Source organism: Winslowiella toletana (genome assembly GCF_032164335.1).
GTDB lineage: Bacteria > Pseudomonadota > Gammaproteobacteria > Enterobacterales > Enterobacteriaceae > Erwinia > Erwinia toletana_A.
Window position 1 is genome coordinate 2587975 of sequence record NZ_CP134152.1, and the last position, 115343, is coordinate 2703317.

Genomic DNA, 115343 nt, shown 5'->3' on the forward strand with positions numbered 1-115343 from the left:
ATCAGCGCCAGTTCGCCGCGTGCCGGAACACGTTGATCAAGCAGCGCATCTTCCAGCTCGATAATTTTATCGTGCAGCTCTTCGATAAATTCGCTGGCATGATCGGTTAGCGCATCACAAACGTCCACCAGCCAGCTGCCACCATCCACCGGGCCGTTGCCATTTTGCAGATCGGTCAGCACTTCATCAATGGCGTAAACCTTGCGACGCCGGGTTGAGACGATCAGTTTATCGTTAATGAACACCCGGATCGCTACCAGTTGGTCGGGACGTGACTCAGTGTTCAAATTCACGCTGCGTAAGGTGATCATAAAGCCATCGCCCAGACGACTGACGCGCGGACGCATGCTGTCACCGGCAAGCCCTGCCCGCACGGTATCCGGAATCAGCGGCGTTGACATCAGCCAGTCGGCGCTTTCACTGTGGGTATAGTTCAGGTGCAACCAGCAAGGACGTTCGCAGTCAATCACTTCGCTGTCGTTGATAGGGATCAGCCCACCTTTGCCATCAAGCTGGCAGGAGATAATCGCATCGGAAACCTGTAGTGCTTTGCCTTCAATGACGTCCACGTAGCGCCTCAGTTGCTGCATAATCAATGTGATACAGTCTAGCGTGCAACCTGGCAGATGCAATCTCCCTTGCTCGGTTAAGCGTTACAAAGCACGTCATCGTTATCGGTAAAAGCTGGATCGGGCTCACGTATTTGATTTTTCATGACGTAAATACCTTGCCTGGTGCGTAAGGCTGAGCAACACTCGGCTCAGAAATACAGGATTGTTACTGAGTTATCAGGCAAAACCTAAACCCCTTGTCTTCGCCCTTGCTGGCGTCGGGACAGGCGGTTTAGGTTTTTTTTTGGCCAGCGTTCAGTAACGGCGAAAGCAGCAGGCTTGTTCAGGAGCTAACAAAATGAAATACAAGGAATTATCAGAATCGATTCTCGCGGGCGTTGGCGGTAAAGACAACATTAAATCTGTGATGCACTGCGCCACCCGCCTGCGTTTTAAGCTGAAAGATAACAGCAAAGCAGACAGCGCCGGACTGAAGAATAATCCCGGCGTGATAATGGTTGTGGAAAGCGGTGGCCAGTATCAGGTGGTGATTGGCAACCATGTATCTGAGGTATATCAGGCGCTGCTGGCCGAAAGCGGCCTCGGCGATCGGCAGGACGCCTCTTCGACCGATGCCGATAACGAGTCATTGTTTGCCCGTTTTATCGATATCGTTTCCGGTATTTTTACGCCATTTATTGGCGTGATGGCCGCCTCCGGGATTCTGAAAGGTTTACTGGCGGTGGGCCTGACGATCGGGGCAATTGACGAGACCAGCGGCAGTTACAAGACCCTGTTTGCCGCCAGTGATGCACTGTTTTACTTTTTACCCATTGCACTGGGCTACACCGCTGGAAAAAAATTCGGTGGTAATCCGTTTATTTGTATGACCATTGGCGCGGCGTTGGTGCATCCGGTGATGCTGGAAGCCTTTCAGGCAGAACAAAACGGTGGCGCGCCGATTCACTTCTTTGGCATTCCGATGCTGCTGATTAACTACAGCTCGTCGGTTATTCCGATTATCTTCGCCAGCTGGCTCTCCTGCCTGACTGAGCGCACCATCCATACGCGGCTGCCTTCTGCTATTCGCAACTTCACCACGCCATTACTCTGTCTGGCATTGGTAGTACCACTAACATTTCTGGTTATTGGTCCGCTGGCGACCTGGCTAAGTCAGCTGCTGGCTGATAGCTATCTGTTTGTTTACCAGCTTAACTCGACGATTGCCGGTGCGTTAGTCGGCGCGCTGTGGCAGGTATGCGTGATTTTCGGTCTGCACTGGGGGCTGGTGCCGATTATGCTGAACAACCTCAGCATCACCGGTCAGGACACGCTGTTACCGCTGGTGCTTCCGGCGATTATGGGTCAGGCCGGCGCCACACTTGGTGTACTGCTTCAGACCCGTGATGCCCGAATGAAAGGCATTGCCGCCTCAGCCTTCAGCGCCAGCCTGTTCGGTATCACCGAGCCTGCGGTGTATGGCGTCACTCTGCCGAGACGCCGTCCATTCATCTTCGGCTGCATCGGCGGCGCACTCGGCGCAGCAATCCTTGGCTACTGGCACACCGCTACCTTCTCATTTGGATTAGCCAGCGTATTCACCTTTGCGCAGGTGATACCCAAAACCGGTTTTGATGCCACGGTCGTCGCGGCGATTACCGGCTCTGCTGTCGCTTTTATCTTTGCCGCTATCGCCACGCGCTTTTTCAGCACCGACAGCGTCGCCCCCGTCGCCAGCGCTGAAACCGCTGGCGTGAGGGCCGAACCACCAACCGTCGCCGCTGCTGCTCTGTTAACGAAAACCACCCTCAGCAATCCGATCGCCGGTCAGGTAATGCCGCTCGAACAGGTGAATGATGAAACCTTTGCCAGTGGACTGCTGGGTAAAGGCATCGCGATCAAACCAACCCAGGGTCGGGTCGTTTCACCGGTCAACGGATGCGTCTCTTCGCTGTTCCGTACCCGCCACGCCATCGGTCTGGCCGATGAAAACGGAGCGGAAGTGCTGATCCACGTCGGTATCGATACCGTTAAGCTCAATGGTCAGCATTTCATCGCCCATGTAAAGCAGGATGACGAAGTCCGGATCGGTGACCTGCTGATTGAATTCGATATTTCCGCGATTACCGCGGCAGGCTATGACCTGACCACGCCGGTAATGATCAGCAACAGCGATGACTACATCGATATTTTAGCCGCCAGTCAGCAAAGCCAGCTCGATGAAGGCGCCCCGCTGCTGACTCTGATTAAATAACTCAGGAGAACCCACTATGACCACAGCATTCCCGCAACATTTTCTTTGGGGTGGCGCCGTAGCCGCCAATCAGGTTGAAGGCGCATGGCAGGAAGACGGTAAAGGCGTATCGACCTCTGACTTGCAGCCAAAAGGCATTTTTGGTGAGCGAGTCGAACGTCAGCCTGGAGACAGTGGTATCAAGGATCTGGCGATTGATTTCTATCACCGCTATCCGGAGGACATCAAACTGTTTGCTGAAATGGGCTTTACCGTGCTGCGCACCTCGATTGCCTGGACGCGAATTTTTCCGCAGGGCGATGAAACTCAGCCCAATGAAGCCGGACTGGCCTTTTATGATCGCCTGTTTGATGAGATGGCGAAATATAATATCACGCCGCTGGTCACCCTTTCCCACTATGAAATGCCGTATGGGCTGGTAAAAAACTATGGCGGCTGGGGCAACCGTAAAACCATCGATTTCTTTGTCAATTATGCCCGCACGGTATTTACCCGCTATAAAGACAAAGTAAAGCACTGGCTGACCTTCAACGAGATCAATATGTCGCTGCATGCGCCGTTTACCGGCGTCGGCCTGCCGGAAGAGAGCGATAAACAGGCGATTTATCAGGCTATTCATCATCAGCTGGTCGCCAGCGCACGTGCGGTGAAAGCCTGCCATGAGATCGTGCCGGAAGGGAAAGTCGGGAACATGCTGTTGGGCGCAATGCTCTATCCGTTAACCTGCCGCCCGGCAGATGTAATGGAAAGCCTGCGACAGAACCATGACTGGCTGTTCTTTGGGGACGTGCAGGTGCGCGGCTACTATCCCGGCTATATGAACCGCTTCTTTAGGGAGCAAGGCATCAGCCTTGTCATTGATGAACAGGACAAACACGATCTGCAACACACCGTCGATTTTATCTCCTTCAGCTACTATATGACCGGTTGCGTCACCACGGATGAAGAACTGAATCAGAAATCACGCGGTAATATCCTCGATATGGTGCCAAATCCGCACCTCGCCAGTTCAGAATGGGGCTGGCAGATTGACCCTGAAGGACTGCGCTACCTGCTGAACGTACTGTGGGAGCGCTACCAGAAGCCGCTGTTTATCGTTGAAAACGGTCTTGGCGCGCGCGACACCGTTGAAGCCGATGGCTCAATAAACGATGATTACCGCATCGCTTATCTTAACGATCATCTGGTGCAGGTACGTGAGGCGATTGAAGACGGCGTGGACGTTTGGGGTTATACCTGCTGGGGCCCAATTGATCTGGTCAGTGCCTCGAAAGCCGAACTCTCCAAACGCTATGGCTTTATCCACGTTGATCGCGATGATAACGGTAATGGCACCCTCGTTCGCACCCGTAAGAAGAGTTTCTTCTGGTATCAGCAGGTAATCAGCAGCCACGGTGAGTCGCTGAAATAATCTCTCTGTCACTGAAGCTGCCGTTAGCCAACGGCAGCTTCAGTTTAACTTCAGGCTTCGTCGTCTGTTTCCTTCAGCGCCAGCGTCTCTTTTCTGACCCGCTCGATATGAATCGTCAGAAACATCCGTTCTTCACTACCCAGCGCGTAGGAATACTTTTTCATTACATGGCGATCAATCTTTTGCACACACTGATAAGACTGCGGATAACGGTCGCGCACCACATCATGCAGTGACGGGTCATCGCTGTAGACGCCGCGCTTTCCCAGCATTCGCTGGGCAAAAAACTTCAGATGAGTGACAAAACGGTTATAGCTGAGCGCATCGGTCTGATAATCAAGTTGCAGTTGATATTTAACGATATGCAGTATCTCCTGCATAAAACGAGTGATATGCATCACTTCCGGCATTTCGCTGTTCAACTGGGCGTTAACCAGATGCAGGGCAATAAAGCCGGCTTCGTCCTCCGGCAGCGCCGCCGCTAAGCGTGTTTCAATGATGATCAGCGCTTCCAGCCCGAGCGCATACTCACGGGGATAGAGGCTACGAATCTCATGCTGCAACACGTTGCGCATTGGCAAATTCTGCCGGTGGCGCTCAATGGCGAAGTTGATATGATCGGTCAGCGCAATCGCCACGCTGTCATGCAGACGCGAATTAAGCCGTTCTTTCGCCAGCGCGATGATACATTCACTGGCAATTACCACCTCCAGGGGAATTTCAGATAATAGTTCGCTTAACCGGCCGGTCAGCTCGTGACTTTGCAGGGCAAAAATCTTTTCGATTAATGCATCGTTCAGTGAATCTCCGGCTCGCTTTTGAAATGCCAGACCACAGCCCATCACTACCTGTTCATGGCCCTGTTCGTCGTGGACGACCACTACATTATTATTCAGTATCTTGGCTATTATCATTTTCCGGCCTGAAAACAAAAAAACCTGACTGCCAGAGTCGCATTTCTCCAGTCAATCAGGTTTTGCCTGCACGAAGGCAGTAACAATCCAGCCCATTACCTTAATTCATTCTGTTACCGCCTCAAGCCCCGGCAGAGCGAAGTGTGACTTAGATCGCGAACTGTCAGACAGTCAAGCATGCTTTTAACCCGGCATTAACAGCCCGGTTCAGAAATAAACGCCGGTCTCCTGGTGCATTATCCCTCCAGAATCAGGGCGGTAAGTTACCGGAATACCTTCCGTGATATAGAGCAATTCTGATGTCTGACCCACGCTTTCGACAAAATGCTGAACCACTCCCTCAACGAAAAGACGATTTCCCGGAAACTCCCTGTCGAGATTGGTCAGTAATTGATCCAGTCGTCCGGTTATCCACACACTTTCAGGCCAGCCGGTAGAGGTGATATTGGTTGCCTCAGCAAATTTAGCCACAAAGCTACCAAAACCATATTTGGCACCGTCACACATTATAAATCTGACTTTTTTAATGACCCCGGAGTCCAGAGGATAATTATTATTCTTAAACCATCTTATGGTTTGTGTGACGGTAAAACCGTCATCGCCGGCGTCCGGTAACATAATACGGGCAATTCGCCTGGTTTTATCACCATGTGCGGCTATATTTAGCCGGAGCTCGCCATCAATATGATCGTAAAAAGTATAATCCAGCCACATCCCATGTCCCCAGTCATGTCCAGGTGACTGCCCGAGTAATTTAAAATTATACGGTCTGACACCGTCTAAATAGTATGTGCTGTTGATTGCGGCCGATCCTGCCATCATCGGCCCACGGGGATAGGATTGTGCTATCTCAGCGCGCGGCTTATTTCCAGCGGCAACCAGGCCGGCACCAAATGAGAGAATGCCGCAAGCCAGGGATAGCCAGCCCAGCACCGCCGAAGCTTCAGGATTGCTCCGGCTGATTACCGTGCTGGCTAAGCCGGTTAAATCCGCCGTAGCCGACGATGACCCAGCCAACAGTGATACCGTCGAGGCCGAGTCCAGTGCGGCGAAAACACTCTCTGCCGCCGCTATCGAAGTGCCAGCGCTAAATAATGCACTCAGTAAACCAAGCACACTCAAACCTATTCCCAATACCGACTGCCAGCTCATATGCCCCGAAGGGTCGGCCCGGTTGATTGGATCTCCCACGCAGTAAGCATAGGGATTAATGCCGCCCTGTCCGAACGGGCTCCAGCTGTCCGGACAAATGAAACGCTTTAGCTGTGGATTATATGCACGATAACCGTTACCAAGAAGATAGTTGCTGCTGACCGAATCCAGACGTTCGCCGTTAAAACCGAGAATAACGTTATTCATAAACAGTTCCCTGTTGTTTAAATAACGATCTAATAGGGCAATTGACGATGGCAGGCAAATAAAAAAGCATCATGAAAATCATGATGCTTTTGCTGTCACAGTGCGATCATTTATTTATGCTGCAGAATATACATTTCGCGGCTGTAAGCCACATCTTCCGGATTATTAATTGGATACCCTTTTACATATGGCTTAATCAGGCGGCCATTAGTGTACTGATATATCGGCGCAATGGGAGCCTGATCGGCAAGGATCTGCTCGGCCTGGTTGTAATCATCATTGCGTGCCGCATCATTATTTTCGTTACTGGCCTTTTCCAGCACGCTGTCATAATTCGCATCTTTAAAGCGCGCAATATTACCACTGTGGCTGGAGGTCAGCAGGCTGAGGAAACTTGAAGGTTCGTTATAATCTCCGACCCATGACGCGCGGATAACATCGAAATTACCGGTGTTACGGCTGTCGATGTAGGTTTTCCACTCCTGATTTTGCAGCTTAACGTTTACGCCGAGATTTTTCTTCCACATCGAGGCTACTGCAATCGCAATTTTTTGATGGTTCTCTGAGGTATTATACAGCAAGGTCAGATTCAGCGGTTTTGCCGGGCCGTAGCCGGCTGAGGCCAGCAACGCTTTCGCCTGCGCATTCAGCTCTTCCTGTGAGTGCTGCTGTAAAATGCTGGCTTTCGGTTTGAAACCGGCAGTCACGTCCGGAGTAAAATGCCAGGCGGGTTTTTCACCCGTGCCCAGCACTTTTTCGGCGATAATATGACGATCAATGCTCCAGGATAAGGCTTTGCGCACCCGCACATCGGCGGTTGGGCCTTTCTCCGTGTTAAACGCATAATAATAGGTGCCCAGCTGATCTGGCGTATACACCTCATTTGGAATCTGTTTTTTCAGCAGCTGATAGAGATTTTTGGGAAAGGATTCGGTGATATCAATATCACCCGCACGATAGCGTTTAGTGGCGCTGGACTCTTCGTTAATCGGCAAAAAAGTTACCCTGGTCAGTACCGAGTGGGCGTTATCCCAGTAGTTATCGTTGCGCACCAGCACAATTTTTTCGTTAACCACTCGCTGCTGCAATTTATACGCGCCGTTCCCCACCAGGTTGCCCACTTTTGTCCAGTCATTACCCAGCTTTTCAATGACTTTTTGTGGTGTCGGGAAGAGACTGAAATTGGCCGTCAGACTGGCAAAATACGGCACCGGTTTATCCAGTGTGATCTGCAGGCGATAATCATCCAGTGCCGTGATACCAAGCTTATCCGTCGGCATCTCTCCTTTAACAATCGCACCGGCATTCTGTATTCCCGCCAGTTCGGCAAACCAGGCAAATGACGAGGTATTTGCAGGATCGACCAGCCGACGCCAGCTGTAAACAAAATCATGTGCGGTGACAGGGTCACCATTCGACCAGCGCGCATCTTTGCGCAGGGTAAACGTCCAGGTTTTGTTATCGTTACTTTGCCAGCTTTTCGCCACACCCGGCACGATATTGCCCTCGGCATCCTGATTAGTCAGCCCTTCGAACAGATCGCGAATGACCTGAATTTCCGGCAACCCTACCGCTTTAACCGGATCGAGCGAAGCGGGCTCATCTTTAATGTGACGAACGATTTCCTGTTTTTCTGCCAGCTGAGTACCGGCCGGAACCGTCGCAGCCAGCGCTGAAGAACAGGCGCTGGCAATCAGCAACGCGCCCAAAGTGAAGCGGAACGGTTTGATCATAACGTACCCCTAACCAGTCACGGTATAAGTTGAAAGAGTTATTCACGGCTGAAGATTTTGACTGGCACTTTAGCGCAAATTGTTGATCGATAAATAGCTATTTTCTCTGCTGTCATTTTAAGCTAGCTTTACTGGGATCACCCTCACAGGAGCGACACTATGTCTTTGTTACACCCGCGAACGCAGCGCGGCAAGCTGGATGCCGACATGAAAATTTACGGCAGCTCGGTGCTGGGCGCGCCACTGTTATGGTTTCCGGCACCGGCCGCCGATGAAGAGAGCGGGCTGATTCTGGCAGGCACTCACGGCGATGAAACGGCCGCCGTGGTGACGCTCTCCTGTGCAATGCGCACCCTGCTGGAGCCACACCGTCGTCATCATGTCGTACTGGCGGTCAATCCGGATGGCTGCCAGCTCGGCCTGCGAGCCAATTCGCGGGGCGTTGATCTCAACCGCAACTTTCCGGCCGCCAACTGGCAGCCGGGCGATACGGTATATCGCTGGAATAGCGCAGCAGATCAACGCGACGTGCGGCTTTCGACCGGCGACAGCCCCGCCTCTGAACCGGAGACCGAGGCGCTATGCCAGTTAATTCATCATTTGCAGCCGCAGTGGATTGTCACTTTTCACGAACCGCTGGCCTGTATTGAAGACCCGCGCAGCAGCCCGCTGGGGCACTGGCTGGCGAAAAAAATGGCTTTGCCACTGGTGACCAGCGTCGGTTATGCCACTCCCGGCTCATTCGGTAGCTGGTGCGCCGATCTCAGCCTGCCCTGCATCACCGCCGAATTGCCGCCGATCTCCGCCGATGAATCGACGGAGAAATATCTGCAGGCGATGATCGATCTGCTTAGCTGGCAGCCGTAAGGTCAATGCGCCCGCTGGAGAAACGTAACGCCGGTTCGACATCCGCCGCCAGCCATGTTGGCCCGTCGAGATCGACAAAGCGTGCCAGCGGGGCCAGCGGCAGCGCTGCGTTGATCGCTCTTGAGGTACAAAGCATACAGCCAAGCATAATGCTAAACCCTGCGGCGCTGGCTTCCGCTGCCAGCGCCAGTGCTTCAGTCAGGCCACCGGTTTTATCCAGCTTAATATTCACCATCTCGTAGCGGTTAACCAACTTACTCAGGCTGGCGCGGGTATGGCAACTCTCATCAGCGCAGATCGGCAATGGATGTACAAAGTTCTCCAGCGCCGCATCATCCTGCGCCGGTAACGGTTGCTCCAGCATCACCACGCCAACATCTGCCAGCAGCTGGCAGCGTGCCGCCAGCCCTTCACTTTTCCAGGATTCGTTCGCATCAACGATCAGCAATGCTTCCGGCACCGCACTGCGTATCGCCATCAGCCGCTCGGTCAGCAGATGATCGTCAAGTTTGATTTTCAGCAGACGCGCACCGTTTTGCCACAGCGCCAGCGCACTGGCCGCCATCGCTTCCGGGGCATCAATACTGACGGTCTGCGCCATCATAATTTCGTCAGGCATGCGGGTGGCGGTCAGCTGCCACAGCGACTGGCCGTCACGCCGCGCCTGCCAGTCCCACATTGCGCTGTCGATAGCATTGCGCGCTGCGCCAGCCGGCAGCAGAGTTTGCAACTCAGCTCGCGTCATCCCGCGCTCAAGCTGCGGTAACAGCGCACTGATTTGAGCCAGCACCGAGGCTTCACTCTCACCATAACGTGGATAAGGCGTGCATTCTCCAACGCCTTTAATTCCCTCTTGCTCCAGCTCCACCACCACTACCCCGGCCTCGCTACGTGAACCGCGCGCAATAACAAATGGCGAATGCAACGGCCAGGCTTCCGGGTAAACTTTTACAGCTCTCATCCACGCTTCCTTTTTCCAGTTGATACTCAGTTTGTAGCGCATCGCGCAGTTCACCGCTATTTACTTAGGTAAAAATTTAAACCTGTGCCAGGGTTACTGATTCAACCAGCGTCATAGAGATGTCATCTGCGACCTGAATAATTTCTCTCTGTTTATCAAGCCAGATGCCCTACACTGGCTGACCAGTCAAACACATGTAAAAGGAATCAATATGTCTCAGACAGTTCATTTCCAGGGTAACCCGGTGGCGGTTGCTGGTCAGATCCCAACGCCGGGTCAGGCAGCTCAGCCGTTCACTCTGGTGGCCAAAAATCTTTCTGACGCCTCACTTTCCGATTATGCTGGCAAGCGCAAAGTATTGAATATCTTCCCGAGCATTGATACCGGTGTTTGCGCTGCTTCTGTGCGCAAATTTAATCAGTTGGCAGGCGAGCTGGATAATACCGTGGTGCTGTGCATCTCTGCCGATCTGCCGTTTGCCCAGTCGCGCTTTTGCGGCTCAGATGGCCTGAGCAATGTGGTGACGCTGTCAACGCTGCGTGGCGGTGATTTTAAACAGAATTACGGTGTGGCAATTGTTGACGGTCCGCTGCAGGGTTTGACTGCCCGCGCGGTGGTGGTGCTGGATGAAAAAGATCAGGTGTTGTATAGCGAACTGGTCAATGAAATCACCACTGAACCGAATTATGATGCAGCACTGGCAGCACTGAAATAATTGAGAAGTCTGTTGGGATCACACCCGGCATGCCCTCATTAAGGGAGCCGAAAACGGCTCCCCTCTGTTTCACCTGATGCCGCCTGCGTCAGGACGACGACTCTTTCTTCTGCCCCAGACCATATTCGCGCAGTTTATTGGCGATGGCGGTATGAGAAACCCCAAGGCGTTTTGCCAGTTTGCGGGTACTGGGATAGGAGAGATACAGGCGCGTCAGTACCGAGCGTTCGAAGCGGCTGGTAATCTCATCCAGCGATCCCTCAATCGCATCATCTCCCAGCGAAACGTCCATCGCCAGTTCCGGCAATACAATATCCTGTGGACGTAGCTCATAGCCCTCCAACTGGGTCAGCGCCCGATACAGCGAATTTTTAAGCTGGCGCACGTTACCCGGCCAGTTATAGCGGGTTAAAAAAGCATTCAGCTGCGGCGACAGGCGTGGACGCGCCACCCCTTGCTCGTCGGCGAAACGGGCAACAAACAGTTCTGTCAGTGGCAGAATATCCTGCGGGCGATCGCGCAGCGGCGGCAAGTTAATCGTCAGCACATTCAGCCGGTAGAACAGATCTTCACGAAACTCGCCGCGATTGACCATTTCAGTCAGGTTCTTCTGCGTTGCGCAGATCACCCGCACATCGACATGCACTTCATGCTCTTCCCCTACCCGGCGGAACGTGCCGTCGTTCAGGAAGCGCAGCAGTTTTGTCTGCATACGCGGTGACATTTCACCAATTTCATCCAGCAGCACCGAGCCGCCATTTGCCTGTTCAAAGAAACCTTTTTTACCTTCCAGCGCATTGGGGTAAGCACCCGCAGCATGGCCAAACAGCTCACTCTCTGCCACATCATCCGGCAGCGATGCGCAGTTAAGCGCCAAAAAGGGTTTTTTACCGCGCGTGCTGCGCAGGTGGCAGGCGCGTGCCAGCATATCCTTACCGGTACCGGTATCACCGACGATCAGCAGCGGCGCATCGAGCATCGCCAGTTTACGGGCCTGCTCGACCACCTGACGCATTTTCGGGTTAACCGCTACCACATGGTCGAATTCAGAATCATCGTTAACCGCCAGATTCTGTAATTGTTGCCCCATCCGCGCCGTCGATTTCAGCATAATCACTGCGCCAACCAGGCTGGTTTGCGCCTCGTCATCGCCAGCGGTATAAATCGGCCGCGCCTCCATCAAAAAGTCACGGCCCTGAATCACCACGTGCTGCGCGTGCGCTTCAACCCGCTCGCTCTCCAGCCAACGGGTAAAATTGAAACCGGTTATCAAGGTACTGACGTTGTGATTCCGCATTTTCTGCTCGTCAAGACCAAACAACAGCTGCGCCGCCGGGTTAGCCAGCTCGACCTTACTTTTCAGATCCACCGAGAAAACCGGTTCCGGCAGCGCCACCAGCAGTGCACTCAGTGCGCGGTGTTCGCGCTCTGACGGCATAAATGCCACGGTGCGAACATCAGTAACACCGGGGATGCGACGGATCTCGGCCATCAGATTACTGAATTGCTCAAAGGCAATGGCGGAGAAATTGAGATAGATACGGCCGATAGCGGCGATTTCGATACCGCGAAGATCGATACTGCGTTCGACCAGTAAGTCCAGCAGTTCACGAGTCAGACCAATTCGGTCCTGGCAAAAGACTTCCAAACGCATTGGGTTGGCCTTGTTCAAAGATGAGAAAAGCGGTTACTGAAATAATACGCCATGATGCGTCTGGTCAGAAGCGTTCTGTCATGAAAAGTTGACAGCCAGCAGCATTCGGCAAAAAGAGAGTAGCTGAAAAGGTATCGATTATCATGCCGGAATGGAATTTTTTAGCGGGATATAGCAAATATCAGACTTCATTCAGTGAATAGTGGCGAATTGTTCGCCACTAATGGTTCACTTCTCTGATTTATTACCGTTTTTTTGCAGTGACTCTTTTAGCTGACCAATCAGCTCACGGCGAAAATCACCCAGCCGCGGTTTATCTTCCTCCAGCCACGGCAGCGGTCGGCAGAGTTCCATCGCCTTAATGCCAAGCCGTGCGGTCAATAAACCTGCGCCGATTCCTTGCGCGGCTCGCGCCGACAGCCGGGCGGCAATGTCCTGTGATACCCAGTCCATGCCGACTTCACGCACCAGTTCGGACGCACCAGCAAAAGCAATATTCAGCAGCACCAGACGAAACAGGCGGATACGGCTGAAGTAGCCAAGTTCGATGCCGTATAGCGTGGCAATACGGTTTACCAGCCGCAGATTACGCCAGGCAATAAATGCCATATCCACCAGCGCCAGCGGGCTGACCGCAATCATTAGCGTCGACTCGGCGGCCGAACGGCTGATTTCGCGACGTGCCTGACGATCCAGTACCGGCTGCACCAGCTGCGCATACAGCGCAACAACCTCGCGATCGTTTTGGGTTTCATGTAGCGATGCCTGCCAGCGTTGCAGTGCCGGATGCCCCTGATCGAGACCCGCCTGACGCGCCAGCTTTTCACAAAACTCGCGCCCCTTGCCGATGCCGTGACTGTTCAGCAGTTCGCGGCCGATATCACGCTCTTCGGCACGCTGACGCAGCTTGTACAGCCGCCGCCACTCCGTCGCCAGCGAGCCAACACCCGCCATCACAATTAGCCCACCCGCCACGCCACCGCCGAGCGCCGCCCAGTCCTGAGCGAGCCAGGCGTTATGGATCCACTGCACGCCTTGCGCGACGACGCTGACGGCAAACAGCCCCACGCCGGCAGTCACCATTTTGCGCCACAGGCTGCGCTTCGGCCTTAATGCGGCTTCGACTGCTCGCTCACCGGCGCTCTCTTCCAGCGGCTCAATGTCATCATCCTGCAAGGCAGTAAATTGCGCCTGTTGTTGCTGTTCAAACGCTACCGCCGGTTTGATCAACGGAGTCGATTCCGCTTCCAGCGGTTTAGCAAAATCAATGCGCGGTTTCAGCGGTGCGTTCATCGCAGTTTGTCTCCCAGTAAGAATTCCAGCGCCGCGTCCATCCGGATATGCGGCAGCGGCCGATCAATATCAAGATTTTGCGGCCGGAACTGTTCAAAGTGAAAACCCTGCTGCTGCCAGAAACTGTTTCCCGGCAGGCGTGGCGGTACCTCACCAGGATAAAAAGTTAAAGCAGCATCATCCTGTAAACGATGTCCGCGCAGCGCCGGGATTTTTTCGCCGTTATGATCGACCAGCCCACTCTGCGTCGCCTGCACCGAGGCCAGGCCGACACAATCCATACTGATCCCCTCAAAAGCGGCGTTTTGCCACGCATCCTGCACCAGTTGCTGTAACAGCGACACTAAATTAGCGTGCTGATCGGCAGTAACATGATCCGACTTGGTTGCAGCAAACAGCAGCTTATCGATTACCGGTGAAAACATGCGGCGAAACAGCGTGCGCTGGCCATAATGAAAACTCTGCATCAGTTGGGTCAGCGCCAGGCGCATATCGTTAAAGGCTTGTGGCCCGCTGTTTAGCGGTTGCAGGCAGTCGACCAGCACAATCTGGCGGTCAAAACGCAGGAAGTAGTTCTTGTAGAAGTCTTTGACGACATGATTGCAGTAGTAATTAAAGCGTGCGCGTAGCGTGCCTATATTGCTGTGCTTATCGGCCTGCGCCAGCTTAGATTCACCGGCCGCATCGACATCCGGCCACGGAAAAAACTGTAGCGCCGGGGCACCGGCCATATCGCCAGGTAACACAAAACGTCCGGGCTGGATAAAATGCAGACCTTGCTGTTTGCACTGCAGCAGATATTCGGTCCAGGCCTGAGCAATCTCTGCCAGCCGGTTTTCATCTGCCGGAGCCAGTGGATCCAGCCCGGCGCAGAGCTCGCGCCACGGTCTGGCCCATTCGGCACGATCGCCCTGCAACAGCCCGGTCATTTGCCGCGACCAGCTCAGATAATCCTGCGCCAGCATGGGCAAGTCCAGCAACCATTCGCCAGGATAATCGACGATTTCCAGATACAGTGTTGAGGTGTCTTTAAAGTGACGCAGCAGCGAATCGCGCGATCGATAACGCAGCGCCAGACGCATTTCGCTGACCCCACGGGTCGGCGTTGGCCAGGCTGGCGGTGTGGCATACAGCTGCGATAAACCTTCGTCGTAAGTAAAACGCTGAATGCCCATATCGCGTTGCGGCACGCGTTTTACCCCCAGCAAGCGATCTTCTCGCACTGCTGAAAACAACGGCAGGCGCGCACCGGCGTTAACATTCAGTAATTGGTTAACCATCGAGGTAATAAAAGCCGTTTTACCACTACGGCTCAGGCCGGTGACGGCAAGACGCAAATGGCGGTCCACACCACGATTCACCAGCGACATCAATTCATTTTGCAGTCGTATCATTGTGAAATTTAGCGCCTTAGCAGAATTATTATTCTTTGATTTGATTGATTATATCAGGCAGTCATTACCACAAAACGCTGCTGTTCCAGCGTAAATTCGGCGACAACCGGCATACCCAGTCGTTGATGAGCATGAATAGATCGCGGGTTGTTTTCGTTAATGAACAGTAAGCCCTCACGTCCATCCATTGCCGCTTTAAGCGTTTTGACCAGCGCCGACAGTAACTGCTTGCCGCGCTGGCTGGCATCAATGCAAACCGGGCCGTAGATCCAGTTATCAGGCTGACCCGGCCACGCCTGTAACATCGCACGCACCGGCGGGGCGACGGCCTCAGAGCGACTGGCACTGAACAGCACGGCCACTACCTTGCCTTCAACAATAGCGACAACGGTAGGAGACGTGCGTTGCAACCAGCCACGGACCTTTTCTGTCGAGTAGCTACCATACAGCGCCCCACCCTCGTCGGCAGAGTTGGCAACCAGTAACTGAGCGATCTGTTCGACATCCTCGAGGGTGGCAAAGCGGATTGTTGCAGGCATCGTAGCCTCCTGATTCAGAGATGATATCAGCAGCATAGCATGCCGATTGCCAGCTCTGAGTATCAGCTTTTGCTCCAGCGAGCCGTGACACCGCGTAGCACCCGCTTCAGCAGCGGCTCCAGCGCCAAAGCCAGCAGGATTTTCAACGGCCGACGCGCGACCGATTTTACTGCCCAACCAGCCACGCCCGCCGGGCCATAGTTCAGGGCATTGATAATGATAAATTTGCCGGCCGATTTCAACGCGGGCGCGGCGTTACGGCGTACAGTCTGTTGCCAGTTTTGCATCAGATATTCTCCCGGTAAAAAAGAGATTCGGGTCAGCAGCGGCCCGCGTTATCAGCGATTACAGCTGGCTGAAGCGGCTACGCACGCTAAAGGTCTCCGACGTTACATAGCGTTCAACATTACGTAGCTGGGTTTCACCTGCCTGTAGTTCACTACTCAGGTCGTTAAGCAATTGATGTGCGGTGACCGGCTGTTGCTCGCTATCGGCACCGTACGGCATTGGATCCAGCACCCAGCTAAGAATAAAGTAGCCAATCACGGTAAACATAAACAGGCCGAAAAACAGCGACAGCACCGCAATGATCCGCACTAAACGTACCGGTATATTGAGATACTGAGCAATTCCGGCACATACGCCTTTAATTTTCCCGCGCTGCGGAATGCGCCACAGCTTATTTCCTCTAAACGCTAATCCTGTCATGGTTGCCTCCAGTGCGGGTGCTCAGCATCAAGAATCTCTTCCAGCGCCTGAATACGTTCACGCATCCGTCTGGCATCCTGGGTTAACTGTTGCAGACGCTGCATATCATTTTGTGATAGCTCAGCGCCGCTGTTCTGACGATTGCTGTAATGCAGCCATAACCATATAGGTGCTACAAACAGCACAAAAATTGTCAGCGGTATGGCAAGAAATAACGCACTCATTCACTCTCCTTGATCTTATCTGGCCGTCATCTGAGACAGTAATTATCGGGCGGACAGCCGAATGGCTGCCCGCTAGCGATGTTACTCGCTACGGTTCATTTTGGCTTTTAACGCGTTCAGTTGCTCACTGATTTCATCATTGGCTTTCAGTTCGGCAAACTCCTGATCCAGCGTTTTCTGCTTACCAAAGCTCACGCTCTCCGCTTCCGCTTCCATATGATCAATACGACGTTCAAAGGATTCGAAACGCGCCATGGCTTCATCAATTTTTCCGCTGTCGAGCTGACGACGTACATCACGTGAGGAAGAAGCCGCCTGATGGCGTAAGGTCAGCGCCTGCTGACGAGCGCGCGTTTCGCTCAGCTTTTTCTCCAGCTCGCCGATTTCGCCTTTCATGCGGTCCAGCGTCTCTTCTACCTGCGAAGTTTCCTGCGTCAGGGTGGCGATCAGATCGGTCAGTTTCTGTTTTTCAATCAGCGCGGCACGCGCCAGATCGTCTTTGTCTTTACGCAGCGCCAGTTCGGCCTTTTCCTGCCACTCACTCTGCTGAGTCTCTGCCTGTTCGATACGGCGAATCAGCTGTTTTTTCTCAGCCAGCGCGCGAGCGGAGGTTGAGCGGACTTCTACCAGCGTGTCTTCCATTTCCTGAATCATCAGACGCACCAGCTTTTGTGGATCTTCTGCTTTCTCCAGCAGAGAGTTGATGTTGGCGTTCACGATGTCGGCAAAACGAGAAAAAATACCCATAATCAAAATCCTCATTAATATTGTCTGCGTTACGCCATGCTCTGCACAGCTGCCGCTAAGTAATTCAAGATGCGTGCCAACTTTTATGTTATTGATTTTCAATGACTCCCCTGCTTTACTTTGCGTAATGCTACGCGTAATCTGGTTTTAATCACTAACACCTGGTGAAATTCATCATGAGCGAACAGACTGAAAACCTGCTGGGCGAGTCGAATAACTTTCTCGAAGTATTAGAGCAGGTTTCACGGCTGGCTCCGCTAAATAAACCGGTACTGGTAATCGGTGAACGCGGCACCGGTAAAGAACTGATTGCCAGCCGCCTGCACTACCTTTCCGACCGCTGGCAAGGACCATTTATCTCGCTTAACTGTGCCGCGTTGAACGAAAATCTGCTCGATTCTGAGCTGTTTGGTCATGAAGCGGGGGCCTTTACCGGCGCGCAAAAGCGCCATCTCGGCCGCTTTGAACGCGCCGATGGCGGCACGCTGTTCCTCGACGAGCTGGCCACCGCTCCGATGCTGGTACAGGAAAAATTGCTGAGGGTCATTGAGTACGGCCAGCTGGAACGCGTCGGCGGCAGCCAGCCGCTGCAGGTCAGCGTACGCCTGGTCTGTGCGACCAATGATGATCTACCGGCGCTGGCGCGCGCAGGCAAATTCCGCGCCGACCTGCTGGACCGCCTGGCATTTGATGTGGTGCAGCTGCCGCCGCTGCGCGAGCGCCGCAGCGACATCCTGGTGATGGCCAACCATTTTGCCATTCAGATGTGTCGCGAGCTCGGCTTGCCGCTGTTTCCTGGCTTCACGCCAGCGGCGCAACGCGTACTGCTGGATTATCACTGGCCCGGTAACGTTCGCGAGCTGAAAAACGTCGTCGAGCGCTCGGTATATCGCCACAGCACCGTCGACGAACAGCTGGATACCATTATTATTAATCCGTTCAGCCGTGCAGCCGCAACGGAAGTTGCGCAACCGCCTGAATCCCCGTATCCCGATCTGCCGCTTGATTTACGCCAGTGGCAGAATCAGCAGGAGCAAGCGCTGCTGGAAAAGAGCCTGCAACAGGCGCGCTTTAATCAACGACGTGCCGCAGAGTTATTAGGCGTTACCTATCACCAACTGCGCGCAATGATGAAAAAGCATGGGGTGCGAGTGACGGAAGAAACTGAAGAGTGACGGCTCAAGTCATTCAGGCGTCAGCTGATATTAAGCATTGACGCCACCAGCCATCAAATGCAAAAAAAGGCCCGCGCAAGGCGGGCCGAAAAATACTGGAAGCAATGTGAGCAATGTCGTGCTCTTCTTCGGTAGAGCCACCGTCGAAGCGCAAATGAATAGTAATCATTCTCACTATCATCTGTAAAGCATTTTGTTGAGAATCTTTCTCATTACCATAGTAACATTGTGCGTATTATCATGATGCGCCGCGCGATAAATGCACCTAGTTCTGTGAGATAAATGGCATCGCTGCGGCGTTTCAATATTTGCAAAAGAATTACAATCCTACTGCTTTACCCTTCCTAAGGCCAACCACCGGAAAGTATCGGTAAAACGTCGATAACCCTACACCTTAGATAATGGCCAACTGCTGGAGGGTATGTCCCTTAGCAAATAGCCGTCCAACCTGTTCCCGCTCATGTTGCTTTAACGCGTTGGTCATCCGCTAGTGCATCCCTGTGCCCTGGCTGCTGCTAACCAGCCAGTGTTCGTCCGACGATCTGCTCTCGTTCCATCTCCGTTAATACCGGCATCACATAGTAAAAGAAACGCCCCAAGCAAGTGCTGGTATCAATATTGCCGCGCTGAACGAGTAGAACGAGTAGATAGAAGAGGTAGATTATGCGGGAATGACTGAAAAGGCAGTGAACGCTGAGTTATCAGCATGGACTGAATATCGCAGGAAACTGTGTGCCTATATAAAATCTTGAGGATGGTAGTCATGCGCTACCATCCCCGCCAGTTGTCCAGAACGGCTTCTCGGGCCAGCTAATATCGGGGGCTTTTGATGTATCGATACGCATCAGCAGGACCCTGTATTTCTTCGATGCTGCAAGCGTTGCGGCTTCTTCTTCTGTCGCGATATCGGCATCAACCGCGTCCTGTCTCCATTCTATTTCAGTGTCTGCCGCTGCACGAAGTTGGTTTTTCTTTGCTGAGGCTTCGACGATCAGTTGTTCATGTGTTGGCGGAGGGATATCAACCCATGCAGGCAGGCTGTAAACATCCCGCAGCGAGCGTGATGAGCGACAGCTTGTAGACCACAATCGGCAGTTGCTGGGGTGAGACCAGACCGATGATGCCGAGCAGAAGCACAGCAGTCAGCAGTCAGCAGCCAGCCGCTGAGCCGGGGCTTTTTAACAGGGGGAATGATTTTTTTCAGGTTTTTCATGATGCGTCTCCTTGTGTAGTGGAAACAGCATCACAAATGTCAATTAAAGGGGATTTTAAACCGCGTTATAAGTGTTTATCGTGGATGCATGTCATTTAGATATAAAATGTCACCGAAAGTGAGTTATGGGGCGCATGAATGCGCCCCACCAATAAATCAAATTGGCTCCGCTGTAAACAAATTACCAAGGGTGTCACTACTCATATAACTAAATTTCACACCATTGAATATGGTCGAAACCGTTGGGGTATTGTCTTTTTTTTCTTCCTTCAATTTGACCAGCTTGATCACGATTTTTGCTGGCTCTCCAGTTTTCATGGTGTTCTCACCTAACACGGCAGAGTATGCTGATACAACAACAGCCATGACATCGGCACCTGATTTAGCTGTGCCATCACCCCTGGTAATCAATGTGATACCTGAAAGGTTCTTGCTTTTCTTATCGACTGTACCAACAATGGCCAGATGATCGTTGAATGTATATTTAAAAACATTCTTGACCTCACCACTTTCGATATGTGCTTTCAACCTAAATGAGCTACCGAAAGTCTTAAGGTTGGCATTCATTCGCTTCGAGAATACCTCAGGGGATATTTCCAGCGTTACTTCAGGAACACTGGTAACCGTTTCTTCAGAGGCATCTTCAGGTTGAGAAGGTGTCTCAACCGGTTCATTTTTAGGTTTTGCCGTTTGCATAGCCGTACTGGTTTCTGTTCTTGCTTTTTCATTTTTATCTTGGGTGGGAATAAATAAAACCAAGAAAAATAAAGCAACCACAAATCCGACGATGCCACCACTAGTCTTACTCAGCCAAGGTTTATGACCTTTCCTTATAAAATGACGTGATAATAATCTTGCAACTACAACCCAGATAGCTATTACTGCAACTAAAATCAAAAAATCTTTCATCATAACTCCGTTCATTTCTTCGCTATTTCAAATGGTATTTAAAGACATATCCCCGTCGACTGCTACTATACATTAAGAAACTCAGACAAGAAGAGTTGAGTACTCTGGCATAGCTGCTATCAGGTGAAATGTTGATGTAGCACTTTTCCTGCTTAAGGTTGTACTTCACCCATGCTGGCGAGCCACTTGTCATCGTCAATACTAACGTGTGCCAACCGATTTTCTGTATATAATTTGATACGTTAACAAAATCAGATTTGTATTTATCCAATTCTGGAAAAACACTCCGTAAGGCTGGGATTGCGGTATTTACGACCCTATCATTTGTCTCGGCAGTAAAACTACTTATTCCATTTTGATAAGCCTGTTTGGTCGCGGGACTGCCATTGAGAAAGATGGTGAGGCCAATCCCCACGGCTATGACTAGTGCGACTACGCTGCTTAAAATGACAAAAATCTTATAATTCGCTTTCGATGTCACTCGGGAAGGTTTTAGTTCAGTACCCTGAGCCACAGGAGAAACTGTGTTTTCGTCTGGTTCAACATTCAATAAATCATCAAAGTAACCAAACACTGATTGAAGCTGCTCTTTATCTAAATCCTTAAGATGGGTTGTACCGAAATGCTTCAAGCAATATCGGTCACGATCAAGGCGATATGCTGGGTTAGTAATAGTCATTATTTTACTGACTAAAGTATTACAGTCCTTCTGGACCTTGACCCGCTGGGCATACTTCTGGAGGATCTTAACAGCACAATGGTAATCAGCTGCAGTCATCTCATTGACAGTTTTGGTGTGAAGTTTCGTATGGAGCACCAGCCACAGTTCGCGCTTGCTTTCACCAGCGTCAACAAATTCATCCATTAATCGATGCAGATCACGTTTTTGTAGCAGTGAGATTGGTTGCTGAGCAGCATGGGATACCCCAGCGGTATAGTTATGGATAGTTACATCACCGCTGACAACATTGCCTACATCCCCATTAACTGTTTGCTTTTGCTTATTCATGTTCTCTTCGTGTTTTTGTTCATTACGGCTCCAGCTCCTATGGTCACATTACCTTTAATAACGTTCCCCAGAACATCTCCCTGAATAACCTGCTCGGCTCGCTCTTGTGACGAACCATTTTAACAACCACTGGAGCAGCACGATATAACTCAATCAGACTAGCCTCATCTTGTGGCATCGAAGAAACTGAACGGTCACCAGTTACAACAACACCGAACCTAGCTAACGCAGCCAAATATTGTGCATCGGGATACTTGTCACCTTTCTCATAGTTAAGCTAAGCAATTTTTTTCACGCCACCATGCTCACCGAATGCCAATTGGCTCAGTCCTGGTCTCTCTCGTTCTTCTTTTAATCGCTCACCGATACTCAATTGCATGCAAATCCCGCTGGCAGGTATTCAAATGAATACCATAATCCATCACATATAAACCAAACATCATTGCATCAACAAAGGAGACAACGATGACTGCAGAGCAAGTCAAATCACTCTTCCGCCAGCGCGGGGTCACTTTCACCCGCTGGGCAGAAGAAAACGGCTACAGCCGCAATGAGGTTTACCGTGTTCTTAACGGTTTCACCAAAGCCCGCTACGGCAAATCCCACGGAATTGCAGTGAAGCTGGATCTGAAACCAGATTCGAATGCGGCCTAACCTTTTAGCCCGTGTAACAGATTATCACATATCGCAAAAAGGGGAATGTGACATGAGCAAGGCAAATGTATCCAGTTCTGGCTCACGCATTCTGCGCGTTCTTAAAGCTCTGCGCGGTCACGCTCTCAACGGTGTTTCTAACGGTGAACTGGCATCAGCTCTGGGCGAGTCCCCGGCGAATATCAATCGGGCGCTCAATACCCTTATCGAAGAGGGTTTGGCTCTAAAACTGGATAACGGGCATTTTGCCCCTGGAGTCCAGCTATTACAAATCGCCATGGCGCACAGTACCGAGATGGCACGGGCGCAGGATCGTATCAATGAAATTAACCAGCGTGTTATAGCTGGCAGTCGCTAAGGATTTGGCATGGGACGTACAAAATCACAACCAGTTGAACTAGTGAAAGATGCACCGCTAAGCGATGGCCTCAACGTTAGTCTGAACGCCATGACCGAACATCGCCTAGAAATCATGCAGCAATTTGGTGATGGGCTGCCGTATGAACGCGATCGTATTGTACACGAGACACGTTTTTATATGGCTCAGAGTGCTGAGGCTATGCTGGAAGCAGGTGAACGCCTAATTATCCTTAAGGAAAATGAGCCGCATGGCGAGTTTGTTGAGATTGTCAGAGAACATCTCAGCATTGAACCCCGTATTGCGCAAAAAAAGGCTCAAGCCTCCCTTAAATTTTTATCACCTGAACTTGAGTCAAAAGCGAAAACGTTTTCGCTTTTAGGCCGTTCAAAATTTTACGAATTGATGTTGGAAGATGATGAAGAACTTGCTCAGCTAGCTGATGGTCGAACGGTAGCCGTATGATGCAGGTCTGGGGCGGGCAGAACGTGTACTTCCCGATGGGCATGGTCTGGAAGGTCAGCCAGCGCGACAGGAAAATCTTCCTGGAGTTCGACGGGCGCAACCATTACGAACTGGCCCGCAAGTTTGGCGTTTCTCTGCAGTGGATCTACAGCGTGGTGAAACGGGTTAAAAGGGAAGAACTGGATCGGATGCAGGGTAAGCTGTTTGATGGTGAATCTGATGACGTTGCCGGAACAAGGGAGTAAAATCACAAACCAGACTGGTTCGAACTTGTTTTTATTCGGGCCAGTCTGATTTTCACATACTGTAAGGTTATTGCACATTACATCCAGTATCTTCCCATGTTGACCCAGTTCCTCCCATAATTATCTCACTAATTCCCTGTCATTTATCTCAAATCTGATCATTATCATCAGCCTTTGCTTTTCGGCAGGCATTTCCAGCATGAAAATTGCCTGGAAAAGAGCCGGTTATCCAGTCAAACTTTGGGGCAACGCCAAGAGTGCGATACACTCTGCCTATTGCCCGTGAACCCAAAAAATCCGATGCCAAAAATATTCTCCACCCTGCTTCTCGGACTCAGCGTGTTAAGCAGCGCTGCCTGGTCGGCAACGCCCGGCGATATTCGCCAGAGCGGTTTTGTCTATTGCGTCAGCGGCGTGATGAACACTTTTAACCCACAGCTGGCAAGTAGCGGGCTGGCCGTCGATACGCTGGCAGCGCAGCTTTACGATCGCCTGCTGGACGTCGATCCTTATACTTATCGCCTGATCCCGGAGCTGGCGGAGAGCTGGGAAGTGCTGGATAACGGTGCCACCTATCGTTTTCATTTACGCCCTAACGTGCCATTCCAGACCACCAGCTGGTTCACACCGACACGCATGATGAATGCCGACGATGTGGTATTCAGTTTTGCCCGGATGTTTGACCGCAAGCATCCCTGGCATAACGTTGGTGGCGGCAACTATCCCTATTTTGACAGTCTGCAATTCTCCGATGCGGTACAAAGCGTTAAAAAACTCGATAAAGATACCGTTGAAATTCGCCTGAACAGCCCGGACGCCTCTTTTCTCTGGCATCTGGCCACCCACTATGCGCCGGTGCTCTCAGCGGAGTACGCCGACAACCTGACAAAAATTAATCGTCAGGAACTGCTGGATCGCCAGCCGGTTGGCACCGGGCCATTTATGCTGAATGAGTACCGCGCCGGGCAATTTATTCGTCTGGCTCGTAATCCGCTCTACTGGAAAGGCGTACCACGCATGCCGCAGGTGGTAGTCGATATGGGAGCCGGAGGCATGGGCCGGCTGTCGAAACTGCTAACCGGTGAGTGTGATGTGCTGGCCTATCCGGCCGCCAGCCAGTTATCGATACTGCGCGACGACCCGCGCCTGCGCCTTACCTTGCGCCCGGGCATGAATATCGCCTATCTGGCCTTTAATACCCGTAAAGCACCGCTGGATCGCCGCGAGGTTCGACAGGCGCTGGCACTGGCGATTAATAATGAGCGCCTGATGGAGTCGATTTACTACGGTACGGCAGAAACTGCCGCTTCTATTTTGCCGCGCGCCTCCTGGGCTTATGATAATGATGCACGCATCACAGAATATAATCCGCAGAAAGCGCGCGATGAGCTGAAACGACTCGGGCTGGAAAATCTGCACCTGAAACTCTGGGTGCCCTCGGCTTCCCAGTCGTGGAACCCCAGCCCGCTGAAAACCGCCGAGCTGATCCAGGCAGATATGGCACAGATCGGGGTACGCGTCACCATTGTCCAGGTTGAAGGCCGCTTCCAGGAGGCGCGTTTAATGGAAATGAATCACGATCTGACGCTAACCGGCTGGGCGACTGACAGTAACGACCCGGACAGTTTTTTCCGGCCGCTGTTAAGCTGCGCCGCAATTAATTCTCAAACCAATTTTGCCCACTGGTGCAACCCGGCATTCGATGAAGTACTGCATAAGGCGTTGTTGTCACAACAGTTGGCTACCCGCATCGATCGCTATGACGAAGCGCAGAATATTCTGGCGCAGGAGCTGCCGGTGCTGCCGCTGGCTTCATCGCTACGGCTGCAAGCCTATCGCCACGATATTAAAGGATTGGTGTTAAGTCCGTTTGGCAATGCTTCCTTTGCCGGCGTACACCGTGATGAAGCCAGGGATCTGAAGCAATGATTATTTATACGCTGCGCCGCCTGGTGCTGTTGCTGACCACGCTATTTATGCTGACGCTGGTCGGTTTCAGCCTGAGCTACTTTACGCCGAATGCACCGTTACAGGGAGCATCGCTGCTGGATGCCTGGCTGTTCTGGTTTAAAGGCATCCTGCAGCTTGATTTCGGCGTCTCCAGCATCAACGGTCAGTCAATCAATCTGCAACTGCGCGAGGTCTTCCCCGCCACGCTGGAACTCTGCCTGATGGCCTTCAGCCTGGCGCTGCTGGTCGGTATTCCGTTGGGAATTATGGCCGGTGTGATGCGCAATAAATGGCAGGATAAACTGATCAGCGCGCTGGCATTGCTCGGCTTTTCAATGCCGGTATTCTGGCTGGCGCTACTGCTGACGCTGTTTTTTTCACTCCACCTCGGCTGGCTGCCGGTATCCGGTCGTTTCGATCTGTTGTATCAGGTCAAAACCGTCACTGGTTTTGCCTTAATTGATGCCTGGCTCAGCGACTCACCGTGGCGTGAGGAAATGTTACTTAGTGCCTTCACCCATATGATTCTACCGGTAACCGCTCTGGCGGTGGCACCCACTACCGAGGTCGTTCGCCTGCTGCGCATCAGTACCAGCGATGTTATCGACAAAAACTATATCAAAGCCGCAGCCACCCGTGGTCTGTCGCGTTTTGCCGTAATCCGCCGTCATGTGATACATAACGCATTGCCGCCGGTGATCCCGCGTCTTGGCTTACAATTTGCCACTATGCTGACGCTGGCAATGATCACCGAAGTGGTATTCAGCTGGCCGGGATTAGGCCGCTGGCTGATTAACGCCATTCGCCAGCAGGATTATGCAGCGATTTCCGCCGGTGTGATGGTGGTGGGCGGGATGGTCATTACAGTCAACGTACTGTCCGATATTTTAGGCGCCATGACCAATCCGTTAAAGCATAAAGAGTGGTATGCCCTTCGATAGTTAGCAGTAATGCACGGCATTCTACCCGGCGCGCGAAAGCCTTCCGGGTTAGACGCACCATTGACAAGGTATCTGGCGGACGCTGGTCACCAACATTACCCAGTTTTTAGACGGCGAAATCCCTGCTAATCCGTACGGTGGTGCACTTAGTCTGGCAGGCATTGCCCTACTTATTTTCACTGTGAGTTTGATCGCGCGCACTGCACGCAAAGCCCTGAATCTGTCACTCTCTAAAGACACACCTGTCTGATAACTGGACAATACTCATATCACTGGAGTAGAAAAGGCATGAATAAATTTATTGCTCCCGTTGAGCTTTCTAAAGCATTTCGTCTGATCAATCACGGACCGACAACGCTGGTCTCAGCGCGACATGCAGGCGTTGATAACGTCATGTCCGCGTCATGGGTATGCGCACTGGATTATTCACCACCGAAGTTAACCGTTGTGCTGGATAAGATGGCGAAAACACGCGAACTAATCGAAAAAACTGGGCAGTTTGTTATTCAGGTGCCAACGGTTGCTCAGCTTAAGCTTACCCACTATGCCGGAACACATAGCCTGCATGATGATCCGGACAAAATGGCACATGCCGACGCCATGGTTTTTAGCATACCAGGCAACGATTTACCTTTTATTGAAGGCTGCTCAGGCTGGCTGGCCTGCAAGGTGATCCCTGAATTACATAATCAGCAGAGCCATGATCTGTTTATTGCTGAAATAACCGGCGCATGGGCCGATACACGGATTTTTAGTGAAGGACACTGGAAATTCGAACATGCCGATCCTGCCTGGCGAAGCCTGCACTACATTGCAGGCGGACATTTTTACGCAACAGGGGAAGCAATGGATATCGGCGGAGAAGAAATGCCCTGATATCTACAGGCAACAGACCGGTATTTACGCCTGTCTTCAGGCGTTTTATTAACTTCCCCTCCTCTTCTCGCTACGCCTTAACGGCGTAAGCGACACCCTCTGATTCTGAATAATCCTTAATTGCAGTAAGCACCATCAGACAACCATCCGCTACGGCTGGTGAGATCAGCACGATGGCTGAATCTGAAAAACATCTTCAATTTTATGGATTCTGTAAGTCATCAAGCCGTGAGAGGTTGCCGAATGACATAAGTTTTATTGCCAAAATCTGAACTACTCAGAAAATTACTTATGAAATGAGGGGTGGAAAATTTGTGTTTTCGCAGAGAAGTTGGAAATTGACTAATCAGAACATGTAAAAAGATAAGGAAGTCAAAATAAAATAAGTGATTTAAGTTAAATTTTAGCGCTATAGCACTAAAAAAACCTCAGGATAGTATTGATAACCATTATCATCTGGTAAGTTGATGATTGATCTGAAATCGATCGATTATACTGCCCATTGATACCCTGAACTAAAATATTCTTTTTAAGATGCGATTCTCTGGATTAATAATCTATATAAATATCGTTTAGCAACATAACCCCCCGAACAGTAGGCAAAACCATTCCATAAGATTTAATGAATGTTTGTTTTTTTATCCTGCAAATCAATCACATCATAACATTTAAACCCACTGTGTATTATTTTATTGTTTATAATCAATATTATAAATCACACTTTTGTTGGTAACACAAATTTGTTTAAGATTTAAATCAACGAAAAAGTGAATTATTAACCACCGCAAGTGCATAAATGATCATTTTTCACTATGGAACCAATGAGGAAAATCGTCGCCCAGAAGAAAATTGCTCTTGAAAGGCAACAAACAAGGAGATCTTTGCGTCAGAAGAAGTACATGCTCAACAGTAAATAGGCAGCGTATTAGTCTGATAAAAAATTAAGGGACACCGAGCCCCATGAGAAGTGAAAAACCGTATTGAATTATGTAATTAAACAGTGCAGCGACAGCTCAAAAAAGTACAAATGGCAAAACATCGTCTGAAACTCGCAGGCATTTTACCCGTTTTATTCACCAAACATTTTAAGTCATTCGGAAAAATAAGGAGATAACCTTGAGTAATGCAGATTTTACCGTCGAGAAAATCAGCCTCACTAACCTGCCCAGCAGATCCAGCGACGTCACGTTTATGTTGAAATTCTTTATCTATATCTCAGTTATTGGCATAGCAATCTTTTTCGCCATGAATGATTCATTATGGATTAAGTCTGTTGGCGTGTTTTTAATGGGTGCCATCTTCGCGCATGGGGTTGAATTACAGCACCAGGTCTTGCACGCCCAGGGAATAAAAAACAGAAAAGGAAACGAAATTATTGGTATCTTGCTGGGTCTTCCCATGCTGGTCTCGTATGCTGATTATAAGTATAGTCATCTGAATCATCATAAGTTTTTAGGAACGCCACAAAACAAAGAATACTTTGATTACGGTGACCAATATGGCACGCTTAGTTTCATGACGATCTGGGCTTTAGTTTCACGTCTTTTTATGATCCCCCAGTACTATGCATTTATTAAAAAGGCTTTCATCGCCCTTACCTTTCAGGATTATGAGGACACCACGCCAAAAGTTTCTAAACAGATTCGCAGAGACTATCTGGTGATGATTTCGTTTATGACTGTGCTGGCTACACTGTCATATCTTTACGGATGGGAGATCATCGCGACATTTTGGCTGATACCTTTTGTTGTTATTGCATCACCTATACACGCACTTATCGAAATGCCAGAACATTATCAATGTAATACCGAAAGTACACATCAATACTCAAATACACGAACCATTAAAAGCAATGCATTTATGACATGGTTTACTAATGGGAATAACTTTCATGTTGAGCATCACATGATGCCCGGCCTGCCGATCGACCGCCTGCATGATTTACATGCAAAAATTAGCGGTAAGTATGAACATTACAGTCCAACCTATCGAGCCTTCTATATGGGGGTTCTGAAAAAAATGTTAAGGAAAGAAAGTAATGAATAATGAGTTCTATCTGCAAGAAGCACGTTACTTTCAGGACAGATTTAACAGCAGAGGATTAGCTGACCAGCTGGAAAAAACCAGAAGACATAACGAGTTTCTCGAATCAGATCGAGAGATAATTCGAAAGTCACCCATGTTCTTTTTAGCCACGTCATCTCCGGATGGCTACCCGGATTGTTCTGTGAAAGGGGGAAATCCAGGTTTTGTAAAAATAGTAAATTCTTCCACCTTAATCTTTCCTGATTATGACGGAAACGGAATGTACAGAAGCTTAGGTAACATAGCCTCTAATCCTAATATAGGAATGTTATTTCTTGAGTATGAAGGTGGGCGAAGAAAATTAAGAATTAACGGTCAGGCTTCTGTAAGTGAAGAACCGGATATCTTAATAAATTTACCGGGCGCAAAATTAGCCGTTATTGTTAAAGTCAGGGATATTTTCCCTAACTGCCCCAGATATGTTCCGCTACTGGAAGTGAAGCAAAGCTCGGCATATAACCCAGATTATGGTTATGCCCCCCCGGAACCCGACTGGAAAAGTAAAGATGATCTCAAAGATTTTGTGCCAAAAAAGGAGTGAGGATATGAATTCCAAAAAACAACTTGCAAAAGGGATTGACGTTTCCGATACAACGCTTGAAGAACAAAAAACATTAAATTCATTCTATCTGCGAGAAATCGGACAGCCTGCAAATTTCAGGGAGAGTCCAGATTTAAGTGAGTATTTCTTCATCGAAGAAATCGAGGACAGATGGAATGCATATGAAGCATCCAGATTGGCAATGCAGGATTACCCCACCAATGCGGAAGATTTTCTAAGCTGGTACAACAAATTGCATATGGCGCACAGAAAAATCGTGGCCCCCTTTTTCACACGGCTGGCTGAGCATTCAACACTTGAAGAGCTGACATTTTATATTGCGATGGAAAATGAGGTAGATGGACGATTTGACGATGTGATTTCTCTTGCTCAACTTGGTATGACCGGCGATATGAAACTGGCTCTCGCCGAAAATTATTGGGATGAGATGGGGATGGGCAGCCTGGAAGAGATGCACACGGTTTTGTTTACCGCCTCAGCAGAAAAGCTGCGTGGGATTGCCGGATTATCCTCAGAAAAAATTCAGGTACCCAGCGCAGCATTAAAAAATGGCAACCTGTTGTTGATGTATGCCTTGCGCAGAAAATATCACCCACGATTGCTGGGTACGCTGGCTATTCTCGAGCATACCGCACCCTATCGATTCGCAAAAACAGTACAAGCAATGCGCCGGTTAGGAATACCTGAGGATGTCATCTATTACCATGACATGCATATTCAGGTCGATGCAAATCATGGAAAGCAACTTATAGAAAGAGTGTTGATGACTCTCGCTAAAGATAATCCCGATATCATTCCGGAGTTATGTATCGGTTGCCTTGTCCGATATAACGTCGCAGTGGATTATTACAATAGTGTTGAAGCGGAAATGGATAAAATCACCTTACAAAAAGAAAAGGAGTATTAAAATGAGTAGTACCACACTGGAAAAACCGTCAACAGCAAAAATTTACAACCTGGAAAGTCAACGTTTTGTTTTGGGTAGCGCATCTCAAGTTTTCGGCATTGATTTCCTCACGCATCCAGACTGGAAAGCATTTCAGGCATTTTTTGAAGACCTGGAATTAGACCAATACATGATGGATGGCGGATTATATCGCCAGCGTCGCTTTGGCCGCTTCAAATGGTTTGCTGATGGAAACCGGCTGGAACAGCAGCCACAAACGCCCTATACACAGCCGCTGTACTTTAATCCACTGAATGGTGGCATTGAACGACACTTTGCCCCTTTAACCGATACAATTGTAAATAATCAGGTCGTAAGAGAAATTCTTCTGAGACTGGCTAAGGCTTATGGTGAGCTGGAAGATATTCAGACCTGGAAAATCAATGCTTACTTTAACAGGATCATTGCGACAAAAGACTTTTCTGGACAGCCAGTGCCCGAAGGTAAACATCGTGACGGTGTCAAATTTAGCTGTTTGTTTATGGCAAACCGTTTAAATGTTTCGGGTGGATCAACCACACTGACTGATATCTTATATCAACAAGAAGTGTTCACCGGAACACTGCAAAATCCATCTGATGTTTTAATTTTCCGCGATGACACAGTAATTCATGATACCAGTGCGATTACGGTTAATGAAGGATTTAAAGAAGGTTACAGAGACGTACTGGTTATCGAGTTTTACTGATATATAGGATGTGAATTGTGACTATTCAGGTTGCGATACAACCAGATTTGACCACAAGAGAGCTGACTTCAAGAACAATCGATGAAAATGAAATATTTATTATCGTCCCATTATTAGTACAGCTTTATCAGAATTTGCCAATTGAGACGATTAAGTCCCGACTTGACGAGATAAAACATCTTAACTGGTCCTGTTTGGGCGTATTTTATAAAGATAGTCTTGTCGGTATATCTGGCTATTGGTTAAACACACGACTTTATTGCGGAAAGTATTTATACGTGGATCACTTTGTGGTTGATGACGCTTTCCGGCAATCAGGTGTCGGTGCACTTCTGATGCAAAAGATAAAAGAAGTAGCCGAACAGAATCAGTGCGGTCATATATGCCTTGATACCTTTACTGGCAACTCACAGGCACAGAAGTACTGGTCAAAGCATAAATTTAATATTGTTGGTTTTCATTACGTATTACAGCATTAATTAAAAGGAATCTATCATGGAACATAACTATTCCAGAGATGTCATTTACAGTCGTATGTTGGGAATTGTGAACGAAGAAGAACTCGCTTTACTGGCAGATAAAACTATCGCCGTTCCTGGCTGTGGGGGAGTTGGCTATACACATGCTGAAACCCTGGTAAGAATGGGGGTGGGTGGCGTGCACATCGCCGACTTTGACACCTTTGGCCCGGAAAATTTCAACCGACAGTTTGGTTCAAGTATTCATACTGTAGGACAAAAAAAAGCAGATGTACTCAGGGAACGTCTGCTGTCCATTAATCCGGCATTGAGGATTTCTCAGTTTGAAGAGGTGAATCCTGACAATGTAGACGATTTTCTTGAAGGTGTGGATGTACTGTGCGATGCGCTTGACTACTTTGTGATTGAACCACGCATTGTCATGTATCGCCGTGCCAGGGAACTGGGCATTCCGGCAGTGATCTCATGCCCCATCGGGTTTGGCGGAACCTTGCATTTCTTCGACCCACAATCGATGTCCTTTGAAGAGTATTTCGCTCTGTCTGCCGAAATGAATGAAACACAGAAACTGATCAATTTTGGCATCGGTCTGGATCCTTTGCGCTTACACAGTAGTTACCTGGATTCACCCCGACTGGATTTTGAAAGCCGAAAAGTCGCTTCACTAAGTTCTTCGTGCCTGCTGGCAACAACACTCACGTCAACTTTTACATTAGCGAAACTGCTTGATCGTGATATGTTTTTTAAACCGGTCCCTTACGTGCATCAGATCGACTACATGGCTGGACGATTTGAACAAACGTATGTAAATGAGGGCGTTAACGGGCTTAAATCCGTCATGAAGCTTCAGGCAGCCGGATAGGAAGCGACGTGCGGAACTGAATCTCACCATTACATTGGCACTTACATTATGAAATCACGCATTTTTATAGACGGTGAAGCGGGAACGACAGGGTTGCAGATACATTCTCAACTCAATGACCGTGATGATATTGAGTTAATTGAGCTGGCGCGTTCAGATCGAAAAGACCCACAGAAACGTAGCCAGGCGCTAAACGAATGTGACATTGCGATTCTGTGCCTGCCTGATGATGCAGCACGCGAAGCAGTATCATTTGTTGAAAACCCACGGGTACGTATCCTGGATGCGAGCTCGGCTCATCGTTCCACCACCGGCTGGGTATACGGTCTGCCTGAACTGACTCCGGGTCAAGTACAGTTGATTGCTGAAGCCAACAGAGTGACTAACCCTGGCTGCTATCCTACAGGGGCGATTACTTTGCTGCGTCCTCTGACTGAGGCGGGCATCGTTCCGCGTGATTACCCTGTCAATGTACATGCCATATCGGGTTATTCCGGTTCCGGACGCTCGTTGATTGATGCCTATGAAGATCCACAGCATCCTCAGGCAACTAATGCTCCTTTTCGTGGATATGGTTTAAGTCTTAAGCATAAACATGTTCCTGAGATGCAGAAACAGGCACTGCTTTCATTTCCACCGTTGTTTACGCCTTCCTATGGAAAATACCGTCAAGGGATCGTTCTGTATGTTCCACTGCATTTGAGACTTCTGAAGCCTGGAGTCAGCGCCAAACAGATACATGATTGTCTGTCTGTTTATTATTCTGATTCAGAATACATTAATGTCGTTCCCGTTGAACAGGCAGCAACGATTACACAATTGGATCCTGAATATTTAAATGGAACAAATAATCTCGATATTTACGTCTTTGCTAATGAAGATTCCGGACAAATTCTGTTAGCTGCGGTGTTCGACAACCTGGGTAAAGGTGCGTCTCGCGCTGCTATCCAGAATCTGAATATCATGTTAGAAAATACATCGCTGTAAATAACATGCTAACTTCCTCTCCAGCTTCTGGAGAGGATATTGATTAAATTAATCTGAAAACCAGCACTCATTACATAACTGAGAGGGTTAGTCTCGCCATGAATAAACATCATGAAATTACATCTCCCCTGACCTATGAACAAAAGAATATTTGGCAATTGCATATTGATAACCCAGGCATTCCATTGTTTAATGCAAATTATCTTTTTCATATTAAATCAGGATTCGAATGTGATTATTTTGTGCAAGCGTTGAGGCTGGTCGTCGCGCGTCACGGTGGATTATCCTCACGTTTCGGTGGAAATACTGAGCATGCCATGCAATATGGGCCGTCAGAAACTGAAGATAAAATTTCTGACTTTGTCTATTTATTTGAGAAAGCAGAAAACTTTAAAGAAGCGCATGACATTATTAAAATGCGTAGTGTCGTGCCCTTCCGACTAAACCTGGCTTCACCCATCCGAGCCGATATTGTCCCGATGGCCAACGACGCCTTTCTGATTAACATTACTGTTCATCAGATTGTTTGCGATTGCTGGTCTGCATCACTTTTCTTCGAAGAGCTGAGTTCATATTATAATTCATTATGTAATGATAAAGAGACCGTCGTTGCTGACAATGCCATCAGTTATATGAGTTTTTCACTGTGGCAAAAACAGCATCAGGAAAAAGCCAAATCGAATATGTCATATTGGTTAACGTATCTGCAGGGCGTGGATAGTCATTTAGATCTGTCAAAATATAAAGATCCATCAGACGCCTCCCCTTTTTCAGGCGGCGTTGCAATAAAAAACCTCACTGGAACTATTCACAGCCAGGCCTGTGCTTTAGCTAAAAATTATGCAGTCACACCCTACGCTATTTATATGACACTGTTCGCTGCTTTCTTACAGCATTGCACACAGCAGAACGATTTCTGCCTGTCATATCCGAGTTCCAACAGAAACATGCCTGAATCAGATGAAATTCTGGGGTTGTTTACACGCTTACTGCCCGTAAGATTTACATTCGGAGCGGAAAGCACGTTAAAGGAGATGGTAGCAAAAGCCTATGAGGCTCTCCTTGATAATAGCGAACACGACTTATGCTGCATGGCAGATATCGTCAAGGAGGCGGGTTTGATTAGCGATATAAACCCTTTTGGCTTGTTCAAAATTGTTTTTGGGCAAATTGGCCGGGTAAACAATGGGCTTGACCTTAAATCTGCCAGCATTGAACAATTACCTGTTCATACCGGTTATACCAAAACGGATCTGTTGATAATGCTGGATCTTCACTCAATTCAACCTGTGGTATTTATTGAGTTTTCATCCAAAAACTTCTCTGATGAAAGCATTTCGACCTTATGGCAAGATTTTTCGCATTTCCTGCAGTCAGTTTTGAACAACAATCTTGAGACAAGTAATGAGGCTGAAGGCACTGAGTCGGCCGCTATCATAGCGTAAATTCAAGACTTATATTTAAGCTATCAAACAGATTTTAAACACTAACATGTCTTGAATTATATAATGGCAATGCAATCATAATCAGATTGTCGTGCTTTCTGCTTTTGTAATGGAGTTCACCTGTGAGCAAAGATTTTAACTTATCTGACGATGTTTACGGATTATCATTAGAACAGAAAAAAATATGGGCTCAGACTATTCAGCAGCCTAATCAGACAGCCTATAATATTTCAGAAGGATTTAAATGTTCAGGCGAAATTAATTTTGCGGCTTTGATTTCCGCTTTAAAGCTCACCATTAACAATACCCCCGCCCTTTCCGTTATCTTTCAAGAAAAGGATGACGGTACCTGGCAGTGCCCTGCACCAGATGTTGTAGAGCGTGCAGAGTATATTACTCAGGCAGAGGGTTTTCCTTCTTATAATGAAGCCCAAAAGTTCGTCTGTGAAAAATCCAACACGCCTTTCGACCTGTATAAAGAAATTCCAGTAAGAATGATTATTGCACGATATGCACACCAGCACAGTATCGTTGCTCTCTGTTTTCATCATATCGCGATTGATGGCTGGTCGGCACAGCTTTTTTATAATGATTTAAACGCAAACTATAGCAAATATTTAGACGATACAGAATCCAGTAATGATAAACCTGCTGCAAGTTATTTTAATTACTTATCCTGGCAGCAGGATGCACAACAAAAGCTCGCTCGTCAAAATAGTCATGAGTACTGGTGCAAGTATCTCAGTGATGCCTCACCGATTCTTGAGCTACCGATGAACAGAAAAAGAGGAGGCAATTTTAACTCCGCTGGCTCCTCGATGACTTTACCGATACCCGAAAAAATTTGTCAGTCCGTGAAACATTCTTCCGTTCAGCATCATGTTACAGATTGGTGTTTTTATCTGACTGTTTTTTCCCTGTTGCTGCAGCGTTATTCAAATCAAACTCTGTTTTGTATTGGATATCCATCGGCTAATCGTGCCATGCCGGGAAGTGAAATGATCGGTGGCCTGTTTACCAATACGCTGGTTCTGAAAGCTGAATTTAATCCGGATGAGCGCTTCTCAACATTACTCAGCAGAAATTACGATACTCTGCTGTCGGGATATGCCCATGACAATGTTCAACTTGAAACCGTTATCAATGAATTAAATGTTCCTCGTAGCGCATCCTGTAATCCCCTCTGGCAGGTCCTTTTTGCACAACAGGATCGTCGTGGATATGGCCTCAATTTGACTGGGGTGAGCACTTGCCAGTACTCAATGCCGGCGTCTAACGTCAAGCTCGACTTAAGCGTTATGATTGACACTGACAGCAACGGCACGCAAGGCATCATTGAATTCTCAGATCAGCTGTTTGAGAGAAAGGAGATTGAGGTTTTATGGCGTCACTATCTTCAGCTTCTGACCAGTTTTGCCAACGATGTCCATCAGCCACTGAATGCCCCTGTCCTGGCAGATGCTGAGCCGCAACCTGCAAAAAAAACCTCCTCTGTCGGGAAATCCAGCTACCACTCTCTGAACTGCTGGTTTGAGACAATCGTAGCAAATTATCCTGAGCGGATTGCAGTTGAATGTGAACAAGCATCTCTCACCTATGCTCAGTTAAACGACAAAGCTAATAGTCTCAGCAGAGAGCTTTTGAAGCAGGGAGCCAAACCCGGTGAACTTATTGGCTTGTCGTTAAAGCGAAATGAATATCTGATCATCGGGATTATCGCAATTCTAAAAACAGGATGTGGCTACTTACCACTGGATCCCACTTATCCCCTTTCCCGCATCGATTATATTTTGCAGGACACTGATTCCAGGATAGTTGTTACCGATAATGACACCGCGCCATTGCTAGCCGGAAAAAATGTTCGATTAGTTGATGTTTCAGGCTGTACCAATGAGAAGAAAATAAGGACATTGGGTGAAGTGATCAACGATGGTTCATCACTTGCCTACTGTATTTATACCTCAGGCTCCACGGGCAATCCTAAGGGAGTATTAATCTCTCATACCAATGTGATGCGCTTATTTGATAATACACACCAATGGTTCTCATTCGATCAACATGATGTCTGGACACTATTTCACTCTTATTCATTTGATTTTTCAGTCTGGGAAATTTTTGGTGCATTACTGCATGGCGGCAAGTTGGTTGTCGTTCCTTATGATATTTCACGCAGCCCGGAAGATTTTCGCAAATTACTCAAGGAGAGAAAAGTCACCGTGTTAAATCAGACTCCATCGGCTTTTAACCAGCTAAGCCTGGTTGAAATGACAAACTTTGATGAGGATGATCGGTTAAAGAATTTAAGATATGTAATATTTGGTGGTGAAGCATTAAATTTTGCCACCCTCAGCGGCTGGGTATCCAAGTATGGTGATAGCAAACCTGACCTCGTTAATATGTATGGAATAACTGAAACAACCGTTCATGTAACACACAGAAAAATTTCCTTAGATGATATTATAAATAATAGCGCCAGCTATATTGGTGACGCCATACCTGACCTCGATATCGCTATACTTGACTCTTTGGGCAGGCCAGTACCAACAGGGATGGTTGGCGAAATGTACATATCAGGTGCCGGTCTGGCGATTGGGTATCTTAATCGTGACAGTCTGAACAGTGAACGATTCATTCACATTAGTCTTAAAGGCAGAAAGAAAAGATATTATAAAACCGGTGATTTAGCTAAACGTCGTTTTGATGGCGAGCTGGAATACTATGGCCGGGCTGATAAGCAGGTTAAAATCCGCGGGCATCGCATAGAACTTGGTGAGATTGAAAGCGCTCTGATAAAACTCCCTGACGTGTCAGAAGCTGTCGTATTGGCTCACCGCGACGCGCATGGAAAGGATAAACTTAAAGCATGGGTGAGTATTGCGTCGAAAATGCGGTGCAATCCTCTACTGATCAAATCGCAGTTAGCCGCGTCTTTGCCTTCCTATATGATTCCACAAGAAATCATCATAATCGACAGTATTCCTCTGACAACAAACGGTAAAGTGAATACTCAGGCATTGCCGGAAAACTCCCTCTGCACCAGTCAGACAGATTTGATGCCGGTTAAAGCCAATAGCTTATTGGAGACTAAACTGCACAGTATCTGGTGCAACATTCTCGGGCGAACGGAGGTTAGCATTCATGATAACTTTTTTGCCCTGGGTGGCGATTCCCTGCTTGCGGTGATGTTTTCCCAGCAATGCCGTAAAAATAATATAACACTTAACGTGATTGATTTACTCAATCACCAGACTATTGCAGAACTCGCGATGTTCGGAGAAAGTGAGGATTTTGACTCGCCCTTAAATAAGAATGCCGTCACCGAACATGAGAATGTTGAAGGAAATAAATCAGCACCACCAGACGGTATATACCCGATGTCGGGTATGCAGCAGGTAATGTTTGAAAACTATAATAAGGTTTCTGCCCGTTGTTCCGGCGCTTATCATGTACAGCAGTCATATCGCATGACTGATGAAAACCCACAGCCCCAGGCGATGTTGAAAGCGATTAAGATGATAATGGAATCTCATCCTGTATTAAGGACTGTCGCTTTGCATGATGATGTTAATGGCTGGAGTCAAATGTTTGCTGATGACATTCCTGTCGACTTTAAGTTTCATGATTTAACCAAGCTTAATGGCTCTGATATTGATAATAAAATCTCGGCTATCAGGGAACAAGACCTTGAGATGCCCTTCACTTACAACGTGTCGAGGAAGGCACTCTTCAGATGTAACTGGTTTCAGATTTCAGTTAACCGCTTTGAGTTATTACTGTCCAGCCATCATGGTATCGCTGATGGGTGGGGAAACCAGGTATTACTGACAGAATTATTTGACCTTTATCGCGCCATCAGAAAAGGAGAAGACAGCCAGCCCGATATCCGTCCTAATGTATTTCTGGAATATTTAGCGCTTGAGAAAAACAATGCAGCAGACAGAGCACATAAACACTTCTGGTTACCGTTCAGAAAAACAAATCAAGATGCTAAAAGCAATACTTATGCATCATATGATGGTTTGGCGAATCCCAGAATTGACCGTTTCGTTGACAGTACACTTATGGCACGACTGGAAAAAATTGCGCGTAAAAATAATGTCACATTGAAATCCTTGATTCTTTATGCACTCAACTCAGCTTTGTTAAACACAGAATGCAATTACGATAAAGTTATTGGCGTTGTCAGCAATGGTCGGAAAGATAATTTAAGCGATCCATTGCGTTCTCTGGGCCTGTACTGGAACATGCTTCCTGTACGTTTTAAAAATTTGCCCACTATGGCGTCACTCAAAAGAGTGCATGATGATCTACTGGCTTGCGAACAGTTTGGTCTTTACCCGATAGCTTTTCATGACAGTTATATCAAGCCCTGTGTGACATTCAATTTTGTGAATTTTCATAACAAATTTGATTTTGGCACTCATTCTGGCATGGAACTTATCAGTGAATACTGGCATGACCGCTTCCACTATCCACTTAATGTCTATGTGGCTGGCGGCAACAACAGAGATGAAAACCTGTTCAGGATAGAAAGCAGCGCTGGATACATTAGTTTTCAGCAAGCTAATGCTCTGATGAGTGATTTCATTTCATGCCTGTCAGACATATCAATTAATCCCTTATGGAAAACTGACCAACACGTATTGTCCGACTAATCGGGTCGATAAAAATCAGCGTAATTTTAAACAGGAAAGTTATGAAAGCAGCAGACACTAATACTCTTCAGGCTATCATTTTATCTATCTGGAAACAGGTGTTAAACAATGAGAACATCGCCCTGGATGATGATCTTATCGGCATTGGCGGTCAGTCACTCGATGCGCTCAAAATTGCTAATGAATGTCAAAGACAACTTGGCAAACCCGTGAATATGGTCAGGGTTCTGCGCAGCAGAACGGTGGCAGGCCTGACAGAAAGCTTAAGCAAAGCGTAAGTTTTCAAAAAAATCACACCAGATTATTTTGAATTTACAAATCACCAATCCAGTGAGATTCGCTGTTTTAATTTATTTAAATGGTGAGTTTCACTGTCTATATTCCCTTTCGCGGAGGATTAGACATGATTATTCAGATCAGCCAAATTTCCTTTAAGATTAATTTTACTTTATAATTTTTGCGCCATTGTTCAAGGGATACGAGTACAACTCATGGGTATAATTGATTATAAATTAAGAGACTTAGTGAAGTTTTACGGGATGTTAGCGCTACTTTATTTTAGTGATATGGTTTTACTGGTTGGTCTGATCTGGAACACTTATAAAGTGACTAAAGCTCCCTACTTCTTAGGCGTTGTTCTTTCAGTAAGTGTACTCATACCCTTTATCATCCGGCGTTTTTTCAACGGCATCAATCTTTTACATTTAAACTTTAGAAAATTATTTATCCTTCGCCTGTGCTCCTATTTACTGATTGCTTTCGTTGCCATTTCAAACTTCTCAGATAAATACACTGAGACCTCGATAATTATTATCCTTTATGGAATTTTAACCTTGTCGACATTGAGCACCTTTGAAGCCGGAAATATTAAACTGGTCAGGTCCGATATAGTGTCGTCACTAAATGCCTCCCGATTATTGCAGACCGTCATTCAGACAGGCGCTTTTGTTGGAGCATTGATAAGTGGGTTGTTATTAGACAAATACAGTTTCCACAACATCGTGCTGTATATTAGTCTGTATGATATTTTAATAAGCATTGTAGGGTTTATTTTTCTTAAAGATATCGCTTCCCCACCCAAAACGCCAAATCCTGAATCTGCCAACTCAGTCAATATTATCAGCCTCCCTTCTCTGTTCACTTCCCAGAAGCTGCTGATTTGTTTAATCGGCCTCATCGGCCTTCATATTTCATCATTCAACCTGCTTACGCCTGTTATCTATCAGAGTTTAAACCACTGGGGCAGTGAACAGTTTGGTATCGCGAGCGGTGCAGCGTGCTTTGGTGCTTTTTTATCCGCCCTGTTAGCGACAAAAAAATGGAATTATGCTCTGGCTGCGTTACTTTTAGTGATCAGTGATACGGTTTTTTGCAACATTGAAATTAAATCAGTTAACGTCGCATCCTGTTTCTTTTTGGGGCTATTTCTCAATTTAGTGCGTATTGGCCTTCGTTCAGAGTTTATTGATTCAATCGCCGAGGGGCAATCAGAAGAGGATTTGGCGGCTAAAATCACCACTGTGTATTCTCTGTGCCAGGCAGCAGGCCCCATTATAATGGGTTTTGTTATCTCAGAGCACTTTCTTGGCGTTGCATCAGCAAGGTGGCTACTGACTTTTGTGGCAATATGCATATTGATTGGAATCGTAGTCTTCAATAACGTAAAAAAAATGCCTGCAGAGATGAAGTCTGCCTGACAACGTTCATCCAGGTACGGTCAAAATAATCGCGCTGCCATCTTGTTTTAGCGATTGCAGCGTACCCACTTTTAGTGGCAAGGGGCGTGCTGGCGGAAGTCAGAACGTCTGATAAGGAAACAAGATGTTTGCATCCCTCCCGGCACACCCTGGCTGCATGCTTCATAACCATCTGTAACCCGTGCGCGAAATTGCTGCCTGCCTTCCCTTGCTTGTAATAGTGATATAGAACGATAATCGCCTGTGCTGAGTTGGGTATTGATTAGCACTGTGCCGCTATCACCGACCAATCAAAGCGATTCATACTGAGCCACGATCAGGCATGTTACTCATAAAATTAAGCTCAAGACATTGATATGAAAAGATATTCAAAGGAAACCCGAACATCTCATATGGGTATCAAATGACAACCTATGCCAGCCGATAATATTTACGCTGAGAAGCGCCTGCCCAGCCCACTCCGCCATACCTGGCGGTTGTTTTATCGCGATACCACTGCGATGGTCGGCTTTTATGGCTTTATCGCCCTGCTGCTAATGTGCGTATTTGGCGGGTTACTGGCACCTTATGGCCTCGATCAGCAATTTCTCGGCTATCAGCTACTTCCGCCATCGTGGTCGCGTTATGGTGATGTCTCATTCTTTCTCGGCACCGATGATTTAGGTCGCGATTTGTTAAGCCGGCTGCTGAGCGGCGCGGCACCGACCGTCGGTTCGGCAATACTGGTGACGGTGTTGGCCGCACTGTGCGCCATGGTGCTTGGCGTGCTGGCCGGATTAACCCATGGCCTGCGCTCGGCGGTGATGAACCATGTGCTCGACACCCTGCTGTCGATTCCCTCACTGCTGTTGGCGATTGTGGTGGTGGCCTTTTTAGGACCACGGCTGGAACATGCGCTGCTGGCTGTCTGGCTGGCGGTATTGCCACGCCTGGTGCGCGCTATTTACAGTGCGGTTCATGATGAACTGGAAAAAGATTACGTGGTGGCCGCACGCCTTGACGGTGCCAGCAGCTTCAATATCCTTCGGCACGCGATACTGCCCAATATATTATCAATTCTGGTCACCGAATTTACCCGCGCATTGTCGATGGCGATTCTGGATATTGCCGCGCTCGGTTTCCTCGATCTCGGCGCGCAGCTGCCCTCACCGGAATGGGGGGCGATGCTGGGAGACTCGCTGGAGCTGATTTATGTTGCGCCGTGGACAGTAATGCTGCCTGGCGCAGCGATTATGATCAGCGTATTGATCGTTAACCTGCTGGGTGACGGTATCCGCCGCGCCATTGAAGCGGGAGTGGAATAATGCCGTTACTCGATATTCGCAATCTGACGATTGAATTTATGACTGCCGATGGCCCGGTAAAAGCGGTCGATCGCGTCAGTATTACCATGAGCGCCGGAGAAGTACGCGGGCTGGTCGGTGAGTCCGGTTCCGGTAAGAGCCTGATTGCCAAAGCCATCTGCGGCGTGACCAAAGACAACTGGCGCGTCACCGCCGATCGCATGCGCTTTGATGATATCGATCTGTTGCAGCTGTCGCCACGCGAGCGTCGACGCATCGTCGGGCATAATGTCTCAATGATTTTTCAGGAACCGCAATCCTGCCTCGATCCCTCGGAAAGTGTGGGTCGACAAATTATGCAGGCGATTCCGGGCTGGACCTATAAAGGCCGCTGGTATCAGCGTTTTCACTGGCGTCACCGCCGCGCCATTGAGCTTTTGCACCGCGTCGGCATCAAAGATCATCGCGATATTATGCGCAGCTTCCCTTATGAACTGACCGATGGCGAATGTCAGAAAGTGATGATTGCCATTGCGCTGGCGAATCAGCCGCGCTTATTGATCGCCGATGAGCCAACCAACGCCATGGAGCCGACCACCCAGGCGCAAATCTTCCGTTTGTTGTCGCGACTCAACCAGAACAATAACACCACCATTCTGTTGATCAGTCATGATCTGCAAATGATGAGCCACTGGGCGGACCGGATCAATGTGATGTACTGCGGGCAGACGGTAGAAACCGCCCAGAGCGAGGATCTGATCTCCTCGCCGCATCATCCTTATACGCAGGCGCTGATCCGCGCGATGCCGGATTTTGGTCGATCGCTGCCGCACAAAAGCCGCCTGAATACCTTGCCGGGGGCCATTCCATCACTGGAACATCTGCCGGTTGGCTGCCGTCTCGGCCCGCGCTGCCCTTACGCGCAGAAAAAATGTATTGATACGCCGCGTCTCACCGGCACCCGTTCGCACCTATATGCCTGTCATTTCCCGCTTAATATGGAGGGTCAGTGATGGTCGAAACCCTGCTTGAAGTGCGTAACCTGAGCAAAACCTACCGCTATCGCACCGGACTGTTTCGCCGTCAGCACGTCGAGGCGGTGAAAAGCGTCAGTTTCACCCTGCGGGAAAAACAGACGCTGGCAATTATCGGCGAGAACGGTTCCGGCAAATCGACGCTGGCAAAAATGCTCAGCGGCATGATCGCCCCCAGTGCGGGCGAGATGCTGATTGACGACCATCCGTTAGAGTATGGGGATTATGGCTACCGCAGCCAGCGTATCCGTATGATTTTTCAGGATCCGTCCACTTCACTTAATCCGCGAAAGCGCATTAGTCAGATGCTGGATTTTCCGCTGCGGCTGAACACCGATCTTGATGCCGCGGCGCGTGAAAAACGCATTATCGCCACGCTGCGCCAGGTCGGGTTGCTGCGCGATCACGCGGCCTACTATCCACATATGCTGGCTCCCGGCCAGAAACAGCGCGTCGGCCTGGCACGTGCGCTGATCCTGCAACCAAAAGTGATTGTCGCCGATGAAGCGCTGGCTTCGCTGGATATGTCGATGCGCTCACAGCTGATAAACCTGATGCTTGAACTGCAGGAAAAACACGGTATCTCTTATATCTATGTGACCCAGCACCTCGGCATGATGAAACACATCAGCGATCAGGTGATAGTGATGCACCAGGGCGAAGTGGTCGAGCGCGGCAGTACCGCCGACGTACTGGCCTGCCCGCTAAATGATTTAACCAAACGACTGATTACCAGCCATTTCGGCGAAGCCTTAACCGCCGACGCCTGGCGACGAGACCGCTAAACAACCGATGTTAAGCGCTGCAGAAATGCGGCTCTACGCTACTGTAAAGACTCGTGCTAGAATGCCGGGTCGATTCACGTCGGTCGCTCATTTATTGTTCAAAGCGGCCGCCAACAACAATGACCATAAGGATTACAGCTATGGGTTTTCTTTCCGGTAAGCGCATTCTGATTACTGGCGTTGCCAGTAAACTCTCTATCGCATACGGTATTGCGCAAGCGATGCACAAACAGGGCGCTGAACTGGCTTTCACCTACCAAAACGACAAACTGAAAGGTCGTGTGGAGGAGTTTGCTAAAGATCTGGGCTCTGACATCGTTCTGCCTTGTGACGTTGCTGAAGATGAGAGCATCAAAGCGCTGTTTACTGAACTGGCAAAAACCTGGCCAAAATTTGATGGATTCGTACACTCCATCGGCTTCGCTCCTGCTGACCAGCTGGATGGCGATTATGTTAACGCTGTGACCCGCGAAGGCTTCAAAATCGCGCACGACATCAGCGCCTACAGCTTCGTCGCCATGGCCAAAGAGTGCCGCGCGATGCTGAACCCGAACTCCGCCCTGCTGACCCTGTCTTACCTGGGCGCCGAGCGTGCAATCCCTAACTACAACGTGATGGGTCTGGCTAAAGCTTCTCTGGAAGCTAACGTGCGCTATATGGCGAACGCGATGGGCCCGGACAGCGTCCGTGTGAACGCCATCTCTGCCGGTCCAATCCGTACTCTGGCGGCGTCAGGCATCAAAGATTTCCGTAAGATGCTGTCCCACTGCGAAGCGGTAACCCCAATTCGTCGTACCGTGACCACTGAAGATGTCGGTAACTCCGCTGCCTTCCTGTGTTCCGATCTTTCAGCCGGTGTTACCGGTGAAGTTCTGCACGTTGACGGCGGTTTCAGCATCGCTGCAATGAACGAGCTGGAACTGAAATAAGCTTAACGGGCGAGGCTTGCCTCGCCCTGCTTTTCGCGTCAATCCTCCCGCGTCCTTTCTGTTATACCTTTCTGATATTAATTATCACTCAACAATCTTTTGTGCATTCCACCGCTTACGCCAGGATAGTTATGCCATCCAGGCCCGGCGTAACCGCATTTTTCTCTCCTTTAGCCAGTCGAACGTCCGGGTCAGTTAACTTGAAAAGGAATGACCATGGAGCAACGCCGTTTTTCGGGCAACAATCACTGGTATCACGAAACACAATCCAGTGTGGGCGCTAAGCAGGAGTCGCCGCTGGTGCCTGAAGCTGCGGAAGTGGAAGACCGTTTCCTGCTGGGTCTGTCGCAACAAGCCAGTACTTCGTTGCAGCCAATATTAAGCGGCCAGCATGAAATGTTGCAGGCTGCCCGCCATATCAGCGATATCCTGTTACTGGATACGCTTAATACTTCGCTGACCCACACGCTGACCCTGTATGACCGCCTCTGTACCGCGCTGACCGTCGCGCAGGTCACCGGCATTCAGCGCATGTGTAATCACTATGCGGCGCGACTGAATCCGCTACCCGGGCCAGACTCTTCACGCGAAAGTAATAACCGTCTGACGCAAATCACCCAATATTCACGCCAGCTGGCCAGCCAGCCGACGCTGATTGACCGCGCCGCGCTGCACCGGCTGGCCGAGGTCGGCCTGACCGAGCCGGATATTATTACCTTTAGTCAACTGATTGGTTTTGTCAGCTATCAGGCGCGCGCGATCGCCGGAATACAGGCAATGATGGCGTTGCCGGTGCGCTGGATTCCCGGCATTACAACCCCGCCGGATGCCGACAGCTCGCGCTTCAGCCAGCAAGCCGAGTGGCAACCGCAGCTGCCGCCGGTTGAACTGCGCTACGCCAGTGCCGAACAGCTCGAGGCGCTGACATTTTGCCAGCCGCAGCAGGCATTGCAGCACAGCGCCTGGCTGTTAGCGCACGATGCAAAAGCGCTGCATGGCTGGGCACTGCTGCTCAGCACGCAACAGCAGAACGAACATGACGCGCTGGCCAGCGTAGTGAGTGCGCGGATCAATGGCAGCAACAGCTGCTTCTGGCACTATCAGGGAGAGTGGCGCGAGGCGTTAATTCAGGGTATTGATGACGCGCTGACGGCCAGTAAGGCGCAGCCCGTTGCGCATGCGGTGATACAGGCAGCGGCCCAGCTCACCCGCGCGCCGGAAAGGTTCAGCGCGGCGCACCTCCAGCCGCTGGCGGAAAGCGGCTTCTCGCCGCCAGCGCAGCTTAAGCTGATTCACAGTGTGGCGCTGGCTAACTGGAATAACCGACTGATGCAAACGCTGGGCGGCTGAGTCATTATTCACTCAGCCAGCGACGCACCTCATCAAAAAAATGCTGAGCCAGCGGCGTGGCGCGCCCCGGCTCGGCGATTACCACCGCCGCGTGGCGCGTCATCGGCGCGATTAACAGCTGGCGACTTTTCAGTTCCGGCGTCATCGCTGGCAATAAGTGACCGGTTGGCGTAATCAGGCAACCCAGCCCAACCTGCACCGCCTGCAATAGCTGAAACACCGAAGTCGTTTCGAGAATCACCCGCAGCTGCAAGCCCGCCTCGCGAAAATGCCCATCAATGTAGCGGCGAAAATAACGGGTTGGCTCCGCCAGGCATAGCGGCAATGCTGACAGCTGCCCGAGCGTCAGCGGTTCGCTGTCGTTGAGCTGCGGAAAATGTTGCGGGTGATACAGCAGTTCAACGCCATTGTCCTTCAGCGCTTCCGCCTGAAAATGCAGCTCACGCAGCGTCGCCAGCTCAAAAAAACCGATTCCGACATCTACCGTATGGCTGTTTAACGCTTCCAGCAGCTGATCGGCACTCAGCACCGCCACCCGGTAATCAAGCTGCGGATAACGATCGCTTATCGCCTTCAGCATCAGCGGCAACGAGATGCTGCACTGCGGCACCACGCCAATCCGCAGCGTGCCGGTGACGCCATGCTTTAATGATTCGACTTCTAACTTGAGCCCCTGATAAACAGAAACAATTTCCCGCGCCCACGCCAGTACGCGCTCGCCTTCGGCAGTAAAGCCGGCAAAGTTGTTGCTGCGATTGATCAATGAAAGCCCAAGCTCACGCTCAAGATTTTTTAGCCGCATCGACAGCGTTGGCTGGCTGACAAAACTGGCCTCCGCCGCACGACCAAAATGGCGCTCACGCTCAAGATTCACCAGATAGATAAGTTGTTTTATATCCATTATTCTTATTTTTCAATTAATTATATTAGATCGGCGGTCGCAAAACGTATTACCGATCGCCTGACTATTGTATCCGCTAGCGGCAAAACGTTTCAGGATTTTATACCGGCAAATGTCCCACGTTTACCGGTTGCCGTAAACCAACAAACAGCCCGCAGCTTTGCCGCCCTTTCAGCCGCGCCGCAGGAGGATATTTTTCGTCAGATATTCAACGGTTTTCACGCTATTTATCCATCTGTTGTGGACAAAACTGGCCAGAATTCTGCTAATGTATGCGGCCCAAGTGCGAAAATTCTGGAACCGCCAATGTTGTCAACAATCATCTATCGCAGCCACCTTTCTGATGACGTGTCAGAACTGATACTGGAGGGGTTAGCTGGTAAAGCCAACAAAGTTAACAATGCATTTGATGTCACCGGCATTTTATTGTTTAACGGCACGCATTTTTTTCAGCTGTTAGAAGGCCCTGAAGATGCCGTGAACACCATCTATCAGCGTATCTGTCAGGATACCCGCCACCATAATCTGGTTGAGCTGCTGCGCGATTATGCGCCGTCACGCCGCTTCGGTAACGCCGGAATGGAGCTGTTTGATCTGCGAGAATATGACAAGGCTTCCGTTCTGCAGGCGGTGCTGGATAAAGGCACATCAAAATATCAGCTGACCTATGATGACCGTGCGCTACAGTTTCTTCGCACCTTTGTTGAAGCCAGGGAACGGGAAAATTATTTTGAAATCCCGTCGGCAGACTGCTGGGATTTTATTGTTGACGAGGCTGACAGCGTGCAGGAAGCGGATTTTATCCCGGCGTCAGAAGCGTACAGTTATGCCTTTCAGCCAATTATCGACCCGTTTGGTCGGCAGATCCTCTCGTATGAAGCGTTGCTTCGCCAGGCAGATGGCGGTTCCGCGCAGCACTATTTTTCTCAGTTAGCAGCGGATGATATTTACCGTGCCGACCTCGAATCCAAGAAACTGGCTTTTGCCATGGCAAAACAACTTGGCATCCACCAGCAAAGGTTGTCAGTAAACCTGCTGCCAATGTCACTGGTAGTGATTCCTGACGCGGTAGATTTCCTGCTGCGCGAGATTGCGGCCAACCAACTGGTGCCTGAACAGATCGTGGTCGAAGTCACAGAGAATGAAGTGATTTCACGTCCCGACGAATTTCAGACGGCGATTAAGCAGCTTAAAGCCGCAGGCATCAGCTTTGCCATTGATGATTTCGGTGCCGGATTTGCAGGGCTTTCGCTACTGGCGCGATTCCAGCCTGACAGGATTAAAATTGACCGCAATATCATTTGTGATGTGCACAAAAGTGGCGCAAAACAAGCGATTGTGCAGGCTATTGTCAAATGCTGTTCATCGCTGGAGATTGCGGTAGTTGCCGCCGGTGTCGACAAGCCCGAAGAGTGGATGTGGCTGGAAGCCGCCGGAATTTTCCATTTCCAGGGCGCATTGTTTGCCAAAGCGAAACTTAACGCCATCCCGGCGGTGGCGTGGCCAGAACAAAAATAACCCGGTCCGCGCACTGACTGCATTGCACAGTCAGTGCGCAGCGGGTTGAGCACACTATTAATCTAAGCGATAATTATTTTCATTTAGCTGGAAGTCGGGATGTCAGATTATTTATTACTGTTTGTAGGGACGGTGTTAGTTAACAATTTCGTGCTGGTGCAGTTCCTCGGGCTCTGCCCGTTTATGGGTTCCTCGAAGAAAATTGAAATGGCCATCGGTATGGGGCTGGCCACCACCTTTGTGCTGACCCTGGTGGCGGTACTGGCGTGGATTGCCAATCATCTGATTCTCACCCCGCTTGATCTGGGTTATCTGCGCATTCTGGTGTATATCACCGCCAGCGCGGTGGTGGTGCAGTTCACCGAAATGGTGATCCGCAAAACCAGTCCGTCGCTCTATCGCTTACTCGGCATTTTTCTGCCGTTGATAACCACCAACTGTGCAGTACTGGCCGTTCCCCTGTTAAGTACCAACCGCAGCCACGGCTTTTTCGAGGCGGCATTCTATGGTTTCAGTGCCGCAGTCGGCTTCTCAGTGGTGATGGTCTTGTTTGCCGCGATGCGCGAACGACTGGATCTGGCTAAGGTTCCGCTGCCGTTTAAGGGCTCGCCGATTTCGCTGATCACCGCCGGGCTGATGTCACTCTCTTTTATGGGCTTTATCGGGCTGACCGAAGCATAAGCTGCTGTCATCAGCTTGTGCCAAGCGCAGTCTTGACGTCATTGGCAATTTTCTCTACCTGTGGACCATAAATCACCTGAATATCGTGGTCGTTAATCCGGTTAACGCCATTGGCTCCGGTGGTCATCAGCGTTTGATCGACCACCTGCTTCATCTCTTTGACGCGCACCCGCAGCCGGGTAAAACAGCAATCGACGTCCTCGATATTGCCCTCACCACCCAGCCCACTGATAATCACTTTGGTACGCTCATCGGCGGCCACCGGCGTAGCCGTTACCCCCTCTTCCGACTCACGCCCCGGGGTTTCGACCTGCATACGTTGAATAATAAAACGGAAGCTGTAGTAATAGATCGGTGCATAAATTGCGCCCAGCGCGAGACTCCACCACCACTGGGTCTTACTGCCGCCGAGAATGCCAAATACCACCAGGTCAATTGCCCCACCCTGCACATTACCAATCATCAGATGCATCAGCGCCATCAGCATAAATGACAGCCCGGTCAGTAACGCGTGCAGGATGTACAGCACCGGCGAGACAAAAATAAAGCAGAACTCCAGCGGTTCAGTAATTCCGGTGGTAAATGACGTTAACGCGCCAGCCAAAACCAGCGCTTTCACCCGCTGTTTATGCTCTGGCCGCGCGCAGTGATAAATAGCCAGCGCCGCCGCCGGCAGGCCAAACATCATTACCGGAATTTTGCCCTGCGCAAGGAAGCGCGTAGCGCTGCGGATAATTTCATCAGGAATCATTCCAGGATGAGTAAGCGAGGCATTAAAGATATTCAGCGCGCCGACAATGCTCTGATTATCGACGGTGGCGATGCCGCCAATTGGCGTAAAGCGCACGGTTTCATTGAGAATATGGTGCAGCCCGGTCGGGATCAGAATGCTCTCAGCAGCGCCATAGAGAAATGCACCATATTGGCCGCTTTTGCCGATCAGCTCACCAACCCAGGCGATGCCCGCGCCGATAGTGGGCCAGACGGTTGCCAGCAGCACACCCGTCAGTGGCAGCACCACTACCGTGACTATCGGCACAAAGCGCCGTCCAGCAAAGAAACTGATCGCCGTCGGCAGTTGCTGGGTGTAGAAACGGTTGTGCAGCGCCACGGTTACCAAACCGGCAATCACCCCACCCAACACGCTCATATTGTAGGTAAAGATACCGAGCATCTGGATATATTCGGCTGAGGTCATCATTGCCGTGGTCTGATCCATGCCGGACTTTTGCAACGCTTCGGCGGTGGTGGTGGCCGCCGTTAATCCTTGTGCCGACAGCGTTGCGCTGACCCCGACATGCATGGCGATAAAGCCAATCACTGCGGCAAAAGCGGCAGTGGGTTTCTCGGCCTTTGCCAGCCCGATAGCACAGGCAACAGCAAAAAACAGCGGCAGATTAGTAAACAGCGCGGCGGCTATCTGACGGATAAAGCCAATAATCAGCTGGGGCGTTTTCAGTTGGGCAAAGGCTTCACCGGTAATCGCCGGATTTTGCATTGCTGCCGCCACGCCTAAAAATATCCCGGCTGCGGCAATTACCGAAATCGGCATCATCAGCGCTTTGCCGAAAGCGTGCACTTTACTGCCAAAATCTTTCATAACCCGCCCCTTTACCCGCCTGTTAAAGAACAATTATTAGCCAACAAATTAATAATCACGCTGAAATGAAACGCGGATCACCCGCGAAATTTGAGCAGCATCACAGTTTTAACCGCTGCGCGATAAACCGTAGCTATCGCACCATTAAGTCAATCAATTAGACAAAAATCAGAGTGAGTCGCAAACTTTCCCGCTATAAGCAGTAATAACTTCATAACAACTCATAAACATAAAAGCCTGCATTTATCATGAAATTTAAATCTGAGATTAAGCCCTATCAGGCCGCTGCTGGCGGCTGGGGTTCACTGGAAGCCACCACCCGTTTCGTTTTCGACAGCAAACAAGTGCTGAAAAACATGCGCAACCTGATGCGCATGAATAAAGCGAAAGGCTTTGACTGTCCGGGTTGCGCATGGGGCGACGACAATAAAAGCACCTTTAGTTTTTGCGAAAACGGTGCCAAAGCGGTGACCTGGGAAGCAACCCGCCGTTTCGTTGATGCGGAATTCTTCGCTGCGCACAGCGTCTCTGCGCTGTACCAGCAAAGCGATTACTTCCTTGAATATCAAGGGCGTCTGACTCAACCACTGCGCTACAACCGCGCCACCGACCATTATGAGCAGATCGGCTGGGATGACGCTTTCACATTAATTGCCCGCCATTTACAGGCGCTGGACAATCCCAATCAGCTCGAGCTGTACACGTCGGGTCGCGCCAGTAACGAAGCTTCGTGGTTGTATCAGCTGTTTGGCCGCATGTTCGGCACCAACAACTTCCCTGACTGCTCCAATATGTGCCACGAGGCCAGCGGTACTGGCCTGAAGCGCAGTATCGGCGTCGGCAAGGGCACGATTCGCCTTGATGATTTCGACCATGCCGATGCAATTTTCGTGTTTGGTCAGAACCCGGGCACCAACCATCCGCGCATGCTGCACAGCCTGCGCCACGCCGCCGATCATGGCGCGAAAATTGTTACGTTTAATACCCTGCGTGAACGCGGACTGGAGCGTTTTGCCGATCCGCAAAAACCGCTGGAAGTCGTGACATCAAAAGCGGGCACCATCAGTTCTACCTATTATCAGCCAAACCTTGGCGGGGATATGGCTGCGGTTCGCGGGATGGTGAAAGTATTAAGCGAAAGCCATCACGCTCGCGTTGCCGCCGGTGAGAAAGGTCTGTTTGATGAAGCCTTTATTCAGGCCAATACCGAGGGTGTTGATGCGTATCTGGCACAGGTTGCCGCCACTGAATGGGCGCAAATTGAACAACAGTCCGGCCTGACCGAGCAGCAAATTCGTGAAGCGGCGGTAATTTATCAGAGCGCAGAGCGCGTTATCTGCACCTGGGCGATGGGCATCACCCAGCATAAGCACTCGGTGGATACCGTACGGGAAATCGTTAATCTGCAACTGCTGTTTGGTCAGCTGGGTAAACCGGGCGCAGGCCTGTGCCCGGTACGCGGCCACAGTAACGTGCAGGGTAACCGCACCATGGGTATCGATGAGAAACCGTCAAAAGCCTTCCTCGACAGTATGGCAAACCACTTCGGTTTCGAGCCGCCACGTAATATCGGCCACAATACGGTTGAAGCGCTGGAAGCGATGCTGCGCGATGAAATTAAAGTGCTGATCGCCCTCGGTGGTAATCTCGCTGCGGCTGCGCCGGACAGCCCGCGCACCGAAGAAGCGCTCAGCCGCTGTGAACTGACGGTACAAATCAGCACCAAGCTTAACCGCAGCCACCTGGTTCCGGGCAAACAGGATGCGCTGATACTGCCCACTCTTGGCCGTACCGAGCAGGACATTCAGGCCAGCGGCCCGCAGTTTATTACCGTTGAAGACTCCTTCAGCATGGTTCACGCCTCTGAAGGTGTCGGTAAACCGCTGGCGGATACTCAGCGTTCAGAGACGTGGATTGTCGCCGGTATTGCCAATGCGGTATTGGGTAGTGACAAACTCGACTGGCAGGCGCTGGCTGGCAACTACGATCTGATTCGCGATCATATCGCCGCCACCATTCCAGGTTTCCAGAACTTTAACCAGCAGTGTGAACTGCCGGGTGGTTTTTACCTCGGCAATGCCGCAGCGGAACTGCGTTTTAACACTCTGAATAACAAAGCTCAGTTCAGCGCCGCCGCCTTGCCAGATTCACTGTTCCCGCAGCTGGGCGACACTGAGGTGCCTTTCACGCTGCAAACCCTGCGTTCTCATGACCAGTACAACACCACCATCTACGGCCTTGATGACCGTTACCGTGGCGTATATGGCCAGCGCGAGGTGCTGTTTATCCATCCGGATGATATGGCGGAACTTGGTCTGCAGGCAGGAGAAAACGTCGATATCGAAACGCTCTGGAACGACGGTATTACCCGTAAAGTGACCGGTTTCAAACTGGTGCCTTATGCCATTCCGCGCGGCAATCTGGCAGCCTATTATCCGGAAACTAACCCACTGGTCCCGCTCTCCAGCTTTGGTGACGGCAGTGGTACACCGACCTCAAAATCGGTACCGGTAAAAATATCGCTATCTCCGGTTGTCGCCAGTCAACGTATCGCCTGAACCGCATTCTCTCGGTTACAGCAGCAGGTCAGGCACCCCTGACCTGCACTTAAAAGCTCAATTCACCCTTGCCCGCAGGCGGTTAATCGCGTAAAACTGTCAGCCGCTCTTAGGCCACGAAAATAACTCATTATGTTCCAGGATAACCCGCTGCTCGCGCAGCTTAAAGAGAAGCTCCACTCCCAGACGCCGCGTGTTGAGGGTGTGGTTAAAGGCACTGAAAAAGGATTCGGCTTTTTAGAAGTCGATGCGCAAAAAAGCTACTTCATTCCGCCACCGCAGATGAAGAAAGTGATGCACGGTGACCGTGTGATCGCCGTGGTGCAGACTGACAAGGATCGTGAAATTGCCGAGCCGGAAAAACTGGTAGAGCCTTTCCTGACGCGCTTTGTTGGGCGTGTGCAGAAGAAAGACGATCGCTTATCCATTGTCCCCGATCATCCGCTGTTGAAAGATGCCATCCAGTGTCGCCCGGATCGTCAAGTACAGCACGATTTCCAGGCCGGTGACTGGGCGGTAGCAGAAATGCGTCGCCATCCGTTAAAAGGCGACCGCAGCTTTTATGCTGAGCTGACCCATTTTATCACCACTGCTGACGACCACCTGGCGCCGTGGTGGGTGACACTGTCACGTCATAATCTCGAGCGTGAAGCGCCGGATGTTGCCGCACCGACCGGAATGATTGACGAGCAGCTGGAGCGTGAAGATCTTACCGCGCTGGAATTTGTCACGATTGACAGCGCCAGCACCGAAGATATGGACGATGCGCTGTATGTGGAAGAAGCCGCCGATGGCGCACTGCGCCTGACCATCGCGATTGCCGATCCTACCGCTTATGTGCAGGCTGGCAGCAAGCTGGATGCCATCGCCGCTGAACGTGCTTTCACCAACTATCTGCCAGGTTTCAATATTCCGATGCTGCCGCGGCAGCTGTCGGACGACATCTGCTCGCTGCGCCCTGACGTACGTCGTCCGGTGCTGGCTTGCCGCGTCACCGTCGCTGCGGACGGCACGCTGGCTGATGATATTCACTTCTTCGCTGCCTGGATTGAGTCGAAAGCCAAACTGGTTTATGACAACGTCTCCGACTGGCTGGAAAACAGCGGTGAATGGCAGCCGGAATCTGACGCCATTGCCAATCAGATCCGTCTGTTACACCGTCTGTGTCTGGCACGTGGCGAATGGCGTCAGAACCATGCGCTGGTGTTTAAAGACCGCCCTGATTACCGCTTCCTGCTGGGTGAAAAAGGCGAAGTCCTCGACATCATTGCTGAACCGCGTCGTATCGCCAACCGCATCGTTGAAGAAGCGATGATTACCGCAAATATCTGCGCTGCGATAGTGCTGCGTGAGAAACTGGGCTTCGGCGTGTACAACGTCCACCTTGGTTTTGACAGCACCAACGCTGAACAAGCGGCGGCAATTCTTGCGGCTAATGGCGTGACCGTTGACCCCACCGCGATTGTTACGCTGGAAGGTTTCCGCGCGCTGCGTCGCGAACTGGATTCTCATCCGACTCAGTTCCTCGACAGCCGTATACGTCGTTTCCAGTCCTTTGCAGAGATCAGCACCGAGCCGGGCCCGCACTTTGGTCTGGGTCTGGAAGCCTACGCAACCTGGACCTCACCTATCCGTAAGTTCGGCGATATGATCAACCATCGCCTGCTGAAAGCGATTATTAAAGGCGAGCAGATTGCGCGTCCGGTAGATGATCTGACGGTGAAAATGAGCGAACGTCGCCGTCAGAACCGTATGGCGGAACGTGACGTTGGTGACTGGCTCTACTCACGCTATCTGCAAAAATCTGCTGGCACCGACACCCGCTTCAGCGCTGAGATTATTGATATCTCACGCGGCGGTATGCGCGTGCGTCTGCTGGACATCGGCGCGGTCGCCTTTATTCCTGCTCCGTTCCTGCATGCAGTGCGCGACGAAATGGTTTGCAGCCAGGAAAGCGGCACCGTGCAGATCAAAGGCGAAGTGGTTTATCGCGTTACTGATATCATTGATGTCACCATCGCCGAAGTGCGGATGGAAACGCGTAGCGTAGTGGCTCGCCCGGCGGTTTAAAGCAGTACTGCAACATCTCAGGGATGGCGTTCTCGTCATTCCTGTTGAGGATTTGCACCCCGCATCTTATCAGCACGGGAGTCGGAAACGGCTCCCCTGAACGATCCCTCCCCAGGTAAATCAATTACTTTAGCTGTAGCTCACACTTTTCTGCTGATTCACTTTCATTAACAAACCATTACATTACTTTTAACTTGTTGCTAAATCTGATCCTTTCCCTCTGGACCAAACAAGGAGTTGTGTAATGAAAAACGTCAAAACCGGAGTTATCTGGTTAGTTGTGGCGTTAATCGGTGCCTTTGCCTTTGGCATGTTGGCAGTCAGTCGCGGCGAGCATGTCAACGCCGTCTGGCTGGTGATTGCCGCCGTTTCCTGCTACAGCATCGCCTACCGCTTTTATAGCCTGTTTATTGCCCGCAATATCTTCGAGCTGGACGATCGCCGTCTCACTCCTGCCGAACGCCTTAATGACGGGCTGGATTATGTGCCGACCAATAAATGGGTGCTGTTTGGTCACCACTTCGCCGCGATTGCCGGTGCCGGGCCGCTGGTCGGGCCGATACTTGCCGCACAAATGGGCTTCCTGCCGGGCACCATCTGGATTCTGGTCGGCGTGATGCTGGCGGGTGCGGTACAGGATTTCTTGATTCTGTTTATCTCTACCCGCCGCGACGGTCGCTCTCTGGGGGAAATGGCAAAACAGGAGCTCGGTGCCTTCGCCGGGGTCATCACTATGCTTGGCGCGCTGGCGGTGATGATTATCATTCTGTCTGCACTGGCGCTGGTGGTGGTAAAAGCCCTGGCAGACAGCCCATGGGGTCTGTTTACCATTGCCGCAACCATTCCTATCGCGCTGTTTATGGGCGTTTATATGCGCTTTCTGCGGCCGGGAAAAATTGCTGAAGTCTCGATCATCGGCTTTGTGTTAATGATGGCGGCGATTATCTACGGTGGCGATATCGCCCAGCATCCTTACTGGGGGCCGTTCTTTACCCTGAAAGGCACGTCACTGACCTGGGTGCTGGTGATTTATGGCTTTATCGCTTCGGTACTGCCGGTCTGGCTGCTGCTGGCACCGCGTGACTACCTCTCCACCTTCCTGAAAATTGGCGTGATCGTCGGCCTGGCCGTTGGCATTGTATTTGCCGCGCCGGAAATGAAGATGCCCGCGGTATCGCGCTTTATCGACGGCAGCGGCCCGGTGTTTTCCGGTGCGCTGTTCCCGTTCCTGTTTATTACCATCGCCTGTGGTGCCATCTCTGGTTTCCACGCGCTGGTGTCCAGCGGCACAACGCCGAAACTGGTTGAGCGTGAAAGTCATATTCGCTTTATCGGCTATGGCGCGATGCTGATGGAGTCGTTCGTCGCCATCATGGCGCTGATCTGCGCATCCGTTATCGACCCAGGCGTCTACTTTGCCATGAACTCTCCTGCGGCGCTGATTGGCATCACGGTAGAGAGCGCCTCACAGGTAATTAACAGCTGGGGCTTTGTGGTGACGCCGGAAATGCTCAGCGGTATTGCCCGCGACGTTGGCGAAAACAGCGTGCTGTCACGCGCCGGTGGTGCACCGACCTTTGCCGTCGGTATGGCGCATATTATTACCGAGGTGTTTAACAGCCGCGCCATGATGGCCTTCTGGTATCACTTTGCCATCCTGTTCGAAGCGCTGTTTATCCTCACCGCGGTTGATGCCGGTACCCGCGCCTGTCGCTTTATGGTGCAGGATCTGGTCGGTACCGTAGTGCCATCGATGGCCAATAACCGTTCATGGTTGGGTAACCTCTCGGGAACCACCGTCGCGGTCGCCGGCTGGGGATTCTTTGTCTACCAGGGGGTAATCGATCCGCTGGGCGGCATCAATACCCTGTGGCCGCTGTTTGGTATTGGTAACCAGATGCTGGCATCAATGGCGCTAATCCTTGGTACTGTGGTGCTGTTTAAAATGAAAAAACAGCGCTATGCGTGGGTCACCATCCTGCCGACGGTGTTTCTGTTTATCACCTCGATGACCGCAGGCTGGCAGAAGATTTTCCACGAAAAACCGAGTATTGGCTTCCTCGCGCAGGCGAAGAGATTCTCAAAAGGCATTGAAGATGGCGTGATGATTGCCCCCGCCAAAACCATCGCCGATATGCAGACTATTGTGCTGAGTAATCAGATCAATGCGGCACTGTGCGGCTTCTTTATGCTGGTGGCGATCACCATGCTGGTCTCGGCCTGCTTTGTCATTCGCCGTGCGCTGAAAAGTAGCGTGCCGACTATGCATGAAGCGGAGATCTCACTGCGCAAGGAGGGTCGTCATGCCTGATGCTATCCATGCGCGTCGAGCGCTGACCGGCGTGCCGCAGCTGCTTCGCTGCCACCGGTTAATCACGGCGCCACCACCAGCCGAGCCGTTATCGCTAAGGTTAATCGTTAAACGGCTGGCGCAATGTTTTCGTCTGATGGTCGGCGTACAGGACTATCAAAATTATCTGCGCCATATGCAGGCGCAGCATCCGCTGACCCCACCCATGAGTGAGCGTGACTTTCATCGCTACTGCCTGGAAGCACGTTTCCCCAGCAAAGCGGGAAAACTGGGTAAGTGCCCCTGCTAATCGTCAGCCCCCTCGAACAGAGGGGGCTTTGCGACATCCTCTATCAACGACGTCAGGCCGCCCTCACTTTGTTCGGTTAACGGCGTAGTCTGTACATGCAAGCGATAACGTTTACCGTTATTTTCCAGCACCAGGCCGTGGTATTTATCCTCCAGCCAGTTAAGCGACTTCAGATAGATTTTTTCCCAACCGCTGCTGCCTCCGATAAGTTGATTATTCGCGCCTATGGCGGTGCCGTCCTCAAGCATCATGACGGTATGGGACGTCAGGGTAATATTGGGCTGGGGATCGACATCAATAAATACCATTCTTGCGGCAGGCTCCGCCCTCTCAAGCTGTTCCAGCGAATGAATCACCTTGCTCGCCTCACCGAGAAAGTATCGGTAATTCCCGGACTGCGTTGACTCTCGCAACTTGCTGGCTACTGACTGGCTGATAAATCCGGCACTGGCCTGTAAATTGATCAGCGGTATCCACGGCGCATTATCACCACCCGCCAGTGCCTGTTGCGAGGTTTCAAACTCCGGCAGCAGAATATAATGTTTCGCCAGGCTCATCAGCTCGTGCAGTGCGAATGCGTCATCAATCAACAGTGGGCTGACAGGTATTGGCCGCTTACCCAGCGGGGCCAGAACCTGTTTAACCTGATCGGTGATATCATCGGGTGCCAGCACAAATAAAATATCTTCGGCGGCAAAAGTATCATTGAGCTGATTATTTTCCATCTGCGCCTCGGTGCTGTTAAGGGCGAAAATCAGCGGCACTTTCAGGTGATAACTGTTTTTCTCCAGCCAGCGCGCACCGCTTTCAAGCCGGGAAAGCCGCATTTTCGCCAGCGTGACATTTTGCTCTTTCGCCTGCTTCAGGAACAGATCATCAAATCCTGGCGCATACAGGCTGCTGACTTCCGCCGCCGTGCCTGCCGCAATAATCTGATCGGGGGGATAACCCTGGATACGGTTTTGCTCGAATAGCGCCTTTGGCGCGGCAAAGTTAGTCAGAGTAACATTACCCTGATTATCGCTACTGATACCGCGTATATCGCTGGCAACCAGCAGATACTCTCCGGCAGGCAGTGCCGCTGGCCGCTGGCTAATCTTTTTATTGGCCAGCACGTTAAGCTTTTTCCCCATGGCATCAAACCCCTGGATATAACCTTTAGCAAACAGATCGCCAAGCTTCAGGCTAATTAAATCAGTGATGATTATCATCCCATGTTTATTGATACTCTCTTCTTCAAGAGAATGAAGCGACTGGCGCCATATCGCCTGGCTAGCATCTATTTCAGACAGCGCAGCCCGTTTTGCTAAGGCTTTATACCAGTCAGGTTGCAGGATTATCGAGTCAGAAGACAGAGATATCAGCATCGACCTTCCCGGCACCAGAGGATTAAATCGTGCACGAGCCTGAGACAATGTATTAAACCACTCAACGCCGATCGCTTTATTCTGATTCAGAGTAAATAAGCGTTCTTGCCAGCCCTCTTCACTACAAATTGATCTCCCCAACGGATCGCTGGCTTTAAAATTCTCGGCAGTAAATTCGATGATGGTATCGTCTATTTCACAGAGTTCTGCATCAATATCAGGCTTAGGCGATTTCACCCTGGCGATATAACGAAGAGCAGGCTGCGCATCACCGATACTGCTCCAGCTGGCCACCGCGCCAATCTCTACTTTATGTCCACGAGCCTGCAAGTAGTGCTGAACAACTTCGGCAAAATTACCCTGCTCAGCCGTCATCATTTTCGGTTGCAACAACTGTTTATGGTGCTGGTTAATATATTGTGCAAAGTCAGCCAGCTCATGTTTAATCTGGCTGACCGGTGCCGGATACCTGGCATCAATAAACGAAAACGGATAATGTTTACCAAAGGGTTCAGCCGGTAAGGTTAAGCCAGCAATGCGACGAATTTCTCTTTTATAAGCCGAAAATACCTGTTTAGCATGTTGAATAATTTGGTTGGATACTGTTTCCGGCAATTTATCCCAGCCAATTTTAATCACCTTGCTGCCCTGCCTGAACAGGCCAACTATCGTTCTGGTACCATACTGAGTCACCAGGTAACGCCCGCCTTCACCCAGTAATACCAGTGCGGCGTCAATATAGGCTCTTTGTGCTTCTTCCGGGCGATCGGCGGTGATAGCTTTCACCAGTCCGGGAAAAACAGACAATGTAGAGGTAAACGTAAAACTGGCTTTCCAGCTGGAAATCGCCGCGAAGATTCCCCTGCCCATGCTCGTCAACCCTGCTACCGGAGCAAGAGTGGCCGGCACGGTTAAAATACTCACCAGCGTGGAGATAGTGTCCAGGACTTCAATGGCACTGTCGCGAAAGTGCTCAACGTTGGATTTTACCAGATAATCCATATCAGATTTGAGCGTAGTCACCAGGCTGGTCAGACAATCCTCGTGATGATTACGGCTTTTTATCAGCACCAGCATACTTTTATCTACGTCAGGCGCTATCCACTCTCTTTCAGTACGAAGCTTACCCGACACCCTGATAGCATAATATCCTGACGTATTGATTTTAATCTTGTTATCACTAATTTCTGCCCGTTCGGAGGTCAGGCGCGCTTTAATTGACATATTTTTTTCAATTAAATCGAGTAACTTTTCAGCCTTGCCACCATGGTATAAACAGAGAAACTCAGCCGGGTCGATCCTGACTGAATAAGCACTTTTGTCCCACATGGAAAGAATAATACCTTTACTGAAAGAATCCGTTTCCGTCGCGATAAAAATCAGATTAGTTAACCGTTCCCCTTGCCAGACCAGGCGAAAAAATCTTTTCTGACTTACCGCCTCGCGTACCTGTTGATTAGTCATCTCACTGCGATTTTGTTTATTCTTTTCATAAAAAGCATCCAGTGCGTGCTCGAAGGTTTTTTGAAATAAACTCAGTACCCCCTGTTTTATCACGCCCTCAGTGAGAGCCTCTTCCAGTTCACGCATATACAGCGCCTGCATATCAATTTCCAGCAGTCGCTGTTTCAGCTCACTGCTGACGCCAGCAGGAAAAATAAAATTCATACTCTCATAGCGAAAATGCTTACGTAAATATTCCCGGGTGACAATATCCATAACGGTGTAGTTGCCGAGAGATTGCAAAGTACCGGCATAACCCGGCATCGGAATATGCTGCCGGCCATGACTTGACGGCAACCTGACCGCAATATTGACCGGCGTGCGGGCGTTGATTTTAGTGGTATCCCCCCTGAACTCTTTGACGATCAGATCCACTTTATCGGTTAACCATTTATGCACATCCCATACCGGAGATTGAATTTTCAACAGAATATCGGTCATTTCATTTAAACTGGCTCTGCCGATGCCTGTTCCGGCCAGCCAGGTGGCCTGCTGATTGTTAGTGCTCTGCCAGTCCATATTTTCTGCGCTATCAATATCAGCCACCGGTCTGTACAGAATAAAACCTTCAATTTCCTTGCGCAGGGCATTGCTCCACTCTGGATGAAAATTAAGCGTCAAATGCGGTTGGCTGCCCTGCGCTTCATCGATCATGTGCAGCGCCTGCTCCAGCGGTAACACCTTGTCGCGGATTTCCCCCTGATACTGTTGAGTTACGGTAACCCGTGAATATTTCGTTAACTGTTCGCGATATGTCAGCAGCAGTGACTGATAGAAATCATCGACAGTAAATGACGATGCCAGCCGTTGACGTTGATTTTTAAACCGCGCAGGTAGCTCTGATTTCTGCGCGCTGGCGGCGGATAACGGCCAGGCCGAGCCCGTGGAAACCGGCGTAGCCTGCAGCCTGGGGTGCTGCCATAGCGTCTGATAACTGAGGCCGCCCAGCCAGCCGCTGGCGGGCAGGCTGTCAGCCTCAGTTGCAGCAGAATCAGCTGACAGAATGTTATTTATCCTGTGTAGCCGATCTGCGAGCTTGATATCCTGCTGCGCTGGGATCGGAAACGAAGCAGATAGCATTAGCCTTGAGGCCATCTGTCTGAGTTTGTCAGCAGACGGCTCCCCGGCTGACGGCGGCAAAGCGATCAGCGTATCTCCCGGCCCGGCTAACGCTGTCACGGTCTGGGGCCGTGGCAAGGTAGACGGAATCGTCACTCCCTGCAGCCGTACAGGAAAATCTCCACTCTCTATCTGCAAACGTGAAGCTACCTTTCCCGTCTCATCCAGCACCAGTGAGCGCCAGAACTGCACACCCGCCAGCGGCTCTGCTTTAACTGAACGGTTTGTCGCTGACGGCGCACAGCCCACCGCCAGATTCAATGGCTGCATTTCTCGCTTAAGCAACTCGATACAGGTATTGGCCTCGACTAACAGATCGGTATCGGCCACTCCCGCCATATTCAGAGCGCTGTTCACCAGCCAGCCATCGGCAGGCAGCGTCGATACCGGGGCAGTTGCAGGGAATATATCGGAGGTGACGCTTATGTTGGGTGGCTGCCCGGCAGTGACGCTTCTGGCAGGATGCAGTAATGGCTGCATACCATCACTGCCGTGCAGATCGTCCAGCCGCCTTTCCAGCCAGCCGTTGATACAGAGAAACAGGTTTTTATCCGAAGTTGCACGGCGGTGACTACCCGTCAGTGATGGCTCGCTATCCAGCGTGCCAAGCCAGTGGTGTAAATGGATTCTCAGTTCTGCCTCCAGCGTATTCAGCCCCCCCTGCCGCCGGACCTGCCACAACACCTGAATAGCCCATACCACCATCGGCAGTAAAGGATGGATCTTATTCAACTGGTCGCTGAACACTTTCAGCCGCAATAGCGCTGGCAGCGCATTTTCACCGATGCCGTTACTTTGCCTGGCTGCGGCCTGATTAATTTCATCAACCAACAGCTGATACAACGCCGGCTGGTTTTGTTGCAGCCGAAAAAAGCTGTCCAGCTCCAGTGCTGATGGCTTCAGACCCAGCGCCAGGCTGGCTAAAGCGCACAACTGCTCTGCGCCAAGCAGTGGTTGTGGTATCGCGGGTAACCAGCGTTTGAGGGAGTGAAAGCGATCACTTTCGCCACTGGTACGCATTATTGCCACTGCATCTGCTTGCTGTAAGCGGCGGCGAATAGCGACAACAAATTCTGCGGCGGTGTGCTGCGCCACGCCGTAACGAGCACCGGCCTGATTAAACGCCAGTTGATAATCCTGTGCGGGTGGAGCAACCGACAAACTAAACGAAGTGTTTATCACCGCAGTCAATAAGTTGCCCCATACGCTGCGCCCACGCTGATTTTCTGCTGACGCAACTGAGGTCGTGCTGGCCAGCTGCGCAACGCCAACGCCAGGCTGAAAGGAGGTAGGTTTCACAATAATCATCCATTACAAGGGGTAACGCTCCAGGTACATCCTTTAATTCGACCGGTTAGCCTTAGCTCCACGGAGGAATAATGATGCAATTGAAACGGCGGCTTCCTGCCTCCAACACCAGGCCCAGCCGGGTATCATTGCTGTACTGCAGCGCAGCCAAGTGGATTTTATTCCACCCTGCATCACCGCCTAAAACCTGATTGTTAACGCCGGCGGCAAATCCGCCGTAGGTCATAATCATGGCATGAACTAATTTATGTTTACCGGCAGCGGTCTTTTCCGTAAAGGCAATGCGGGAGCCGGGAACCGCCTCAAATAGCTCTGACAGACTGCGGGCGAGTTGCGGATACTGACCGAGGAATAACTCGAAGTTATCTTCGCTGGTGCTGTGCATAATCAGACTGGCGGTATTTTTATCGAGAAGTTCTGCCTCCTGATACAGTTTTACTAATTCTCCCCAGTAAACCTTTAAATTATCCGCAATGTCAGGGTTGTCTATATGATTTTCCGCCAGGGAGATGACCCGCCTGATGGCGGTATCCAGCCCCTCTCCCGGCGGAGATAATGGCGCAACCGGCTGTTCCAGTGAGGTCTGAATCAGCATCCTGAACTTCGCGCCGTTAAATTCGAGTACAAAACCGTATTGCGCATCCTCAATCCAGTTCAGCGTCGTCAGATACATTTTTTGCCAGCCAGGCTTACCGCCAATAATCTGATTATCGGCTCCTACCGCCGCCCCCTCTCTCAGCATCATCATGGCATGTGACAACGGCGGTTCGCCTGGCCCTGCCTGCATCTCGCTAAAGATGCAACGCGCGCCGGGTTGTGCCTTACGGATATCATCAAGACTCTTTACCCGCCGGGGATTTTTTTCCAGAAATAATCGGTAATCTTCCGCCCGAACCTGCTGCTGCAACACCTTCAACTGCATATGATCGATAAACCCGCTACTGGCCTGCAAATTTACAATCGCCATCCACGGACGCAGGCTGTCTTTTTCCATCGCCAGCCGGGCATCTTCAAAGCCCGGGAGCAAGGCATAACTTTCTGCCAGCGCAATGGCTTTTAGCAACTTCGGCGAATATTCAATAAGTAGCGCGCTAACCGGAATCGGGGCGGCACGCAGCGTGCTCAGAATCTGCCTGACCGGTCTGAGGAGATCCTGCGGTGCAATAACAAACAGCAGCGCTTCCAGCGGCAGAGTGGCATTGATTTGATTATTTACTATGGTGGAATCATCGGCTAACCGCGTTTTATCCACCGCAATAATCAACGGGACGTGAGCATATTTGACTTCCTTACCCAGCGAGTCAGTTGCCGCCTCCAGCAGCGCCAACCGCTGTTCCGGCAGGGCGATATCCGTCCGATTGCGATGCACCAGAAATTCATCCACACGGTAGGCATACAGTTGGCTGGTTTCCGCCGCCATTCCGGCCTCAAGCACCTGCCGGGGTAAATATCCCTGTAGCCTCTGCTGCTTTATCAGTGCTGCTGGTGCACCAAAGTCGGTCAGTGTGACAGTGCCATTGGCAATATCACTAATGCCGCGCAGATCGCAGCCTATCAGCAGATAGTCACCTTCAGGTAACGGGACCGGCTGCATAGCAACAGGATTCTCAGCCAACAGGCGCAGCTTTTCACCCATCTCATCAAACGTCGGCAGCGTACCAACAACAAAACGCTGCCCAAGCCGCAGACTCAGCGTCTCGGGGTTAAATCCGTAAACATTAATCAGGGTTTCCAGTAGATAAATTTCTTTCCGTACTTTTTCTTGCAGCTTTTCAATCTCCTCTAATGCACTCTGTTTTATTTGCTGATGACGCCATTCGGGACATAACGCCATTGAGTCCGGGAAAGAAGAGAGGGCCAGCTGTCGTGAGTGAATGGTTACCCGATAGCGTTCTTTGACCTGCTCCAGCGTGCTGTACCAGACGATGCTGACGGCTTTATCTTTGAACTGCGCCCGAGCCAACCACTGCTCTTCAGCAGTGATGATGATTTGCTCAGTATCACCCGGTTTATAATGCGAAATCGTAAATTCAATGATGCTGTTTTCGACGGGATGAGCGGAATGCGCACCACCAACCGGCGCGGAAATAACTTTAAGTGGATAGTGATTTACTGGTCGACCGTCACTCAGGCTTCCCCATACTAATATCTCGCCAATTTCAACCTGATAGTGATTACTTTGCAGGTACTCCATCAGAATACCCGGCATCATAACCAGATTGGTAAACAGATTTTTACCGGTAAATAACTGTCTGTGGTGATTATTTAAAAAATCAGGAAAGCCTTCAATCACCTTTCGAATCATTTCGATCGGTGCCGGGGATTTCGCTTTTCGCAGCAATTGCGGATACTGTGGTCGTGAGACGTTATCAGGTAAAGGCACACCAAAAATACGGCACATCGCGGAATTATAAATACTGAAGGTGTTTTTTGTATATTGCAATATCTTATCTGAAACAATCCCTGGTAACTGGTCAACGTGAATTTTAACCATTCTGTTGCCCTGCTTGAATAAACTTACCAATACTTTTGGGCAGTGCTGTGCAATCAGATAACTTCCTCCCTCACCGATCAGACCCAGCGCAGCGTTCAGGTAGGCCTTTTGCGCCTCTACACGTCGGTCAGCGGTGAATCCTTTAACCAGGTTGGGAAATATTGTTAAGGAAGCCGACTGCACTAAGCTGGTTTTCCAGTTAGTTACCGCGGTCGCCAGTTTGGCCGCTGACTCACTGATTCCCTTAAGCGGTATAGCCGCATTTGGCATCACGTATAATCCAATCATCAATGCTACCGTATTGAGGACTTCAATGGTGCTGTCTCTGAAGTGCTCGGCATCAGATTTGATCAGGTAATCCATATCTGCACGCAGGGTATAGACAAAGGATTTAAGGAGTTCTACCTCGATGCCACCTTGCGGGATATTGAGCGACACTATCGACTTGTCAGTGCTTGGTTCTACCCATGTTTTTTTTACCCAAGTCTTACCGACAAATTCAAGTTTAAAGTAGCCTGAATGATTGATTTCAATCTGATTATTCCTGATATTTGCACTGGGGCACTCGCGCCGTCCCTTAACTGACATACTCTTATAAACCACATCAATAAAATCTTCTGCTTTGCTTTTATCAAAAAAAGAGAGGTTTCCGGCCAAATCAATATTCACCTCCCAGGAATTTTCATTCCACAGTGAAATAATCACACCCTGACTAACACTTCCTTCTTCCGCGGGAATAAAAAGCATATTATTCAACCTGTGACCATGCCACTCAATCTGAAATACCCGATCATTCAGAATGGCTGCGCGAATCTTACTCTCATCAAAGTAACTTTTTATGGCTTTAGTTTTTAAGCTCCAGCTTTCAACTGCGCGCTCAAACATAATCCTGAACAACCTAAGCATTCCAGCTTTAACATCGCCTTCCGAAAGCACCTGTGTCAGTTCGGTAATATATTTCGATTGTAAATCAGTATTCAGTATACTCTTTTTAAGGCTGTCGCTAATATTGGCAGGAAATTTAAATTCCAGGCTCTCATAGCGATAATTTCCGCGTAAATATTCCCGCGTAAAAATATCCAGTAGCGTATAGTCGCCGACTTTAAACCATTGCCCGGATAAAACAGGCAGCGGCAGATACTGCCTGCCCTGATTAACAGGCAGCCTGACGCCGACGCCGATTGGGGTAGTACCGTTAACCTTGCGAATATCACCGCCGCCGTCAATAACGATCTGATTAATTTTATCATTAATCCAGCTGCGAACATCCCAGACCGGCGACCGCAACTTATTGATCACCTCATCCATTTTATCGAGGCTTTTTCTCGCCAGCCCGACGCCAATTAACCAGGCAGCATACTGATTTTCAGCACTTTCCCAGTTCATCGGTTCTTGTGGATCGATATCCGCCAGCAGCGCACCCGAGGCAAAGTTCTCCACTTCGGTACGCAGCGAAGCACTCCAGTCCGGATGATAGTTCAGCGTCAGATGCGGTACGTCGCGGTGTGGTTCGGTGATCATTTGTAAAGCACGTAACAGCGGCATCAGCTGATCGCTGATATCGCCATGATGATTAAGCGTCACGGTCACGTCAGGATAGTTAATTAACTCCTCGCGATATTTGAACAACAGTGACTGATAAAAATCTTCTGCCGTTATCGCCACAGACCCAGCGTTCGGCTTACTGATAATGGCGGGAAGCGTTACCATGCCAAAAAATTGGCCGGCAGCACCAGGCAAGGGCCAGGCATTCGCGCCAACCTCGGGGATTACGTGGTGCGGATGCGCCATCTTGTGTAATAGCTGGTTAAAAAAACCAGCTTGTAAGGGAATTGCCACCTCTCTTTCGCCCGGGCGATAAAATACCGGATTCTTAACCGACCGGACCCGGTCTGCTATTCCATCAGGCAAGCTAAGCTGATGTTCTGTCCAGCGCTTTAATCCAGAGTAAAGCTGACTGATATCTTCATTGTCCTGCTGCTGCTGTTCAGACGGAAGCAACATCAGTACATCATCCGGCCCGGCCAGCTCATTCACCGCGCGCGCACGTGGCTGATGGTCCGGAATGCTCACACCCGACAGCATAAAAGGTTGTGGGCCAGTTTCAATTTGCAGACGTTCAAACAGCTGGCCACGACTATCCTGCGTCACTGAGTAGGCAAATTGAGTACTGGCAACTTCACTATTCTGCTGCGGAACTGAATGATTAAGCCTCGGAACCGGGCAGCCTGTAGCAAAATTGACCGGTGCAGTGTGGAGTTTCAGCATTTCATGGCAGGTTTTTACCTTTACCAGTAGCTCAGCACACTCATTTCCCGCCACGTTCAGCTCACTGTTGCTCACCCATCCCTCAGCAGCCACCAGCAATTGACGACTTTCAGCCTCCTCTGGCGACATTTCCCTGTAATCCGCTGCGCTTCTGCCCGACTCCGGCAGCCGCTGACGATCGTCACTCAGCCGCCGCTCCACCCAGTTATTTAGCAGGCTGTACAGGTTTTGGTCCGACAGTGCCAGCCTGCCGGGATGCTGACCGGGAGAACTCCCGTCAAAAGAGGACAGCCACTGATGCAGTTGCAGTCTTAATTCGGTATCCAGCGCCGACATTATTCCCTGCCTGCTGATTTGCCACAGTATCTGTGCTGCCCAGACTACCGTGGGTAACAGCGGATGAAGAGAACGGAGATTATCACTGACCACCCGGAGCCTGAGCAGCTGCGGAATGGCACGCATGGCGACGCTGGTCTGCTGTGCTGCGGCAGCCTGATTGATTTCATCCACCAGCAGGTTATACAGCGCGGGATGGGTCATCTCCAGACTGACAAAAAATGCCGGGCTAAACCTTTGCGGGTTGATATTCAACGCCAGACAAGCCAGTTTGCGCAGCTGGTTTTCGCTCAGTAATGGCATCACAACGGTCGGCAACCATTGTTTGATACCATCAAAGGAGCGATCTTCAGGCTGCTGGCGCATCAGTTGCAGCGCTTCCGGCTGTTGTAGCCGACGGCGAATGCTGGCAATAAACTCGCCGGCATCCCGCTGCGGCTGAGTAAAATCTTGCCTGGCTTCTGCAAACGCGCGCGAATAATCATGTTCCGGCGCGGTACGAAACAGGGCGTACGACAGATTAATGATCGCTTTCAGTGAGCCAATCAACCTGCCCTGAGCCACACTGTTGTTGGCATGCATCGCTGAGGCCGCCACAATACTTTCTGAATGAGAAAAATTTAATTTCATAATGGTCATCCTTGACGGTTGGCGATCATCCTCTGATGCCATGAGCAGATCGCGCTGCAATAGAACGGGACAATTAACTAACCATTCATACCCAGTAACTTATTGCCAGAAAGCGGACTGATGATGCAGTTAAATCGGCGATTTCCGGCCAGCAACACCAGTCCATAGCGGTTGTCCGGATCGTATTTAAGAGCAGCAAGGTCGATATTCTGCCATCCCGGCTGCTGGCCAATAACCTGGTTATTCATCCCTGTTGCTATGCCATTGGCGTTCATCATCATGGCATGAACCATTGCAGGCTTTCCTTTAATCTGACCGGCTGATTGCTCGGTAAACAACAGTAGCGATCCGGCATCAGCATTAACTAATTCCGTTAAACTTCGGGCAAGCTGCGGCGTATCACCAAGTAAGGATTGATAATCATCAGGACGAATTGTATTCAATAACTGGTGCATTCTGGTCAGATTTATCGCTCCTGCCAATGCATACAGCCGGATTATGGCAAACCATGATGGCTCACCCATTCCTGCGTTTTTTGCATCATGAGCCCCCGCAGACGACGCATAATTCCTCGCAATTTCCAGCACGCGCCGGGTATAGATATTTATCTCCGGGATGATTTCAGGCGCTGTAATTTCCGGCTGGTGCGTTGATTGCTGGATGCGCATACGATATTTATGGCCATCCGCCTCGATTACAAAGCCGAGTTGCTTATCCTGAATCCAGTTAAGCGTACCCAGCCAGATTTTCTCCCAGCCCGGCAGACCACCAATCAACTGGTTATTCACGCCGACTGCCGCCGCATCCTTAACCATCATCATGGCATGTGACAATGGCGGTTCCCCCGGCCCCAGTTCCGCATCAAAAATTGCAATGCACGCACCGGGTTCTGCGGCGGAAATATCGCTATAGCTGGTTACCTCCTTGCCGTAGCCGCCGAGGAAATGTCGATAGCTGTCGCGGCGAGTCTGTTCCCGCAATATCTTTGCGGTGGCATAACTAATAAACTGCGTGCTGGCATGTAAATTGATAACTGGCATCCACGGCTGCTGCTCATAGCCCTTAATGGTGTTAAGAGTGGTGTCTTCAGTGGGGAAAAGCACATAAGCTTCCGCCTGAGCAAGCATTTGCTGTAACGGTACAGAGTCTTCTATCAACAGCGATCTGACCGGAATGGGCTTCTTTCGGACTGACAGCAGAATATCCCGAACCAAATGATTTAAATCGTCGGGAGCCAGCACAAATTTAATCGATTCCGCTGGGATGACATTGGCTACCTGATGTTCTTTTTCCGTTTCTGCCATACCAATTGTTGTGCTGTTAACCGCCATAATAAGCGGCACACGAATATCATTAACTTTCTGCCCAAACCACTCTGAACTTTTATTTAGCTCATGATAACGCTTCTTAGGCAATGATATATCGCTGTCTGTTTCCTGATGCATGAGTAACTCATCCAGTCTTGATGCATATAAACTGCTGTTTACTGCCGCCTGTCCAGCTTTAAGAATTTCGGCGGGCGCATAGGTTTGGGTCAGATTATTAATTATCTGCCTGGCCGGCGCGGAATAATTAACCAGCGTGACATTTCCTTGATGATCACTCCTGATGCCGCGCAACTCGGCACCGATCAGAAAATACTCTCCTTCCGGTAAGGCCACTACCTGTTTACTGATTGGCCTGGTCAGCAATACGTTTATTTTTTTACTTAATGCATCAAACGCCGGTAGGGTTCCTTGTGCAAACAGCGTACCGAGCCTGAGGCTTGCCGTGTCGCGGGTTAATTCGTTTAAATCAGGTAACTCGATCTCATTCTCTATCTTATAAATTTCTTCCAGCATCGCCGCCTGTCGGGTCTCAATTTCGAGCAGCGCCCTGCGCTTCAGTGCATGGTTATACCACTCAGGCCTGACTTCCATTGCATTGGCAAAATGCGCAATATTCATCTTATTGGCATTCTGGAGCTTCTTGTAATAACTCACTGCTTGCTGCGGATTATCAAACCATTCAATGCTGATGGCTTTATCGCGATTCTGGCTTAATTCGCTAAAGGTCATTAACCACTTTTTTTCGCCAGAAATTGACTCGCCTTTAGCATCGTCTGGAGCAAATCGACCAGAAGAGAAATCAACAATAACATCTTCGGTTTCCACAAAGCCTGAATTAACCTCAGGAGGCTGGGATTTGACTCGCACGATATAGTGGATTTTTGGGCTGGCATCAATAAGATTATCCCACCGCACGACCCCACCGAATAACACCTGAAATCCTTTATTTTGAAAATAGAGCCAGGCGATTTCAGGGATTTTTGCCGCATCGGTAAAAAGATCAGACAGCCTGGAAATATTTACCGCATACGCCTTAAAAAAAGCAGTAAAACTAATAAACTCCACCGTCATATCTATTATTGGTGCAGGTGCTTTGGCATCCACAAATGGCACATTATACTTTTCGCCAATTTTGGTGACCGCAGATGATAGTTCATCAACCTGCAATATATTTTTCCTGTAAAGAGCGAAATAGTCATTCGCATGCTGTGATATTCGGCTTAATATCTCATCAGGAAGCTGATTGAATGCCAGTTTTACCAGCTTCCCCCCCTGGTAGAACAGTCCGGCAATCTGTCTGAGACCGTATTTACTGATCAGGTGGCCTGCACCTTCACCCATCAGGCTGAGCAGAGCATCAATATAGGATTTTGCCGCATCGTCAGGGCGATCGGCTGTATTCGCCCGCACCAGATTAGGGAATATTGAAAAGGTTGAGGTTAACGCTAAGCTGGTCTTCCAGCTGGTGATGGCGTTAAATAATTTTGTCGCCATATATCCGGATCCGGTTGCAGTGGTGATGGTAAAGGGTATGTTAAACAGCCCTATCAGAGTCGCAATAGTATTCAGCACCTCAATGGCAGTATCACGTTGATACTCTCCGGGGGATTTGACCAGGTAATTCATATCATCTTTTAACGTCGTAATGAAATTAATCAGTAATTCTTTCTCTATCCATTCTCTGCTGGTCAGAGATAATATTGCTCTGTCAACGGTAGCAGGCTGCCAGTATTTTTTAACGAAAACCTTAGCGTTAAACTCTACGATATATTTTCCTGATGTGTTAATCACGATCTGATTATCTACTATCTCTGCGACTGCAGATTTTGCTCGTGTGCCAATCGAGACGCCTCGATTAATCGCGTCCAGCAGATCTTTCGCTTTTCCGTCACCGTAAAGAGAGAGAGTGCTGAGTGGATCTATCGAGACTACCCAACACTTCTCATCCCATAATGAAATAATCACGCCTTTAGTTTCATTTTCTTCCGGCATAAACACCAGATTATGCAGCTTATAACCATTCCATTGCATCTGACAAAAGCGTCCATTCACCGCTGACTCTCGCAACTTTGTGAGATTCAGCGGGTATTTTTTCTCTGTAAATTTAGCGAAAAATTTATCTACCGCTTTCTCCAGCATGGTTCTGAATAATATAAGCATACCTATTTTTACATCACCACCAGAAAGGACCTGTTTAAGATCCTCGATATAATCCGATTGCAAATCAGACTGCTTAATTTTAGTCTGTAGCGACTGATCAATTTCAACTGGGTAGCGTAATGATATGCTATCCTGTAAAAAGTGATTATCATTGCGTAAATGTTCGCGGATAAAAATTTGCCGTAACGTATAATTACCTATTGGCTGCCAGGTGCCGTCAAAACTTGGATGCAACATAGGCATATGATAAGCACCATGATTGGATGGCAACCAGACACCGGCCATTACCGTGGTGTTACCGTTTATTTTGCTGATATCCACACTGTTTTCTTTTAAAAATGTATTAATTCTATCATTAACCCACACATTAACATCCCAAACTGGCGAGGTCATCTTAGTGATGATATCAGCAACTTTCTCTACCCCTTTTTTAGCTATCCCTCGCCCCAGCAACCAGACAGCCTGCTTATTTGTTGGGCTGTCCCATTCCATGATTTTATTCAGGTCAAAATCGTGAATAAACTTACCTGAAATAAATGTTCTCACATCACTTTCAAAGGAGCTGCTCCAGCCAGGGTGAGAATTTAGCGTTAACTTTACGCCTTGCTCCTTTTCCTGCATCATCTCCAGTGCCTGCTTTAGTGGCACTTCTTCATCCATAACTGAGCTGGTCTGATTTAACGTGACGATGACCTTTGAATAGTTTTCTAATTGCTGCGGATATTTGAAGTATAACGAGTCCATAAAATCGTTCACCGAGACGTCAGCAGAGCTGTTCTGCTGTCGCCCAGTGATTGCAGGTAACGCTCTGACAGGGCTCGCTTTCACGCCAGCGAATGGCCAGCCAGCCCCCCACTGATCCGCTGTCGAAAGTAAGGTTTCTCGCTGCTGAATCTGCTGATGTAATAAATGATTAAATAATCCCGGCTTGAGTGGAATATCAGCCGTCATTTCACCGGCACGTAATAAAACAGTATCAACGGTGTTATTCTCATCCAGCGGCTTAACTTTCAGCGATTGTTCAGAAAGGCGATTCGGATAACTGAGCAGGTCAAGGCTACTGTTAATCACATAAGAGACCACCTGATCCCTCTGCGACTCTGGCAGCTCTTTTTCATCTGCAGTAAACGGCATCAGTATATCGCCCGCGCCTGCCAGCGGATTCATTGCCAGCGGCCTTAGCCTTTCCCCCGGGATGGCTGCACCATCAACTGTTAACGGCGACTCCCCACATTCTATTTGCAGACGTGAATACAGTTCGCCGTTACTGTCTGTCGCCAGCGTTCGGCTAAACTGCGCCGCACTGAAGTCGGGATGAACCACCGTAACGTTCTCGTTGCGCACGGCACAACCGACGGCAAAATTAGCCGGCTGTGCTTCCCGTTTTATCAGTTCATAGCAGGTCTGAACGTTAAGCAGCAGATTTGATTTTTCTGCTGCCGGGTTATTCAGCACGCTATTGTGGCTCCAGCCCTCAGCAGAGAAGCCGCAAGCGTGATCGGATTCAGACCGCAGTTGCCCATTTGCCACCGGGGCGCGCGATTCAGTATCCGGGACAGTGGTACTTCTGGCCGCTTCGACTAGCGGCAATGAACCATCACTGCCGCGCAAATCACCCAACCGCTGTTCAATCCAATGGTCAATTGCGCGAAAAAGGCTTTTATCCGACAGTGCCAGTCTGGCGCTGTCCGCGCTGGTCAGCCTGGCGTCGAATCCGCTGAGCCACTGATGTAACTGCATTCTGAGTTCGCCATCCAGCGCCTTTAGTATCCCCTGTTGACGCAGGCTCCACAGGATCTGAGCTACCCAGACGGCGGTGGGCAACAAGGGATGGAGCCGATGCAGATTGTCACTAACAACCTTAAGCCGCAATAACTCAGGCAGGACTTTTCCGGCAATTCCGGCCAGGCGTTTTGCTGCCGCCTGATTAATTTCATCAACTAACAAATTATTAAGCGCTGGCAGCCGACGCTCCAGGCCGGAAAACCTCTGCGCTGGCTGCCCCAGCGCCAGTGAAATTAATTTGTCACTCTGCTGTTTGCTGAGCAGCGGTTGAGGAACCGCGGGTAACCAGCGATGCAGACTATGGAACGACTCAGTTTCCGCCCCGGGATGCATCAGCGCCAACGCTTCCGGCTGCTGTAAGCGACTTTTGATACTGGCAATAAATTCACTGACTGTCTGTTCTGACAAATCCAGCAATTGCTTTGCTTCAGCAAACGCGCGCTGATAGTCGTGCGTGGGCATTGCAAATAACAGATTAAAGGATGTGTTTGAGATTTTTGTCAGTACGCTGAACACCGTGTTGCGCACCGCAGCGCTGGCAGATATCCCGGCGGGAACCGGCGCGGATACACAATCCTGCTGGTGGATAGTTAATTTCACAGTTATCTTCCATGATAAGTGGTTACGCCCTTGTCAGTGACTCGCGATCTGCCAATTTCAGACGCGAACCAATCTTGTAATAATTGCAGAAAAAAGAGTAGGCGTTGTTAACTATTCCTTCACTACTAAAATGATCAAAAAACGATTAAGCCAACATGACAGCGCTAACCATTTTCATGACTATTGGATTTTTTGTCTCTGCACGTCAGTGCTTTACACCTGAGTTTCGGGCAGAAAAGATGATGCCGATTAAAATCTGCGATGATTACTTCTTATGCTGCTGCATGTTGCCGAATACTTTTACTAAAATAATGAGATACTGACTGCAGTGCACATTGCGGAGGACGTTTTCATGACCGATGAACAAGGGCAAACATTGCTGTATACGCTGTTTGGTACCACCAGCCCTCATTGGCATCTTTCTGCAGACAGCGATGCACTTAATTTTGCCGAAAATGAACAGGCGGATATCAATCTTGCCGTCGCGTTGGTTCCGGCACAGGCCAGCCTGATTCGCAGCATGACGGTGATCACCTCCAGCGTTAATCTGAGCATATCGCTGCATGGCACGCTGGTCGCGCTCCATCTGGTGGGACGCAAAAAAGATCAGTTTACCTGGACTGGAACCGCATCGGCATGGGGCGATACCTCGTCGGTGGCACGCGATCTGACCCTGGGCCTGTCGTTCGCCGAGCAGGTAGTCTCTGAAGCCAACTCGGTAATTGTGATTCTGGATAAGCTGGGCAATATTCAGCGCTTTAACCGGCTAAGTGAGGAATACACCGGCCTGAAAGAGCAGGAAGTGATTGGCCGCAATGTGTTTCAGCTGTTTATGACCAAGCAGGAAGCCGCCGCTTCGCGCCACAATATCAGCGGTTTTTTTCGTGACGGCAGTTCCTATGAAGTGGAGCGCTGGATCAAAACCAAAAAAGGCCAGCGGCTGTTTCTGTTTCGCAATAAGTTTGTCCACAGCGGCAGCGGTAAGAACGAAATATTTCTCATCTGCTCCGGCACTGATATTACCGAGGAGCGACGCGCGCAAGAGCGCCTGCAACTGCTCGCCAATACAGACTCTATTACTGGCCTGCCGAATCGTCATGCCTTCAATCATCAGATAAGCCAGGCGCTGGAACAGCGCGGTGAAAGTCAGCTTGGCGTGGTCTATCTCGATCTCGATAACTTTAAGAAGGTTAATGACGCCTACGGCCATATGTTTGGCGATCAGCTTTTACAGGCCGTCGCGCTGGCGATCCTCAGCTGTCTTGAAAAAAACCAGACGCTGTCGAGGCTGGGAGGCGATGAGTTTGTTATTCAGGCCGAAGATAGCACTCAGTCAGCCCTGGAAGCGATGTCGTCGCGCATTCTTGAACGACTGAAGCAGCCGTTCCGCATCGGTCTGATTGAAGTCTATACCGGCTGCTCAATTGGGATTGCTATTGCTCCACTGCACGGTGACGATCGTGAAAGCCTGATTCGTAATGCTGATACCGCAATGTATACCGCGAAAGAGCGTGGTCGTGGCAAGTTTTGCCTGTTTCATGCCGAAATGAACCAGCGGGTATTTGAGTATTTATGGCTGGATACTAACCTGCGCAAAGCGCTGGAAAACCAGAACCTGGTCATTCATTATCAGCCGCAGGTTGAACTCAACGGTGAAGTCACCACGGTTGAAGCGCTGGTACGCTGGCAGTCAACCGAACGTGGGCTGATTCCTCCCAAGGACTTTATTTCCTACGCTGAAGAGTCCGGATTGATCGTTCCGCTCGGTCGCTGGGTGATGTTATCGGTGCTGGCACAGATTATTGCCTGGCGCGAACAAGGGATCACGCTGCGGGTGGCGGTCAATGTTTCAGCACGACAGTTGCTCGATCAGAGCATCTACAGCGATCTGAAACAGGCGCTGCAGCAGGCCGGTATCGTGGGCTGCCCGATTGATATCGAACTGACCGAGAGCTGTTTAATTGATAACGAAAAGCAGGCGCTGATGCTAATGAAACAGTTTCAGGATCTGGGCGCTGAAGTACATCTGGACGATTTTGGCACCGGCTATTCTTCACTGTCACAGCTGGCACGTATACCGGTGAATGCTATTAAACTGGATCAAAGCTTTGTGCGCGGCGTGGACCAACAGCTGGTGTCTCAATCACTGGTGCGCGCGATTGTGGCGGTAGCCAAAGCGCTGAAATTGCGGGTGATTGCTGAAGGCATTGAAACCAAGGCCGAAGAACAGTTTATTATCGCCAGCGGCGTCGATTCCTGTCAGGGCTACTATTACGCAAAACCAATGCCCGCAGAACAACTCGGGCACTGGCTTGCACATCATAACGTTAAAAAATAGTTATCCCGCTTTGCGCAGGTGCGCGCTGTGGCGGTTTTGCAGCTGTACCAGTCGCTCCATATAAGCCAGATCTTTTGGCTCCAGCGTAAAAGCAAAATCGACCCAGTCCTCAGTGATATCCATCAGTTCAGCCCGCGTCAGCTGTAATACCCGCTGACGTGCTTTCAGCATTGCCCTCACTCCATTCAGCTTAGGTTTTAAACTATCGATAAAGGTGCGGGTGGTACGATAAGCCTCTCCAGGCTGAAACAGACGATCGGTCAGTCCGCGCTGTTCAAACCACTCTGCGGTGTGCGACTCCCCTTCACAGATCAGCTCCTCGGCCAGCCTCATTCCGGCGCGGCGAGCGACCAGTGAATATCCCCCCATTCCCGGAAACAGATTAAAAGCGATTTCCGGGAAACCCATCCGCGCGTTGTTTTGCGCCAGGATAAAATGATGCGCCAGCGCCGCTTCGAAACCACCCCCGAGTGCACTGCCTTCAATCATCGCAATACTGACCGCACCAGTACCAAAGCCTTTTGCCGCTGCATGGACGCAGTCGACGCAGGCGCGGGCATAAGCGCGCAGCGCCTCGCGACGTCCCCCCTTAATCGACTCAACAAAGAAGCTTAAGTCGCCGCCGGTATTAAACATCGAGGGCACCAGCGAACCGGTTACCCAAAAATCGATGACTAAACCGGAATTCTGCGCGGCATAGCTCAGATTCATAATCTCTTCAATCAGTGGATGGTTAAAACATGGGCGCGGTTCCGCCTTCAGCAACATCCATAGGGTGCGCCGCTCTTCCTCATAATAGGCAGCAAGCTGAGTCGTGTGACCGGCTTCGGTGAACAATCTGCAGGTAGGTTGATTAATTACTGACATTGTTTGATCCTCGGATTATTGAATGCGTTATACGCATCCTCAGCGTAATCCAGAGTCAGTCAGTGCTAAATTAAAGACTGATTTTCATCATAAAAATAATTTTTTCTCTCGCAAGCTGGCGATCCAGAAAAATATAAGTAGGGTTGCAGTTTAGAAGCTGAAAATATCGTTTTTTAATCTGCTGATTTCCGTTGAAGACAAAGTAAATACAGCATCAGGGTATTGTTGCAGATTTGGAAACCACCTGAGCGGCGACAATGCCGCCCGGCAGCTAACACTTATTTCTGACCGTACCAGGCATTAGCGCCATGCTTACGCAGGTAATGTTTATCGAGTAAATCTTGCTGCATCTGCGGTAATTCAGGCGCCAACTGTTGACTGAAAATGGCCATATAGGCGACTTCTTCCAGCACTACCGCACTGTGTACCGCGTCATCAGCGGTTTTTCCCCAGGCAAAGGGGCCATGCGAGTTGACCAGCACCGCCGGTATTTCCAGCGGACTGATATCCCGCTGGCGCAAGGTTTCAACAATCACCTGTCCCGTCTGCCATTCGTAGCGATCAACGATTTCTGCTTGCAGCATTTTGCGGCTACAGGGGATATTGCCGTAAAAATCATCCGCATGGGTAGTCCCCCACGCCGGGATGTCCCTGCCAGCCTGCGCCCAAATGGTAGCATGGCGCGAGTGGGTATGAACGATGCCGCCAATTTGCGGCCAGGCAAGATACAGTGCGCGGTGCGTGTCAGTATCAGATGACGGGCGCTTGCTCCCCTCAACGACCTTACCGCTTTCAAGCTCCACCACCACCATATCGTCGACCGTCATCAGTGCATAGCTGACGCCGGAGGGTTTAATCACCATCAGCCCGCTTTCGCGATCAATGGCGCTGACGTTACCCCAGGTGAAGGTCACCAGCCCGTAGCGTGGTAATGCCAGATTGGCTTCCAGCACCTGTTGTTTAAGTTGTTCCAGCATCGCATAGCTCTCCATTGACGGCTTTAGCACTATTTTCAGCGTGCCCTGCGCAGCTGGCTATGGAGCGGACTGCTGTATCAACGGCAGAAAGTTGCTGAACCCGTGATTATCTGCTGGAAATTGAGAATTTTTACCCTGCCAGATGATGTACAGCCAGATACAATATTTACATGCAATAGCTTATGAAGTGATAGTTAGCCCCCTTTCTATCTTCCTTCAGCCGCAATTGCACTCCACTGCTGCCAACAGTGACTTACCAGAGCACTGGAGTGCTGTAAGACTGAATATCATGGAAGAAGAGCCCGACGTTTTGACGCTTACGGCATGGAACAGAAGTAAAACGTCATAAATTAGCAGCAAGTGGACCTGTATGCAGAGATCACCAACTATACTAAATGGGTATTCTCTGTGAGAAAAAATTAAGGAGATGTCATGATGTCAATTAATGCTAAACGTATTACCGCCGCAATGCTGGCTGCCACTTTAGTGCTGTCTTTAAGTGGCTGTTCAAACTGGTCTAAACGCGACCGTAATACTGCTATTGGTGCCGGTGCCGGTGCAATCGGCGGTTCTGTTCTGACGAACGGCAGCGGTTTAGGTACCGTTGGTGGCGCTGCCGTTGGCGGTATCATTGGTCATCAGATCAGCAAGTAGTTTTTACTAACCATTATAAGAAACTGTTCTGGCTTAACGCAGCGCATCTGATAACAAAAAAGGCCGCGAATCCCGCGGCCTTTTCTTTTGAATTTTTCCTGAGCGCCAGTCTGATTAACCGCCAGCCAGCTTAACTTTCATGCCCTTTGCTTCCAGCAAGCTTTTAAGCAGGTCGCGTTTATCACCCTGAATCTCAATCACGCCCTCTTTGACTGCGCCACCGCAGCCGCATTTCTTCTTAAGTTCGGCCGTCAGTCTGGACAGCTCAGCATCATCCAGCTCAATGCCGGTAATCAGGCAAACACCTTTGCCTTTGCGCCCGCTGGTCTGCCGCTGAATACGCACCACGCCGTCACCTTTGGGACGCTGCACCTTTTCTTTGGGCTGTTCAATGCGGCCGCTGTCGGTAGAGTAGACTAAACGGCTGTTGTCGTCGTTCATGATGGCTCCTTCAGCGATGCCAAAATATTTTGCAGCGCTTGCGCCGGGTCGTCAGACTGCGTAATAGGACGACCAATCACCATATAGTCAACGCCCGCGCGCTGCGCTTCTGGCGGCGTCATAATCCGACGCTGATCGCCTGCGGCGCTGCCTGCCGGGCGAATGCCCGGCGTGACCAGCTTGAAATTCTGGCCAATGGCCGCTTTTAACCGCTCCGCTTCATGAGCGGAACAGACCACGCCATCAAGACCACAGTCGTTGGTCAGGCGCGCCAGCCGCTCAGCATGCTCTGCCGGAGAGAGATCGATACCGATATCACGCAGATCTTCGGCTTCCATGCTGGTCAATACGGTAACCGCAATCAGTAAAGGCGCATCTTTACCAAATGGCAGCAGCGCCTCGCGTGCTGCGGTCATCATGCGCCTGCCGCCGCTGGCGTGGACGTTAACCATCCAGACACCGAGATCGGCAGCAGCAGCCACCGCATGCGCGGCGGTATTCGGAATATCGTGAAATTTAAGATCGAGGAAGATTTCAAAGCCGCGCTGTTGCAGGTCGCGCACCAGCTGCGGACCAAACAGCGTAAACATCTCTTTGCCAATTTTCAGGCGGCACGATTGCGGATCGATGCGGTCGACAAAGGCCATTGCGCGTTGGCGATCGGCATAATCCAGCGCCACCAGAATCGGCGAGTCGTTTACAGTTTGAGGTGATGACATGAGAAAACCCTCTGACGGTGTAGCACCAGCATGGCGCAATGGATAAACGGCAAGCATTCTACCTGCGCCGCGCCCAGGTTTACAGCGCAAGCTGGTAGTAAATCGCAGAGCAGGGAAAAACTCTCTCGCCCCTGCCAGGCCGCATATCAGCCCGGTGGCTAAAATGCGCACCGTGATAAACAACATGATTCATAGTATGTTGTAACTAAAGCCGGTAACAAAAAATTCCCGCTGCCGGGAATCTCTGTTTACTGGCCGTCCAATCCACGAATCGGCTTCACCGACGACCAGGCGCGGCACGAAGGACAGTGCCAGTAAAGCGCATGAGCGGTAAAACCACATTTATGACAGCGATATCGCGGCTTAGTACGAATTTGCTCGCCAACCATATCCCGCAGCACCATCAGGCTGTCTTTCGCCCTGCCGTCTTCCGCCTCGTGCAGGTGGAAATCCATCAGGCGGTGAAAGACGCGCATGGTCGGATGGCGCTGCAATTGCCGGTTAATATACACCTGCGCCACCTCTGCGCCCTCCTGCCGCTCCAGAATATCCGACAGATAGAGTTCAGCCGCAGCGCCCGTGTTCTCTTCAACGCAGCGTTTCAGGTAATCCGTCCAGGCCTGCGGCTGATTCAACCGCTGATAACAGGTTTCCAGCATTTCCAGCGTTTCACTGACCAGCTCTTTATCCTGCTCAATCACCCGCTGGAGATGATTAACCGCTTTGGCATTTTCCCCCTGCGCCATCAGAATGCGCCCCATCATGATCGACACCCTGGCGCTCTGGCGATCCGCCGCCTCAGCTTTGTGCAGCAGACTCATCGCGCGGTCGAGATCGTCACTGGCCATCGCCTGCAGCGCCAGTTCACAGTAAAAGTGGGCGATTTCCATCTTTTGACGGTCTTTACCCAGTTTCACCAGCCGCTCGGCCACCTCAATCGCTTTCTGCCAGTCGCTGGTAGCCTGATGGATCAGCAACAGCTGTTGCAGCGCACCCACGCGGAAGTCGGTCTCATCAATCAGCTGACCAAACATATCTTCCGCACGGTCATACATACCGGCAACCATATAATCACGACCGAGCTGCTGAATAGCCAGCAGGCGCTGATCGTAGGTCAGCGAAGCGCTCTCCATCAATGACTGGTGAATGCGAATAGCGCGATCCACTTCGCCGCGCGAACGAAACAGGTTGCCGAGCGTCAGGTGTGCTTCCACCGTACCGCTGTCCTCTTTCAACATATCGAGGAACAGATCGACCGCCTTGTCCTGCTGATTTGAAAGCAGGAAGTTTACGCCGGTAACGTAGTCTCGAGACAGACGGCTCGCTTCCTGTTGCTTATCCTGTTGCGCACTCCGGCGCCCCATGTACCAACCATAGGCGGCAGCAACGGGCAGTAACAGAAACAGCAATTCAAGCATGAGTGGTTATTCCTTGACGGCAGGAACGCGTGACGTTGTCACCGCTGCATCTGCCTCGCCCAGCTGCTGCTGAAGGCGTTTGAGCTTGCGTTGGGAATTTGCCAGTGCAACGCGCACACGCAGCCAGAACAGACCGCAAATCGCCCAGCCGAGTAAAAAACCAACCGCAAACAGTGTGGCCAGCAGGGTGGAAATTCGGTACTCGCCCGCCGCCAGCAGGTAGTTAAATGATACGACCTGATCGTTATGTGCACCCAGCGTCACCGAGATGACAAAAATCACCAAAACCAGTAAAAAAATCAGCAAATATTTCACGTTTTGTCCCGTAATTTGGTGTTAACCAAAGAATTATGCCAAAAAATTCGAGCGGATGCTGCATGTTAACAGTTAAAACATCCGGTCCTGCAGGAATAAGCCCCCGGCCCCACACTCTATTGAATGGTTATGGGGGCGCAATGAGCCTTTTTCAATTACCGGCGGCATCTTCACGCTGAGCTATCTCACGCTGCTCCTGCGGCGGGATAGTCAGCGGCCCACAAATGCGTTGCGCCAGCCAGCAGGCGAGCGTCACCAGTAACCAGCTGATCAACGTTGCCACCACTAAATCTCGTGGCCAGTGCATCCCCAGCAGCAGCCGGCTGCCCATCACACCACTGGCCCATACCATTAGCAGCAACACGGTTTTGACATGGCGACGCGGCCATAATAATCCAACCCCCAGTAACGCCCAGCTGGCAGCAAACATAGTATGGCCAGAAGGAAATGCAAAACCGGTTTCAAAAGCCCAGTGTTTTTTTAACCACGGCGGCAGCTCAGTGTCATTTTCCAGAAGCCCGGTCACCTTATTACCCCGCTCTTTATGTTTAAGTGCATAAAACTCCTGCTCATTAACGCCGTGGGTTTTCTCTAACCACAGCACATAAGGACGAGGTTCCTGCACCTGCTGTTTGATAAACGACTTGGTATACTGCCCTACCAGAATAGCGGCTATCATAATAGCTAACAGAAAGACGGCAGGCTTTGGGCGAAAGCGCAGACACCATAAAAACCAGCCACAAAGCAGAGTGCTGGTCAGAATGCCCCATGGACTGGTCACGGTTTCGGTCACCCAGAACAGCGCCCGTAGCCACCATCCACTGGCTCCCGGTTGCCACTGCCAGCCTGAAATCCACACCGCCAGCGGCATAATCATTAACAACAGCGCACCAATAGCGGTACGCTTGGCGATATCTAACATAGTTCTTCCTTGTGCAGCATTATGCATAATTTATTACATAAAATTAACAAGCTAACTATCAGGTTGCTTATCGTGCCTTTGTGCATTTAAATTAGCGCAATTCAGAGAATGAGCCTGACAATTATGGCAAAATAGTCGGGTTTTTATGAATCATTTTGCCAGATCCGCCAGTGACACACGGATCTGAGGCGATGTTTGCGGAGAGTCACATGCAGCTTAAACGGGTGGCAGAAGCCAAACTGCCAACGCCATGGGGAGACTTCCTCATGGTTGGTTTTGAAGAATTGGCAACCGGGCACGATCATCTGGCATTGGTATTTGGCGATATTACCTGTAATGATCCAGTTCTTGCACGTGTTCACTCTGAATGCCTGACCGGCGACGCGCTATTTAGCCTGCGCTGCGACTGCGGCTTTCAGCTGGAAGCGGCGCTGAATACCATTGCCGAAGAGGGCCGTGGCGTACTGCTTTATCATCGTCAGGAAGGGCGTAATATCGGCCTGCTGAATAAAATCCGCGCTTATGCGTTACAGGATAAAGGCTACGATACGGTAGAAGCTAACCATCAGTTGGGCTTCGCCGCTGACGAACGCGACTTCACACTGTGCGCCGATATGTTCAAACTTCTCGGCATCAATGAAGTCCGCCTGCTGACCAATAATCCGCGTAAAGTGGAGATTCTTAGCGAAGCGGGCATCAATATCGTTGAGCGCGTACCGCTGGTGGTTGGGCGTAATCCAAACAACGCCCACTATCTCGACACCAAAGCGGCCAAAATGGGCCATTTGCTGCCGAAAGAATAAGCATCAACAGCCGGAGAAATCCGGCTTATAGATTGCGCGCCACGCCAACGCAGAGTAGCCTGCTTCAAAATCATCCTTTCAGCTGTATCGCAGCGGTTAAAGTCCGTTATCAATATGGGCAATGTAATCCACTGCATTTCCCCGTTTCTCAATATGCGTCACGCTAAAACCAAAACTCTCCGCCAGTCGCTGTATTAGTTTTCCATTTGGCGTTTGCGTCAGAAAAATCGCTTTCAGCTCCTCGCCCTCTGCATTGGCCGCCAGAATTCTGGTCTGCGGATTGATAACCAGGCGTTGCTCAATCCTGTCAGGCATAATGCCGTAAAAACCCTGCTGACGGGCAATGAGGTGATACTGATATTTCACCAGGTCACTCATAAAAAAACGCTCATCGGGATCTCGTTCCATGGACCAGATAATCCATTGGTCTGGATGGTACTCGGCATTCAGTCGGCTGTTAAAACCGCGCTGATTATTTATGGAGATTATCTGGTTACTATTGAGCTGATGAATGTCATGCGTCATTTTTGTCGGATCGCCGATCAGTGCCATTCGCTGTTCACCGGTTAACACCTGCCCTGCTGATGCCATTTCGCGACCCGCAGCCTCTGCGCCACCGCTCAGTCCAATATGGCGAAGAGCACCCAGCCGCCGACGCAGCCCGTCAGTAACTGCGGATAATTTCCGGTAACCCGCCACGCTAAGTCCGGCCCCAATGGCGAGCACTCCGGCGGCAAACGCGAGCCACCCGAGCGCTGTCGAAAGCTGTGGATGATGAATTTGCGTCAGCGCGCTGCCCAGCCCGCTGATATCCGCCAGTGCATTGGCCGCACCGGTCAACAACGGCATCACCGCCACAGACTCCAGCGCGCTGCTGAGGCTTCCGGCCGCCACCAGCGAAGCACCTCCGGTCCAGATCGCCGCAAGCATGCCCAGAAGACTCAGTCCTATCCCCAACCCAACCTGCCAGCTGAAGTGGCCGGACGGATCGACCCGGTTTATCGGATCGCCAATACAATAGCTGTAGCCGTTAATACCCCCGGCACCGAACGGACTGATACTGTCCGGACAGCTAAAGCGCATTAGCGGCGGATAATAAGCACGATAGCCGTTACCCGGATGATAAGCCCCGCTTAGCGCATCGCGCCGCAGGCCGGTAAAACTCAGTAGTTGCTGATTCATCACTGCTTTCCCTGATAACAATTAAGTTCAGCAGCCACTACAGCGCAGAAGCGCCATCAGAAACAAATCACACTTATCACCGGCTGACAGCGGCCACAGTGTGAAACATGGCAGATAAAAAAAGCCCGCTACAGTGAAGCGGGCTTTAACCGGATGATCGTCAGCGGAATTTAATCGCGCAGCATATTACGAATCACATAATGCAGAATGCCGTCGTTACGGTAATAGGTCAGTTCATTACCGGTATCAATACGGCAACGAGTGTTTAAGATCTCCTGAGAGCCATCGACGCGCGTCAGCGTGACTTTCACTTCACCACCGGCCTGCAGTTGCGTCAGGTTTTCCACATCAATCTGCTCGTCGCCGGTCAGATTCAGGGTTTTACGCGTGACTCCCTGTGGAAACTCAAGCGGCAAAATCCCCATGCCGATCAGGTTCGAACGGTGGATACGTTCAAATGACTCGGCGATAACCACGCGCACGCCTTGCAGGCGAGGCCCCTTCGCTGCCCAGTCACGACTGGAGCCAGAACCATACTCTTTACCGGCGACAATCGCTAACGGCACGCCTTCCTGTTGATAAAGCATCGCGGCATCATAAATATCCAGCTGCTGATTGCTGGGGATATGGCGCGTTACCCCACCCTCAACACCCGGCACCATTTCATTACGAATACGGATATTGGCAAAGGTGCCACGCATCATCACTTCGTGGTTACCACGACGCGAACCGTAGGAGTTAAAATCGCCGCGCTCAACGCCGTGTTGCAGTAAATAGCGGCCAGCCGGACTTTCCGCTTTGATACTGCCCGCCGGAGAAATATGGTCAGTCGTCACCGAGTCACCGAGCATTGCCAGGATCCGCGCGCCTTTGATGTCTTTTACCGGGGCCGGTTGCTTTTCCATATCATCAAAGAACGGAGAGAGACGGATATAGGTTGATCCCTGATCCCAGTCATAGGTCGCCGCCTCGCTGACCTTAATTTGCTGCCACTCCGGCGTGCCTTCAAATACTTCGGCATACTCTTTATTAAACATATCGGTCGATACTTGCTGCACCGCTTCAGCAATCTCTTCCGGGCTTGGCCAGATATCTTTCAGAAACACCGGTTTACCGGTTTTATCATGGCCCAACGGATCGGTTTGCAGATTAATATTCATATTCCCGGCCAGTGCATAAGCCACCACCAGCGGCGGTGATGCCAGCCAGTTAGTTTTCACGTAGGGATGAATACGTCCTTCAAAGTTACGGTTACCCGACAGCACCGCACCCACCGTCAGATCGCCCTGCTTGATTGCGTTTTCTATTGCTTCCGGTAACGGCCCTGAGTTACCAATACAGGTGGTACAACCGTAGCCGACCAGGTTAAAACCCAGTTTATCCAGATACGGGGTTAAGCGAGCCACCGCCAGATAGTCAGAGACAACTTTCGATCCCGGTGCCAACGACGCTTTCACCCACGGCTGCCGATCAAGCCCCAGCTCTACGGCTTTTTTCGCCAGCAGGCCAGCTGCCATCAGGACGCTGGGGTTCGAAGTATTGGTGCAGGAGGTGATGGCAGCGATAACCACCGCGCCATCTGTAAGTTCACGCTGCTGGCCTTTATCGTTGTAGCGAATGGCTTTATGCGGTTTCAGCGTCTGATTGACTTCCAGCTCGTTGCTCTGCTGGAACGCGCGCGGGACATCGCCAAGCGCAACCCGATCCTGCGGGCGCTTCGGCCCCGCCAGGCTGGCCTCGACCGTCGCCATATCCAGCGCAAGGGAACTGGTAAACACCGGCTCGTCACCGGGGTTACGCCACAAACCCTGCTGTTTGGCATAGGCTTCGGTTAACGCCACCTGCTCGCTGCTGCGACCGGTCAGCGTCATGTAGCCGAGGGTAATATCATCAATCGGGAAAAAGCCACAGGTCGCCCCATATTCCGGCGCCATATTGGCAATAGTGGCACGGTCCGCCAGCGGCAAATCATCCAGACCGTCACCGTAAAACTCGACAAATTTCCCAACCACACCATGCTTGCGCAGCATCTGGGTGACCGTCAGCACCAGGTCGGTTGCGGTAATACCGGCACGTAGCTTGCCGCTCAGTTTAAAACCGACAACGTCAGGGATCAGCATCGAGACCGGTTGCCCAAGCATCGCCGCTTCCGCTTCAATACCGCCAACTCCCCAGCCCAGTACGCCGAGTGCATTGATCATGGTCGTGTGGGAGTCGGTGCCGACCAGCGTGTCGGGATAAGCGACTTCATGACCGTTTTGCTGTTCGTGCCAGACGGCCTTACCGAGATATTCGAGATTGACCTGATGACAGATGCCGGTACCGGGTGGCACCACGCTAAATTTATTAAAGGCTTTCTGACCCCAGCGCAGGAAGACGTAGCGCTCGTGATTACGCTCCATTTCCAGCCGCACATTCTCTTCGAACGCATCATCATCGCCAAAGCGATCGACCGTCACCGAGTGGTCAATCACCAGGTCAACCGGAGACAGTGGATTCACTTTAGCCACATCACCACCCAGACGTTTTACTGCCTCACGCATCGCGGCCAGATCGACCACTGCCGGCACGCCGGTAAAGTCCTGCATCAGAACGCGTGCGGGTCGATAAGCGATTTCGCGATCGGCATGGGCATTTTTCAGCCAGCCGGCCAGCGCCTGAATATCTTCGGCGGTCACTGAGTCGCCATCCTGCCAGCGCAGCATGTTTTCCAGCAAAACTTTCATAGACTTAGGTAATCGGGAGATATCACCGAGCTGTTGCGCGGCAAGAGGAAGACTAAAATATAGGTACTGCTGACCATTCACTTCCAGTGTGTCCTGGCTGATTTCGCGTAAAGTTAACGACATGACTCCTCCTTTTTTATTTTGCTTCAAACAATAACCCGGCTGATAACAAGGTTAGTGTTAAAGATAGTACAAACGGGAGTTAACGTTTTGATAACAACACAAAATGACAATATCAGTAACAGGTTTAAAAACAAAAACGCCCCACTGATATTCATCAATGAGGCGTTTTTTAAACATTAATGCATTTTTAATGCATTATTACCCATGCAACACTGGCCCAGATCGCCATTGAAAAAGCACAGGTGGTTATCCATGAAATCGGTGCAATATTCATTATTAACTCGCTCAGACCGCTAACCGGCCAATCATACGTACTACTTAAATCAAATCGCCTGCGGTCGAATTGATTTTACCGTTTGAAATGATGTAATCATCAGAGCATTAAGTTACCCGGCCTGACAAAGCAGAGTCGCCTGGGGTTCGGGACTTATATACTGATAGCGCCCGCAGCATGGGTCAAAAAACATACTGCAAAGGCTATTCTTGGTTTTTATCAAACATTGATTCGATAAAGTCACGCTGCAGTTCACTCAGATTCCAGGATGCAGGTATCGCCTGCTGATGGCTCTGTTTACTGGTCTTACAGCAACCGGATTTTATCTTGCTCAGTTGCTGAGCTTTAACGCCACGCGTCTGTTCCATCATATCAAAACCCCCTAGCTAAAAATTAATCCTGCAACACCAACCCAAAACAGCGCTGATACGGCAAACACAGCCAACCATGAAGCACGGCGAGTAAGGCCGCGACGCTGATGTCTGGCAGTTTTCTCCCCTGTTAAGGGCTGTACTGTAAATTTCGTCGCCATAGTTTTTGATAATCACTCTCAACAGAACGATTGTTAACACCAATCAAGATTTTAAGACGAATCCTAAACACATTGCGTCGCAAAATCCAGCGGTTTTTACTGTATGCAGCGATTGGTGCGCTTTATCAAAACATTTAAAGCTCACGGCTGAAACACACTCAGTTTGTAAATATTAATAATACATTAACTCAAATAAGTTTATAAAAACTCCAGTTACCTTTCGATTTTTTAATAACATTCCCGCTTAACACCTTGCCAAACGGCTGGTGTTATCTGGCATTAACTGGAGTATGAGAATAGTCCTGGCTACGTGCAAAGTCGGCCAGTTAGAAATGTGTTCTGTTTCGCATTTAGGCAATAACAAAAGATAAACATGTGATACATGTTTCATTAATGTAAAAAAGCGCCACAAGTTTTTATCATATCTGCTGCCAGTTATACGCGGCTTATAAAAAAGGCCGCTTTCGCGACCTGATTTCAGATTAATAAATAATCACCAGATTATTTTGCTGGCAGCTTAATGTCTTTAAACATCGCTTCGATGTCTTCATTTGACCGCAACGCCACCGCAGCATCCACCACGTCACGCGTTAAGTGTGGCGCAAAACGTTGAATGAAATCATACATATAGCTACGCAGGAAGGTGCTTCGGCGGAATCCAATTTTGGTGGTACTGAAGGTAAAGATATCCGTCGCTTCAATGCGCACCAGATCAGGATCGGAGACCGGGTCCACCGCCATACTGGCTATCACCCCAACGCCAAGCCCCAGACGCACATAGGTTTTAATCACATCTGCATCGGTGGCGGTAAAGACGATACGTGGCGTCAGGCCTGCGCGATTAAACGCGGTGTCCAGCTCTGAACGTCCGGTAAAGCCAAAGGTATAGGTAACCAGTGGATACTCAGCCAGCTCCTCGATAGAAACTTTACTTTTTCCGGCTAAAGGATGATCGGGCGTCACAACAATGGCGCGATTCCAGTGATAGCAAGGCAGCATAATCAAATCGTCATACAGATGCAGGGCTTCGGTGGCGATAGCAAAATCGGCGTTGCCCTTTGATACCGCTTCAGCAATTTGAGTTGGCGAGCCCTGATGCATATGCAGTGAGACGCGAGGATAGCGCTCAATAAAGCCTTTAATCACTCCCGGCAAAGCATATCGCGCCTGAGTATGGGTAGTGGCAACATACAGTGAGCCTTTATCCGGCCAGGTGTGTTCACCGGCAACGGATTTAATCGCGTCAACTTTCGACAACACTTCACGGGCGATGCGGATAATCTCCTCACCCGCTGGCGTCACCTGAGTAAGATGCTTGCCACTGCGGGCAAAGATCTGAATCCCCAGCTCATCCTCCAGCATTCTGACCTGCTTACTGATGCCCGGCTGTGAGGTGTAAAGCCCTTCTGCCGTTGAAGAAACGTTCAGGTTATGGTTAACCACTTCAACGATGTAACGCAGCTGCTGCAATTTCATTAGTTCGATTCCATCCAGGTTTGTAGCAACACGCCGAATACCGGCGAAGACCGCGGCAGGAGTGTTCAGGCGGTGGAATCGCTGAGGTTTACGGTTTAATGCAGTGAGAATTGATAAAAACTGTTTCTATAACAACTATATCATTTTAAAGAAATATGTATAGCGTTTAGATATAAGGCGGTGGGATTATGCTGATTGAAAGATTAAACGGGCGACAAACGTGCCGCCCGTATCGGTAGTTACTTTTTGGTGACCTGCCATTTGCCGTCAACAAAGAAAGCGGACCAACCGGTGGCTTTGCCCTCTTTTTCTGAGCTGACATACTGCTGCTTGGTTTTGCGGCTAAAACGCACCACGGTTTTGTTACCGTCGTCGTCCGCAACCGGCGCATCAGCCAGATAACTTAACTTTTCTGGCAGACGGTCTTTAAAGCGTTTCAGCTCTTCAACCAGCGGCGCACGCGTTTCCCGCGATTTAGGGAAAGTGTTAGCGGCAAGGAATACCCCGGCAGCACCATCACGCAGTACAAAATACGCGTCGGACTTCTCGCAAGGCAGTTCTGGTAAGGGTACCGGGTCTTCTTTTGGTGGTGCCACATCGCCATTGCGCAAAATCTTGCGGGTATTTTTACAGTCGTCGTTAGTACAGGCCATGTATTTACCGAAACGTCCCATTTTCAGGTGCATTTCAGAACCACATTTCTCACACTCAACAATCGGGCCGTCATAACCCTTAATGCGGAATTCACCCTGCTCGATCTCGTACCCATCACAGCCTGGGTTGTTACCACAAACGTGCAGTTTACGCTGCGGATCGATCAGATAACTGTCCATGGCGGTGCCACATTTCTGGCAGCGACGACGGGCACGCAGCGCATTGGTTTCCGCATCATCCCCTTCCAGAACATTAAGAACTTCATTTTCCGGAATCAGGTTAATGGTCTGCTTACAGCGCTCTTTCGGCGGTAAAGCATAGCCAGAACAACCGAGGAACACGCCGGTGCTGGCGGTACGAATGCCCATTGCACGGCTACAGGTTGGGCAGTCGATGGAAGTCAGCACCATCTGGTTCGGCTGCATGCCGCCCTCTTCAGGATCTTTTTCTGCCTGCTCCAGCTGCTCGGTAAACTCACCAAAGAACTTGTCCAGCACGCCTTTCCACTGCGCCTGATTATTCGCCACTTCGTCGAGGCTGCTTTCCATATGCGCGGTGAAATCGTAATTCATCAGCTCACGGAAGTTGGCTTCTAAGCGGTCGGTGACGATTTCACCCATTTTTTCAGCATAGAAACGGCGGCTTTCCACCCGCACATAGCCACGATCCTGAATGGTCGAAATAATCGATGCATAGGTAGACGGACGGCCAATGCCACGTTTTTCCAGTTCACGCACCAGCGATGCTTCGCTGAAACGGGCTGGCGGCTTGGTAAAGTGCTGGCTTGGCAACAGTTGCTGCAGGCTCAGTTCATCACCGACATTAACCGGTGGCAGCGTACGATCTTCATCGCCCTTACGCAGCGCCGGCATCACTTTTGTCCAGCCGTCAAAACGCAGAGTACGGCCTTTCGCTTTCAGTTTGAAATCAGCGGCTTCAACCGTCAGCGTGGTGGAGTCGTACTGCGCTGGCATCATCTGACAGGCGACAAACTGACGCCAGATCAGCTGATACAGCTTCTGCGCATCGGCTTCCATATCTTTCAGATGATCGGCCTGCACGCTGACGTCTGAAGGACGAATCGCTTCGTGCGCTTCCTGTGAATTATCTTTGCTGGCGTAGGTATTGGCATCTTTCGGCAGATATTTCGCGCCAAAGCTGCTTTCAATAAAACCGCGCACCATGCTGACCGCATCCTGACTCAGGTTGGTGGAGTCAGTACGCATGTAAGTGATATGACCGGCTTCATACAGACGCTGGGCCATCATCATGGTTTTTTTCACGCCGAAGCCCAGACGGGTGCTCGCGGCCTGTTGCAGCGTTGACGTAATATACGGAGCGCCAGGTTTGCTGCTGGTTGGCTTATCTTCACGATCGGCCACCACATAGCGCGCTTTCTCCAGCAGGCTTACCGCCGCTTGCGTCTGCTCGCCGTTGACCGGACGGAAAGGCTTATCGCCCTGATGCGTGACCTGCATCGGCAGATCGCTGCCTTTTGGCGTGGTCAGGTCGGCAGCCAGCTCCCAGTACTCTTCTGGCACAAACGCTTTAATTTCGCGTTCGCGCTCGACCACCAGACGCACCGCAACCGACTGAACGCGACCCGCAGAGAGTCCGCGCGCAATTTTCTTCCACAGCAGCGGAGAAACCATATAGCCCACCACGCGGTCCATAAAACGACGCGCCTGCTGAGCGTTAACCCGGTCGATATTCAGTTCACCCGGCTTCTCAAACGCCTGGCGAATCGCATTCTTGGTAATTTCGTTAAATACCACGCGGCTGTAGCGTGATTCATCGCCACCGATCACTTCCCGCAGGTGCCAGGCAATGGCTTCCCCTTCGCGGTCAAGGTCGGTTGCGAGATAGATGTGGTCAGCATTTTCAGCGAGCGACTTCAGCTCGGCGACCACTTTCTCTTTACCGGGCAAAATCTGATAATTGGCTTCCCAACCATGATAAGGATCGACGCCCATACGACTCACCAGAGCCGCTTTTTCGTCTTTTTTAACCTTTTTCTTGGGAGCAGCTTTACTGGTTGTAGAGTCAGCGCTCTTTTTAACTGTTGAACCACTGGTCGGCAAATCGCGTATATGACCCACGCTGGACTTAACCACGTAGTCATTACCGAGATATTTATTGATTGTTTTGGCCTTTGCCGGGGACTCAACTATTACGAGAGCTTTACCCATATTTACCTTTACCTAATGAAAACTTCCGAATGTAGTGACGGCGCTTATCGATAACTTTTACAGCGCGATAATGATATTGCAGCGGGGTTTAGCGTTTTCAACCCTGCTCTGCTCACCGGTAATCAGCCCAATAAACATACTGCCAACATGCTGATTAAGGAGATTATTTACAAAAAATTTCGCGTCTGCAGGTTCGCCGATTAGCCCTTTTTTACGCTCGGAACCTGAAACGCCCACACTGTACCTGATAAAATCTGTTACGCAACTTAATTAGCATCTCCGACAATTTTCCGCCAGCCAGAGAAGAATGTTCACCGGCAGCAAAAATCTTGCCGCGAGTTTGCGGTTCTGCATTGCTGGCAAGTAATATAGAAGGAAATCGCTATTTGTAAAAAGGAGTGCAAAATATGTACGAAAACACCCAACCGATTGAACGTGAGCCATTACTGGAAATAGCCAATGCGTTGATTGTGGAACATCAGGATTATTTTACGGGTCTTCAGGCAACCGACGTTGAACAAAACGGCGATATTTTGGTGTTTCGCGGCGAATATTTTCTTGATCAGCAAGGCCTGCCGACCAGCAAAAGCACGACGGTATTTAACGTATTTAAATTTCTAGCCCAGCAGCTTTCATCACAGTACCACCTGAAATCATAAGGCCCGGAAAACCGGGCCTTCGCGGGCTTACAGCAGCGGCTTCTCGCCCCGCTGCCATAACTTCAGCAGCAGCCGCTCGGTACTGGCCGCCGCGCTGCTGGTGAAGCGATCCATCATGCGCTTACGGCGCGCATAGCGCACGGCGATGACTTCAAACTGATCCATCTGCGCGATAATCAGGTCATCGCTGGTGCCAATGCCGTCGATCAGACCTTTTTCCAGTGCCTGGCTACCAAACCAGTGCTCACCGGTCGCCACCCGATCGATATCCAGCGTTGGGCGCATCTCATGAACAAATTGCTTAAACAGCAGATGGGTTTCATTGAGATCTTCACGGAATTTTTCCCGCCCCTGCTCGGTGTTTTCGCCAAACAGCGTCAGCGTGCGTTTGTATTCACCGGCGGTATGCAGTTCGACATCAATATCATTACGCTTTAGCAGACGATTGAAGTTAGGGATCTGAGCCACCACGCCGATCGATCCGATAATCGAAAACGGTGCAGCGACGATACGATCGGCGACGCAGGCCATCATGTAGCCACCGCTGGCCGCCACTTTGTCCACCGCCACCGTCAGGCGAATGCCCTGCTGACGCAAACGTTGCAGTTGAGAAGATGCCAGACCATAACCGTGCACCACCCCGCCCGGGCTTTCCAGCCGCAACAACACTTCGTCACCGGCGCTGGCTACCGCCATCACTGCCGAAATCTCTTCGCGCAGCGACGCGACTTCCCCGGCATCCATACTGCCTTTAAAATCAAGCACCCACAGCGTCGACTTGCTGCTTTCGCTTTTCAGTCCCTGCTTCGCGCGCTGCTTCGCGGCTTTCGCTTCCAGTTTCTCTTTTTTCTTCTGCGCCTTTTGCCACAGTTTCTGATCGTGATGTTTCATCTTTGCCAGCGTCATATCTTCCTTCATCTCGCGATACTGATCGCCAAGATGAGTGACCTTCAGCTGACCACTTTGCGCGCGCTTACGCTGAGCCAGGTTAACGATAATGATGCCGATCGCCGCGATAGCGACCACAACCGTCACGGTTTTGGCTAAAAAAAGTCCATAATAAGAGAGTAGTTCCACTCAATCCGCCTTGATTTACATAGCATTAGGGCCAAAGCACTATTTTAGCTGACTCAATGCGGTTCGTCGCCTGATTCGCGCGCAACGTCACCAAATTGCGCTGCTGTTACATTGAATTCACCGGCTTTTTCAGGCATAAAGCAGTTATTCAGTACGCGCCGCCTGCTGCTATCCTGATGCGGCGCGCCACTTACATCGCCTGAGGACCACGCTGTGCACTATCAACCTAAAAGCGATCTGCTAACCGATCGAATCATTCTGGTCACCGGCGCCAGCGACGGCATTGGCCGGGAAGCTGCTCTGACCTATGCCCGTTACGGCGCCGAAGTGCTGCTGCTGGGGCGTAATGCGCAGAAACTGCAATCGGTCAGTGAAGAAATCAGCGCGTTGGGCAAGAAACCGGCGCGCTGGTTTACACTGGATCTCGACAGCGCCACGCCGGAAAGCTGTCAGCAACTGGCCGGGACTATCAGCCAGCACTATCCGCGCCTCGATGGCGTGCTGCATAACGCCGGGCTGCTGGGCGATATCGTGCCAATGACCGAACAACAGCCGGAAGTCTGGCAACAGGTGATGCGGGTTAATGTCGATGCGACTTTCTTCCTCACTCAGGCCTTGCTGCCCCTGCTGCTGAAATCTGACGGCAGCTCGCTGGTATTCACCAGTTCCAGCGTCGGTCGCACCGGTCGTTCAGGCTGGGGAGCATATGCAGTATCAAAATTCGCCACCGAGGGCATGATGCAGGTGTTGGCTGACGAATATGACAGCCGCCATTTACGCGTTAACTGCATCAATCCGGGCGGCACCCGCACGAAAATGCGCGCCAGCGCGTTCCCAGAAGAGAATGCCAATAAATTAAAAACGCCAGCGGATATTATGCCGCTCTACCTGTGGTTGATGGGCGATGACAGCCGTCGCAAAACCGGTATGACCTACGACGCGCAGCCGGGTCGCAAAGCCGGAGCCGCAGAATAATGGCCGCAGACGATCGCCATAAACAACGTCAGCAACGCCTGAAAGATCAGGTTGATGCACGCGTGGCGGCGGCGACAGAATCCCGCGGCATTTTGATGGTGTTTACCGGCAATGGTAAAGGCAAAACCACCGCCGCATTTGGCACCGCGACTCGCGCGGTAGGCCATCAGAAGCGGGTAGGCGTTATCCAGTTTATTAAAGGCGAATGGCCGAACGGTGAACGCAATCTGCTGGAGCCGCATGGCGTGGAGTTTCAGGTGATGTCGACCGGGTTTACCTGGGATACGCAAAACCGCGAGACCGACACCGCCGCCTGTTTACAGGTATGGCAGCATGGCAAAAGAATGTTGCAGGATCCGGCGCTGGATTTAGTGATCCTCGACGAGCTGACGTATATGGTGAGTTTCGACTATTTGCCGTTAACTGAGGTACTGGAAGCGCTGCAACAGCGGCCCGCGCATCAAAGCGTGATCGTTACCGGACGCGGCTGTCATCGTGAGATTATTGAACTGGCGGATACCGTCAGCGAAATGCGACCCGTTAAACACGCCTTTGACGCGGGTATTCAGGCTCAGCAAGGAATTGACTGGTAGAGGTAAGTTAGCGGAGCAGCGAGCATGCTGCCCCGTTAATACAATCGCGTTCTAAGGACGACGACGGCTGGCAGGCTTCGCCGCTTTCGCTGATGAACGGCGATTAGTGGTGGTGCTCACCTGGCTATGACGCTTGACCGCACGACGAATCTGATTCGCCTTAGTACGACGGCGATCTTTCTCCACCGGCACTTTGCTGACGGTTTCTGGTTTCAGACCCACCAGCTCACGCAGGTAGTTAGTCGGTTGCAGATCCAGCTCGGTCCAGCCGCCACGCGGTAAACCTTTTGGCAGATTAATATCGCCGTAACGCACGCGAATCAGTCGACTCACCTGCACACCCACCGCTTCCCACAGACGACGCACCTCACGGTTACGTCCTTCAGTTAACGTGACGTTGTACCACTGGTTAATCCCTTCGCCACCAGCAAACTTGATGGTTTTAAATGCCGCAGGGCCATCTTCCAGCTGCACGCCACGGCTCAGCTGACGAATTTTATCTTCATCAATCTGGCCAAAAACGCGCACTGCGTATTCACGCTCAACTTCCTGGCTCGGGTGCATCAGGCGATTCGCCAGCTCACCGTCGGTGGTAAACAGCAGCAGACCGCAGGTATTAACGTCAAGACGTCCTACCGCAATCCAGCGCGCTCCGCGCAACTTAGGCAGGCGATCAAATACCGTTGGACGCCCTTCCGGGTCGTTACGGGTGCAAAGCTCACCTTCCGGCTTGTAATACGCCAGCACACGGCAAACTTCGGTCGCTGACTCATTAATAGAGACAACATGACCGTCAATACGAATTTTAAGGGTTTTATCAAGCTCAACACGGTCGCCAAGTGTTGCCAGCTTACCATCGACGCTGACACGTCCCGCAGAGATCATGGTTTCGATTTCACGACGTGAACCGTGACCGGCACGCGCCAAAACTTTCTGTAACTTCTCGCTCATAGAGCAGCCTCACTGTCGCCTTCCCAGGCGTCATGGATGATAGTCAATTCGGCCCTGACAGAGTGGTACGCTTTAGACTGCAAATATAATAAAAACAGCGTGTTAATACTCAACGTCTTTCAGGGGAAAGGCATTCTACACTAAGTTGATTACCATTGATAATGATTCAATCAGTATAGCAACCGCACGCCTGGGCAGTGCCGCCTTAACGCCTTCAGACGGCAAGCGACTGCTCTTCGCTGCCAACGGTAAAAGGTAATCCCAGTTTCGGCGCACTAAAACGGTTATCACCGCTACATTTCTGCAAATCGGTAGTTGTTAATATTAAGTTGAATTTATCTTTTAATTTTTTACTCTGTGTTAAGTTAAATTACCCAATCTTTGAATATATTCAACATCAAATAAACAGTCTTAATACATATTAAATTAACTTAACCCATTATTATTATAATTATTTACTTTAAGCCATTTTAATTGATTTGCCTGAAGTCAGATATTGTGTAGAATTTAACCATAAGATTATTCTTAGCTAAGATTAAAATCTGATTTCTGATATTAAAACCATTGTTTTTATAAATGACACGACAAAAAATTACGCATCAGCGAGCACTTTGCTGATAATTTCGCTAATTAGTTAGCGCCAGGCTTGCATGTCAAAAATCTTCACCAGGGATTGCCGACATGCTCAAATATAAAGTTTAATGTAATGAAAATACTGACTTTTTTACCAGTGTTGCTGACGCTATTGCTGTCAGGTTGCTCCGTGGGAAAATATGAGTACAGCAGTGAAGCCATGAAGCATGTGGATATGAATTTTACCGGTATTCCCACCGTGCTGGGCGTCGGAATGCTGGGCAGCAGTATTCCGATTACGCCGGAATATAGCCTGACGGCCGCTCATGTCGCTAAATATTCCGTGCAACGTGTTAAAGCTTATCATCCTTATTGCGACATTGCCGTTATCTATCATAAAAATGATATCAAGGATTTACCTAAGTTTCGCAACAGCGAAATTGGCGACCCAATCAAAATGTATGGCTACAGTTTTATTTCTGCGATGCCAGTGGAATCATCAGGCGTTAATTTAACCCGAACCGGTATTCGTAATAGCTGGAATAAGCGCCCATGCGTGGCAATGGCGTCCAATGCTGGCGTAGTAAAAGGGATGTCAGGTGGAGCGGTGTTTAACAGTGATGACACCATCGGCGGGGTGATCGTGGGTTACACGTCGAAAGTGAAAAATCGCGCCAACAGTCAATCAGTACTGAAGGATGTTTCACTGTATATCCCGTATGCTAACTTTAAGCAGTGGCTGGAAGAAACCACCTCGTCGTAAACCTGCGGGATTAAAGGCCGCATTGCAGATGCGGCCCGGCAAAAGTTACAAAAACGGCTTAACGTCGCCTACCCCTTCGCGGATAACCACCGGGGCATCATCAGTAAGATCGATAACAGTTGTCGGCTGCTGCCCCAAAAAACCGCCATGAATAATCAGATCGACCACTTTACCAATGCTGTCCTGGATCTCTTCCGGATCGGACTCGGTAAAATCGTTGCCCGGTAGCATTAATGACGTCGACATCATGGGTTCATTCAACGCTTCAAGCAGTGACAGCGCGATGGGATTAGACGGCACGCGCAAACCGATAGTTTTACGCTTTTCATTCATCAGGCGGCGCGGCACCTCTTTGGTCGCCTTGAGAATAAAGGTGTAGTTGCCTGGGGTGTTATTTTTAATCAGGCGAAAAGCACTGTTATCAACGTGGGCATAAGTCGAAAGCTCCGAGAGATCGCGACACATCAGCGTGAAGTTATGATTGCCATCAAGCTGACGAATGCGGCAAATCCGCTCCATCGCGTTTTTGTCTTCCAGCTTACAGCCCAGTGCATAACCGGAATCGGTGGGATAAACAATCACCCCGCCTTTATTCAGCATCTCAACCGCCTGTTTCACCAGACGCGGCTGCGGATTTTCCGGATGAATATAAAAAAATTGACTCATAACAAACCTCTTGTCGCCCTGTTATCCGGGATGATTACTGCGCAATATCCGGGTAGCGTGTCCAGATAGCTTCAACGCCTCCGGGCAGCCATAACTTTTTCCCCAATTCAATCCACGGACAGGGTTGGTGGAAATCGGAGCCTTGCGATGCGGCCAGTTGATAGTGCTGAGCATATTGCGCCAGCTGGCTTCGCTCCTGAGGTGGCTGCTGACACTGCGCCACTTCCATCGCATCGCCTCCGCACTCGGCAAAGTACGCTATCAACCGTTTCAGCCACTTGGTCGACAATCCATAACGACCGGGATGCGCCAGCACCGCACGACCTCCGGAATGATGAATTGCATCAATGGCTTGTTCTATTGTACACCACTGTGGCGGCACGTAACCGGTTTTGCCACGCGCCAGGTAGTTTTTAAAGATTTGCGCCATCGTGGTGCCTTTACCCTGTTCAATCAGGTAACGGGCAAAATGGCCGCGCGTGATTGCCCCCCCGTCGGCCAGGCGCTGTGCGCCTTCCAGAGCGCCAGGGATCTGCGCTTTCTCCAGTCGTTCAGCCATCAACTGCGCGCGCGCCAGGCGACGATCGCTTTGCGATTGCAGGAACTGAATCATTCCTGCATCGTGAATATCGATACCCAGACCGACGATATGAATTTCATGATTTTCCCATAGCGTCGATACTTCAACACCGCTGATAAGCTGTAGCGGCAGCTGATGCTGAGCAATGGCGGCTTGCGCCGGGGCAATACCGGCGATAGTGTCGTGATCGGTTATCGCCAGCACTCCCACCCGCATTTCGGTCGCACGCAGTACCAGCGCTTCAGGGCTGAGTAATCCATCAGATGCAAGCGTATGACTGTGGAGATCGTAAAGCGGAAAATTGCTGAGGGGCGTTGCGGCTGTCAAAACTACTCCGGGACACTAAGAATTTGTGCCGCCATCATAACGACAATTAGCAACGAGGGAAAAAGAGTATTGACATTTTTCTCACGAACCAGTTAACTAGTACACAAGTTCACATGCGGGGTATCACGAAAATGACTTCTTATAATACGAATATGCATAGCTGGTGGCGCACTTCTCCCTGACAGGGCGACGTCGTCATGCACATTCCAAGGAATTCAGTGCAGATACCCGAGCCCGCCGAAAGCGGGCTTTTTTTTGAGCTATACCAACAGAGATATCATCATGCCAATTGCGAAACCTACATTGAAGTTGATTACCGGCAACGCGCCTTATCGCGAAGATCCGGCCGCAGTGTTCCATCAGTTATGCGGCGCACGCCCGGCAACTCTGCTGCTCGAATCCGCCGATATCGACAGCAAAAAAAATCTGAAAAGCTTGCTGATTGTCGACAGCGCGCTGCGCATTACCGCACTGGACAAAACCGTTACCTTGCAGGCGCTGTCGGAAAATGGTCGGGCGCTGCTGCCGCTGCTGGATGCCGCGCTGCCTGCGGAAGTGGATAACCAGATTCGCCCGGACGGCCGCGTCCTGACCTTCCCGGAAATCGATCAGTTGCAGGATGAGGACTCGCGCTTGCAGTCACTGTCAGTATTTGACGCGCTGCGCCTGTTCCCGACGCTGGTCAATACTCCAGCCGAAGAGCGTGAAGCGATGCTGCTCGGCGGTCTGTTTGCCTATGATCTGGTCGCCGGCTTTGAAGCACTGCCGACGCTGGAAAATCAGCAGCGCTGCCCGGATTACTGCTTCTATCTGGCGGAAACCCTGCTGGTTATCGACCATCAGACGCAAACCTCACGGCTGCAAGCCAGCCTGTTTGCGCCATCCACCGCTGAGTTTCAGCGTTTGCAGAGCCGTATTGAGCAACTGCATGGTCAGATGCTGCAACCTGCGCCAGCGCTGCCGGTCCAGCAGGTTGAAAAGATGTCACTGAGCTGTAATCAGAGCGATGAAGAGTACTGCAATGTGGTGCGTAATATGCAGGAAGCGATTCGCATTGGTGAGATTTTCCAGGTCGTACCATCGCGCCGCTTTTCACTGCCCTGCCCGTCGCCGCTGGCCGCTTATGACACGCTGAAAAACAGCAATCCAAGTCCGTATATGTTTTTTATGCAGGATCAGGATTTTTCGCTGTTTGGCGCTTCGCCGGAAAGCTCACTGAAATATGAAGCCACCGACCGTCAGATAGAAATCTACCCGATTGCCGGTACTCGCCCCCGCGGTCGTCATGCCGATGGTTCACTGGATCGCGATCTCGACAGCCGTATCGAACTGGAAATGCGTACCGATCATAAAGAGCTGGCAGAACACCTGATGCTGGTCGACCTGGCCCGCAACGATCTGGCGCGCATCTGCGAACCCGGTAGCCGCTATGTGGCTGACTTAACCAAAGTCGACCGCTACTCGTTTGTGATGCATCTGGTATCACGGGTGGTTGGAAAACTGCGTGGCGATCTGGATGTGCTGCACGCCTATCGCGCCTGTATGAATATGGGCACCCTGAGCGGCGCACCGAAAGTGCGGGCGATGCAGCTGATTGCCGCCGCTGAAGGCACGCGTCGCGGCAGCTACGGCGGTGCGGTCGGCTACTTCACCGCGCAGGGCGATCTTGATACCTGCATTGTCATTCGCTCAGCTTATGTCGAAGACGGCGTGGCAACGGTGCAGGCGGGAGCGGGCGTGGTGCTCGATTCCAACCCACAAGCCGAAGCGGACGAAAGCCGCAATAAAGCGCGTGCGGTACTGCGCGCAATCGCTACTGCTCATCACTGCACGGAGATTTTCTGATGGCCGACATCCTGCTGCTCGACAATATTGACTCCTTTACTTATAACCTCGTCGACCAGTTACGCGCCTTTGGCCATAACGTGGTGATTTATCGTAACAATGTGCCAGCCGACACGCTGATCGACCGGCTGCAAAAGATGGAAAAGCCGGTGCTGATGCTGTCACCTGGACCCGGCGCACCTGCTGAAGCCGGATGCATGCCCGAACTGCTGCAACGCCTGCGCGGCCAGTTGCCGATTATCGGTATCTGTCTGGGCCATCAGGCAATTGTTGAAGCCTATGGCGGCCATGTCGGCCAGGCGGGAGAAATTCTGCACGGGAAGGCTTCCGCCATTGAACACGATGGTGCAGCCATGTTTCAGGGGCTGAGTAATCCGTTGCCGGTGGCCCGCTACCACTCGCTGGTAGGCAGCAACATCCCGGAAGAATTAACGATTAACGCCAGCTATAACGGCATGGTAATGGCGGTGCGCCACGACGCCGATCGCGTCTGCGGTTTCCAGTTTCATCCTGAGTCAATTCTGACCACTCAGGGCGCACACCTGTTAGAACAGACCCTCGACTGGGCGCTGGCGTAATCTAAGGAGAATCCGATGCACGATATTCTGGAAAAACTTTATCAGGCGCAAACCCTGAGTCAGGCAGAGAGCCACCAGCTGTTCTCCGCAATTATTACTGGTCAGCTGGAACCGACCCAGCTTGCTGCCGCATTGATTGCGATGAAAGTCCGCGGTGAGCGCCCGGAAGAGATAGCCGGTGCCGCCTGCGCGCTGCTGGAAGACGCCAAGCCCTTCCCGCGCCCGGATTATCTATTTGCTGATATCGTCGGTACCGGCGGTGACGGCAGCAACAGCATTAATATTTCAACCACCAGCGCCTTTGTCGCCGCCACCTGTGGGCTGAAAGTCGCGAAACACGGCAACCGCAGCGTCTCCAGCAAATCGGGATCGTCTGACCTGCTGGCGGCACTGGGGATTAACCTTGATATGCCAGCGCCACAGGCACGCCAGGCGCTGGATGATCTGAACGTCTGTTTTCTGTTTGCGCCGCAGTATCACACGGGCTTCCGCCATGCGATGCCGGTACGCCAGCAGCTGAAAACCCGCACGCTGTTTAACGTGCTTGGCCCGTTAATCAACCCGGCGCGTCCACCGCTGGCGGTGATTGGCGTCTACAGTGCTGAACTGGTGCTGCCGATTGCCCAGACGCTGAAAGTGCTGGGTTATCAACGCGCAGCGGTGGTGCACGGTGGCGGCATGGATGAAGTAGCGCTGCACAGCGCCACGCAGGTTGCCGAGCTGCGCGACGGTGAAATCACCCACTATCAGCTGACGCCAGAAGATTTTGGTCTGAGCTTCCATCCGAAGGAAGCACTGGCGGGCGGTACCCCGGAAGAAAATCGTGACATTCTGACGCGATTACTTCAGGGTAATGGCGAGCGCGCCCATGAAGAGGCGGTAGCGGTTAACGTCGCGATGCTACTCAAGGTCTTCGGCAATGAAGATTTACGTGAAAATGCCCAGCGCGCACTGCAAGCGATTCGCAGTGGTCAGGCCTGGGAGCGCGTCGTCGCACTGGCAGCAAGAGGATAATCATGCAGGAAACCGTACTTAATAAAATTGTTCAGGACAAGGCCATCTGGCTGGAAGCACGTCAGGCACAGCAGCCGCTGGCCTCCTTTCAGCAGGATGTGGTTCCGGCGAGCCGCAACTTTTATGATGCATTGCAGGGAGCGCGTACCGTTTTCATCCTTGAATGCAAAAAAGCCTCGCCATCGAAAGGGGTGATTCGCGACGATTTTGATCCGGCAACCATTGCTGGCGTCTATAAGTCGTATGCCTCGGCGGTATCGGTATTAACCGATGAGAAATATTTTCACGGCAGCTTCGATTTTCTGCCGATTGTCAGCGCGGCGATCACCCAGCCCGTGCTGTGCAAAGACTTTATCATCGATCCTTACCAGATTTATCTGGCACGTTATTATCAGGGCGATGCGATTTTACTGATGCTGTCGGTACTGGATGATGAGCAGTATCGTCAGCTGGCGGCGGTGGCACACAGCCTGAAAATGGGCGTGCTGACCGAAGTCAGTAATGAAGAAGAGCTGGAGCGCGCCATCGCGCTGCAGGCAAAAGTGGTCGGCATCAATAATCGCGACCTGCGCGATCTGTCGATTGATCTGAATCGCACCCGTCAGCTGGCTCCGCGCCTGTCGCACGGCGTCACGGTGATCAGCGAGTCCGGCATTAACCGCTATGCGCAGGTGCGTGAGCTGAGTCACTTCGCCAATGGCTTCCTGATTGGCTCGGCGCTGATGTCGGAAGACAATCTTGAAGCCGCGGTACGCCGGGTTCTGTTGGGTGATAACAAAGTCTGTGGCCTGACACGCACTGAAGATGCCGTTGCGGCATATCAGGCAGGCGCAATCTATGGCGGTCTGATTTTTGCCGCCGGTTCACCGCGTCAGATCGGCCTGCCGCAAGCCGCTGAACTGGTGGCCGCGGCGCCGTTAAAATTCGTTGGCGTGTTCCGCAATCAAACCATTGATGAAGTCGTCGCGACTGCTCAGGCGCTGTCGCTGCACGCGGTGCAGCTGCACGGTGCGGAGGATCAGGCGTATATCGATGCGTTACGCGCGCAGTTACCGGCCACGGTGGAGATCTGGAAAGCGCTGAGTGTGCAGCAGAGCCTGCCCGCGCGCGACCTGAAACAGGTTAACCGCTATGTATTCGATCATGGTAACGGCGGTAGCGGCCAGCAATTTGACTGGTCATTGCTGGAGGGTCAGCAGCTGGACAATGTGCTGCTGGCCGGTGGCTTAAGCGCGGATAACTGTGTCGCCGCCGCGCAACTCGGCTGTGCCGGGCTGGACTTTAACTCCGGTGTGGAAAGCGCGCCAGGCATCAAAGACAGCGCCAAAATCGCCGCCGTATTTCAGACCCTGAAAGCCTATTGAGAGAGATAAGATGACATTACTGAACCCCTATTTTGGCGAATTTGGCGGTATGTATGTGCCGCAGATTTTGATGCCAGCACTGCGCCAGCTGGAAGAAGCCTTTGTCAGCGCACAGCGCGATCCTGAATTTCAGGCCCAGTTTACCGATCTGCTGAAAAACTATGCCGGTCGCCCGACCGCGCTGACCCTGTGCCAGAACCTGACCAAAGGGACGAAAACTCGTCTCTATTTGAAGCGCGAAGATCTGCTGCACGGCGGCGCGCACAAAACCAACCAGGTGTTAGGTCAGGCTCTGCTGGCAAAACGGATGGGTAAAAGCGAAATTATCGCTGAGACCGGCGCGGGTCAGCATGGCGTCGCCTCGGCACTGGCCAGCGCCCTGCTGGGGCTGAAATGCCGCATTTATATGGGTGCGAAGGATATTGAGCGCCAGTCGCCGAATGTGTTCCGTATGCGCCTGATGGGTGCCGAAGTCATACCTGTACACAGCGGTTCAGCAACGCTGAAAGATGCCTGTAACGAAGCGCTGCGCGACTGGTCCGGCAGCTATGAAAACTCGCATTATATGTTGGGTACTGCCGCTGGCCCGCACCCCTATCCGACCATCGTGCGTGAATTCCAGCGCATGATTGGTGAAGAGACCAAAGCACAGATACTCGAGCGCGAAGGTCGCCTGCCGGATGCAGTGCTGGCCTGTGTGGGTGGCGGCTCAAATGCCATCGGCATGTTTGCCGATTTTATTGATGACGCGGAAGTTGGCCTGATTGGCGTTGAGCCGGCGGGTCACGGAATTGAAACCGGTGAACACGGCGCGCCGCTGAAGCATGGCCGGGTTGGTATTTACTTCGGTATGAAAGCGCCGATGATGCAGACCGAAGATGGTCAGATTGAAGAGTCTTATTCGATTTCTGCCGGTCTCGACTTTCCGTCCGTCGGCCCGCAGCATGCCTATCTGAACAGCATTGGCCGCGCTGAATACGTGTCCGTTACCGATGATGAAGCGATGGACGCGTTTAAGACGCTGTGCCGTGCCGAAGGAATTATTCCGGCGCTGGAGTCGTCACACGCCTTAGCGCACGCGCTGAAAATGATCGCTGAAAACCCGGAAAAAGAGCAGCTGTTGGTGGTTAACCTTTCCGGCCGTGGCGACAAAGATATTTTCACCGTTCACGACATTCTGAAAGCGAAGGGAGAGATCTGATGGAGCGTTATCAGCAATTATTTAACCGTCTTGACGCAGCGAATCAGGGGGCTTTTGTTCCTTTTGTTACGCTGGGCGACCCCACTCCCGAGCTGTCGCTGAAAATCATCGATACGCTGGTTGAGGCTGGGGCAGATGCACTGGAGCTGGGGATACCGTTCTCCGACCCGCTGGCTGATGGCCCGACGATTCAGGGTGCCAACCTGCGCGCCTTTGCAGCGGGTGTTACGCCGGCACACTGCTTCGAAATGCTGGCAACCCTTCGTCAGAAATACCCGGATTTACCGATTGGCCTGCTGATGTACGCCAATCTGGTGTTTTCCAACGGCATTGATAACTTTTATGCGCGCTGCGCAGAAGTCGGCGTTGATTCGGTGTTGATAGCCGATGTGCCGGTGGAAGAGTCAGCGCCCTTCCGCCAGGCTGCATTACGCCATAATATCGCACCGATCTTTATCTGCCCGCCGAATGCCGATGACGATCTGCTGCGGGAAATATCCTCGCATGGTCGTGGCTATACCTATCTGTTGTCACGTGCCGGGGTGACCGGTGCTGAGACCCGCGCCAGCCTGCCACTCAAGCATCTGGTCGACAAACTGCGTGAATATCACGCGGCACCGCCGCTACAAGGCTTTGGCATTTCTGAACCTTCTCAGGTAAAAGAAGCGATTGCCTCCGGTGCTGCCGGTGCGATTTCTGGCTCGGCGATTGTCAAAATCATCGAGCGAAACCATGCCAGTCCGGATGTGTTGCTGGCTGAATTACACCAATTCGTCAGTAGTCTGAAAGCCGCCACGCGTTAATCCGCTCTGAATAATGCCTTTTATTTCAAAAGGCATTATTCCAAAAGCTTGTCGCCAATAATAATCAATCACTTACTCAGCCAGCAATAAATCATCAGTTAAACCCTGACAAATAGTTAATCAGCGCTTCATTTAAGATATATTTAACTTAGTGACATCATTAACCACAGAAAACACCCTGTGTCAGATAAGATATTTCTATCTTTATTTATTATCCTCAGCAAGCATTGATCAACATCTGTATCGCTATATATTTCCCTCCTCATAGATATGGAGTGCGAATATGTTTTACCCTAATTTTAAATTTAAGCGCACGCGCTTACTTTCGGCTGGCGTATTAATGCTGGCTTCCACTGCCGCCTGGTCACAGGGAAATAATCTGTTTGCCGACACACAGGTAACGGCAGCGATGCAAAATTATCACTACGGTGAACCGGGAACTACGCAAGCTGTTCACTTTATGGACGCCAGCGCAGCCATGGTTTCTGCTAACAGCCAAATTATTGCGCTGGAAGTCGAACCAGGAGTGGTGGTCAACGCCTACCAGCAGCAATTTAAAGACAACAATGACGGTACCCGCGTCTGGATTGGCGTAGTCAGCGATACGGCCCATCCTTCCATCGAGGAGTCAGCCCTGAATGAGGTCATTCTGGTAAGTCATGGCGACAACGTTACCGGCAGCATCAATGTTAATGGCCAGCTGTATATGATTGATCCACTGGGTGATGGCACCCACGCGATTATCAAAACAGACCCCAGCAAAATTGCTGAGGACGAAAACGATACCATTGAGGAGTCTTCAGCCCATAGCACGGCTGATGAATCGAGCAGCGACGAACACGACCATTCAGAGCATGAAAATACCCAGGCCATGGGTGACGTGAACACGAAAAATGCCCCAATACAAATACGCGTAATGGTGGCAACCACAAATCAGTTACGCGCCAGAGTCGCTGATGTGCCGGGCAGAGTTGCCTGGGCAATTGCCGACGCGAATAACGGTTTCAAAAACAGTAAAATCAATATTGAGCTGGTTAACGCCGGTATTTTTAATGCAAATTATAATGAATTAAGTACTATTGCTGCCATGCTCAGCCAGTCGCGAAATACTTCCGACCCGGTGTTTGGCGGTCCTGTGCATCGCTTCCGCGAAGAGAATCGTGCCGATTTGGTTGTGACATTAGTCAATCAGGTGCGTGGCTCAAGCTGTGGGCAGGCCCAATTTAACGCAAATAAATCCAATGCTGTGAGTGTTACCTCCGAAACCTGCCTGTCAGGGCGCACTTTCGCCCATGAAATCGGCCACAACCTCGGCGCACATCACGATCCCGGCAATACCAACAACTCCACTTATTCTTACGGTCACGGTTATCAGCAACAAACGGTGAGACCCTACTTCGCCACCGTTATGGCTTATCCGACCTGCAAAATTAATGCGTGTCCGAGAATCAATTATTGGTCGAATCCTGATGTCACGTACGAAAATATCCCTATGGGCACAGCCGCTCGCCATGATAACGCCCGGGTACTAAACCAGCGTGCGCAGACGGTGGCCAACTTCTACCCACCGATGACTCACTGGATACAGTCGGGCGAACTGGTTGGGAACGGCACTTTACCCGCCAGGCAGTTTTTCACTATCCAGCTGAAAAATAAAACCACCGGCCAGGTTATCTACTCCCTCGACAGCGTAATTGTTGATGGCAATATGAACGCCTGGCCCACCGCTACGGCCAGGGAAATTAATAGTCACTTCCCGGCTAATACCCTGCGCGCCGGTGAAATGGACAGCAATGGCAGTATCAATGTAATCGTGGGATCAAGCTATCGCAACAAGCTCTGGGTACATGATAGCCTCTCCAGCCAGAACCAGGTGGAGCTGACGCGCCATACTTACGCTGAGACACATAACCAAAAATGGGTGAGCATCGCTGGCATTGAATCTGCTGAGCAGGCAGGTACGCCCGGCACGCAAAAGCTGGCGCTGCTGAAAAACAGCCAGGATAATCAGGAAGTGGCCCGCGTGTCGCTTCTGTTAACCGAAAGCAACGCCGGTGCCTGGAGCTGGCCGGAGCAGCTGGCCCGCGCGGTTAACGCCAGCAATACCCAGGAGATGCGCGCCGGTGAAATCCAGGCCAATGGCTCCATTGCCGTTGCCGCGGGCAGTTCGTACCGTAACCAAATCTGGGTTCCGCTGGCCAAACGCCAGGCGCTGACCGCCAGCATAGAGACGGTCAGCGCCGCCCCTGTCAGCTGGAATCAGACCGGCGCACTGCTCGGATCGGCCGACCTGCCCGCACGTCAGTTTTTCCAGGTGCAGCTGACGAATCTGGCCTCTGGCAAGATGCAGTCCGCCTTCAGCCTGCCGTTCAGCAATACCAGCATGTATCACTGGCCGACAGAAATTGGCGAGGCGATTAACAGCCGACTGTCTGCCAATGAAGTCCGCGCCGGTGAGAGGGACGCTGCCAGCGGCGTTATCACCCTGATCAAGGGTAGCCACTATCGCAATAATCTCTGGATCTCGTCCATCCTCGACGGAAAATTGCAATTGCAGATCAACCAGGGAACCTACGGCGAAGCGCTGGGCGACAAGTGGGTCAGTAAATACAACCATAACGAGCTCGATGCCACGCCGGGCACCACCAAGGTGGTCATCGTGCGCAATTCCACCACCCACTCGATTGTGAAGGAAGTGAAGCTGCCGATTACCAGCGCCAACTTTGGCCGTTACCAGTGGATATCCGATCTGACCCGTGCGCTTAACGCCGAAACGCCAGCGACGCTGCGTGCAGGTGAGATGCAGGCTGACGGCACCCTTCAGTGGATAGCCGGCAGCTCCTATCGCAACCATATCTGGCTGCCGCTGGCGCAAAACGACCAGTTAACCGTGACCATTGAAACCCGCGATGCCAGCGGCAATCTGGTTAATTAACACATCGTCGCTGATTAGCAGCCACGCTGCCGTAAAGAGTTAAGCTATTTAATCTGACCTGATGTTCAGGCTGGCCGGGGCACTCCCGGCCATTTAACTCCAATTATTTTTAGCAACGTACTCATCAAGAACCTTCCCTTCGCAAACAGAGATTATTCTGGCTTCTGCTGTCAGCATTGAGGGCGACCTGTATATGATTACACTGCTGGCAGAGGGCAATTACGCCATGATTAAAACTTACTTAAACGATCGCTTATTTAATATTTATTTTGCTTACATTAATTTTCACAGAAACCACCCGCCATCAATCAGGACTTTTCTGTTTTTAGTTAATTGCCGCGCAGAGCATTGATCAAACTTTGCATACAGATATATTTCACACTTCTAATAAACGAGGTGTAAAAATGTTTCTCCCGAATTTTAAATTAAAGCGCACGCGCTTACTTTCGGCTGGCGTATTAATGCTGGCTTCCACTACCGCCTGGTCACAGGAAAATCAGCTGTTTGCTGAAACCCATTCGATACTGGACACCAAAAAAAATATCTTTACTGAAAGCCCGGCGACGGAATCGGTTAATTTTATCACTGTCCGCGCCGCACTGGTTGCCGCCAGCACCAAAGATATTGCCCTGGAAGTTGAGCCGGGCCTGGTCGTTACCGCACATCAGCTCGATTTTAAAGACAATGCCGACGGCACCAGCCTCTGGAAAGGGACTCTCGGTGAGCCTGCCCAGATGTCTGATGAAGAGTCAGCCAAAAACGAAGTTCTGCTGGTGCGCAACGGTAACAATATCACCGGCATCATCACCGTTGACGGCCAGCAGTATATGGTTACCCCAATGGCAGATGGCAATCACGCCATTGTTAAAACCGACGCCAGTAAGTTTCCTGACTATGGCGACGATGGCATCGAAGATCATTCGGCTCACGGTCATGAACACAATCATGGCGCAACAGCTGACGCCAGCGATGATCAACACCGTGCTGACCACAGCGAAGATAATGACGTCAGCACTCAGAATTACCCAATTAAAATCCGCGTGCTAACGGCATCGACCAGTAATGCCCGTATCAAATACCCTGATACGCTGGCGCTGGCTAACCTGTCGATTGCACGCACCAACGAAATCTATAAACGCAGTAACGTCAATATTGAATTAATTAACGCCGGTATTCTTGACCTGAATTACAATGAAAATGGTACGCTCGCCGCCGGCCTGCTGTCGCTGATGACGAATACAAGCTCTGCAATCGGACAACCTATTCAGAAGATGCGTGATGAGAGTCTCGCTGACTTAGCGGTTCTGTTTAGCCAGGTTAAAAACGTTTGCGGCGTAGCACATCAGAATGCCAACAAAGCCAGGGGCTTGAGTGTGGTAAATGGGGATTGCTCTGTCACCAATAACGCCTATGCCCACGAAATAGGCCATAACATCGGCGCCACGCATGAAGCTGGATACCGACACACTACCACGCCGCGATTCTATACTGTCATGTCCACTTCATGCTCAGGCTGCTCCGCAATACAAAACATTTCAAATCCTAATGTGACCTGGATGCATATTCCCACCGGCACAACCAATCAGCATAACAATGCCCGGACGCTAAATAACCGTGCCCAGAACGTCGCGAATTTTTACCCGGCTCCTGCGACCTGGGTACAGTCGGGCGAGCTGACAGGCAACGGTGACTTGCCCGTCAGGCAGTTTTTTGAGATCCAGCTGAAAAACAGAACCACCGGCCAGGTACTCTATTCTCTCGACAAGGTGGTCGACGGCCGGGGTATGTACCAGTGGCCAGCAGAAACGGCCGCGGCGATTAATGCCTATTTCCCCGCCAATACCGTGCGCGCCGGTGAAAGAGACAATAATGGCGACATTCATTTCATCCCGGGCTCAAGCTATCGCAACAAAATCTGGATCCACAACAGCTTGTCCGGCCAGAATCAGCTGCAGATGACCCGACGCACCTACGCCGAAACCGATAATCAGAAATGGTTTACTGTCGGCGTAATCAGCTCCGATGAACAGGCTGCCGTGCCCGGCACGCAAAAACAGGTCGTCCTGAAAGAAAGCCAGACCGATCAGGAAGTCGCCCGCGAGTCGCTTCTGATAACCGAAAGCAACGCCGGTGCCTGGAGCTGGCCGGAGCAGCTGGCCCGCGCGGTTAACGCCAGCAATACCCAGGAGATGCGCGCCGGTGAAATCCAGGCCAATGGCTCCATTGCCGTTGCCGCGGGCAGTTCTTACCGTAACCAGATCTGGGTTCCGCTGGCCAAACGCCAGACGCTGACCGCCAGCATAGAGACGGTCAGCGCCGCCCCTGTCAGCTGGAATCAGACCGGCGTCCTGCTCGGATCGGCCGACCTGCCCGCACGTCAGTTTTTCCAGGTGCAGCTGAAGAATCTGGCCTCTGGCAAGATGCAGTCCGCCTTCAGCCTGCCGTTCAGCAATACCAGCATGTATCACTGGCCGACAGAAATTGGCGAGGCGATTAACAGCCGACTGTCTGCCAATGAAGTCCGCGCCGGTGAGAGGGACGCTGCCAGCGGCGTTATCACCCTGATCAAGGGTAGCCACTATCGCAATAATCTCTGGATCTCGTCCATCCTCGACGGAAAATTGCAGTTGCAGATCAACCAGGGAACCTACGGCGAAGCGCTGGGCGACAAGTGGGTCAGCAAATACAGTCATAACGAGCTCGATGCCACGCCGGGCACCACCAAGGTGGTCACCGTGCGCAATTCCACCACCAACTCGATTGTGAAGGAAGTGAAGCTGCCGATTACCAGCGCCAACTTTGGCCGTTACCAGTGGATATCCGATCTGACCCGTGCGCTTAACGCCGAAACGCCAGCGACGCTGCGTGCAGGTGAGATGCAGGCTGACGGCACCCTTCAGTGGATAGCCGGCAGCTCCTATCGCAACCATATCTGGCTGCCGCTGGCGCAAAACGACCAGTTAACCGTGACCATTGAAACCCGCGATGCCAACGGCAATCTGGTTAATTAACCTGTCGCCGCTGATTATCAGTCACGCTGCCGTAAAGAGTTAAGCTATTTAAATCTGACCTGATGTTCAGGCTGGCCGGGGCACTCCCGGCCATTTAACTCCAATTATCTTTAGCAACGTACTCATCAAGAACCTTCCCTTCGCAAACAGAGATTATTCTGGCTTCTGCTGTCAGCATTGAGGGCGACCTGTATATGATTACACTGCTGGCAGAGGACAATTACGCCATGATTAAAACTTAGTTAAACGATCGCTTATTTAATATTTATTTTGCTTACATTAATTTTCGCAGAAACCACCCGCCATCAATCAGGACTTTTCTGTTTTTATTTAATCGCCGCGCAGAGCATTGATCAAACCTTGCATACGGATATATTTCACACTTCTAATAAACGAGGTGTAAAAATGTTTCTCCCGGATTTTAAATTAAAGCGCACGCGCTTACTTTCGGCTGGCGTATTAATGCTGGCTTCCACTGCCGCCTGGTCACAGGAAAATCAGCTGTTTGCTGAAACCCATTCGATACTGGACACCAAAAAAAATATCTTTACTGAAAGCCCGGCGACGGAATCGGTTAATTTTATCACTGTCCGCGCCGCACTGGTTGCCGCCAGCACCAAAGATATTGCCCTGGAAGTTGAGCCGGGCCTGGTCGTTACCGCACATCAGCTCGATTTTAAAGACAATGCCGACGGCACCAGCCTCTGGAAAGGGACTCTCGGTGAGCCTGCCCAGATGTCTGATGAAGAGTCAGCCAAAAACGAAGTTCTGCTGGTGCGCAACGGTAACAATATCACCGGCGTCATCACCGTTGACGGCCAGCAGTATATGGTTACCCCAATGGCAGATGGCAATCACGCCATTGTTAAAATCGATGCCAGTAAGTTCCCTGACTATGGCGACGATGGCATTGAAGATCATTCGGCTCACGGTCATGAACACAACCATGGCGCAACAGCTGACGCCAGCGATGACGAACACCGTGCTGCCCACAGCGAAGATAATGACGTCAGCACTCAGAATTACCCGATTAAAATCCGCGTGCTAACGGCATCCACCAGTAATGCCCGTATCAAATACCCTGAT

At 50.8% G+C, this 115343-nt stretch carries 84 protein-coding genes, 6 pseudogenes and 1 other annotated feature (2 of these 91 only partly in view); of the genes and pseudogenes, 50 read left to right on the forward strand and 40 right to left on the reverse strand.

Annotated features, from left to right (window positions below):
- On the reverse strand, positions 1-569 hold the 5' portion of the coding sequence (gene zntB / locus RIN69_RS12115; protein ID WP_313852092.1) for a zinc transporter ZntB. It extends 415 nt beyond the left edge of the window; the window shows 569 of its 984 coding nt (coding positions 1-569); its start codon is at positions 567-569; the stop codon falls past the left edge of the window.
- A 340-nt stretch (positions 570-909) separates the two neighbouring features.
- Between zntB and bglF the strand changes: the two genes are divergently transcribed.
- Complete coding sequence (gene bglF, locus RIN69_RS12120) at positions 910-2805, forward strand: PTS beta-glucoside transporter subunit IIABC (protein WP_313852094.1); 1896 nt, start codon at positions 910-912, stop codon at positions 2803-2805.
- Positions 2806-2821: 16 nt separating this feature from the next.
- Positions 2822-4216 (forward strand): glycoside hydrolase family 1 protein, encoded by a 1395-nt coding sequence (locus tag RIN69_RS12125; protein ID WP_313852096.1) that lies wholly within the window; start codon positions 2822-2824, stop codon positions 4214-4216.
- Between the two features lie 50 nt (positions 4217-4266).
- On the opposite strand, the gene licT is transcribed toward RIN69_RS12125, so the two are convergent.
- From licT to RIN69_RS12140, 3 genes are all read right to left on the reverse strand, one after another.
- Complete coding sequence (licT, locus tag RIN69_RS12130; protein ID WP_313852098.1) at positions 4267-5130, reverse strand: BglG family transcription antiterminator LicT; 864 nt, start codon at positions 5128-5130, stop codon at positions 4267-4269.
- Between the two features lie 207 nt (positions 5131-5337).
- Positions 5338-6489 (reverse strand): RHS repeat-associated core domain-containing protein, encoded by a 1152-nt coding sequence (locus tag RIN69_RS12135; RefSeq protein ID WP_313852099.1) that lies wholly within the window; start codon positions 6487-6489, stop codon positions 5338-5340.
- 110 nt (positions 6490-6599) lie between these two features.
- Complete coding sequence (locus RIN69_RS12140; RefSeq protein WP_313852100.1) at positions 6600-8222, reverse strand: peptide ABC transporter substrate-binding protein; 1623 nt, start codon at positions 8220-8222, stop codon at positions 6600-6602.
- 159 nt (positions 8223-8381) lie between these two features.
- Between RIN69_RS12140 and mpaA the strand changes: the two genes are divergently transcribed.
- On the forward strand, positions 8382-9089 hold the full coding sequence (mpaA, locus tag RIN69_RS12145) for a murein tripeptide amidase MpaA (protein ID WP_313852101.1): 708 nt from the start codon (positions 8382-8384) through the stop codon (positions 9087-9089).
- Here the strand turns inward: mpaA and ycjG are convergent.
- Positions 9073-10050 (reverse strand): L-Ala-D/L-Glu epimerase, encoded by a 978-nt coding sequence (ycjG, locus tag RIN69_RS12150; protein WP_313852102.1) that lies wholly within the window; start codon positions 10048-10050, stop codon positions 9073-9075. The genes mpaA and ycjG overlap by 17 nt on opposite strands.
- 211 nt (positions 10051-10261) lie before the next feature.
- Here ycjG and tpx point away from each other — a divergent pair, with 211 nt between their 5' ends.
- Positions 10262-10765, forward strand: a complete 504-nt coding sequence (gene tpx, locus RIN69_RS12155; RefSeq protein WP_313852103.1) for a thiol peroxidase — start codon at positions 10262-10264, stop codon at positions 10763-10765.
- Positions 10766-10853: 88 nt separating this feature from the next.
- On the opposite strand, the gene tyrR is transcribed toward tpx, so the two are convergent.
- The 8 genes from tyrR to pspA all read right to left on the reverse strand — a co-directional run bounded on the left by tyrR (position 10854) and on the right by pspA (position 17324).
- Positions 10854-12419: a transcriptional regulator TyrR gene (gene tyrR / locus RIN69_RS12160; protein ID WP_313852104.1), complete on the reverse strand. Its 1566-nt coding sequence runs from the start codon at positions 12417-12419 to the stop codon at positions 10854-10856.
- A 228-nt stretch (positions 12420-12647) separates the two neighbouring features.
- Positions 12648-13712, reverse strand: a complete 1065-nt coding sequence (locus RIN69_RS12165) for a YcjF family protein (protein WP_313852105.1) — start codon at positions 13710-13712, stop codon at positions 12648-12650.
- A complete protein-coding gene (locus tag RIN69_RS12170) occupies positions 13709-15106 on the reverse strand; it encodes a YcjX family GTP-binding protein (protein ID WP_313852106.1) in 1398 nt (465 codons plus the stop codon). The genes RIN69_RS12165 and RIN69_RS12170 overlap by 4 nt, the downstream gene beginning before the upstream one ends.
- A gap of 53 nt (positions 15107-15159) precedes the next feature.
- Positions 15160-15645 carry a GNAT family N-acetyltransferase gene (locus RIN69_RS12175; protein WP_313852107.1) on the reverse strand — a complete coding sequence of 162 codons (486 nt, stop codon included), beginning with the start codon at positions 15643-15645 and terminating at the stop codon, positions 15160-15162.
- Between the two features lie 62 nt (positions 15646-15707).
- Complete coding sequence (pspD, locus tag RIN69_RS12180; protein WP_313852109.1) at positions 15708-15932, reverse strand: phage shock protein PspD; 225 nt, start codon at positions 15930-15932, stop codon at positions 15708-15710.
- 58 nt (positions 15933-15990) lie between these two features.
- On the reverse strand, positions 15991-16353 hold the full coding sequence (gene pspC, locus RIN69_RS12185) for an envelope stress response membrane protein PspC (RefSeq protein WP_313852110.1): 363 nt from the start codon (positions 16351-16353) through the stop codon (positions 15991-15993).
- Positions 16350-16577, reverse strand: coding sequence for an envelope stress response membrane protein PspB (pspB, locus tag RIN69_RS12190; RefSeq protein ID WP_017799963.1), 228 nt, complete (start codon positions 16575-16577; stop codon positions 16350-16352). Before pspB ends, pspC begins: the two co-directional genes overlap by 4 nt.
- 81 nt (positions 16578-16658) lie before the next feature.
- Entirely contained in the window at positions 16659-17324 is a 666-nt protein-coding gene (gene pspA / locus RIN69_RS12195; protein ID WP_313852112.1) for a phage shock protein PspA, read from the reverse strand.
- 176 nt (positions 17325-17500) lie between these two features.
- Between pspA and pspF the strand changes: the two genes are divergently transcribed.
- Entirely contained in the window at positions 17501-18499 is a 999-nt protein-coding gene (gene pspF / locus RIN69_RS12200; protein ID WP_313852113.1) for a phage shock protein operon transcriptional activator, read from the forward strand.
- A gap of 319 nt (positions 18500-18818) precedes the next feature.
- Here the strand turns inward: pspF and RIN69_RS12205 are convergent.
- The 5 genes and pseudogenes from RIN69_RS12205 to RIN69_RS12225 form a co-directional block, all read right to left on the reverse strand.
- Positions 18819-19119, reverse strand: a pseudogene (locus RIN69_RS12205) (helix-turn-helix domain-containing protein); the annotation flags it as partial.
- 141 nt (positions 19120-19260) lie between these two features.
- Positions 19261-19533 (reverse strand): annotated as a pseudogene (locus RIN69_RS12210) (tail fiber assembly protein); the annotation flags it as partial.
- A 16-nt stretch (positions 19534-19549) separates the two neighbouring features.
- Positions 19550-19712 (reverse strand): annotated as a pseudogene (locus tag RIN69_RS12215) (putative holin); the annotation flags it as partial.
- 156 nt (positions 19713-19868) lie between these two features.
- Positions 19869-20624, reverse strand: a complete 756-nt coding sequence (locus RIN69_RS12220; protein WP_313852115.1) for a hypothetical protein — start codon at positions 20622-20624, stop codon at positions 19869-19871.
- A gap of 19 nt (positions 20625-20643) precedes the next feature.
- A complete protein-coding gene (locus RIN69_RS12225; RefSeq protein ID WP_313852116.1) occupies positions 20644-21630 on the reverse strand; it encodes a hypothetical protein in 987 nt (328 codons plus the stop codon).
- Positions 21631-22095: 465 nt separating this feature from the next.
- On the opposite strand from RIN69_RS12225, the gene RIN69_RS12230 reads away from it, so the two are divergent.
- The 23 genes and pseudogenes from RIN69_RS12230 (at position 22096) to RIN69_RS12340 (ending at position 46906) form a co-directional block, all read left to right on the forward strand.
- On the forward strand, positions 22096-22284 hold the full coding sequence (locus RIN69_RS12230) for a DNA-binding protein (RefSeq protein WP_313852118.1): 189 nt from the start codon (positions 22096-22098) through the stop codon (positions 22282-22284).
- 52 nt (positions 22285-22336) lie between these two features.
- Complete coding sequence (locus RIN69_RS12235; RefSeq protein ID WP_313852119.1) at positions 22337-22642, forward strand: helix-turn-helix domain-containing protein; 306 nt, start codon at positions 22337-22339, stop codon at positions 22640-22642.
- A 9-nt stretch (positions 22643-22651) separates the two neighbouring features.
- Positions 22652-23101, forward strand: a pseudogene (locus RIN69_RS12240) (DUF3102 domain-containing protein); the annotation flags it as partial.
- Positions 23098-23352: pseudogene (locus RIN69_RS12245) on the forward strand (Mor transcription activator family protein); the annotation flags it as partial. The pseudogenes RIN69_RS12240 and RIN69_RS12245, both read left to right, overlap by 4 nt.
- Positions 23353-23652: 300 nt before the next feature.
- Positions 23653-25281, forward strand: a complete 1629-nt coding sequence (gene sapA, locus RIN69_RS12250) for an ABC transporter substrate-binding protein SapA (protein ID WP_313852120.1) — start codon at positions 23653-23655, stop codon at positions 25279-25281.
- Positions 25278-26243, forward strand: coding sequence for a putrescine export ABC transporter permease SapB (gene sapB / locus RIN69_RS12255; RefSeq protein ID WP_313852121.1), 966 nt, complete (start codon positions 25278-25280; stop codon positions 26241-26243). Before sapA ends, sapB begins: the two co-directional genes overlap by 4 nt.
- Before the next feature lie 288 nt (positions 26244-26531).
- The gene (locus RIN69_RS12260; protein WP_313852122.1) at positions 26532-27119 is read left to right on the forward strand and encodes a flavin reductase family protein; all 588 of its coding nucleotides are present in this window, start codon (positions 26532-26534) and stop codon (positions 27117-27119) included.
- Positions 27120-28235: 1116 nt separating this feature from the next.
- Positions 28236-29165, forward strand: a complete 930-nt coding sequence (locus RIN69_RS12265) for a fatty acid desaturase family protein (RefSeq protein ID WP_313852123.1) — start codon at positions 28236-28238, stop codon at positions 29163-29165.
- Complete coding sequence (locus RIN69_RS12270; protein ID WP_313852124.1) at positions 29158-29745, forward strand: pyridoxamine 5'-phosphate oxidase family protein; 588 nt, start codon at positions 29158-29160, stop codon at positions 29743-29745. The genes RIN69_RS12265 and RIN69_RS12270 overlap by 8 nt, the downstream gene beginning before the upstream one ends.
- A 4-nt stretch (positions 29746-29749) precedes the next feature.
- Complete coding sequence (locus tag RIN69_RS12275; RefSeq protein ID WP_313852125.1) at positions 29750-30673, forward strand: iron-containing redox enzyme family protein; 924 nt, start codon at positions 29750-29752, stop codon at positions 30671-30673.
- 1 nt (position 30674) lies between these two features.
- Complete coding sequence (locus RIN69_RS12280; RefSeq protein ID WP_313852126.1) at positions 30675-31400, forward strand: 2OG-Fe dioxygenase family protein; 726 nt, start codon at positions 30675-30677, stop codon at positions 31398-31400.
- A gap of 17 nt (positions 31401-31417) precedes the next feature.
- Positions 31418-31879 carry a GNAT family N-acetyltransferase gene (locus tag RIN69_RS12285; protein WP_313852127.1) on the forward strand — a complete coding sequence of 154 codons (462 nt, stop codon included), beginning with the start codon at positions 31418-31420 and terminating at the stop codon, positions 31877-31879.
- Between the two features lie 16 nt (positions 31880-31895).
- Positions 31896-32741, forward strand: coding sequence for a ThiF family adenylyltransferase (locus tag RIN69_RS12290; protein ID WP_313852129.1), 846 nt, complete (start codon positions 31896-31898; stop codon positions 32739-32741).
- A gap of 48 nt (positions 32742-32789) precedes the next feature.
- On the forward strand, positions 32790-33728 hold the full coding sequence (gene argC, locus RIN69_RS12295) for an N-acetyl-gamma-glutamyl-phosphate reductase (RefSeq protein WP_313852130.1): 939 nt from the start codon (positions 32790-32792) through the stop codon (positions 33726-33728).
- Positions 33729-33826: 98 nt separating this feature from the next.
- Complete coding sequence (locus RIN69_RS12300; RefSeq protein WP_313852131.1) at positions 33827-35173, forward strand: condensation domain-containing protein; 1347 nt, start codon at positions 33827-33829, stop codon at positions 35171-35173.
- A 122-nt stretch (positions 35174-35295) separates the two neighbouring features.
- Positions 35296-39828 carry a non-ribosomal peptide synthetase gene (locus tag RIN69_RS12305; protein WP_313852132.1) on the forward strand — a complete coding sequence of 1511 codons (4533 nt, stop codon included), beginning with the start codon at positions 35296-35298 and terminating at the stop codon, positions 39826-39828.
- A 41-nt stretch (positions 39829-39869) separates the two neighbouring features.
- On the forward strand, positions 39870-40106 hold the full coding sequence (locus RIN69_RS12310) for an acyl carrier protein (protein WP_313852133.1): 237 nt from the start codon (positions 39870-39872) through the stop codon (positions 40104-40106).
- A 213-nt stretch (positions 40107-40319) separates the two neighbouring features.
- Positions 40320-41525 (forward strand): MFS transporter, encoded by a 1206-nt coding sequence (locus RIN69_RS12315; RefSeq protein ID WP_313852134.1) that lies wholly within the window; start codon positions 40320-40322, stop codon positions 41523-41525.
- 413 nt (positions 41526-41938) lie between these two features.
- On the forward strand, positions 41939-42829 hold the full coding sequence (gene sapC, locus RIN69_RS12320) for a putrescine export ABC transporter permease SapC (RefSeq protein WP_313852135.1): 891 nt from the start codon (positions 41939-41941) through the stop codon (positions 42827-42829).
- The gene (gene sapD / locus RIN69_RS12325; RefSeq protein ID WP_313852136.1) at positions 42829-43821 is read left to right on the forward strand and encodes a putrescine export ABC transporter ATP-binding protein SapD; all 993 of its coding nucleotides are present in this window, start codon (positions 42829-42831) and stop codon (positions 43819-43821) included. Before sapC ends, sapD begins: the two co-directional genes overlap by 1 nt.
- Positions 43821-44627 carry a putrescine export ABC transporter ATP-binding protein SapF gene (sapF, locus tag RIN69_RS12330; protein WP_313857731.1) on the forward strand — a complete coding sequence of 269 codons (807 nt, stop codon included), beginning with the start codon at positions 43821-43823 and terminating at the stop codon, positions 44625-44627. Before sapD ends, sapF begins: the two co-directional genes overlap by 1 nt.
- A gap of 140 nt (positions 44628-44767) precedes the next feature.
- Positions 44768-45556: an enoyl-ACP reductase FabI gene (gene fabI, locus RIN69_RS12335; protein WP_313852137.1), complete on the forward strand. Its 789-nt coding sequence runs from the start codon at positions 44768-44770 to the stop codon at positions 45554-45556.
- Between the two features lie 216 nt (positions 45557-45772).
- Positions 45773-46906, forward strand: coding sequence for a CMD domain-containing protein (locus tag RIN69_RS12340; protein ID WP_313852138.1), 1134 nt, complete (start codon positions 45773-45775; stop codon positions 46904-46906).
- A 4-nt stretch (positions 46907-46910) separates the two neighbouring features.
- Here the strand turns inward: RIN69_RS12340 and RIN69_RS12345 are convergent, their stop codons facing one another.
- On the reverse strand, positions 46911-47807 hold the full coding sequence (locus RIN69_RS12345) for a LysR family transcriptional regulator (RefSeq protein WP_313852139.1): 897 nt from the start codon (positions 47805-47807) through the stop codon (positions 46911-46913).
- A 306-nt stretch (positions 47808-48113) separates the two neighbouring features.
- Here RIN69_RS12345 and RIN69_RS12350 point away from each other — a divergent pair, with 306 nt between their 5' ends.
- Positions 48114-49325 (forward strand): diguanylate phosphodiesterase, encoded by a 1212-nt coding sequence (locus RIN69_RS12350; RefSeq protein ID WP_313852141.1) that lies wholly within the window; start codon positions 48114-48116, stop codon positions 49323-49325.
- 99 nt (positions 49326-49424) lie between these two features.
- Positions 49425-50006, forward strand: coding sequence for an electron transport complex subunit RsxA (gene rsxA / locus RIN69_RS12355; protein WP_313852142.1), 582 nt, complete (start codon positions 49425-49427; stop codon positions 50004-50006).
- Positions 50007-50016: 10 nt separating this feature from the next.
- On the opposite strand, the gene RIN69_RS12360 is transcribed toward rsxA, so the two are convergent.
- A complete protein-coding gene (locus RIN69_RS12360) occupies positions 50017-51606 on the reverse strand; it encodes a PTS transporter subunit EIIC (protein WP_313852143.1) in 1590 nt (529 codons plus the stop codon).
- Between the two features lie 248 nt (positions 51607-51854).
- Here RIN69_RS12360 and RIN69_RS12365 point away from each other — a divergent pair, with 248 nt between their 5' ends.
- From RIN69_RS12365 to RIN69_RS12380, 4 genes are all read left to right on the forward strand, one after another.
- On the forward strand, positions 51855-54164 hold the full coding sequence (locus RIN69_RS12365; RefSeq protein ID WP_313852144.1) for an FdhF/YdeP family oxidoreductase: 2310 nt from the start codon (positions 51855-51857) through the stop codon (positions 54162-54164).
- A gap of 132 nt (positions 54165-54296) precedes the next feature.
- The gene (locus RIN69_RS12370; protein ID WP_313852145.1) at positions 54297-56234 is read left to right on the forward strand and encodes an exoribonuclease II; all 1938 of its coding nucleotides are present in this window, start codon (positions 54297-54299) and stop codon (positions 56232-56234) included.
- A gap of 244 nt (positions 56235-56478) precedes the next feature.
- Positions 56479-58545, forward strand: coding sequence for a carbon starvation CstA family protein (locus RIN69_RS12375; RefSeq protein ID WP_313852146.1), 2067 nt, complete (start codon positions 56479-56481; stop codon positions 58543-58545).
- Entirely contained in the window at positions 58538-58834 is a 297-nt protein-coding gene (locus RIN69_RS12380; RefSeq protein ID WP_313852147.1) for a YbdD/YjiX family protein, read from the forward strand. The genes RIN69_RS12375 and RIN69_RS12380 overlap by 8 nt, the downstream gene beginning before the upstream one ends.
- Here the strand turns inward: RIN69_RS12380 and RIN69_RS12385 are convergent.
- The 3 genes from RIN69_RS12385 to RIN69_RS12395 form a co-directional block, all read right to left on the reverse strand.
- Positions 58831-64122 (reverse strand): hypothetical protein, encoded by a 5292-nt coding sequence (locus tag RIN69_RS12385; RefSeq protein ID WP_313852148.1) that lies wholly within the window; start codon positions 64120-64122, stop codon positions 58831-58833. The two genes, RIN69_RS12380 and RIN69_RS12385, sit on opposite strands and share 4 nt — an antisense overlap.
- Positions 64123-64183: 61 nt before the next feature.
- Complete coding sequence (locus RIN69_RS12390) at positions 64184-69859, reverse strand: hypothetical protein (protein WP_313852149.1); 5676 nt, start codon at positions 69857-69859, stop codon at positions 64184-64186.
- Positions 69860-69936: 77 nt separating this feature from the next.
- Positions 69937-74802, reverse strand: coding sequence for a hypothetical protein (locus RIN69_RS12395; protein ID WP_313852151.1), 4866 nt, complete (start codon positions 74800-74802; stop codon positions 69937-69939).
- A gap of 814 nt (positions 74803-75616) precedes the next feature.
- On the opposite strand from RIN69_RS12395, the gene RIN69_RS12400 reads away from it, so the two are divergent.
- Both RIN69_RS12400 and pdeR read left to right on the forward strand, forming a co-directional pair.
- On the forward strand, positions 75617-75772 hold the full coding sequence (locus RIN69_RS12400) for a hypothetical protein (protein WP_313852152.1): 156 nt from the start codon (positions 75617-75619) through the stop codon (positions 75770-75772).
- Between the two features lie 312 nt (positions 75773-76084).
- Positions 76085-78070 carry a cyclic di-GMP phosphodiesterase gene (gene pdeR / locus RIN69_RS12405; protein ID WP_313852153.1) on the forward strand — a complete coding sequence of 662 codons (1986 nt, stop codon included), beginning with the start codon at positions 76085-76087 and terminating at the stop codon, positions 78068-78070.
- Here the strand turns inward: pdeR and RIN69_RS12410 are convergent, their stop codons facing one another.
- Both RIN69_RS12410 and araD read right to left on the reverse strand, forming a co-directional pair.
- Positions 78071-78937: a crotonase/enoyl-CoA hydratase family protein gene (locus RIN69_RS12410; protein ID WP_313852154.1), complete on the reverse strand. Its 867-nt coding sequence runs from the start codon at positions 78935-78937 to the stop codon at positions 78071-78073.
- A gap of 278 nt (positions 78938-79215) precedes the next feature.
- Positions 79216-79914, reverse strand: coding sequence for an L-ribulose-5-phosphate 4-epimerase (araD, locus tag RIN69_RS12415; RefSeq protein ID WP_313857732.1), 699 nt, complete (start codon positions 79912-79914; stop codon positions 79216-79218).
- Between the two features lie 435 nt (positions 79915-80349).
- Here araD and osmB point away from each other — a divergent pair, with 435 nt between their 5' ends.
- A complete protein-coding gene (osmB, locus tag RIN69_RS12420; protein ID WP_313857734.1) occupies positions 80350-80568 on the forward strand; it encodes an osmotically-inducible lipoprotein OsmB in 219 nt (72 codons plus the stop codon).
- Positions 80569-80682: 114 nt separating this feature from the next.
- Here osmB and yciH read toward each other — a convergent pair whose 3' ends face one another.
- The 5 genes from yciH to pgpB all read right to left on the reverse strand — a co-directional run bounded on the left by yciH (position 80683) and on the right by pgpB (position 84383).
- Positions 80683-81009 (reverse strand): stress response translation initiation inhibitor YciH, encoded by a 327-nt coding sequence (gene yciH, locus RIN69_RS12425; protein WP_313852155.1) that lies wholly within the window; start codon positions 81007-81009, stop codon positions 80683-80685.
- Entirely contained in the window at positions 81006-81728 is a 723-nt protein-coding gene (gene pyrF / locus RIN69_RS12430; RefSeq protein ID WP_313852156.1) for an orotidine-5'-phosphate decarboxylase, read from the reverse strand. Before pyrF ends, yciH begins: the two co-directional genes overlap by 4 nt.
- Before the next feature lie 248 nt (positions 81729-81976).
- Positions 81977-83146 (reverse strand): lipopolysaccharide assembly protein LapB, encoded by a 1170-nt coding sequence (gene lapB, locus RIN69_RS12435; protein ID WP_313852157.1) that lies wholly within the window; start codon positions 83144-83146, stop codon positions 81977-81979.
- 6 nt (positions 83147-83152) lie between these two features.
- Positions 83153-83461 carry a LapA family protein gene (locus tag RIN69_RS12440; protein ID WP_313852159.1) on the reverse strand — a complete coding sequence of 103 codons (309 nt, stop codon included), beginning with the start codon at positions 83459-83461 and terminating at the stop codon, positions 83153-83155.
- 151 nt (positions 83462-83612) lie between these two features.
- Positions 83613-84383, reverse strand: coding sequence for a phosphatidylglycerophosphatase B (gene pgpB, locus RIN69_RS12445; protein WP_313852160.1), 771 nt, complete (start codon positions 84381-84383; stop codon positions 83613-83615).
- 209 nt (positions 84384-84592) lie between these two features.
- Here pgpB and ribA point away from each other — a divergent pair, with 209 nt between their 5' ends.
- Entirely contained in the window at positions 84593-85186 is a 594-nt protein-coding gene (gene ribA, locus RIN69_RS12450) for a GTP cyclohydrolase II (RefSeq protein ID WP_313852161.1), read from the forward strand.
- A 96-nt stretch (positions 85187-85282) separates the two neighbouring features.
- On the opposite strand, the gene RIN69_RS12455 is transcribed toward ribA, so the two are convergent.
- The 6 genes from RIN69_RS12455 to topA form a co-directional block, all read right to left on the reverse strand.
- Positions 85283-86368, reverse strand: a complete 1086-nt coding sequence (locus RIN69_RS12455; protein ID WP_313852162.1) for an RHS repeat-associated core domain-containing protein — start codon at positions 86366-86368, stop codon at positions 85283-85285.
- A gap of 170 nt (positions 86369-86538) precedes the next feature.
- Positions 86539-89217: an aconitate hydratase AcnA gene (gene acnA / locus RIN69_RS12460; protein ID WP_313852163.1), complete on the reverse strand. Its 2679-nt coding sequence runs from the start codon at positions 89215-89217 to the stop codon at positions 86539-86541.
- A gap of 477 nt (positions 89218-89694) precedes the next feature.
- Entirely contained in the window at positions 89695-89862 is a 168-nt protein-coding gene (locus tag RIN69_RS12465) for an AraC family transcriptional regulator (protein ID WP_313852164.1), read from the reverse strand.
- An 11-nt stretch (positions 89863-89873) separates the two neighbouring features.
- Positions 89874-90023 (reverse strand): YmiA family putative membrane protein, encoded by a 150-nt coding sequence (locus RIN69_RS12470; RefSeq protein ID WP_313852165.1) that lies wholly within the window; start codon positions 90021-90023, stop codon positions 89874-89876.
- A gap of 501 nt (positions 90024-90524) precedes the next feature.
- Positions 90525-91499 (reverse strand): HTH-type transcriptional regulator CysB, encoded by a 975-nt coding sequence (gene cysB, locus RIN69_RS12475; protein WP_313852166.1) that lies wholly within the window; start codon positions 91497-91499, stop codon positions 90525-90527.
- A gap of 239 nt (positions 91500-91738) precedes the next feature.
- On the reverse strand, positions 91739-94342 hold the full coding sequence (topA, locus tag RIN69_RS12480) for a type I DNA topoisomerase (RefSeq protein ID WP_313852167.1): 2604 nt from the start codon (positions 94340-94342) through the stop codon (positions 91739-91741).
- Between the two features lie 407 nt (positions 94343-94749).
- Here topA and RIN69_RS12485 point away from each other — a divergent pair, with 407 nt between their 5' ends.
- Positions 94750-95001 carry a DUF2498 family protein gene (locus tag RIN69_RS12485; protein ID WP_313852168.1) on the forward strand — a complete coding sequence of 84 codons (252 nt, stop codon included), beginning with the start codon at positions 94750-94752 and terminating at the stop codon, positions 94999-95001.
- Between the two features lie 27 nt (positions 95002-95028).
- On the opposite strand, the gene sohB is transcribed toward RIN69_RS12485, so the two are convergent.
- The gene (gene sohB, locus RIN69_RS12490) at positions 95029-96078 is read right to left on the reverse strand and encodes a protease SohB (protein ID WP_313852169.1); all 1050 of its coding nucleotides are present in this window, start codon (positions 96076-96078) and stop codon (positions 95029-95031) included.
- A gap of 213 nt (positions 96079-96291) precedes the next feature.
- Here sohB and RIN69_RS12495 point away from each other — a divergent pair, with 213 nt between their 5' ends.
- Both RIN69_RS12495 and cobO read left to right on the forward strand, forming a co-directional pair.
- The gene (locus tag RIN69_RS12495) at positions 96292-97053 is read left to right on the forward strand and encodes a YciK family oxidoreductase (protein WP_313852170.1); all 762 of its coding nucleotides are present in this window, start codon (positions 96292-96294) and stop codon (positions 97051-97053) included.
- Positions 97053-97646: a cob(I)yrinic acid a,c-diamide adenosyltransferase gene (gene cobO, locus RIN69_RS12500; protein WP_313852171.1), complete on the forward strand. Its 594-nt coding sequence runs from the start codon at positions 97053-97055 to the stop codon at positions 97644-97646. Before RIN69_RS12495 ends, cobO begins: the two co-directional genes overlap by 1 nt.
- A 51-nt stretch (positions 97647-97697) precedes the next feature.
- On the opposite strand, the gene rluB is transcribed toward cobO, so the two are convergent.
- On the reverse strand, positions 97698-98597 hold the full coding sequence (gene rluB / locus RIN69_RS12505) for a 23S rRNA pseudouridine(2605) synthase RluB (RefSeq protein WP_313852172.1): 900 nt from the start codon (positions 98595-98597) through the stop codon (positions 97698-97700).
- 706 nt (positions 98598-99303) lie between these two features.
- Between rluB and RIN69_RS12510 the strand changes: the two genes are divergently transcribed.
- A complete protein-coding gene (locus RIN69_RS12510) occupies positions 99304-99933 on the forward strand; it encodes a serine protease family protein (protein ID WP_313852173.1) in 630 nt (209 codons plus the stop codon).
- A gap of 45 nt (positions 99934-99978) precedes the next feature.
- Here RIN69_RS12510 and RIN69_RS12515 read toward each other — a convergent pair whose 3' ends face one another.
- Positions 99979-100599 (reverse strand): L-threonylcarbamoyladenylate synthase, encoded by a 621-nt coding sequence (locus RIN69_RS12515; RefSeq protein WP_313852174.1) that lies wholly within the window; start codon positions 100597-100599, stop codon positions 99979-99981.
- A 34-nt stretch (positions 100600-100633) separates the two neighbouring features.
- Positions 100634-101506: an RNase RNM gene (gene rnm / locus RIN69_RS12520; RefSeq protein WP_313852175.1), complete on the reverse strand. Its 873-nt coding sequence runs from the start codon at positions 101504-101506 to the stop codon at positions 100634-100636.
- A gap of 155 nt (positions 101507-101661) precedes the next feature.
- Positions 101662-101763 (forward strand) — a sequence feature (Trp leader region).
- A gap of 25 nt (positions 101764-101788) precedes the next feature.
- Between rnm and RIN69_RS12525 the strand changes: the two genes are divergently transcribed.
- The 8 genes and pseudogenes from RIN69_RS12525 to RIN69_RS12560 all read left to right on the forward strand — a co-directional run.
- A complete protein-coding gene (locus RIN69_RS12525; RefSeq protein WP_313852176.1) occupies positions 101789-103351 on the forward strand; it encodes an anthranilate synthase component 1 in 1563 nt (520 codons plus the stop codon).
- Positions 103351-104943 (forward strand): annotated as a pseudogene (gene trpD, locus RIN69_RS12530) (bifunctional anthranilate synthase glutamate amidotransferase component TrpG/anthranilate phosphoribosyltransferase TrpD). Before RIN69_RS12525 ends, trpD begins: the two are co-directional and overlap by 1 nt.
- Positions 104944-104945: 2 nt before the next feature.
- Positions 104946-106307, forward strand: a complete 1362-nt coding sequence (trpCF, locus tag RIN69_RS12535; RefSeq protein ID WP_313852177.1) for a bifunctional indole-3-glycerol-phosphate synthase TrpC/phosphoribosylanthranilate isomerase TrpF — start codon at positions 104946-104948, stop codon at positions 106305-106307.
- 10 nt (positions 106308-106317) lie between these two features.
- On the forward strand, positions 106318-107508 hold the full coding sequence (gene trpB, locus RIN69_RS12540; RefSeq protein ID WP_313852178.1) for a tryptophan synthase subunit beta: 1191 nt from the start codon (positions 106318-106320) through the stop codon (positions 107506-107508).
- Positions 107508-108311, forward strand: a complete 804-nt coding sequence (trpA, locus tag RIN69_RS12545) for a tryptophan synthase subunit alpha (protein WP_313852179.1) — start codon at positions 107508-107510, stop codon at positions 108309-108311. Before trpB ends, trpA begins: the two co-directional genes overlap by 1 nt.
- A 283-nt stretch (positions 108312-108594) precedes the next feature.
- Positions 108595-111246 (forward strand): M12 family metallo-peptidase, encoded by a 2652-nt coding sequence (locus RIN69_RS12550; protein ID WP_313852180.1) that lies wholly within the window; start codon positions 108595-108597, stop codon positions 111244-111246.
- A gap of 404 nt (positions 111247-111650) precedes the next feature.
- Positions 111651-114257, forward strand: coding sequence for a zinc-dependent metalloprotease family protein (locus tag RIN69_RS12555; protein WP_313852181.1), 2607 nt, complete (start codon positions 111651-111653; stop codon positions 114255-114257).
- Between the two features lie 405 nt (positions 114258-114662).
- Positions 114663-115343, forward strand: the start of a protein-coding gene (locus RIN69_RS12560) for a reprolysin-like metallopeptidase (RefSeq protein ID WP_313852182.1). Its footprint extends 1929 nt past the window's final position; the window shows 681 of its 2610 coding nt (coding positions 1-681); the start codon lies at positions 114663-114665; its stop codon lies beyond the right edge, outside the window.

What these genes read in the sequence shown, in the direction of transcription:
- bglF (WP_313852094.1), top strand. Translation starts at nt 910, where the DNA reads ATGAAATACAAGGAATTATCAGAATCGATTCTCGCGGGCGTTGGCGGT.
- RIN69_RS12125 (WP_313852096.1), top strand. Translation starts at nt 2,822, where the DNA reads ATGACCACAGCATTCCCGCAACATTTTCTTTGGGGTGGCGCCGTAGCC.
- licT (WP_313852098.1), bottom strand. Translation starts at nt 5,130, where the DNA reads ATGATAATAGCCAAGATACTGAATAATAATGTAGTGGTCGTCCACGAC.
- RIN69_RS12135 (WP_313852099.1), bottom strand. Translation starts at nt 6,489, where the DNA reads ATGAATAACGTTATTCTCGGTTTTAACGGCGAACGTCTGGATTCGGTC.
- RIN69_RS12140 (WP_313852100.1), bottom strand. Translation starts at nt 8,222, where the DNA reads ATGATCAAACCGTTCCGCTTCACTTTGGGCGCGTTGCTGATTGCCAGC.
- mpaA (WP_313852101.1), top strand. Translation starts at nt 8,382, where the DNA reads ATGTCTTTGTTACACCCGCGAACGCAGCGCGGCAAGCTGGATGCCGAC.
- ycjG (WP_313852102.1), bottom strand. Translation starts at nt 10,050, where the DNA reads ATGAGAGCTGTAAAAGTTTACCCGGAAGCCTGGCCGTTGCATTCGCCA.
- tpx (WP_313852103.1), top strand. Translation starts at nt 10,262, where the DNA reads ATGTCTCAGACAGTTCATTTCCAGGGTAACCCGGTGGCGGTTGCTGGT.
- tyrR (WP_313852104.1), bottom strand. Translation starts at nt 12,419, where the DNA reads ATGCGTTTGGAAGTCTTTTGCCAGGACCGAATTGGTCTGACTCGTGAA.
- RIN69_RS12165 (WP_313852105.1), bottom strand. Translation starts at nt 13,712, where the DNA reads ATGAACGCACCGCTGAAACCGCGCATTGATTTTGCTAAACCGCTGGAA.
- RIN69_RS12170 (WP_313852106.1), bottom strand. Translation starts at nt 15,106, where the DNA reads ATGATACGACTGCAAAATGAATTGATGTCGCTGGTGAATCGTGGTGTG.
- RIN69_RS12175 (WP_313852107.1), bottom strand. Translation starts at nt 15,645, where the DNA reads ATGCCTGCAACAATCCGCTTTGCCACCCTCGAGGATGTCGAACAGATC.
- pspD (WP_313852109.1), bottom strand. Translation starts at nt 15,932, where the DNA reads ATGCAAAACTGGCAACAGACTGTACGCCGTAACGCCGCGCCCGCGTTG.
- pspC (WP_313852110.1), bottom strand. Translation starts at nt 16,353, where the DNA reads ATGACAGGATTAGCGTTTAGAGGAAATAAGCTGTGGCGCATTCCGCAG.
- pspB (WP_017799963.1), bottom strand. Translation starts at nt 16,577, where the DNA reads ATGAGTGCGTTATTTCTTGCCATACCGCTGACAATTTTTGTGCTGTTT.
- pspA (WP_313852112.1), bottom strand. Translation starts at nt 17,324, where the DNA reads ATGGGTATTTTTTCTCGTTTTGCCGACATCGTGAACGCCAACATCAAC.
- pspF (WP_313852113.1), top strand. Translation starts at nt 17,501, where the DNA reads ATGAGCGAACAGACTGAAAACCTGCTGGGCGAGTCGAATAACTTTCTC.
- RIN69_RS12220 (WP_313852115.1), bottom strand. Translation starts at nt 20,624, where the DNA reads ATGATGAAAGATTTTTTGATTTTAGTTGCAGTAATAGCTATCTGGGTT.
- RIN69_RS12225 (WP_313852116.1), bottom strand. Translation starts at nt 21,630, where the DNA reads ATGAATAAGCAAAAGCAAACAGTTAATGGGGATGTAGGCAATGTTGTC.
- RIN69_RS12230 (WP_313852118.1), top strand. Translation starts at nt 22,096, where the DNA reads ATGACTGCAGAGCAAGTCAAATCACTCTTCCGCCAGCGCGGGGTCACT.
- RIN69_RS12235 (WP_313852119.1), top strand. Translation starts at nt 22,337, where the DNA reads ATGAGCAAGGCAAATGTATCCAGTTCTGGCTCACGCATTCTGCGCGTT.
- sapA (WP_313852120.1), top strand. Translation starts at nt 23,653, where the DNA reads ATGCCAAAAATATTCTCCACCCTGCTTCTCGGACTCAGCGTGTTAAGC.
- sapB (WP_313852121.1), top strand. Translation starts at nt 25,278, where the DNA reads ATGATTATTTATACGCTGCGCCGCCTGGTGCTGTTGCTGACCACGCTA.
- RIN69_RS12260 (WP_313852122.1), top strand. Translation starts at nt 26,532, where the DNA reads ATGAATAAATTTATTGCTCCCGTTGAGCTTTCTAAAGCATTTCGTCTG.
- RIN69_RS12270 (WP_313852124.1), top strand. Translation starts at nt 29,158, where the DNA reads ATGAATAATGAGTTCTATCTGCAAGAAGCACGTTACTTTCAGGACAGA.
- RIN69_RS12275 (WP_313852125.1), top strand. Translation starts at nt 29,750, where the DNA reads ATGAATTCCAAAAAACAACTTGCAAAAGGGATTGACGTTTCCGATACA.
- RIN69_RS12280 (WP_313852126.1), top strand. Translation starts at nt 30,675, where the DNA reads ATGAGTAGTACCACACTGGAAAAACCGTCAACAGCAAAAATTTACAAC.
- RIN69_RS12290 (WP_313852129.1), top strand. Translation starts at nt 31,896, where the DNA reads ATGGAACATAACTATTCCAGAGATGTCATTTACAGTCGTATGTTGGGA.
- argC (WP_313852130.1), top strand. Translation starts at nt 32,790, where the DNA reads ATGAAATCACGCATTTTTATAGACGGTGAAGCGGGAACGACAGGGTTG.
- RIN69_RS12300 (WP_313852131.1), top strand. Translation starts at nt 33,827, where the DNA reads ATGAATAAACATCATGAAATTACATCTCCCCTGACCTATGAACAAAAG.
- RIN69_RS12310 (WP_313852133.1), top strand. Translation starts at nt 39,870, where the DNA reads ATGAAAGCAGCAGACACTAATACTCTTCAGGCTATCATTTTATCTATC.
- RIN69_RS12315 (WP_313852134.1), top strand. Translation starts at nt 40,320, where the DNA reads ATGGGTATAATTGATTATAAATTAAGAGACTTAGTGAAGTTTTACGGG.
- sapC (WP_313852135.1), top strand. Translation starts at nt 41,939, where the DNA reads ATGCCAGCCGATAATATTTACGCTGAGAAGCGCCTGCCCAGCCCACTC.
- sapD (WP_313852136.1), top strand. Translation starts at nt 42,829, where the DNA reads ATGCCGTTACTCGATATTCGCAATCTGACGATTGAATTTATGACTGCC.
- sapF (WP_313857731.1), top strand. Translation starts at nt 43,821, where the DNA reads ATGGTCGAAACCCTGCTTGAAGTGCGTAACCTGAGCAAAACCTACCGC.
- fabI (WP_313852137.1), top strand. Translation starts at nt 44,768, where the DNA reads ATGGGTTTTCTTTCCGGTAAGCGCATTCTGATTACTGGCGTTGCCAGT.
- RIN69_RS12340 (WP_313852138.1), top strand. Translation starts at nt 45,773, where the DNA reads ATGGAGCAACGCCGTTTTTCGGGCAACAATCACTGGTATCACGAAACA.
- RIN69_RS12345 (WP_313852139.1), bottom strand. Translation starts at nt 47,807, where the DNA reads ATGGATATAAAACAACTTATCTATCTGGTGAATCTTGAGCGTGAGCGC.
- RIN69_RS12350 (WP_313852141.1), top strand. Translation starts at nt 48,114, where the DNA reads ATGTTGTCAACAATCATCTATCGCAGCCACCTTTCTGATGACGTGTCA.
- rsxA (WP_313852142.1), top strand. Translation starts at nt 49,425, where the DNA reads ATGTCAGATTATTTATTACTGTTTGTAGGGACGGTGTTAGTTAACAAT.
- RIN69_RS12360 (WP_313852143.1), bottom strand. Translation starts at nt 51,606, where the DNA reads ATGAAAGATTTTGGCAGTAAAGTGCACGCTTTCGGCAAAGCGCTGATG.
- RIN69_RS12365 (WP_313852144.1), top strand. Translation starts at nt 51,855, where the DNA reads ATGAAATTTAAATCTGAGATTAAGCCCTATCAGGCCGCTGCTGGCGGC.
- RIN69_RS12370 (WP_313852145.1), top strand. Translation starts at nt 54,297, where the DNA reads ATGTTCCAGGATAACCCGCTGCTCGCGCAGCTTAAAGAGAAGCTCCAC.
- RIN69_RS12375 (WP_313852146.1), top strand. Translation starts at nt 56,479, where the DNA reads ATGAAAAACGTCAAAACCGGAGTTATCTGGTTAGTTGTGGCGTTAATC.
- RIN69_RS12380 (WP_313852147.1), top strand. Translation starts at nt 58,538, where the DNA reads ATGCCTGATGCTATCCATGCGCGTCGAGCGCTGACCGGCGTGCCGCAG.
- RIN69_RS12390 (WP_313852149.1), bottom strand. Translation starts at nt 69,859, where the DNA reads ATGAAATTAAATTTTTCTCATTCAGAAAGTATTGTGGCGGCCTCAGCG.
- pdeR (WP_313852153.1), top strand. Translation starts at nt 76,085, where the DNA reads ATGACCGATGAACAAGGGCAAACATTGCTGTATACGCTGTTTGGTACC.
- RIN69_RS12410 (WP_313852154.1), bottom strand. Translation starts at nt 78,937, where the DNA reads ATGTCAGTAATTAATCAACCTACCTGCAGATTGTTCACCGAAGCCGGT.
- araD (WP_313857732.1), bottom strand. Translation starts at nt 79,914, where the DNA reads ATGCTGGAACAACTTAAACAACAGGTGCTGGAAGCCAATCTGGCATTA.
- osmB (WP_313857734.1), top strand. Translation starts at nt 80,350, where the DNA reads ATGTCAATTAATGCTAAACGTATTACCGCCGCAATGCTGGCTGCCACT.
- yciH (WP_313852155.1), bottom strand. Translation starts at nt 81,009, where the DNA reads ATGAACGACGACAACAGCCGTTTAGTCTACTCTACCGACAGCGGCCGC.
- pyrF (WP_313852156.1), bottom strand. Translation starts at nt 81,728, where the DNA reads ATGTCATCACCTCAAACTGTAAACGACTCGCCGATTCTGGTGGCGCTG.
- lapB (WP_313852157.1), bottom strand. Translation starts at nt 83,146, where the DNA reads ATGCTTGAATTGCTGTTTCTGTTACTGCCCGTTGCTGCCGCCTATGGT.
- pgpB (WP_313852160.1), bottom strand. Translation starts at nt 84,383, where the DNA reads ATGTTAGATATCGCCAAGCGTACCGCTATTGGTGCGCTGTTGTTAATG.
- ribA (WP_313852161.1), top strand. Translation starts at nt 84,593, where the DNA reads ATGCAGCTTAAACGGGTGGCAGAAGCCAAACTGCCAACGCCATGGGGA.
- RIN69_RS12455 (WP_313852162.1), bottom strand. Translation starts at nt 86,368, where the DNA reads ATGAATCAGCAACTACTGAGTTTTACCGGCCTGCGGCGCGATGCGCTA.
- acnA (WP_313852163.1), bottom strand. Translation starts at nt 89,217, where the DNA reads ATGTCGTTAACTTTACGCGAAATCAGCCAGGACACACTGGAAGTGAAT.
- RIN69_RS12465 (WP_313852164.1), bottom strand. Translation starts at nt 89,862, where the DNA reads ATGATGGAACAGACGCGTGGCGTTAAAGCTCAGCAACTGAGCAAGATA.
- RIN69_RS12470 (WP_313852165.1), bottom strand. Translation starts at nt 90,023, where the DNA reads ATGGCGACGAAATTTACAGTACAGCCCTTAACAGGGGAGAAAACTGCC.
- cysB (WP_313852166.1), bottom strand. Translation starts at nt 91,499, where the DNA reads ATGAAATTGCAGCAGCTGCGTTACATCGTTGAAGTGGTTAACCATAAC.
- topA (WP_313852167.1), bottom strand. Translation starts at nt 94,342, where the DNA reads ATGGGTAAAGCTCTCGTAATAGTTGAGTCCCCGGCAAAGGCCAAAACA.
- RIN69_RS12485 (WP_313852168.1), top strand. Translation starts at nt 94,750, where the DNA reads ATGTACGAAAACACCCAACCGATTGAACGTGAGCCATTACTGGAAATA.
- cobO (WP_313852171.1), top strand. Translation starts at nt 97,053, where the DNA reads ATGGCCGCAGACGATCGCCATAAACAACGTCAGCAACGCCTGAAAGAT.
- rluB (WP_313852172.1), bottom strand. Translation starts at nt 98,597, where the DNA reads ATGAGCGAGAAGTTACAGAAAGTTTTGGCGCGTGCCGGTCACGGTTCA.
- RIN69_RS12510 (WP_313852173.1), top strand. Translation starts at nt 99,304, where the DNA reads ATGAAAATACTGACTTTTTTACCAGTGTTGCTGACGCTATTGCTGTCA.
- RIN69_RS12515 (WP_313852174.1), bottom strand. Translation starts at nt 100,599, where the DNA reads ATGAGTCAATTTTTTTATATTCATCCGGAAAATCCGCAGCCGCGTCTG.
- RIN69_RS12525 (WP_313852176.1), top strand. Translation starts at nt 101,789, where the DNA reads ATGCCAATTGCGAAACCTACATTGAAGTTGATTACCGGCAACGCGCCT.
- trpCF (WP_313852177.1), top strand. Translation starts at nt 104,946, where the DNA reads ATGCAGGAAACCGTACTTAATAAAATTGTTCAGGACAAGGCCATCTGG.
- trpB (WP_313852178.1), top strand. Translation starts at nt 106,318, where the DNA reads ATGACATTACTGAACCCCTATTTTGGCGAATTTGGCGGTATGTATGTG.
- trpA (WP_313852179.1), top strand. Translation starts at nt 107,508, where the DNA reads ATGGAGCGTTATCAGCAATTATTTAACCGTCTTGACGCAGCGAATCAG.
- RIN69_RS12550 (WP_313852180.1), top strand. Translation starts at nt 108,595, where the DNA reads ATGTTTTACCCTAATTTTAAATTTAAGCGCACGCGCTTACTTTCGGCT.
- RIN69_RS12555 (WP_313852181.1), top strand. Translation starts at nt 111,651, where the DNA reads ATGTTTCTCCCGAATTTTAAATTAAAGCGCACGCGCTTACTTTCGGCT.